This window comes from Thermocrinis albus DSM 14484 (assembly GCF_000025605.1).
Taxonomy (GTDB): domain Bacteria; phylum Aquificota; class Aquificia; order Aquificales; family Aquificaceae; genus Thermocrinis; species Thermocrinis albus.
Genome location: NC_013894.1, coordinates 505,505 through 616,011, shown reverse-complemented (window position 1 = coordinate 616,011; position 110,507 = coordinate 505,505). Strand labels below are relative to the sequence as shown.

122 protein-coding genes and 9 tRNA genes (2 of these 131 running past the window's edge) are annotated in these 110,507 nt (G+C 47.8%); 89 read left to right on the top strand and 42 right to left on the bottom strand.

Annotated features, from left to right (window positions below; translation table 11 throughout):
• The 4 genes in view from THAL_RS03245 to THAL_RS03230 are tightly spaced (at most 22 nt apart) and all read right to left on the bottom strand, a layout consistent with a single transcriptional unit that may run on beyond the window.
• Window positions 1-871, bottom strand: the 5' portion of a protein-coding gene (locus THAL_RS03245; RefSeq protein WP_012991684.1) for a bifunctional riboflavin kinase/FAD synthetase. It extends 74 nt beyond the left edge of the window; only the first 871 of its 945 coding nucleotides appear in the window; its start codon is at window positions 869-871; its stop codon lies off the left edge, out of view.
• Window positions 859-1,449, bottom strand: a complete 591-nt coding sequence (locus THAL_RS03240) for a LabA-like NYN domain-containing protein (protein WP_012991683.1) — start codon at window positions 1,447-1,449, stop codon at window positions 859-861. Before THAL_RS03240 ends, THAL_RS03245 begins: the two co-directional genes overlap by 13 nt.
• Before the next feature lie 5 nt (window positions 1,450-1,454).
• Window positions 1,455-2,663: a baeRF12 domain-containing protein gene (locus tag THAL_RS03235; RefSeq protein WP_012991682.1), complete on the bottom strand. Its 1,209-nt coding sequence runs from the start codon at window positions 2,661-2,663 to the stop codon at window positions 1,455-1,457.
• Window positions 2,664-2,685: 22 nt separating this feature from the next.
• Entirely contained in the window at window positions 2,686-3,873 is a 1,188-nt protein-coding gene (locus THAL_RS03230; RefSeq protein ID WP_052293038.1) for a coiled-coil domain-containing protein, read from the bottom strand.
• Window positions 3,874-3,904: 31 nt separating this feature from the next.
• Here THAL_RS03230 and THAL_RS03225 point away from each other — a divergent pair, with 31 nt between their 5' ends.
• The 4 genes from THAL_RS03225 to THAL_RS03210 are packed head-to-tail and all read left to right on the top strand — an operon-like array spanning window position 3,905 to window position 7,492.
• The gene (locus THAL_RS03225; RefSeq protein WP_012991680.1) at window positions 3,905-4,873 is read left to right on the top strand and encodes an ABC transporter permease; all 969 of its coding nucleotides are present in this window, start codon (window positions 3,905-3,907) and stop codon (window positions 4,871-4,873) included.
• A 6-nt stretch (window positions 4,874-4,879) separates the two neighbouring features.
• Window positions 4,880-5,629, top strand: coding sequence for a dihydroorotate dehydrogenase electron transfer subunit (locus THAL_RS03220; RefSeq protein WP_012991679.1), 750 nt, complete (start codon window positions 4,880-4,882; stop codon window positions 5,627-5,629).
• A complete protein-coding gene (locus THAL_RS03215; protein WP_012991678.1) occupies window positions 5,629-6,264 on the top strand; it encodes a riboflavin synthase in 636 nt (211 codons plus the stop codon). Before THAL_RS03220 ends, THAL_RS03215 begins: the two co-directional genes overlap by 1 nt.
• Before the next feature lie 7 nt (window positions 6,265-6,271).
• Window positions 6,272-7,492 carry an EAL and HDOD domain-containing protein gene (locus THAL_RS03210; protein WP_012991677.1) on the top strand — a complete coding sequence of 407 codons (1,221 nt, stop codon included), beginning with the start codon at window positions 6,272-6,274 and terminating at the stop codon, window positions 7,490-7,492.
• Window position 7,493: 1 nt separating this feature from the next.
• On the opposite strand, the gene THAL_RS03205 is transcribed toward THAL_RS03210, so the two are convergent.
• Window positions 7,494-8,417, bottom strand: coding sequence for a cytochrome c biogenesis protein (locus THAL_RS03205; RefSeq protein ID WP_012991676.1), 924 nt, complete (start codon window positions 8,415-8,417; stop codon window positions 7,494-7,496).
• 96 nt (window positions 8,418-8,513) lie between these two features.
• Between THAL_RS03205 and THAL_RS03200 the strand changes: the two genes are divergently transcribed.
• A complete protein-coding gene (locus THAL_RS03200) occupies window positions 8,514-8,780 on the top strand; it encodes a bacteriohemerythrin (RefSeq protein WP_083762863.1) in 267 nt (88 codons plus the stop codon).
• A 140-nt stretch (window positions 8,781-8,920) separates the two neighbouring features.
• Here the strand turns inward: THAL_RS03200 and THAL_RS03195 are convergent, their stop codons facing one another.
• A complete protein-coding gene (locus tag THAL_RS03195; protein WP_012991675.1) occupies window positions 8,921-10,138 on the bottom strand; it encodes a 2,3-bisphosphoglycerate-independent phosphoglycerate mutase in 1,218 nt (405 codons plus the stop codon).
• A 66-nt stretch (window positions 10,139-10,204) separates the two neighbouring features.
• Between THAL_RS03195 and THAL_RS03190 the strand changes: the two genes are divergently transcribed.
• The 31 genes from THAL_RS03190 (at window position 10,205) to THAL_RS03040 (ending at window position 35,794) form a co-directional block, all read left to right on the top strand.
• Window positions 10,205-10,277 (top strand) — tRNA-Thr (locus THAL_RS03190).
• Between the two features lie 11 nt (window positions 10,278-10,288).
• Window positions 10,289-10,373, top strand: a tRNA-Tyr gene (locus THAL_RS03185).
• A gap of 7 nt (window positions 10,374-10,380) precedes the next feature.
• Window positions 10,381-10,452 (top strand) — tRNA-Gly (locus tag THAL_RS03180).
• Between the two features lie 18 nt (window positions 10,453-10,470).
• Window positions 10,471-10,543, top strand: a tRNA-Thr gene (locus THAL_RS03175).
• 18 nt (window positions 10,544-10,561) lie between these two features.
• Entirely contained in the window at window positions 10,562-11,779 is a 1,218-nt protein-coding gene (tuf, locus tag THAL_RS03170) for an elongation factor Tu (protein ID WP_012991674.1), read from the top strand.
• Between the two features lie 10 nt (window positions 11,780-11,789).
• A complete protein-coding gene (gene rpmG, locus THAL_RS03165; RefSeq protein WP_012991673.1) occupies window positions 11,790-11,948 on the top strand; it encodes a 50S ribosomal protein L33 in 159 nt (52 codons plus the stop codon).
• A gap of 1 nt (window position 11,949) precedes the next feature.
• Window positions 11,950-12,022 (top strand) — tRNA-Trp (locus THAL_RS03160).
• Between the two features lie 15 nt (window positions 12,023-12,037).
• Window positions 12,038-12,232 carry a preprotein translocase subunit SecE gene (gene secE / locus THAL_RS03155; protein ID WP_012991672.1) on the top strand — a complete coding sequence of 65 codons (195 nt, stop codon included), beginning with the start codon at window positions 12,038-12,040 and terminating at the stop codon, window positions 12,230-12,232.
• Window positions 12,232-12,957, top strand: coding sequence for a transcription termination/antitermination protein NusG (gene nusG, locus THAL_RS03150; protein WP_041434075.1), 726 nt, complete (start codon window positions 12,232-12,234; stop codon window positions 12,955-12,957). Before secE ends, nusG begins: the two co-directional genes overlap by 1 nt.
• A gap of 11 nt (window positions 12,958-12,968) precedes the next feature.
• Window positions 12,969-13,406, top strand: coding sequence for a 50S ribosomal protein L11 (gene rplK, locus THAL_RS03145; RefSeq protein WP_012991670.1), 438 nt, complete (start codon window positions 12,969-12,971; stop codon window positions 13,404-13,406).
• Window positions 13,407-13,410: 4 nt separating this feature from the next.
• On the top strand, window positions 13,411-14,136 hold the full coding sequence (gene rplA, locus THAL_RS03140; RefSeq protein WP_012991669.1) for a 50S ribosomal protein L1: 726 nt from the start codon (window positions 13,411-13,413) through the stop codon (window positions 14,134-14,136).
• Between the two features lie 12 nt (window positions 14,137-14,148).
• Window positions 14,149-14,685, top strand: coding sequence for a 50S ribosomal protein L10 (gene rplJ / locus THAL_RS03135; RefSeq protein ID WP_012991668.1), 537 nt, complete (start codon window positions 14,149-14,151; stop codon window positions 14,683-14,685).
• A gap of 12 nt (window positions 14,686-14,697) precedes the next feature.
• Entirely contained in the window at window positions 14,698-15,090 is a 393-nt protein-coding gene (rplL, locus tag THAL_RS03130) for a 50S ribosomal protein L7/L12 (protein ID WP_012991667.1), read from the top strand.
• Window positions 15,091-15,226: 136 nt separating this feature from the next.
• Window positions 15,227-19,636, top strand: a complete 4,410-nt coding sequence (gene rpoB / locus THAL_RS03125) for a DNA-directed RNA polymerase subunit beta (protein ID WP_012991666.1) — start codon at window positions 15,227-15,229, stop codon at window positions 19,634-19,636.
• Complete coding sequence (rpoC, locus tag THAL_RS03120) at window positions 19,633-24,333, top strand: DNA-directed RNA polymerase subunit beta' (RefSeq protein ID WP_012991665.1); 4,701 nt, start codon at window positions 19,633-19,635, stop codon at window positions 24,331-24,333. Before rpoB ends, rpoC begins: the two co-directional genes overlap by 4 nt.
• Before the next feature lie 27 nt (window positions 24,334-24,360).
• A complete protein-coding gene (rpsL, locus tag THAL_RS03115; protein ID WP_012991664.1) occupies window positions 24,361-24,759 on the top strand; it encodes a 30S ribosomal protein S12 in 399 nt (132 codons plus the stop codon).
• The gene (gene rpsG, locus THAL_RS03110; protein WP_012991663.1) at window positions 24,759-25,241 is read left to right on the top strand and encodes a 30S ribosomal protein S7; all 483 of its coding nucleotides are present in this window, start codon (window positions 24,759-24,761) and stop codon (window positions 25,239-25,241) included. The genes rpsL and rpsG overlap by 1 nt, the downstream gene beginning before the upstream one ends.
• A 13-nt stretch (window positions 25,242-25,254) precedes the next feature.
• Window positions 25,255-27,342 (top strand): elongation factor G, encoded by a 2,088-nt coding sequence (fusA, locus tag THAL_RS03105; RefSeq protein ID WP_012991662.1) that lies wholly within the window; start codon window positions 25,255-25,257, stop codon window positions 27,340-27,342.
• Between the two features lie 17 nt (window positions 27,343-27,359).
• Complete coding sequence (gene tuf, locus THAL_RS03100) at window positions 27,360-28,577, top strand: elongation factor Tu (protein WP_012991661.1); 1,218 nt, start codon at window positions 27,360-27,362, stop codon at window positions 28,575-28,577.
• Between the two features lie 10 nt (window positions 28,578-28,587).
• A complete protein-coding gene (gene rpsJ / locus THAL_RS03095) occupies window positions 28,588-28,905 on the top strand; it encodes a 30S ribosomal protein S10 (protein WP_012991660.1) in 318 nt (105 codons plus the stop codon).
• A 1-nt stretch (window position 28,906) separates the two neighbouring features.
• Window positions 28,907-29,611 (top strand): 50S ribosomal protein L3, encoded by a 705-nt coding sequence (rplC, locus tag THAL_RS03090; protein ID WP_012991659.1) that lies wholly within the window; start codon window positions 28,907-28,909, stop codon window positions 29,609-29,611.
• A complete protein-coding gene (gene rplD, locus THAL_RS03085) occupies window positions 29,608-30,201 on the top strand; it encodes a 50S ribosomal protein L4 (protein WP_012991658.1) in 594 nt (197 codons plus the stop codon). Before rplC ends, rplD begins: the two co-directional genes overlap by 4 nt.
• The gene (rplW, locus tag THAL_RS03080) at window positions 30,198-30,494 is read left to right on the top strand and encodes a 50S ribosomal protein L23 (protein WP_012991657.1); all 297 of its coding nucleotides are present in this window, start codon (window positions 30,198-30,200) and stop codon (window positions 30,492-30,494) included. Before rplD ends, rplW begins: the two co-directional genes overlap by 4 nt.
• Window positions 30,495-30,504: 10 nt before the next feature.
• Window positions 30,505-31,374 (top strand): 50S ribosomal protein L2, encoded by an 870-nt coding sequence (gene rplB, locus THAL_RS03075; protein ID WP_012991656.1) that lies wholly within the window; start codon window positions 30,505-30,507, stop codon window positions 31,372-31,374.
• 2 nt (window positions 31,375-31,376) lie between these two features.
• Window positions 31,377-31,832, top strand: a complete 456-nt coding sequence (gene rpsS, locus THAL_RS08590; protein ID WP_012991655.1) for a 30S ribosomal protein S19 — start codon at window positions 31,377-31,379, stop codon at window positions 31,830-31,832.
• A 10-nt stretch (window positions 31,833-31,842) separates the two neighbouring features.
• Window positions 31,843-32,184: a 50S ribosomal protein L22 gene (gene rplV, locus THAL_RS03065; protein ID WP_012991654.1), complete on the top strand. Its 342-nt coding sequence runs from the start codon at window positions 31,843-31,845 to the stop codon at window positions 32,182-32,184.
• Window positions 32,184-32,888: a 30S ribosomal protein S3 gene (gene rpsC / locus THAL_RS03060; RefSeq protein ID WP_012991653.1), complete on the top strand. Its 705-nt coding sequence runs from the start codon at window positions 32,184-32,186 to the stop codon at window positions 32,886-32,888. Before rplV ends, rpsC begins: the two co-directional genes overlap by 1 nt.
• Before the next feature lie 17 nt (window positions 32,889-32,905).
• On the top strand, window positions 32,906-33,328 hold the full coding sequence (gene rplP / locus THAL_RS03055) for a 50S ribosomal protein L16 (protein WP_012991652.1): 423 nt from the start codon (window positions 32,906-32,908) through the stop codon (window positions 33,326-33,328).
• Window positions 33,325-33,525: a 50S ribosomal protein L29 gene (rpmC, locus tag THAL_RS03050; protein WP_012991651.1), complete on the top strand. Its 201-nt coding sequence runs from the start codon at window positions 33,325-33,327 to the stop codon at window positions 33,523-33,525. Before rplP ends, rpmC begins: the two co-directional genes overlap by 4 nt.
• A complete protein-coding gene (rpsQ, locus tag THAL_RS03045) occupies window positions 33,522-33,821 on the top strand; it encodes a 30S ribosomal protein S17 (RefSeq protein WP_012991650.1) in 300 nt (99 codons plus the stop codon). Before rpmC ends, rpsQ begins: the two co-directional genes overlap by 4 nt.
• 8 nt (window positions 33,822-33,829) lie before the next feature.
• Window positions 33,830-35,794 (top strand): LPS-assembly protein LptD, encoded by a 1,965-nt coding sequence (locus tag THAL_RS03040; protein WP_012991649.1) that lies wholly within the window; start codon window positions 33,830-33,832, stop codon window positions 35,792-35,794.
• Here the strand turns inward: THAL_RS03040 and rpe are convergent.
• Both rpe and THAL_RS03030 read right to left on the bottom strand, forming a co-directional pair.
• A complete protein-coding gene (gene rpe / locus THAL_RS03035) occupies window positions 35,772-36,440 on the bottom strand; it encodes a ribulose-phosphate 3-epimerase (RefSeq protein WP_012991648.1) in 669 nt (222 codons plus the stop codon). The genes THAL_RS03040 and rpe overlap by 23 nt on opposite strands.
• A complete protein-coding gene (locus THAL_RS03030; RefSeq protein ID WP_012991647.1) occupies window positions 36,437-37,741 on the bottom strand; it encodes a homoserine dehydrogenase in 1,305 nt (434 codons plus the stop codon). The genes rpe and THAL_RS03030 overlap by 4 nt, the downstream gene beginning before the upstream one ends.
• Before the next feature lie 85 nt (window positions 37,742-37,826).
• Between THAL_RS03030 and THAL_RS03025 the strand changes: the two genes are divergently transcribed.
• Entirely contained in the window at window positions 37,827-39,239 is a 1,413-nt protein-coding gene (locus THAL_RS03025; RefSeq protein ID WP_012991646.1) for a hypothetical protein, read from the top strand.
• Between the two features lie 20 nt (window positions 39,240-39,259).
• Window positions 39,260-39,336 (top strand) — tRNA-Arg (locus THAL_RS03020).
• A 10-nt stretch (window positions 39,337-39,346) separates the two neighbouring features.
• Here THAL_RS03020 and lon read toward each other — a convergent pair.
• Both lon and ftsY read right to left on the bottom strand, forming a co-directional pair.
• Window positions 39,347-41,707, bottom strand: coding sequence for an endopeptidase La (lon, locus tag THAL_RS03015; protein WP_012991645.1), 2,361 nt, complete (start codon window positions 41,705-41,707; stop codon window positions 39,347-39,349).
• A complete protein-coding gene (ftsY, locus tag THAL_RS03010) occupies window positions 41,704-43,074 on the bottom strand; it encodes a signal recognition particle-docking protein FtsY (protein WP_012991644.1) in 1,371 nt (456 codons plus the stop codon). The genes lon and ftsY overlap by 4 nt, the downstream gene beginning before the upstream one ends.
• 52 nt (window positions 43,075-43,126) lie before the next feature.
• Between ftsY and THAL_RS03005 the strand changes: the two genes are divergently transcribed.
• Together THAL_RS03005 and THAL_RS03000 are read left to right on the top strand one after the other, a co-directional pair.
• The gene (locus THAL_RS03005) at window positions 43,127-43,594 is read left to right on the top strand and encodes a hypothetical protein (protein WP_012991643.1); all 468 of its coding nucleotides are present in this window, start codon (window positions 43,127-43,129) and stop codon (window positions 43,592-43,594) included.
• Between the two features lie 23 nt (window positions 43,595-43,617).
• Window positions 43,618-45,561: a thioredoxin domain-containing protein gene (locus tag THAL_RS03000; protein ID WP_041434185.1), complete on the top strand. Its 1,944-nt coding sequence runs from the start codon at window positions 43,618-43,620 to the stop codon at window positions 45,559-45,561.
• Here the strand turns inward: THAL_RS03000 and THAL_RS02995 are convergent.
• A complete protein-coding gene (locus tag THAL_RS02995; RefSeq protein ID WP_012991641.1) occupies window positions 45,531-45,851 on the bottom strand; it encodes a rhodanese-like domain-containing protein in 321 nt (106 codons plus the stop codon). The two genes, THAL_RS03000 and THAL_RS02995, sit on opposite strands and share 31 nt — an antisense overlap.
• A gap of 37 nt (window positions 45,852-45,888) precedes the next feature.
• Between THAL_RS02995 and THAL_RS08290 the strand changes: the two genes are divergently transcribed.
• On the top strand, window positions 45,889-46,086 hold the full coding sequence (locus THAL_RS08290) for a Trm112 family protein (RefSeq protein ID WP_012991640.1): 198 nt from the start codon (window positions 45,889-45,891) through the stop codon (window positions 46,084-46,086).
• On the opposite strand, the gene THAL_RS02990 is transcribed toward THAL_RS08290, so the two are convergent.
• The 3 genes from THAL_RS02990 to THAL_RS02980 are packed head-to-tail and all read right to left on the bottom strand — an operon-like array spanning window position 46,031 to window position 48,056.
• On the bottom strand, window positions 46,031-46,699 hold the full coding sequence (locus THAL_RS02990) for an HAD family hydrolase (protein ID WP_012991639.1): 669 nt from the start codon (window positions 46,697-46,699) through the stop codon (window positions 46,031-46,033). The genes THAL_RS08290 and THAL_RS02990 overlap by 56 nt on opposite strands.
• Window positions 46,677-47,606: a LysR family transcriptional regulator gene (locus THAL_RS02985; protein ID WP_012991638.1), complete on the bottom strand. Its 930-nt coding sequence runs from the start codon at window positions 47,604-47,606 to the stop codon at window positions 46,677-46,679. Before THAL_RS02985 ends, THAL_RS02990 begins: the two co-directional genes overlap by 23 nt.
• A gap of 48 nt (window positions 47,607-47,654) precedes the next feature.
• On the bottom strand, window positions 47,655-48,056 hold the full coding sequence (locus THAL_RS02980; RefSeq protein WP_012991637.1) for an arsenate-mycothiol transferase ArsC: 402 nt from the start codon (window positions 48,054-48,056) through the stop codon (window positions 47,655-47,657).
• Window positions 48,057-48,074: 18 nt separating this feature from the next.
• Here THAL_RS02980 and THAL_RS02975 point away from each other — a divergent pair, with 18 nt between their 5' ends.
• Both THAL_RS02975 and THAL_RS02970 read left to right on the top strand, forming a co-directional pair.
• Window positions 48,075-48,422, top strand: coding sequence for a histidine triad nucleotide-binding protein (locus tag THAL_RS02975; RefSeq protein WP_012991636.1), 348 nt, complete (start codon window positions 48,075-48,077; stop codon window positions 48,420-48,422).
• Entirely contained in the window at window positions 48,419-49,372 is a 954-nt protein-coding gene (locus tag THAL_RS02970; RefSeq protein ID WP_012991635.1) for an SAM-dependent methyltransferase, read from the top strand. The genes THAL_RS02975 and THAL_RS02970 overlap by 4 nt, the downstream gene beginning before the upstream one ends.
• Here THAL_RS02970 and THAL_RS02965 read toward each other — a convergent pair.
• Genes THAL_RS02965 through rsmA form a run of 3 tightly spaced genes read right to left on the bottom strand, consistent with a single transcriptional unit; the run spans window position 49,359 to window position 52,699 of the window.
• Entirely contained in the window at window positions 49,359-50,861 is a 1,503-nt protein-coding gene (locus tag THAL_RS02965) for a hypothetical protein (RefSeq protein WP_012991634.1), read from the bottom strand. The genes THAL_RS02970 and THAL_RS02965 overlap by 14 nt on opposite strands.
• A complete protein-coding gene (leuB, locus tag THAL_RS02960) occupies window positions 50,858-51,943 on the bottom strand; it encodes a 3-isopropylmalate dehydrogenase (protein WP_012991633.1) in 1,086 nt (361 codons plus the stop codon). The genes THAL_RS02965 and leuB overlap by 4 nt, the downstream gene beginning before the upstream one ends.
• Before the next feature lie 12 nt (window positions 51,944-51,955).
• On the bottom strand, window positions 51,956-52,699 hold the full coding sequence (rsmA, locus tag THAL_RS02955; RefSeq protein WP_012991632.1) for a 16S rRNA (adenine(1518)-N(6)/adenine(1519)-N(6))-dimethyltransferase RsmA: 744 nt from the start codon (window positions 52,697-52,699) through the stop codon (window positions 51,956-51,958).
• 21 nt (window positions 52,700-52,720) lie between these two features.
• On the opposite strand from rsmA, the gene THAL_RS02950 reads away from it, so the two are divergent.
• Genes THAL_RS02950 through THAL_RS02930 form a run of 5 tightly spaced genes read left to right on the top strand, consistent with a single transcriptional unit; the run spans window position 52,721 to window position 55,450 of the window.
• Window positions 52,721-53,314 carry a sulfite oxidase-like oxidoreductase gene (locus THAL_RS02950; protein ID WP_012991631.1) on the top strand — a complete coding sequence of 198 codons (594 nt, stop codon included), beginning with the start codon at window positions 52,721-52,723 and terminating at the stop codon, window positions 53,312-53,314.
• A complete protein-coding gene (locus THAL_RS02945; protein ID WP_012991630.1) occupies window positions 53,290-54,033 on the top strand; it encodes a pseudouridine synthase in 744 nt (247 codons plus the stop codon). Before THAL_RS02950 ends, THAL_RS02945 begins: the two co-directional genes overlap by 25 nt.
• Window positions 54,034-54,037: 4 nt before the next feature.
• The gene (locus tag THAL_RS02940) at window positions 54,038-54,427 is read left to right on the top strand and encodes a thioredoxin family protein (RefSeq protein WP_012991629.1); all 390 of its coding nucleotides are present in this window, start codon (window positions 54,038-54,040) and stop codon (window positions 54,425-54,427) included.
• A 13-nt stretch (window positions 54,428-54,440) separates the two neighbouring features.
• Window positions 54,441-55,013 carry a hypothetical protein gene (locus tag THAL_RS02935; protein WP_012991628.1) on the top strand — a complete coding sequence of 191 codons (573 nt, stop codon included), beginning with the start codon at window positions 54,441-54,443 and terminating at the stop codon, window positions 55,011-55,013.
• Entirely contained in the window at window positions 55,010-55,450 is a 441-nt protein-coding gene (locus tag THAL_RS02930) for a hypothetical protein (RefSeq protein WP_012991627.1), read from the top strand. Before THAL_RS02935 ends, THAL_RS02930 begins: the two co-directional genes overlap by 4 nt.
• Here the strand turns inward: THAL_RS02930 and THAL_RS02925 are convergent.
• The 4 genes from THAL_RS02925 to THAL_RS02910 are packed head-to-tail and all read right to left on the bottom strand — an operon-like array spanning window position 55,420 to window position 59,853.
• Window positions 55,420-57,147, bottom strand: coding sequence for a sensor histidine kinase (locus THAL_RS02925; protein WP_012991626.1), 1,728 nt, complete (start codon window positions 57,145-57,147; stop codon window positions 55,420-55,422). The genes THAL_RS02930 and THAL_RS02925 overlap by 31 nt on opposite strands.
• Window positions 57,144-58,235: a glycosyltransferase gene (locus THAL_RS02920; protein ID WP_012991625.1), complete on the bottom strand. Its 1,092-nt coding sequence runs from the start codon at window positions 58,233-58,235 to the stop codon at window positions 57,144-57,146. The genes THAL_RS02925 and THAL_RS02920 overlap by 4 nt, the downstream gene beginning before the upstream one ends.
• A complete protein-coding gene (locus tag THAL_RS02915; RefSeq protein WP_012991624.1) occupies window positions 58,232-59,083 on the bottom strand; it encodes a SurA N-terminal domain-containing protein in 852 nt (283 codons plus the stop codon). The genes THAL_RS02920 and THAL_RS02915 overlap by 4 nt, the downstream gene beginning before the upstream one ends.
• Window positions 59,026-59,853, bottom strand: coding sequence for a peptidyl-prolyl cis-trans isomerase (locus tag THAL_RS02910; RefSeq protein ID WP_012991623.1), 828 nt, complete (start codon window positions 59,851-59,853; stop codon window positions 59,026-59,028). The genes THAL_RS02915 and THAL_RS02910 overlap by 58 nt, the downstream gene beginning before the upstream one ends.
• Window positions 59,854-59,873: 20 nt before the next feature.
• Between THAL_RS02910 and THAL_RS02905 the strand changes: the two genes are divergently transcribed.
• The 15 genes from THAL_RS02905 (at window position 59,874) to THAL_RS02835 (ending at window position 72,111) form a co-directional block, all read left to right on the top strand.
• Window positions 59,874-59,960, top strand: a tRNA-Leu gene (locus THAL_RS02905).
• A gap of 16 nt (window positions 59,961-59,976) precedes the next feature.
• Window positions 59,977-61,272, top strand: coding sequence for a trigger factor (gene tig / locus THAL_RS02900; protein WP_012991622.1), 1,296 nt, complete (start codon window positions 59,977-59,979; stop codon window positions 61,270-61,272).
• Complete coding sequence (gene clpP, locus THAL_RS02895; RefSeq protein ID WP_012991621.1) at window positions 61,256-61,855, top strand: ATP-dependent Clp endopeptidase proteolytic subunit ClpP; 600 nt, start codon at window positions 61,256-61,258, stop codon at window positions 61,853-61,855. Before tig ends, clpP begins: the two co-directional genes overlap by 17 nt.
• 20 nt (window positions 61,856-61,875) lie before the next feature.
• Window positions 61,876-63,114 carry an ATP-dependent Clp protease ATP-binding subunit ClpX gene (gene clpX, locus THAL_RS02890; protein ID WP_012991620.1) on the top strand — a complete coding sequence of 413 codons (1,239 nt, stop codon included), beginning with the start codon at window positions 61,876-61,878 and terminating at the stop codon, window positions 63,112-63,114.
• A 12-nt stretch (window positions 63,115-63,126) separates the two neighbouring features.
• Complete coding sequence (locus tag THAL_RS02885; protein WP_012991619.1) at window positions 63,127-63,612, top strand: OmpH/Skp family outer membrane protein; 486 nt, start codon at window positions 63,127-63,129, stop codon at window positions 63,610-63,612.
• Window positions 63,599-64,579, top strand: coding sequence for a UDP-3-O-(3-hydroxymyristoyl)glucosamine N-acyltransferase (lpxD, locus tag THAL_RS02880; RefSeq protein ID WP_012991618.1), 981 nt, complete (start codon window positions 63,599-63,601; stop codon window positions 64,577-64,579). The genes THAL_RS02885 and lpxD overlap by 14 nt, the downstream gene beginning before the upstream one ends.
• Complete coding sequence (locus tag THAL_RS02875; RefSeq protein ID WP_012991617.1) at window positions 64,576-65,418, top strand: menaquinone biosynthesis family protein; 843 nt, start codon at window positions 64,576-64,578, stop codon at window positions 65,416-65,418. The genes lpxD and THAL_RS02875 overlap by 4 nt, the downstream gene beginning before the upstream one ends.
• A gap of 10 nt (window positions 65,419-65,428) precedes the next feature.
• Window positions 65,429-66,715 carry a phosphopyruvate hydratase gene (eno, locus tag THAL_RS02870; RefSeq protein ID WP_012991616.1) on the top strand — a complete coding sequence of 429 codons (1,287 nt, stop codon included), beginning with the start codon at window positions 65,429-65,431 and terminating at the stop codon, window positions 66,713-66,715.
• Window positions 66,708-66,986: an FtsB family cell division protein gene (locus tag THAL_RS02865; RefSeq protein WP_012991615.1), complete on the top strand. Its 279-nt coding sequence runs from the start codon at window positions 66,708-66,710 to the stop codon at window positions 66,984-66,986. The genes eno and THAL_RS02865 overlap by 8 nt, the downstream gene beginning before the upstream one ends.
• A 13-nt stretch (window positions 66,987-66,999) precedes the next feature.
• Window positions 67,000-67,668, top strand: coding sequence for a tetratricopeptide repeat protein (locus THAL_RS02860; RefSeq protein WP_012991614.1), 669 nt, complete (start codon window positions 67,000-67,002; stop codon window positions 67,666-67,668).
• Window positions 67,665-68,357, top strand: a complete 693-nt coding sequence (gene uppS / locus THAL_RS02855) for a polyprenyl diphosphate synthase (RefSeq protein ID WP_012991613.1) — start codon at window positions 67,665-67,667, stop codon at window positions 68,355-68,357. The genes THAL_RS02860 and uppS overlap by 4 nt, the downstream gene beginning before the upstream one ends.
• Window positions 68,350-69,072, top strand: coding sequence for a phosphatidate cytidylyltransferase (locus THAL_RS02850; protein ID WP_012991612.1), 723 nt, complete (start codon window positions 68,350-68,352; stop codon window positions 69,070-69,072). Before uppS ends, THAL_RS02850 begins: the two co-directional genes overlap by 8 nt.
• Window positions 69,060-70,382: a TldD/PmbA family protein gene (locus tag THAL_RS02845; RefSeq protein WP_012991611.1), complete on the top strand. Its 1,323-nt coding sequence runs from the start codon at window positions 69,060-69,062 to the stop codon at window positions 70,380-70,382. The genes THAL_RS02850 and THAL_RS02845 overlap by 13 nt, the downstream gene beginning before the upstream one ends.
• Window positions 70,379-70,948: a hypothetical protein gene (locus tag THAL_RS02840; RefSeq protein ID WP_012991610.1), complete on the top strand. Its 570-nt coding sequence runs from the start codon at window positions 70,379-70,381 to the stop codon at window positions 70,946-70,948. Before THAL_RS02845 ends, THAL_RS02840 begins: the two co-directional genes overlap by 4 nt.
• Complete coding sequence (locus THAL_RS02835; protein WP_012991609.1) at window positions 70,945-72,111, top strand: hypothetical protein; 1,167 nt, start codon at window positions 70,945-70,947, stop codon at window positions 72,109-72,111. The genes THAL_RS02840 and THAL_RS02835 overlap by 4 nt, the downstream gene beginning before the upstream one ends.
• On the opposite strand, the gene THAL_RS02830 is transcribed toward THAL_RS02835, so the two are convergent.
• From THAL_RS02830 to trpD, 4 genes are all read right to left on the bottom strand, one after another.
• On the bottom strand, window positions 72,104-73,783 hold the full coding sequence (locus tag THAL_RS02830; protein WP_012991608.1) for an ABC transporter substrate-binding protein: 1,680 nt from the start codon (window positions 73,781-73,783) through the stop codon (window positions 72,104-72,106). The genes THAL_RS02835 and THAL_RS02830 overlap by 8 nt on opposite strands.
• A 62-nt stretch (window positions 73,784-73,845) precedes the next feature.
• On the bottom strand, window positions 73,846-74,244 hold the full coding sequence (locus THAL_RS02825; protein ID WP_012991607.1) for a glycine zipper 2TM domain-containing protein: 399 nt from the start codon (window positions 74,242-74,244) through the stop codon (window positions 73,846-73,848).
• Window positions 74,245-74,264: 20 nt separating this feature from the next.
• The gene (locus tag THAL_RS02820; protein ID WP_012991606.1) at window positions 74,265-75,005 is read right to left on the bottom strand and encodes a menaquinone biosynthesis protein; all 741 of its coding nucleotides are present in this window, start codon (window positions 75,003-75,005) and stop codon (window positions 74,265-74,267) included.
• Window positions 75,006-76,019, bottom strand: coding sequence for an anthranilate phosphoribosyltransferase (gene trpD, locus THAL_RS02815; protein ID WP_012991605.1), 1,014 nt, complete (start codon window positions 76,017-76,019; stop codon window positions 75,006-75,008). It abuts the gene before it with no gap.
• Window positions 76,020-76,035: 16 nt separating this feature from the next.
• On the opposite strand from trpD, the gene gatB reads away from it, so the two are divergent.
• The 13 genes from gatB (at window position 76,036) to THAL_RS02750 (ending at window position 89,306) form a co-directional block, all read left to right on the top strand.
• Window positions 76,036-77,448: an Asp-tRNA(Asn)/Glu-tRNA(Gln) amidotransferase subunit GatB gene (gatB, locus tag THAL_RS02810; protein WP_012991604.1), complete on the top strand. Its 1,413-nt coding sequence runs from the start codon at window positions 76,036-76,038 to the stop codon at window positions 77,446-77,448.
• Complete coding sequence (gene rpiB / locus THAL_RS02805) at window positions 77,445-77,891, top strand: ribose 5-phosphate isomerase B (RefSeq protein ID WP_012991603.1); 447 nt, start codon at window positions 77,445-77,447, stop codon at window positions 77,889-77,891. The genes gatB and rpiB overlap by 4 nt, the downstream gene beginning before the upstream one ends.
• Before the next feature lie 20 nt (window positions 77,892-77,911).
• Window positions 77,912-78,355, top strand: coding sequence for a F0F1 ATP synthase subunit B (locus tag THAL_RS02800; protein ID WP_012991602.1), 444 nt, complete (start codon window positions 77,912-77,914; stop codon window positions 78,353-78,355).
• Entirely contained in the window at window positions 78,355-78,849 is a 495-nt protein-coding gene (locus THAL_RS02795) for a F0F1 ATP synthase subunit B (RefSeq protein WP_012991601.1), read from the top strand. The genes THAL_RS02800 and THAL_RS02795 overlap by 1 nt, the downstream gene beginning before the upstream one ends.
• A complete protein-coding gene (locus tag THAL_RS02790; RefSeq protein WP_012991600.1) occupies window positions 78,846-79,370 on the top strand; it encodes a F0F1 ATP synthase subunit delta in 525 nt (174 codons plus the stop codon). Before THAL_RS02795 ends, THAL_RS02790 begins: the two co-directional genes overlap by 4 nt.
• Window positions 79,367-79,654: a hypothetical protein gene (locus THAL_RS02785; RefSeq protein ID WP_012991599.1), complete on the top strand. Its 288-nt coding sequence runs from the start codon at window positions 79,367-79,369 to the stop codon at window positions 79,652-79,654. Before THAL_RS02790 ends, THAL_RS02785 begins: the two co-directional genes overlap by 4 nt.
• 105 nt (window positions 79,655-79,759) lie before the next feature.
• A complete protein-coding gene (ndk, locus tag THAL_RS02780) occupies window positions 79,760-80,182 on the top strand; it encodes a nucleoside-diphosphate kinase (protein ID WP_012991598.1) in 423 nt (140 codons plus the stop codon).
• Window positions 80,183-80,193: 11 nt separating this feature from the next.
• Window positions 80,194-81,252 carry a threonine synthase gene (gene thrC / locus THAL_RS02775; protein WP_012991597.1) on the top strand — a complete coding sequence of 353 codons (1,059 nt, stop codon included), beginning with the start codon at window positions 80,194-80,196 and terminating at the stop codon, window positions 81,250-81,252.
• Between the two features lie 34 nt (window positions 81,253-81,286).
• A complete protein-coding gene (locus THAL_RS02770) occupies window positions 81,287-84,301 on the top strand; it encodes an efflux RND transporter permease subunit (protein ID WP_012991596.1) in 3,015 nt (1,004 codons plus the stop codon).
• Window positions 84,302-84,316: 15 nt separating this feature from the next.
• On the top strand, window positions 84,317-84,574 hold the full coding sequence (locus THAL_RS02765) for a hypothetical protein (protein WP_012991595.1): 258 nt from the start codon (window positions 84,317-84,319) through the stop codon (window positions 84,572-84,574).
• A complete protein-coding gene (locus tag THAL_RS02760) occupies window positions 84,564-85,310 on the top strand; it encodes an LOG family protein (RefSeq protein ID WP_012991594.1) in 747 nt (248 codons plus the stop codon). Before THAL_RS02765 ends, THAL_RS02760 begins: the two co-directional genes overlap by 11 nt.
• Complete coding sequence (locus tag THAL_RS02755) at window positions 85,307-86,464, top strand: metallophosphoesterase family protein (RefSeq protein WP_012991593.1); 1,158 nt, start codon at window positions 85,307-85,309, stop codon at window positions 86,462-86,464. The genes THAL_RS02760 and THAL_RS02755 overlap by 4 nt, the downstream gene beginning before the upstream one ends.
• Complete coding sequence (locus THAL_RS02750; protein ID WP_012991592.1) at window positions 86,445-89,306, top strand: AAA family ATPase; 2,862 nt, start codon at window positions 86,445-86,447, stop codon at window positions 89,304-89,306. Before THAL_RS02755 ends, THAL_RS02750 begins: the two co-directional genes overlap by 20 nt.
• Here the strand turns inward: THAL_RS02750 and THAL_RS02745 are convergent.
• The 9 genes from THAL_RS02745 to THAL_RS02705 are packed head-to-tail and all read right to left on the bottom strand — an operon-like array spanning window position 89,296 to window position 96,702.
• Complete coding sequence (locus THAL_RS02745) at window positions 89,296-89,796, bottom strand: shikimate kinase (protein WP_012991591.1); 501 nt, start codon at window positions 89,794-89,796, stop codon at window positions 89,296-89,298. The two genes, THAL_RS02750 and THAL_RS02745, sit on opposite strands and share 11 nt — an antisense overlap.
• Window positions 89,786-90,520 carry a cytochrome c biogenesis protein CcsA gene (gene ccsA, locus THAL_RS02740; protein ID WP_012991590.1) on the bottom strand — a complete coding sequence of 245 codons (735 nt, stop codon included), beginning with the start codon at window positions 90,518-90,520 and terminating at the stop codon, window positions 89,786-89,788. Before ccsA ends, THAL_RS02745 begins: the two co-directional genes overlap by 11 nt.
• Before the next feature lie 5 nt (window positions 90,521-90,525).
• Window positions 90,526-90,963: a TlpA family protein disulfide reductase gene (locus tag THAL_RS02735; RefSeq protein WP_012991589.1), complete on the bottom strand. Its 438-nt coding sequence runs from the start codon at window positions 90,961-90,963 to the stop codon at window positions 90,526-90,528.
• Window positions 90,960-92,192, bottom strand: a complete 1,233-nt coding sequence (thrC, locus tag THAL_RS02730) for a threonine synthase (protein ID WP_012991588.1) — start codon at window positions 92,190-92,192, stop codon at window positions 90,960-90,962. The genes THAL_RS02735 and thrC (THAL_RS02730) overlap by 4 nt, the downstream gene beginning before the upstream one ends.
• A gap of 31 nt (window positions 92,193-92,223) precedes the next feature.
• Window positions 92,224-92,772, bottom strand: a complete 549-nt coding sequence (locus tag THAL_RS02725; RefSeq protein ID WP_012991587.1) for a hypothetical protein — start codon at window positions 92,770-92,772, stop codon at window positions 92,224-92,226.
• Window positions 92,756-93,844, bottom strand: coding sequence for a tRNA (guanine(10)-N(2))-dimethyltransferase (locus tag THAL_RS02720; RefSeq protein WP_012991586.1), 1,089 nt, complete (start codon window positions 93,842-93,844; stop codon window positions 92,756-92,758). Before THAL_RS02720 ends, THAL_RS02725 begins: the two co-directional genes overlap by 17 nt.
• Window positions 93,838-94,848 (bottom strand): uroporphyrinogen decarboxylase, encoded by a 1,011-nt coding sequence (hemE, locus tag THAL_RS02715; protein WP_012991585.1) that lies wholly within the window; start codon window positions 94,846-94,848, stop codon window positions 93,838-93,840. The genes THAL_RS02720 and hemE overlap by 7 nt, the downstream gene beginning before the upstream one ends.
• Window positions 94,845-95,504, bottom strand: coding sequence for a type I 3-dehydroquinate dehydratase (aroD, locus tag THAL_RS02710; protein WP_012991584.1), 660 nt, complete (start codon window positions 95,502-95,504; stop codon window positions 94,845-94,847). The genes hemE and aroD overlap by 4 nt, the downstream gene beginning before the upstream one ends.
• A gap of 1 nt (window position 95,505) precedes the next feature.
• Window positions 95,506-96,702 (bottom strand): argininosuccinate synthase, encoded by a 1,197-nt coding sequence (locus THAL_RS02705; RefSeq protein WP_012991583.1) that lies wholly within the window; start codon window positions 96,700-96,702, stop codon window positions 95,506-95,508.
• A 24-nt stretch (window positions 96,703-96,726) separates the two neighbouring features.
• On the opposite strand from THAL_RS02705, the gene THAL_RS02700 reads away from it, so the two are divergent.
• From THAL_RS02700 to rpsT, 8 genes are all read left to right on the top strand, one after another.
• Window positions 96,727-96,810, top strand: a tRNA-Leu gene (locus tag THAL_RS02700).
• A 14-nt stretch (window positions 96,811-96,824) separates the two neighbouring features.
• Complete coding sequence (gene dcd, locus THAL_RS02695; protein WP_012991582.1) at window positions 96,825-97,355, top strand: dCTP deaminase; 531 nt, start codon at window positions 96,825-96,827, stop codon at window positions 97,353-97,355.
• A 15-nt stretch (window positions 97,356-97,370) separates the two neighbouring features.
• Window positions 97,371-98,009, top strand: coding sequence for an energy transducer TonB (locus tag THAL_RS02690; protein ID WP_012991581.1), 639 nt, complete (start codon window positions 97,371-97,373; stop codon window positions 98,007-98,009).
• Window position 98,010: 1 nt separating this feature from the next.
• The gene (locus THAL_RS02685; protein WP_012991580.1) at window positions 98,011-98,811 is read left to right on the top strand and encodes a 2-amino-3,7-dideoxy-D-threo-hept-6-ulosonate synthase; all 801 of its coding nucleotides are present in this window, start codon (window positions 98,011-98,013) and stop codon (window positions 98,809-98,811) included.
• A complete protein-coding gene (locus THAL_RS02680) occupies window positions 98,811-99,623 on the top strand; it encodes an enoyl-ACP reductase FabI (RefSeq protein ID WP_012991579.1) in 813 nt (270 codons plus the stop codon). Before THAL_RS02685 ends, THAL_RS02680 begins: the two co-directional genes overlap by 1 nt.
• Window positions 99,620-100,738 carry an efflux RND transporter periplasmic adaptor subunit gene (locus THAL_RS02675; protein WP_012991578.1) on the top strand — a complete coding sequence of 373 codons (1,119 nt, stop codon included), beginning with the start codon at window positions 99,620-99,622 and terminating at the stop codon, window positions 100,736-100,738. Before THAL_RS02680 ends, THAL_RS02675 begins: the two co-directional genes overlap by 4 nt.
• The gene (locus THAL_RS02670) at window positions 100,735-101,955 is read left to right on the top strand and encodes an ABC transporter permease (RefSeq protein ID WP_012991577.1); all 1,221 of its coding nucleotides are present in this window, start codon (window positions 100,735-100,737) and stop codon (window positions 101,953-101,955) included. Before THAL_RS02675 ends, THAL_RS02670 begins: the two co-directional genes overlap by 4 nt.
• Window positions 101,956-102,071: 116 nt before the next feature.
• Window positions 102,072-102,362, top strand: coding sequence for a 30S ribosomal protein S20 (gene rpsT, locus THAL_RS08285; RefSeq protein ID WP_012991576.1), 291 nt, complete (start codon window positions 102,072-102,074; stop codon window positions 102,360-102,362).
• Here rpsT and murJ read toward each other — a convergent pair.
• From murJ to THAL_RS02650, 4 genes are all read right to left on the bottom strand, one after another.
• Entirely contained in the window at window positions 102,300-103,784 is a 1,485-nt protein-coding gene (murJ, locus tag THAL_RS02665; RefSeq protein WP_012991575.1) for a murein biosynthesis integral membrane protein MurJ, read from the bottom strand. The genes rpsT and murJ overlap by 63 nt on opposite strands.
• An 11-nt stretch (window positions 103,785-103,795) precedes the next feature.
• A tRNA-Leu gene (locus THAL_RS02660) sits at window positions 103,796-103,879 on the bottom strand.
• On the bottom strand, window positions 103,880-104,743 hold the full coding sequence (locus THAL_RS02655; RefSeq protein WP_012991574.1) for an AEC family transporter: 864 nt from the start codon (window positions 104,741-104,743) through the stop codon (window positions 103,880-103,882).
• Window positions 104,736-105,677 carry a DNA double-strand break repair nuclease NurA gene (locus THAL_RS02650; RefSeq protein WP_012991573.1) on the bottom strand — a complete coding sequence of 314 codons (942 nt, stop codon included), beginning with the start codon at window positions 105,675-105,677 and terminating at the stop codon, window positions 104,736-104,738. Before THAL_RS02650 ends, THAL_RS02655 begins: the two co-directional genes overlap by 8 nt.
• Window positions 105,678-105,696: 19 nt before the next feature.
• On the opposite strand from THAL_RS02650, the gene THAL_RS02645 reads away from it, so the two are divergent.
• Window positions 105,697-106,116 (top strand): lytic transglycosylase domain-containing protein, encoded by a 420-nt coding sequence (locus THAL_RS02645; RefSeq protein WP_012991572.1) that lies wholly within the window; start codon window positions 105,697-105,699, stop codon window positions 106,114-106,116.
• Here the strand turns inward: THAL_RS02645 and THAL_RS02640 are convergent.
• Genes THAL_RS02640 through THAL_RS02625 form a run of 4 tightly spaced genes read right to left on the bottom strand, consistent with a single transcriptional unit; the run spans window position 106,070 to window position 108,114 of the window.
• Complete coding sequence (locus THAL_RS02640; protein ID WP_012991571.1) at window positions 106,070-106,618, bottom strand: prepilin-type N-terminal cleavage/methylation domain-containing protein; 549 nt, start codon at window positions 106,616-106,618, stop codon at window positions 106,070-106,072. The two genes, THAL_RS02645 and THAL_RS02640, sit on opposite strands and share 47 nt — an antisense overlap.
• On the bottom strand, window positions 106,590-106,868 hold the full coding sequence (locus THAL_RS02635; RefSeq protein WP_012991570.1) for a type IV pilus modification PilV family protein: 279 nt from the start codon (window positions 106,866-106,868) through the stop codon (window positions 106,590-106,592). Before THAL_RS02635 ends, THAL_RS02640 begins: the two co-directional genes overlap by 29 nt.
• A complete protein-coding gene (gene gspG / locus THAL_RS02630; protein WP_012991569.1) occupies window positions 106,855-107,256 on the bottom strand; it encodes a type II secretion system major pseudopilin GspG in 402 nt (133 codons plus the stop codon). The genes THAL_RS02635 and gspG overlap by 14 nt, the downstream gene beginning before the upstream one ends.
• A gap of 15 nt (window positions 107,257-107,271) precedes the next feature.
• Window positions 107,272-108,114, bottom strand: coding sequence for a type II secretion system minor pseudopilin (locus tag THAL_RS02625; protein ID WP_012991568.1), 843 nt, complete (start codon window positions 108,112-108,114; stop codon window positions 107,272-107,274).
• Window positions 108,115-108,142: 28 nt separating this feature from the next.
• Here THAL_RS02625 and THAL_RS02620 point away from each other — a divergent pair, with 28 nt between their 5' ends.
• The 4 genes in view from THAL_RS02620 to THAL_RS02605 are tightly spaced (each overlapping or abutting the next) and all read left to right on the top strand, a layout consistent with a single transcriptional unit that may run on beyond the window.
• Window positions 108,143-108,487, top strand: a complete 345-nt coding sequence (locus THAL_RS02620) for a hypothetical protein (protein WP_012991567.1) — start codon at window positions 108,143-108,145, stop codon at window positions 108,485-108,487.
• Complete coding sequence (gene metF, locus THAL_RS02615; RefSeq protein ID WP_012991566.1) at window positions 108,453-109,331, top strand: methylenetetrahydrofolate reductase [NAD(P)H]; 879 nt, start codon at window positions 108,453-108,455, stop codon at window positions 109,329-109,331. The genes THAL_RS02620 and metF overlap by 35 nt, the downstream gene beginning before the upstream one ends.
• Window positions 109,328-110,431 carry a KamA family radical SAM protein gene (locus THAL_RS02610; RefSeq protein WP_012991565.1) on the top strand — a complete coding sequence of 368 codons (1,104 nt, stop codon included), beginning with the start codon at window positions 109,328-109,330 and terminating at the stop codon, window positions 110,429-110,431. The genes metF and THAL_RS02610 overlap by 4 nt, the downstream gene beginning before the upstream one ends.
• A protein-coding gene (locus THAL_RS02605) for a YihY/virulence factor BrkB family protein (RefSeq protein WP_012991564.1) crosses the window boundary here: on the top strand, window positions 110,412-110,507 show its 5' end (the start). 675 nt of this gene lie beyond the right edge of the window; 96 of the gene's 771 nt are visible here — the first part of the coding sequence; the start codon lies at window positions 110,412-110,414; the stop codon falls past the right edge of the window. Before THAL_RS02610 ends, THAL_RS02605 begins: the two co-directional genes overlap by 20 nt.

Sequence of the window (110,507 nt, the reverse complement as noted above, 5' to 3'; positions counted from 1 at the left end):
ACTTTCTCTCCTCTCGCAAAAAGGCTCTGAACTCCACCTTCAACCACTTACCTCTCACATTCACTGACGAACCTATTATATGCACCTCCAGTGTTTTCCTTTTACCGTCAAAGGTAGGTCTATAGCCGTAGTTGGCAACGCCGGGTAGATGATCGTTTACCATTACCGCATATACTCCTTCCTTTAGGCACAGATTTTCGGTATGATCCAGATTGGCTGTTGGCACACCTATGGAGGAACCTCTACCTTCTCCTCTCACCACGCGTCGCACTATGTAGTAATATCTTCCCAAGAATTCCTTTGCCTCTTCCAGGCGTCCTTCGTGCAAAAGTCTCCTTATAAGGGTACTGCTCACCACATGACCTTTTACCTGAAAGGGTTCTATCCCCTCCACCTCAAAACCAAGATCTTTTCCCAGTTCTCTTGCCAGTTCTATCTCCCCTTCCCTTCTAAAACCGTAGCGCCAGTCGTAACCTACCAGAAGGTGTTTGCATCTGAGACGGTGGTGAACCACATCTCTTATAAAATCCTCCGCCTTTGTGGAAGAGAACCTTCTGTCAAACTTTATGAAAACCACTGTGTCCACACCTGTAGCCAAGATGAGCTCTGCCCGTTCTTCTACCGTGGTGAGTTCACAGGGTGCCTGTGAAGGTGCTAAGACACGTGCAGGATGAGGATAAAAACTCAGCACACAGCTCATCAAGTTCTTCCTTTCGGCTACCTTCACCAACCTCTTCAGAAGATGAACGTGTCCCAGATGTACTCCATCAAAAACACCTACAGTGAGGGCTGTGTCGTAGTCTAATCTGTCCACACAAGGATAACCCTTTGGACAGCCATCATCTAAACGTAGAAAAACTACTTTTTCCATAGCCTCTTTATCTTCTCCCAAAAACTTATCTCCTGTGTAGGTAAAACCTTTTCCTCCATGATGAACCTATCCACGTAATCGTCGAGAAGTATGAACCTGTCACATATCTTTCTCAAAAGGTAGGAACTGGTTTTTCTGAAGGAGGCGTTTTCTACCCTCTTACCTATTCTCTGCACCTCCTCCACCGTGTAAGAAAAATCACTGTCGCCACTTACAAGTATCGCTGTGTCGTAGACGTTCATGTAGGCCATGCTCAGCATATCGGTAGCTAACATTATGTCCACTTCCTTCTCCAAGTACTCTCCTGTTGGTAGTTTTCTTAGGGGTGCGGTCTTCACCTTGATACCCATGAGGGAAAGTTCTTCCAAAAAACGCCTTTGTCTTAGGAGACTCTCCCACTCGGGAGTGTTTCTTTTAACATCCCTCTCTTGGGGTACAGCTCCGTAAAAGTAGGCTCTTACCAGTTTTCTGTCCTCTCTTAGAAACTCCACCAACTTACTGTAGTCTATCTTTATGTTGAGGTAACGTATGGCATGGAAAAGGTTAGACCCATCTATGAAGATGACCACCCTTTCCATAAAAGCTATATGCTGAACCTAAGAAAGGCAGCCAGCCCATCTATCTTTTTCTGAAGATGGGGGTCTACTATTATCTCCACCGTTGCCCTCTCTTCCAACGCCAGTTCTATCACCTCGTCCACTATGTCGGGTAGAGAATAAGGTTTTTCGTCCTCCATGGGACATTCAGGGTTGAGCACAGGTATGTGGGACTTAGGACAAAAGTAACCTGCCTTCTGAAAGTCTTCCGGGACCAGGAGGGTCTTTACATTACCCATGTAAAGCTGTTGCAGTACCAAGGACGTTCCGTTCACCGCTAATCCTTTTCCTACTAAATCCTCCAGTTTTTTCACCAAATGCGCTTCTTCTTCCCTGTCTTTCTGCCACAGAAGATCCAGAACCTTTTCCCTAACCTCATGGGGTGAAGCGGTGCTTACGTTCACGTTGATGTAACCTACCAGCCTTTCAAGAAGATACGTGTGAAGATGGTTCTCTATCTCCCTTATGTCGTCCCTTTCACTTCCGATAACCAACTTATCAAACTTGCTCTCCTTCCAAGCCTCCATAAGGGCGTCGTTGGCCAGCTTGAAGAGCCTGTGTTTTTCCTCCCTTATCCTCATGTGGAATCTGTACTCACCGTAGGCATGAGCCGAGGCATAAGCCGGTGTACCCCGTGAAGGTATGGAGTACCTCATGGCTCCTTCAGCACCTTTCAGCAGAGCACCACCGCTGTGAAATCTGTGGGATCTTGTAGCCAAAGGCTCTAGAAAATCCAACATCTCCACAGTCTCCACCATATCCATAAGGAAGAACCTTACATGCTTTCTGTCTATAAGGAGTACGCCTACTCTTCCCAATTCCTCATCAATAGCCGCTATCTCCCTTATGAGGGGCACGTAAGAAACCATCAGTCTGTTTCTGTACACGTAGGGGAGGTGCACCACCTCCCACAGATCCCTCTTGGAGGAGGAAAAGATGGCTACACCTCGTGAACCTTTCATGTTTTCCAGCTCTGAAAGAAAATTCTCTATCTTTCTCAGATCTTCCTCCACCTGCTGGCTACCAAACCTCTCCTCTATGGATTGTCTGTGGGCCTTGACGATATCTTTAAAGGTCTTCAGGTACCTTCTGTCTACCCTGTCCTCGGGCATAAGTCTCAGGTAGAGACTCACCACAGGAGATCCGTCAGGTTGGAAGGACGTAAGATTATCGAGGATTCTCTTCAGGTCTCTCATATTCCTCCTCCGCGAAGATGGTTTAACTACTATATTTTACCAAAACCTCCCTTAGATACCTTTCCTTGTCCTTGTTATCTTCCGAGTTCAAGATGCCCACCACCAGCCACCTGCGGTTCTTCCCGTAGGTGAAGTATATTCTCCCTCCCTTAGGTTTCAGTTTGAAGATGTCCTTTACCCCCCTCATGGGTTTCAACTGGTCGGTGGGTTGCGTAAGATTCAAGATATGTAACTCCTTGAAAAACTCCCTTCTCTTGGTGCGTGGCAGATCCATAAGTTCGTCCAAAGCTCGGGACTCCCACTCTATGTTTTCGTAAATATCACTCAGATACTCCAAGATGACTTCCCTTCTGGAAGAAGTAGAAGATCTCTCTTTTTCCAGATGCAGCTCCAAAAGCTGCTTTTCTTTGGAAAGCTCTTCCAGCTTCTCCTTCAGTTGGGCTACTTCTTCCCTCAAGTTTCTGTTTTCTCGGTCCAACTCTTCCAATAGGGCTTGCATCTGTTGTACCTCTTTCAGGAGTTTTCTCCTTTCGTTCCTAAGTCGTGAAAGTTCCTCCTGTTTGTTGAGGGAAGGTCTACTGTTCTGAACCTCCTCTAAAAGCTCCAAAAGCCCCCTGTTAGCTTCCACAAGACGCTCCATTCTCTCTCTGTAAGAGACAAGCTCCCTCTTTGCTGTCTCCAAGTTTCTCAGAACTTCCCTGTACTGGTTTCTCAAACTCTCAATTTCCTTTTGGGATAGTTCTAGTCCTTCCAGTTTTTTCTCTATCTCTTCCTTCTCCCTTAGAAGGATTTCCAGTTTGGTTTGTGCATCCAAGCTTTCGCGCTTTAGTTTCTTTATGTTTTCTTCGTTGCGCCTTAAAAGATCTTCCAACTCCCTTATACGCCTCTGATACGGAGGTTCCAAAAGCTGTGTGAAAAGTAAAGCTAACAGAAAAGGAGGTAAGTTCTGCGTAACTGTCCCGTAATCTCTTTCCATCAGGGCTCTTCCTATCACCTGAAAAAGGAAGATGTAACCTATCCAACCTATCACTTCCCTCCTGGCCCCAAACAACCAGGAGAGATAAAGTACGGATATGAAGGAAAGAAGGGTTACTATCTGTGAAAGATCCTCTGGGAAAAGGCTTATGGGTGAGTACATAGAGAGGTATTTAAGGGAGAATAAGCTGGATGCCATAAGAAATGCCAGTACAAAGGGCTCCCTTATAGCCATAGTTCTATAAGTTATACTTTTTCCTTAGGACATGAGGTTGGTTTTTCCCATCACTTTACTGAGCATCTTTGTGGTGTGCGCTGTGTTGGCAGATTTCCTCGCCCCTTATCCCTACCACCTTCAGAACAGAAAGGCTCCCTATCACCCACCTACACGTATACACCTTATCAAAGATGGTAAGCTCTCACGTCCCTACGTGCATCCTTACGTGTTGGAGGATCCTGTTTTTAAAGTCTACAGGGAAGATTCTTCTACCGTCTGTTATCTCAGCTTCTTCAAAAGGACCGAGTACGGGTTTAAGTTGATAGCAGTGGACAAGCCATGTCACATCTACCTTCTCGGAACTGATGGCTTAGGAAGAGATGTTTTTTCAAGACTCCTTTATGGATCCCGTGTATCCCTACTGGTTGGTCTTGTGGGGGTGAGTGTTACCTTCGTGATAGGAGTGGTGGTGGGTGGTTTATCGGGGTACGTAGGGGGAAGAACCGACAGCGTCATCATGAGGTTGGTGGAGGTGCTTATGTCTATTCCCACCTTTTACCTTATGCTCTCTCTTAGATCTCTCTTTCCCCTTAACATGGATCCCACACAGGTCTTTCTGGCGGTGGTGTTTATCCTGTCTGTCGTGGGTTGGGCTGGGCTCGCTAGGGTGGTGAGAGGAATGGTGCTTTCCATAAGGGAGAAGGAGTTTGTTTACGCTGCGAAGACTTACGGAGCGAGTACGTGGCGCATTCTCTTTAAACATATCATCCCCAACACTTACTACTACCTTGTGGTATCAGCCACTTTATCTTTCCCCGCCTATGTGTTGGGAGAGTCGGCCCTAAGCCTCTTGGGTTTGGGTGTACAAGAGCCTCAACCCAGTTGGGGTAACATGCTGGCAGAAGCTCGTAACATAAACCTCATCCCTTACTATCCTTGGATACTTTCTCCGGGTGTGGCCCTCTTTCTTTTGGTGCTAGCCTTTAACCTTTTGGGAGATGAGCTTTCCAAGAGGTGAGTTAACATGAAAGACCTTCAGCTTAAAGTCCTCAGAAACGAGCCTTTATCCCACAACACATGGTTGATGGAGCTGGAAGGTGGCCCTGTGGTAGACCTTCTGAAACCCGGGCATTTTGTGATGATGAGAAGCTGGAAAAGTTTGGATCCTCTTGGTAGAAGAGCTTTTGCTGTTGCCGACGCTACGGAAAGTAGTTTTACCATAATGTACCAGGTAGTGGGGAGAGCCACCGCTCTCCTTAGCCAGGTGAGAGAAGGAGAGGAGGTGAGCGTGCTGGCACCCTTAGGTAAAGGTCTTTTCTCTACAGAAGGGGACAAGCATCTTTTGGTGGGTGGAGGTATAGGTATGGCCGGCCTCACCTTCTTGGGTAAAAAGCTCATCAGAATGGGTAAGGAGGTCCTCGTGGCTTACGGTGCCAGAACTAAAAGGGAACTTGCTCTTCTTCATTGGCTGAAGAGGGAAGGGTTTGAAGTTCTCCTCTATACAGAGGATGGTTCGGAAGGCAAGAAGGGTTCCGTTGTTGACGTTCTTGATTATGTTGATAGTACATGGACTGTACATGCCTGTGGTCCTGTTGGTATGCTTAGGGCCATCAAAAACAGATCTGCCGGAAGAAGGGTTTTTCTCTCTCTGGAGGCGCGCATGGCTTGCGGTTGGGGGGTTTGTCTTGGCTGTGTGGTGGGTAAGGAGAAGGGTGGGTATGCGCGAGTCTGTTACGAAGGTCCTGTCTTTGAAGCCAGTGAGGTGGTTCTGTGATGTTTACGGGAATTGTGGAACAGGTAGGTTATGTGGAGTTTATCTCTTTCAAACCCGAGGGGCGTAGAATAGGTGTATCCTGCCACTTTCAGGACGTTAAGGTGGGTGACAGTGTGGCTGTCAACGGTGTGTGTCTCACCGTTGTCTCAGTGAAGGAGAATCTTTTGGAGTTCGATGTATCTTACGAAACGTTACGCAGGAGTAACTTGGGAAGTCTCACCAGGGGAATGTCCGTCAATCTGGAGAGGGCTCTTCAGGTGGGAGGGAGGTTGGGCGGACATATACTTTACGGTCACGTAGACTTCTGCGGAAAGTTGCGCCATCTCAGGAAGGTGGGTGATTTCTGGCATATGGAGGTAGAGATACCAACCGAGTGGTCCTTGTACTTTGTGGAAAAGGGTTCTGTGGGTATAGATGGCATAAGTTTGACGGTAAACGAAGTGAGGGAAGATACCATCACTATCACTGTGGTACCCCACACTTACAACAACACTAATCTCAAAAGTAAGAAGGTGGGAGATCTCCTCAACGTGGAGGTGGATGTAATAGGCAAGTACATCATCAACTATATAAGGAAACATAGGGGTGGACGATTAGAAAAACTTATAGAAGGGTTTCTGGGAGAGTTACTATAATTAAATCATGCATGTAGTTTGCAAACAAGCTATATACGATAGAGATGGTAAGGTAGCCTTCTATGAGATCTTTGTGCAAGACAGATTAACCGGACAGTATCCTGAGAACTTGGACCCTCTTAAGGCCACCGGTATGGCTGTAGATGTGCTTGTCCAGATGGGACCACAGAGAGTAGGAAACGGACACCTTGTTTTCGTAAACGTACCCGCCATATTTCTCTCAGCGGAGATGTTCGATCTTCTACCGCCGGAGTACGTAGGTATTGAGCTGGTGGAGAACAAAAGGTTGAGCAACGAGCTCCTTGCCTCTATCAACACTCTCCTTAAGAGGGGGTTCAAGTTCTGTATAGATGATTTCGGTTTTGAGAAAATAGACTATCTTCCCCTTCTTAACAAGTGTCAGTTTGTGAAGATAGATTTTCGAAACAACCCTTACGATGATGAGGAACTTAAGGAAGTTGTTAGCATACTTAAGAGTTTGAAGAAAGGAATAATAGCAAAAAACATACAAACTAAGGAAGACTATGAAAGGGCGTATTCTATAGGCTTTCAGTATTTTCAAGGCTTTTATCTCTCTAAACCTGTAGTTATAAGAGATACACGCACCATAGCTTTCCTCAAAAGTACGCTATTTAAGCTGTACAATGCTATAAGAGAGAAGGATATGAAGAAGGTGGTGGAGGTGTTGGAAAAGGACGTGGGCGCAACTTACAAACTTCTTAAGTTTGTAAACTCTGCCTTCTTTCCAAAGGCGAGGAACATAAGTAAACTGGATGAGGCTGTGGTGTATCTCGGTTTCGACAATGTGGTGAAATTCGCCATCGTACTGGCACTTTCCGAGATGTTCGCCCCCGAGGAGGATAAGGATCTTTGGGAGAGGGCGGTGTGTAGAGCATTACTCACTGAGAAGCTGGCTGAGATCTATGCACCTCATGTGAAAGACAAGGCTTACATGGCTGGCCTCTTCTCCTTATCCAAAGAGATATTTGGAGAGGAACCGGAAGACGTTGCCCGTGAACTGGCACTGGACAAAGACATACAGGAAGCTTACGAAAGAAAGCTCAACGAGATAGGTTTTCTCCTATCGGTGGTGGAACTTCTGGAAGATGCGGGAAACGAAGACACCATACAGAAGGTAGCGAAGGTACTTAGGACCACTCCCGAGAGTGTACGTAAAGCTATGGAAAAGGCTAAGGAGGAAGCCAGAGCCATCTTTGAAGGTTTTTGATTCAATCAGTAGCATAGCTGTGGAGACCTGGGAAGAACAGATTTATGGCGAAGAAACATACGAGGACCGTCACAAAACCTGCCACTACCATCCATGCGGTTCTCTTGCCCCTCCAACCCAGCATGTGGCGTGCGTGCAGATAAGCCCCGAAAAACAACCACACTATCAGAGACCAAACCTCCTTAGGATCCCAGCTCCAATAGCCACCCCACGCTTCGCTGGCCCACATGGCACCCAGTATTATGGACAGTGTCCAGACAGGAAACACAAGGACTATGGCCCTGTAGGTTATCTCATCCAAAGTATCCTCAGAAGGCAGACCGCCTATGCGATCCCTCAGAAGATAAAGAACCGCTGCACCGAAGGCCACCGTAAAACCCGCGTATCCTATAAAAGCGGTGACCACATGAAGATAAAGCCAGTAGCTTCTCAGTGCCGGCATCAGAGGCGTGAGCTGGTGGGAGGCGTAGAATATGGCAAAACCAGACAGGCCGGCCATGATGGGAACCACAAAGACCCCCAACACTCTCAGGTTATAACTTTTCTCCAGAAGGAGGTATAAAACACCCACCACAAAACTCCAGAAAGTGAGAGCCTCGAAGAGGTTGCTCCACGGAGGGTGAAAAGCACCCATTTGATAAGACTCCCATCCCCTACTCATCATACCTGTTAGGTTAAACACAAGGCCTGCGTAAAGGACAAAGCTCGAAAGATTCTCCAGCTTTCTTTTACGAAAAATAAAGCTCAGTACGTAAAGAACGGCGGCAATGGCATAGGTGCCGAAGGCAAAACGGTACCACAGTACATTACTTATTCCTTTCAAGATGACGTTTTCCATAAGGAACAAAAGCAAAGCTGCTGTAAGCCCACCTAGGGCAAAGAACGTACCCGAAACCTTTCTCTCCTCAAAGCCTACCTCTCTCATAGCCTTTTAATAATAATGCCATCGTCCACCATTTTCCAGAGGAGGCATTTTTAAGAAGAATTTTATATTTATATCAAAAAATAAGGAGGTTTGAACATGAAGCTCCAGTTTGTGAACGAGTTACTTACGGGGGTTGAGGAGATGGATCGGCAGCATATGGTTCTTGTGGAGCTCCTTAATGAGGTAACTTCTTTGCTGGAGAGGGGTGAGAGGGAAAAGGCTATTAAAGTTTTTAGGGATAAGTTGGTGGAGTATGTGGAGACTCATCTGAAGGATGAGGAAGAGTTCATGGAAAAAATCGGTTATCCTGACTTAGATAATCACAGAAAAGGTTCACGATACCTTCAGAAAAGTCATCTATGATCTTCTGCCCCACGTGGAGACAGGAGACGTCAAAGCTTTCAGAGAGGCTCTTGCTTTAAGCTGGGGATGGCTCTACAATCACATAGCGAGAACCGATAAAAAATACGGGCTATATGCCAAACAGAAGGGGATTGTATGAATCATGCTCCGTACTTGGCCAATCTCAAGCTGTGAGCTAGCATAAGGTTTATAAGCTTTACCGCCGGAAATATTCCCAGTTCACCTCTAAGACATTCTCTCTCGGTGAAAGACTCTGCCGTGTTTCCTAAAACGTAAGGAGAGTGAAGCAACACAGGTACAGGATGCCAGGAGTGGCCTCTCAGAAGGGAGGGTGTAGAATGATCTCCTGTTATTACCAAAACGTCCGGCTTAAGCTCCAGTATCTGAGGAAGGTGAGCGTCAAACTCCTCTATCACTTTGACTTTTCCCCAATGGTTACCATCTTCTCCGTAGGAGTCCGTCTTCTTAATGTGAAGGAAGAAAAAGTCATACCTGTCCCATACACTCCTCAAGGTTTCTATCTGATCCTGAAGGGTAGATCCTGCCACAGGTAAGGTATCCATTCCCACCAAACTGGCAAGTCCCCTGTACATAGGATACACAGCTACCGCGCATGCCCTTAGCTTAAATCTCTGGTAAAAGTCCTCCATCTTAGGTTTCTGAGCAAAACCCCTCAGTAGCATGTAGTTGGCCACCGGTTCATCTGCAAGAATTTCTTCCACCTTTTTAAGAAAGAGTCTCACCACACGAGCCACTTCCTCAGAAGAGGCATTGAGACCCCTCGGCTCAAGAGGTTCTTTCCCTTCCTTCTGGGGGTCGGTGTCGTTGATGAGATGACTGTCAGGAGGTAGAGGGTGGGGAAAGCGGAACACTATCGCTGTTCTGTGCTCCATGCCAGCCTCTATAAAGACCTTTACTCCGTCTATCTCCCCTATGTTCTCCGCCAGTTTTCTTGTTATACGCCTGTTTTCTTCGGTAGGTATTCTACCAGCTCTCCTGTCCTTAACCAGTATTCTTCCATCCTTCCTCTCAACAGTAGCGTAGTTCCCTCTAACCGCTATATCAGTGTCTTTCACCTCCATCCCAAGACCCAAAGCTTCCAGAATACCCCTACCTATCTGGTACTTTATAGGATCGTAGCCAAATATACCCAGATGGCCGGGGCCACTTCCGGGTGTTATACCGTAATCGACAGGTATATGCATACCTAATGCGGAACGTTTGGCCAGTTGGTCCAAGTTGGGCTTTTTTGCCAGCTCCAGCTCTGTCTTACCCTCTACTACAGGCAGACCACCGAGGCCATCCAAAACTATCAGTAGTAGTTTCGTAGAGTTACTGATGGTAAGACTCTCCACCATGGCTCTATCCATTATACTTGAAAAGCTGAAGTTTTTGGTTTATGATATTATATTGCTCTGCCATAAGCTGGCGTAGCTCAGTGGGCAGAGCGCGGGATTTGTAATCCCGCGGTCGTGGGTTCAAGTCCCACCGCCAGCTTGGCAGAGGTAGGAGGGGTGGCCGAGCGGCCAAAGGCAGGGGACTGTAAATCCCCCGGGCTTCCGCCCTGCGCAGGTTCGAATCCTGCCCCCTCCATACAGAAGCGGGCGTAGCTCAGTGGTAGAGCAGCTGCCTTCCAAGCAGCAGGTCGCGGGTTCGAGTCCCGTCGCCCGCTCTTAAACTTTGAAAAAGAGCCCAGGTAGCTCAGCGGGCAGAGCACACCCTTGGTAAGGGTGAGGTCGCCGGTTCAAGTCCGGTCCTGGGCTTAAATAAGGAGGTAAAGCATGGCTAAGGAGAAGTTTGTAAGGGAGAAGGAGCACGTTAACGTAGGGACTATAGGGCACGTAGACCACGGGAAGTCCACCTTAACATCAGCCATAACGTGCGTGTTGGGTGCCGGACTTATGCCTGGCGGTAAAGCCAAGTGCACCAAGTACGAGGAGATAGACAAGGCACCCGAAGAAAGGGAAAGAGGAATCACCATAAACATAACCCACGTGGAGTATGAGACAGCCAAGAGGCACTATGCTCACGTAGACTGTCCTGGGCATGCGGACTACATCAAGAACATGATAACGGGAGCAGCGCAGATGGACGGAGCCATACTGGTGGTTTCAGCGGCAGATGGACCCATGCCCCAGACGAGGGAGCACGTACTTTTAGCGAGACAGGTGAACGTACCGTACATAGTGGTGTTTATGAACAAATGTGACATGGTAGACGATGCGGAGCTGTTGGATCTAGTGGAACTAGAAGTGAGGGAACTACTCAGCAAGTATGAGTATCCTGGTGATGAAGTGCCCGTTATAAGGGGATCAGCGTTGGGTGCATTACAGGAGCTGGAAGGGGGCAAGCCTGACAAGTGGTGTCAGAGCATACTACAGCTGTTGGAAGCGATGGACGAATACATCCCCACACCAGTCAGAGAAGCAGACAAGCCGTTCTTGATGCCTATAGAGGACGTGTTTAGCATATCTGGACGTGGTACAGTGGTGACGGGAAGAGTGGAGAGGGGGACACTGAAGCCTGGAGAGGAAGTGGAGGTAGTAGGTTTAAGGGAGGAGCCGTTGAAGACGGTAGCGACGTCTATAGAGATGTTTAGGAAGGTGTTGGACGAGGCGTTACCTGGAGACAACATAGGAGTGTTGTTGAGGGGAGTAGGGAAGGACGATGTGGAACGTGGTCAGGTGTTGGCGAAGCCTGGCAGTGTGAAGGCACACAGGAAGTTTAGGGCACAGGTATATGTGTTGAGCAAGGAGGAAGGAGGAAGGCACAGTCCGTTTTTTGCTGGTTACAGGCCACAGTTTTACTTTAGGACAGCGGACGTGACTGGTGTGGTGGTGAAGTTGCCTGAGGGGCAGGAGATGGTGATGCCTGGGGATAATGTAGAGTTGGAAGTGGAGTTGATAAAGCCTGTGGCCATGGAGGAAGGGTTGAGGTTTGCCATAAGGGAAGGTGGAAGGACTGTGGGAGCTGGTGTCGTTACCAAGATCTTAGAGTGAGGGTTGAAAGATGGCGGCGGTGAGAGAAGTAGTTGTACTGGCTTGTACTGAGTGTAAGAGAAGGAACTACTCAACCACCAAAAACAAGCAGAAGAAGCCTCAGAGGCTTGAGCTAAGAAAGTACTGCAAGTGGTGTAAGAAGCATACATTACATAGAGAGGTGAAGTAAAGGGGCAGTAGCTCAATTGGCAGAGCGCGGGACTCCAAATCCCGCGGTTGGGGGTTCGAGTCCTCCCTGCCCCGTATGTGGAGAGGTGTATGGAGAAGGTCAGAGCTTTCCTAAAGGGAGTAAAGCAGGAGCTAGGTAAGGTTTCCTGGCCTACCAAGGATCTTGTGGTGAGGGCCACAGTTGGTGTTATAATATTTTCTTTACTTACAGGACTGTACCTATGGGTGGTGGATTTGGCTTTTACGAGGCTCATAAGTTTTCTTCTGGCGCTGAGGGGTGGATGATGGGTGAGTACAGGTGGTATGCTCTACAAGTAGAGGCTGGAAAAGAGGCCACCGCCAGGGAGAATTTGCTTAAAGTGCTGGAGATAGAGGGTCTTCAGGATAAAGTGCAGGAGGTGGTGGTCCCGGCAGAGGAGAAGGTGGTCATAAAAACTATGGGTAAGGAGAAGTACAGGCTCTCTCTAAGGGGTAACAACAGGGACATAAGTGTTCTGGGTAAAAAGGGCGTTACCACCTTTAGGATAGAGAACGGAGAGGTTAGGGTGATAGAGAGTGTGGAGGGAGATCTGTGCGTGGAGGCTCCCCCTATCTCCAAACCGGGTCAGAAGATAACGTGTAAGGAGAACAAGACGGAGGCTAAGATAATTCTAGAGTCCAAAATGTTTCCTGGTTACCTTCTCATAAAGGCGGACATGGATGACTCTCTCTTGAGGGCCATTGAGAAAACACCTCACATATACAGACCTGTTTTAACAGGTGGAAGGGTGGCACCTTTAGACGAGAGAGAGGTAGAGAGGATCATAGCTTTCGTGAAAAAAGGTGTAAGACCCAGCAAAGTCCTCTTTGAGAAGGGAGATCAGGTGAGAGTGATAGAAGGTCCCTTCATGAACTTTACTGGAACTGTGGACGAGGTTCATCCTGAAAGGGAGAAGGTGGTGGTTCTCATAAGCATATTCGGAAGACTCACACCGGTAGAGTTGGACTTTTCTCAAATAGAAAAACTTTGAGGAGGTTTTTTATGGCTAAAAAGGTTATGGCAAAGGTGGAGCTTATGCTCCCTGCTCAGCAAGCTACACCTGCACCTCCTGTGGGACCTGCTCTTGGACAGCACGGTGTTAACATAATGGAGTTTGTCAAACAGTTCAACGCTGCCAGTAAGGAGTTTGAACCTGGCACAATAGTGCCTGTGGTGATCACCATATATCAGGACAGAAGTTTTACCTTTATTATGAAAACACCTCCTGCCTCCTATCTTCTCAAGAAAGCGGCAGGTGTGGAGAGCGGATCAGGAGATCCCAAGCGTCAGAAGGTGGGTAAGATAACGGTAGACCAACTGAGGGAGATAGCTAAGATAAAGCTTAAGGATATGAACACGAAGGACCTGGAGGCCGCTATGAGAACCATAGCGGGTACAGCCCGCAGTATGGGTATAGAGATAGAAGGCTGGAAGGAGTAATGCCATGAAGAGAGGAAAGCGTTACAGAAAATGTTTGGAGTTGTACGACAGAGAAAAAACTTATACAGTGGAAGAGGCTGTTGCTCTTCTTAAGAAAATGCATCAGGAATGTGGGCCTAAGTTTGATCAAACTGTGGAACTGGCAATGCGTCTGGGCGTAGACCCCAGATACGCTGACCAGATGGTGAGAGGCTCCGTTATACTGCCTCACGGTTTGGGAAGGGAGATAAAGGTGTTGGTGCTGGCGGAAGGTGAGGCTCAGAAGGTGGCCAAAGAGGCAGGTGCCGATTACGTAGGTGGTGAGGAGCTCATCAACAAGATCCTGAAAGAAGAGTGGACGGACTTTGATGTGGTTATAGCCACACCTGAGATAATGCCCAAAGTAGCCAGACTAGGTAAGATCCTCGGTCCAAGAGGGTTGATGCCCAATCCTAAGACGGGTACCGTTACCAACAATATCCAACAAGCGGTAGAAGAGGCCAAAAAAGGACGTGTGGAGTTTAAGGTGGATAAAACAGGTAACATTCACATGCCTGTAGGTAAGATATCCTTTGACGAAAGTAAGCTCATAGAGAACATCTACACAGCTATAGACGCGGTGGTGAAAGCAAGACCGAGCGGAGCGAAGGGGCAGTATGTGAGGAGTATCACCTTGTCAGGTACAATGACGCCAGGTGTAAAGGTGGATATAGCGCAGGTTCTCAAGAAACTCCAAGAGATGGCTGCGTAGAGGAGGTGAGTGATGAGAAAGAGTATAATGGAGAAAGCTAAACTGGTGGAAACCTACAAAGAGAAGATATCCAAGTCTAACCTGGTGATATTTTTTAACTTCACCGGATTGGACGCTTATCCCATGTCTCAACTGAGGGCTGAGATAAAGGATATGGGTGGCGAGATCCTGGTTGGTAAAAACACGCTCTTTTACAGAGCCTTTATGGATACTGTCATGGCAGACCACCGGGATGTTCTTGTTGGCCCTACAGCCCTTGTGTTCGCTTACCGTGATCCTGTGGTAGTAGCCAAGAGGATATACGAGGTGTCCAAGGAACTGGACTCTACAGATCCCCTCAGCCACATAAAGGGTGGCTATATGCAGGGAAGATTCCTTACTCCTCAGGAAGTTAAGGTTCTGGCAGAGCTACCACCCAAGGAAGTACTCATATCTCAGCTCATGGGTGCACTGCAGGCACCATTACTGCAGCTTATACTGGCCCTTAAGAGCGCACCACAGAAGTTGGTACTTGTTTTGAAAGCTATAGAGGAGAAAAAATCTCAGTAAGGAGGTATAAACATGGCGACCCTTACCATTGACGAAATTGTGGAAGCCATAGGCAACATGACACTGCTGGAAGTAGCCGAACTGGTCAAAAAGTTAGAAGAGAAGTTCGGTGTGTCTGCCAGCGCTATGGTGGCGGCTGCTCCAGCAGTAGCTGCCGGTGCTCCTGCAGCAGGTGCTCCTGCAGCTGAGGAAAAGACGGAGTTTGATGTCATCCTCAAGAGTGCGGGAGCCAACAAGATAAATGTCATAAAGGTGGTGAGAGAGATCACCGGTCTTGGTCTAAAAGAGGCTAAGGACCTCGTAGAGGGAGCTCCTAAACCTGTGAAAGAGGGGGTTTCTAAGGAAGAGGCGGAGAAGATAGCTCAGAAACTGAGGGAAGCTGGAGCAGAAGTGGAGATAAAGTGATCACACCATCTTCCGTAAGGGGTGAAGGAGAGCCCCGCCCACAGGCGGGGTTTTCTGTTTTTATACATGTTGACAGACGGTTACCTTTCCTTTATAATAAAGAGTTTCCAATATACTCCACGTGAGGGGTTAAGTTATGAGGATGAGTCTGGCACCTTTGAGGAAGTTCTTTGGCAGACGTAACGAACTTGTAGAACCGCCTTACCTCCTCTTTTTGCCTAAGGAATCCTTTGAGAGCTTCCTGCAGTTTAGGAAGGCTCCCCACGAGAGGGAGCTTAAGGGTCTTGAGTATCTCTTTAGAACCTCTTTCCCCTTTAAGGATCCGGACGAAAAGATCACCATAGAGTATCTTGGGTACGAGGTGGGAGAGTGGGAGTGTAACAAGTGTGGTTACAGCGCCAGCAAAGATCACAGTTTTCTTGGTGGTTACGGTGTGGCCTGCCCCAAGTGTGGTACACCTCTGGTTCATAAGGAAAAGTTCAGTGTGGAGGAGTGTAAGGTTAAGGGTTTCACTTACGCGGTTCCTCTCAGGGTCATGGTACGCCTAAGGACTAAGACCAAGAAAGGGGAACGTGTAGGTGAGCCCCGTAAGGTGTACTTTGGTGAGATCCCCATGATGACAGAGTGGGGATCCTTCATCATAAACGGAAGTGAAAGGGTGGTGGTGAACCAGCTCATCAGATCTCCCGGTGTGTTCTTTGAGGAGAAAGAGGAAAGACCTAAGGAGAGCACCGTTGTAAGGGTTATCTACAGAGCCAGTATAATCCCCGATAAGGGCTCACGGATAGAGTTTGAACTTTCCACCACCTCTGATGTTTTAGTTACGAGAGTAGATAAAAAGAAAGTGGGAAGTACCTTCGTTTTGAGGGCATTCGGGTTAGAGAACTCATATCAGATCCTGAAGGCCTTCTATCCCGAAACGAAAGGTTTTATAGTGAGGGATGGCCTCTTGTTCCATCAAGAGACAGGAGAGGAGTTTAGCATAGAGGATCTGGAAGGACACCATCTGTTTGCCATAATGAGATACAGGGGTGTTCTGGAGGGTAAAGGGACGGAGGAGGAGTTTATAGAAGAGCGTTATCTGGAGGAGCTTTCTCAGCTGGAGCGCCTCCTCAAAGATGACAGGATAAAGCTGGATCTGGTGGTGGCTGTACCTAGGGAGAGTGCCCTGAAGAGTCCTTACGGTAAGGTAATCTTAGAAACCCTCATAGCGGAATGCTCTCCCAGAGATCAAGGCAGAAGTCCTATGAGGATTCCCTCCAAGTTCTCCCTGCGGGACATAGCCCTCGTGGACATCTACAAGAAACTGAGGGCAGTGGAACCCATGGTGATGGAACTGGAACATCTGGTGAGCAGAGCTCGTACGCACTTCAGTGTGTATTTCGGAGATCTAACCAGGTACGACCTTTCCCGTGTAGGTAGAGTCAAGATAAACGCTAAGGTGTATAAAGTTCCCAAAGTGCTTAAGGCGGATGATATAGGAAGACTAGGGGAGTTGCCGCCCCTCGCTCTGGCGGAGAGCGTAGGTCCCTACAAAGAGGGTCAGCTGGTCACGGAGGAGATCCTTAAAGAGGTCTTCAAGGAGAAGGCGGAGGTAAAAGTAAAGGACTACACAGAGGATAAAGCACGCTTTTTAACAGCACAGGACCTTGTGAACACCGTCAAGTATCTTATAAACCTTAGGTACGGAAGGGAAAAGAAGGACGACATAGCCTACCTTGGCAACAGAAGGGTAAGATCTGTAGGTGAACTGCTAGAAGGGCAAGCTCGTGTGGGAATAGCCCGTATGGAAAAATACTTCAGGGACAGATGCACCGTGGTAAACCCCGATGATCCTAACCTGAAACCCCAGGACCTACTTCAACCTAGGTATCTTACTTCTACCATCTACGAGTTCCTGAAGGGAGGTGCTCTCTCTCAGTATCTGGACAACACCAATCCCCTCTCTGCTACCACTCACAAGAGAAGGCTCTCTGCTCTAGGTCCGGGAGGTCTGACCAGGGAAAGTGCTAAGTTTGAGATAAGGGACGTTCATCCTTCTCACTACGGGCGTATATGTCCTATAGAGACACCGGAAGGTCAGAACATAGGTCTTGTAACATCCCTTACCGTGTACGCTCAGGTCAACGAGTACGGTTTTATCATCACTCCTTACAGAAAAGTGGTGGAAGGTAAGGTTACCGATCAGGTAGAGTATCTGGCTGCCTACGAAGAAGAAAACTATGTGATAGCCCAGTACACGCCTTACAGCAAGGACGGTAGTATACTGGCCGATAGAGTGTACGCACGTTATAAGAACGACATACAGGTGGTAAGACCGCAGCAGGTGGATTACATGGACGTTTCCCCAAGACAGGTGGTTTCCGTATCCTCTTCTCTGATACCTTTCTTGGAGCACGACGACGCCAACAGGGCCCTCATGGGATCCAACATGCAGAGACAAGCGGTACCTCTCATATTCCCCCGTGCTCCCTTGGTGGGTACGGGTATGGAGAGAAAGGTGGCCTATGACAGTGGAGCTCTCGTGTTGGCCAAAAGAGGTGGTGTAGTGGAGGAGGTAGATGCCAGAAGGATAGTGATAAGGGTCAATCCCGATGAAATAGATATGAACGATCCTACCGATATAGGCATAGACATATACCTCTTGGAGAAGTTTGCCAGAACTAACCAGAACACCTGTATAAACCAAAGGCCTTTGGTAACCAAAGGTCAGAAAGTGAAGAAGGGTGACGTTATAGCAGATGGACAATCTACCTACAAGGGAGAGTTGGCTTTAGGTAGGGACGTGCTGGTGGCCTTTATGCCGTGGAGAGGATACAACTTTGAAGACGCCATCGTCATATCAGAGCGTCTCGTGAGAGACGATGTTTACACCTCCATACACATAGAAGAACTTGAGGTGGAAGCTAGGGAGACAAAGCTGGGTTACGAAGAAATCACCAGGTCCATACCCGGGGTACCGGAAAAGGCTCTTGCCCATCTGGACGAGTTTGGGATAGTGAAGATAGGAACTTACGTGAAGCCTGGTGATATCCTTGTGGGTAAGGTATCACCTAAGGGTGAGTCTCAACTCACTCCTGAGGAGAAGCTCCTTCAGGCCATATTCGGAGAAAAGTCAAGGGATGTGAAGGATACTTCCTTACGTTGTCCTCCCGGTGTGGAAGGTATAGTGGTGGATGTGCGAGTGTTTGCCAGAAAGGTGGGAGAAAGGAGAAATTATCTGGCGGAGGCTGTGGAGCGGGCCGAAAGAGAGGAGTTGGAGAAGGAGCTGGAGAAAAAGAAGAGGTTGATAATAGAAGGTAGGGACAGGGTCATACAAGGTTTGGTAGTGGGTAGGAAGCTGGATAAGGATGTAACTGTGAAGAAGAAGACATATCCTGCCGGAACAGTGGTGGATGAGAGGATCTTCTCCCAGATCATCAACTACGTGTTGACCAAGCCTGATAACTTCTTTGACGACGAGGATCTGTGTAACAAAATAAGGGAGATAAGGGACAGGGCAAAGGCTCAGACAGAGGCCATAACGAGGATCTACGAAGAGAAGATAAAGAGCATAGGTAGTAGAACGGATCTACCTCAAGGTGTGATAGCTCTCGTAAAGGTGTACATAGCTCAGAAGAGGAAGATAAAGGTTGGTGACAAAATGGCGGGAAGGCACGGTAACAAGGGTGTTATATCGGTGGTGCTTCCTGTAGAGGACATGCCCTTCCTCCCAGACGGCACACCTGTAGATATAGTGCTGAACCCTCTCGGTGTTCCTTCCCGTATGAACGTAGGACAGATACTGGAAACCCACTTAGGTTGGGCTGCCAGGGAGTTGGGTAAGAAGGTAGGAGAACTCTTCAGAAGAACGAGGGACAGGGTTGCGGTGCTGGAGTTCCTGAAAAAGATCTATGCGGTGGGTGATACGGAAGATGGTCAGAACGTCAGAGCTCTGGAAGATTTCATAAACTCTCTGTCGGATGAAGAACTGGAAGCTGTAGTGTCCCAATACGAAGAGCAGGGTATACCTATGGCCACACCTGTTTTTGAAGGTGCCTCGGAGGAGCATATAAAGGAACTGCTCAGGATGGCAGGGCTTCCTGAGGATGGTAAGACGGTTCTCTACGACGGCAGAACGGGTGAGCCCTTTGACATGCGTGTCACCGTAGGCTACATGCATATGTTGAAACTCATACATATGGTGGATGACAAGATCCACGCACGTAGTACAGGACCTTACTCCCTCGTCACACAACAACCACTCGGTGGTAGGGCTCAGTTTGGTGGACAAAGGCTTGGAGAGATGGAAGTTTGGGCACTGGAAGCTCACGGAGCAGCCTACACCCTTCAGGAAATGCTCACCGTCAAGTCCGACGACATAGAGGGAAGAAGCAACGTTTACGAAGCCATAGTGAAAGGGCGTTATACCTACACGCCCGGTATACCTGAATCCTTCAGGGTCTTGGTCAGGGAGCTGAAGGCCCTCGGGCTTGATGTAAAGTGTGAGAACGGAGGGTCTGCTCCCTGTGACAAGGTTCAAAAGCAGGAGGAGGATGAAACATGAAAAGGAAGGGGCTTTTACCCTTTGAGAGAATCAAACTGATGTTAGCTTCTCCAGAAGAGATAAGAAGCTGGAGTTACGGAGAAGTAAAAAAACCTGAGACTATCAACTACAGAACCCACAAACCTGAGAAAGAGGGGCTCTTCTGTGCCAAGATCTTTGGTCCCATCAAGGATTACGAGTGTCTGTGTGGAAAGTACAGGGGTAAAAGGTACGAAGGAACAATATGCGAGAAGTGCGGTGTAGAAGTAACAAGGAGCTATGTAAGGAGGGAAAGGTTCGGACATATAGAACTGGCTGCACCGGTGGTGCATATATGGTTTCTCAAAAGTTCCCCCTCCAAGATAGGTACTCTGCTGGGCCTCAGTGTTAGGGATGTGGAGAGAGTCATATACTTCGAGAACTATTTGGTCATAGAGTATCCCACTACGGAGGAAGAGGAGAGAGACTTCAGAGAAGCTGAGGACACCATACCCCTCAAGGACGATATGGGCAACACTAAGTTTGTGAAGCTTCACGTGGTGGACGAAGATACCTACATGGAGGTATATGCCCCCAACTTGGAACACAAGTTTGAAGGTGGGATGGGGGCAGAGATGATAAAGAAAGTTCTGGCCTCTTTGGATCTGGAGGCCTACGCTCAGAAACTTAGGGAGGAGGTAAAACCCTACAGCTTCAGTTACGAAGATATGGGTAAACAACTGGAGGGTAGATACAAAAAGATCTACCACCGTATGGTGAAGGTACTGGCCGATGATCTACGCCTTTACGGTGTACCTCTGGAATATCCGGAGGAACTTACCTTAGAGCAGGCTCTCTTGGGCATTTTGAACGAGGAACTTTATCTGAACGTAAAGACGGGCAAGGTAGTAGAGGAGGACTGCGGAGAAGACTGTATGACGGGTAAAGAGGCTATTCAGGTCTATTATGAGAACCTCAGGCAAACCAAGAAAGACCTCCCTATCTTTGAGAGGATCAAAGAAGATATAAGACAGGCTGTTCTGAAAGAGGTTTCAGAAGCTCGCATAAAGAAACAACTGAGAGTTCTAAAACTGGTGGAGAGCTTCATAAAGAGCGGAAACAGACCTGAGTGGATGGTTCTGGAAGTATTGCCGGTTCTTCCCCCTGAGCTGAGACCCCTCGTGCCTCTGGAAGGTGGAAGGTTTGCCACTTCTGATCTCAACGATCTTTATAGGCGTATCATAAACAGAAACAACAGACTAAAGAGGCTTATAGAGCTCGACGCACCCGACATCATCATAAGGAACGAGAAGCGTATGTTACAGGAGGTGGTAAACGCCCTCATAGACAACGGTAAAGGTGGCCGAGTAGTCACCCAAAACGGAAGACCTCTCAAGTCTCTAGCTGATTACCTGAAAGGAAAACAGGGACGCTTCAGACAGAACCTGCTGGGTAAAAGAGTGGACTACTCGGGAAGATCTGTTATAGTGGTGGGACCTGAACTCCAGATGCACCAGTGTGGTCTGCCTCGTATAATGGCTCTTGAACTCTTCAAACCTTTCGTAATAAGGAGGTTGGAGGAAAAGGGTTACGCCACTTCCATAAAGCACGCTAAGAAGTTGATAGAACAGAAAACACCTGAAGTCTGGGAATGTCTAGAGGAGGTGGTAAAACAGCACCCTGTGCTCCTCAACAGAGCGCCAACCCTTCACAGACCTTCTATACAAGCCTTCGAACCTGTCCTCATAGATGGGAAGGCTATACAGCTTCACCCTCTCGTATGTCCACCTTTCAACGCTGACTTTGACGGTGACCAGATGGCGGTTCACGTACCTCTGGGCATAATGGCCCAGTTGGAAGCCTACATTCTCATGCTCTCTACCCAAAACATCCTCTCCCCTGCTCACGGTAAACCTATCACTATGCCCTCCCAGGACATAATACTGGGTCTTTATTACATAACGCAGGAAGTACCGGGAGTACAGGGAGAAGGGAAACTTTTCCTCAGTAAAGAGGATGTGCTTCTGGCCCTTGAAAACCAAAAGGTGGATATACATGCCAAGATAAAGCTTAGGTTAGAAAACGGTAAAGTGATAGAAACCACACCGGGAAGGGTGCTTTTCAACACCATACTCCCGGAAGGGTATCCTTTCGTCAACGACCCTCTGGACAAGAAGAAGGTTTCAAAACTGGTGAGCGATGTGTACAAACGTTATGGTGTAGAAAGAACAGCCAAGTTCCTGGATGACCTTAAGGACCTAGGGTTCAGAATGGCCACCAAAGCCGCTGTTTCCATAGGCATAGATGATCTTCAGGTACCGGCCGTGAAGAAGGAGATAATCCAAGAGGCCTTCCGTCAAACAGATGAGATAGCGGATCTGTACAAGAAAGGTGTACTCACAGCGAAGGAAAGATACAACCGGATAATAGACCTGTGGTCCGAGATAACCGACAGAGTCTCCCGCGCCATGTTTGAAGAAATAGAAAAGAGCACGAGAAAAGAAGGGGATAAGACCTATCCGGGTATCTTTAACCCCATCTACATGATGGCCAACTCGGGTGCTCGTGGTAACAGAGATCAGATACGCCAGCTGGCGGCCATGAGAGGTCTCATGGCAAAACACACCGGTGAGTTCATAGAAACACCTATAGTGGCCAACTTTAGAGAGGGTCTTACGGTCCTAGAGTATTTCATCTCCACCTACGGCGCCAGGAAGGGTCTCGCGGACACAGCTCTCAAGACCGCTTTTGCAGGTTATCTCACCAGGAGGTTGGTGGACGTAGCCCAAGACATAATGATCACCGAAAGGGACTGCAACACCACCAAGGGAATAGAGATGACGGCCATAGTGGAGGGAGGTGAAGAGAAGGTACCCCTAAAAGACAGGATAGTGGGAAGGACCTTAGCGGAGGATGTTATAGATCCCTACACAGGTGAGGTGATAGCGACACGCAACACTGTAGTGGATGAAGAACTGGCCGACAGGATAGTGCACGCAGGTATAGAGAAAGTTAAGGTGCGTTCTCCTCTCACCTGCGAAGCTAAGTTTGGCATATGCTCCATGTGCTACGGATGGGATCTTTCCCAAAGGAAGCTGGTGGATATAGGTGAGGCGGTGGGTATAATAGCTGCTCAATCCATAGGTGAGCCAGGTACACAGCTCACCATGAGGACCTTCCACATCGGTGGTGCTGCCATAGCGGAGCGTGCGAAAGGTGAACTGGTTAACGAAAGCGAAGGGTACGTCAAGTACTACAACATCAAGCTCATAAAGAACAGAGAAGGTAAGTGGGTCAACATATCGAAAGATGGTGCCATAGGCATAGTGGATGCCGAAGGTAGGATGTTGGAAAGACACGCTGTTCCTTACGCTGCTCATATACTGGTGGAGGAAGGCAAGAAAGTGCCTGCCGGTACCACTTTGGCAGAGTGGGATCCCTTCAACACCTACATAATAGCAGAGGAAGGCGGTAAGGTAGAGTTCAAAGACATAGCCCTGGACATCACCGTCAAGGAGGAGAGGGATCCATTCACCGGTAAAACCTCCACTGTAGTTTCCTTTACGAGACCCAAAGATGCTATGCTTCACACTCCTCGTATCGTAGTTACAACACCTGACGGCAGGGAAGTTGTTTACGACCTTCCCGTCAACTCCATCATCAGCATACCTGCTGAGAAGCTACAAACCGAATGGTATGTCTGTCCCACATGTACCGAGTCTGAGGGTGCTGAGATACAACACAGATACTATGTGGTGAAGGACTACTACGTGGAACCCGGTGATGTATTGGCAAGAATACCCAAGGAGATAGCCAAAGTACGGGACATAGTGGGAGGTCTGCCACGAGTAGAGGAGCTCTTTGAGGCAAGAAGACCCAAGAACCCAGCTGTTCTGTCCGAGATAGACGGTATAGTGAGGATTTACGAAGATGCCGACGAGGTGATACTCTTCAACCCTAAGACTGGAGAAACTAGAAAGTACAGCATAAAGAAGGATGAGTACATACTGGTTACACACGGCCAGTTCATACAGAAGGGAGCACGTATAACCGATAGCTTGGTGGCGGACATAGATGGCCAGGTGAGGATAAAGGGAAGAGGTTATAAGGTGGTGGTGTACAACAAAGAAACAGGTCTGCAGAGAGAGTACTTTGTACCCAAAGGCAAACATCTACTGGTCAAGAACGGTGACGTGGTACAGGCGGGAGATCCTCTCACCGATGGTACACCGGTTCCAGAAGAGATCCTGCGCATAAAGGGCGTGGAGGAACTTCAGAAGTTCCTACTCAAAGAGGTACAGATGGTTTATAGACTACAGGGTGTTGATATAAACGACAAACACTTCGAGGTGATAATAAGACAGATGTTGCGCAAGAGGAGGGTGGTTGATCCTGGAGACAGCAGGTTCCTGGTAAACGAAGAGGTGGACATAGAGGAGCTGGACGAAGAAATCAAGAGGATTCAGGAAGAAGGAGGTAAGATACCTAAGGTAGAACCCATACTGGTAGGTATATCCAAAGCGGCCCTCAGTTCCAGAAGTTGGATCTCTGCAGCCTCTTTCCAAGAGACCACCAAGGTCCTTACCGATGCTGCTTGCGAGGGTAAGGTAGACGATCTTAGAGGTATAAAGGAGAACGTGATAATAGGTAACATCATCCCCGCCGGTACAGGTGTTATGGAGTACAGCCACGTGGACGTTCAAGAACAGAAAGTGAGGACTGGTAAAGATGTTGTATAATAATAGCTTGCCTTTTGGAGGATAGCCATGCCTACCTTTAATCAGTTGGTAAAACAGGGTAGAGAGAAGAAGAAGAAGAAGAGTAAGGCACCTGCTTTGCAAGGTAACCCTCAGAAAAGGGGGGTTTGTGTCAGGGTGTATACGGTAACCCCCAAAAAGCCTAACTCTGCTCTCAGGAAAGTGGCGAGAGTGAGGCTTTCCAACGGTATAGAGGTAACCGCTTACATACCCGGTGAGGGACACAACCTGCAGGAGCACTCCATAGTGTTGGTACGTGGTGGAAGGGTGAAGGACCTTCCCGGTGTGAGGTACAAGATCATAAGGGGTGCTCTCGACGCCGCCGGTGTGGCCAACAGGCGGCAGTCCAGATCTAAGTACGGTACCAAGAGACCTAAGCAACAAGCTCAAAAGGGAGGTAGTAAGTAATGCCTAGAAAGGGACCTGTACCACCTAGAGAGATACCCCCTGATCCTAAATACGGTGATGTTCTCGTTCATAAACTCATCAATAAGGTGATGAAGGACGGCAAGAAGAGTGTGGCTGAGTGGATAGTCTACACGGCTCTTGAAGAAGCAGCCAAGGTGGCCAAACTTCACCCGGTGGAACTATTACATAAGGTAATTGAAAATCTCAAACCTGAGTACGAGGTGAGACCCAGGAGGGTGGGTGGTGCCACCTACCAGGTTCCCATAGAGGTCCCTCCCCGTAGGCAGATAAGTTTGGCCATAAAGTGGCTTGTGGAAGCTGCTAGAGAGCGCCCCAGACACAGAGGTAGCTACACCATGGTGGAGCGTTTGAAAGCAGAACTCCTCGATGCTCTGGAGGGTAAGGGTGGCGCCATAAAGAAGAAGGAAGACACTCACCGCATGGCGGAAGCCAACAAGGTTTTTGCCCATTTCAGATGGTAGGAGGTAAGTAAAGATGCCAAGGCTTGTACCTATAGAAAGATTGAGGAACATAGGTATAGTGGCTCATATAGATGCAGGTAAAACTACCACCACGGAGAGGATCCTCTATTACACCGGTAAGACCTACAAAATAGGGGAAGTTCACGAGGGAACGGCCACCATGGACTGGATGCCTCAAGAGAGGGAAAGGGGTATCACCATAACGGCTGCTACCACAGCTTGTTACTGGAAAGATCACCAGATAAACATAATAGACACACCCGGACACGTGGACTTCTCAGTAGAAGTAGTTAGATCTATGAAGGTTTTGGACGGGATCATCTTCATCTTCTCCGCAGTGGAAGGTGTTCAACCCCAGTCGGAAGCCAACTGGCGTTGGGCTGACCGTTTCGGTGTTCCCCGTATCGCCTTCATCAACAAACTGGACAGGTTAGGAGCTGATTTCTACAGAGTCTTCAAGGAGATAGAGCAAAAGCTCAGTATAAAACCTGTGGCCATTCAGATACCAGTGGGAGCCGAAGACCAGTTTAAAGGTGTTATAGATCTTATGGAGATGAGAGCTATCATATGGCTGGAGGAAACATTAGGCGCCAAGTACGAGATAGTGGACATACCGGCTGAGTACATGGACAAAGCCACCGAGTGGAGAAACAGGATGGTGGAGGCTATAGTGGAACATGATGATGAGCTCATGATGAAGTATCTGGAAGGTGAAGAGATACCTGTGTCCGATCTTAAAAGAGTTCTGAGGAAAGCTACCATAGAGAGAAAGTTGGTGCCGGTGTTGTGCGGTTCTGCCTTCAAGAACAAAGGCATACAACCCCTCCTGGATGCCGTCATAGATTATCTCCCCTCACCTCTGGATGTGCCTCCCGTGAAGGGTATAAACCCCAAGACTGGGCAAGAAGAAATAAGAAAGCCTCTGGACGATGAACCTTTCTGTGCTTACGTGTTTAAGGTGATGAGTGACCCTTATGCCGGACAGCTCACTTACTTCAGAGTATTCTCCGGTAAGGTAACTGCCGGTTCTTACGTATACAACGCCACAAAGGATAAAAAAGAGAGGGTTGGAAGACTTCTTTTGATGCATGCCAACTCAAGGGAAGATGTTCAAGAAGCTGCAGCCGGTGAGATAGTAGCTGCGGTAGGTCTGGATGCCACCACAGGAGATACCCTTACCGACGAACGCTATCCTATATTACTTGAAAAACTGGAGTTTCCGGAACCTGTTATCTCCATGGCTATAGAACCCAAAACCAAGAAAGACCAAGAGAAGCTCTCTCAAGTCCTCAACAAGTTCATGAAGGAAGATCCCACCTTTAGGGCCACTGTAGATCCCGAAACAGGGCAGACTCTCATACACGGTATGGGCGAGCTGCACTTGGAGATAATAGTGGACAGAATGAAGAGAGAGTACGGTATAGAGGTGAACGTAGGTAAGCCTCAAGTAGCTTACAAAGAGACGATACGTAAGAAAGCTGTAGGTGAAGGTAAGTTTATAAGACAGACAGGTGGAAGAGGTCAGTACGGTCACGCTGTTATAGAGATTGAACCTTTAGAAAGAGGCCAGGGTTTTGTTTTTGAGAACGCCATAGTGGGAGGTGTTATACCTAAGGAGTTCATTCCGGCTGTGGAGGAAGGTATAAAGGAAGCTATGCAGAACGGCATACTGGCAGGATACCCTGTGGTGGATGTAAAAGTGAGACTCTTTGATGGTTCTTACCACGAGGTGGACTCTTCGGAGATGGCCTTCAAGATAGCAGGATCCCTGGCCTTTAAGGATGCTGCTAAAAAAGCGGATCCCGTACTTCTGGAGCCAATAATGGAGGTGGAAGTGGAAACACCCGAGGATTACGTAGGAGATGTGATAGGTGACCTCAACTCCCGTAGGGGTAAGATAGTAGGCATGGAGAACAAAGGGGTCATTACTGTCATAAAGGCTTACGTACCTCTGGCGGAGATGTTTGGTTATGCCACCACTCTAAGAAGCTTGACACAAGGAAGAGGAACCTTTATAATGAAGTTTTCCCATTACGAAGAAGTTCCGCAAAGTATTGCGGAACAGATAATAGGCGAACGCATGGCAGGAGCCAAGCAATAACCCTAAGGAGGTAAAGCATGGCTAAGGAGAAGTTTGTAAGGGAGAAGGAGCACGTTAACGTAGGGACTATAGGGCACGTAGACCACGGGAAGTCCACCTTAACATCAGCCATAACGTGTGTGTTGGGTGCCGGACTTATGCCTGGCGGTAAAGCCAAGTGTACCAAGTACGAGGAGATAGACAAGGCACCTGAGGAGAGGGAAAGAGGAATCACCATAAACATAACCCACGTGGAGTATGAGACAGCCAAGAGGCACTATGCTCACGTAGACTGTCCTGGGCATGCGGACTACATCAAGAACATGATAACGGGAGCAGCGCAGATGGACGGGGCCATACTGGTGGTTTCAGCGGCAGATGGACCCATGCCCCAGACGAGGGAGCACGTACTTTTAGCGAGACAGGTGAACGTACCGTACATAGTGGTGTTTATGAACAAATGTGACATGGTAGACGATGCGGAGCTGTTGGACTTAGTGGAACTAGAAGTGAGGGAACTACTCAGCAAGTATGAGTATCCTGGAGATGAAGTACCCGTTATAAGGGGATCAGCGTTGGGTGCATTACAGGAGCTGGAAGGGGGCAAGCCTGACAAGTGGTGTCAGAGCATACTACAGCTGTTGGAAGCCATGGACGAATACATACCGACACCAGTGAGAGAAGCGGACAAACCGTTCTTGATGCCAATAGAGGACGTGTTTAGCATATCTGGACGTGGTACAGTGGTGACAGGGAGAGTGGAGAGGGGGACACTGAGACCTGGAGAGGAAGTGGAGGTAGTAGGTTTAAGGGAGGAGCCGTTGAAGACGGTAGCGACGTCTATAGAGATGTTCAGGAAGGTGTTGGACGAGGCGTTACCAGGAGACAACATAGGGGTGTTGTTGAGGGGAGTAGGTAAGGACGATGTGGAACGTGGTCAGGTGTTGGCGAAGCCTGGCAGTGTGAAGGCCCACAGGAAGTTTAGGGCACAGGTATATGTGTTGAGCAAGGAGGAAGGTGGAAGGCACAGTCCGTTTTTTGCTGGTTACAGGCCACAGTTTTACTTTAGGACAGCGGACGTGACTGGTGTGGTGGTGAAGTTGCCTGAGGGGCAGGAGATGGTGATGCCTGGGGATAATGTAGAGTTGGAAGTGGAGTTGATAAAGCCTGTGGCCATGGAGGAAGGACTTAGGTTTGCCATAAGGGAAGGTGGAAGGACTGTGGGAGCTGGTGTCGTTACCAAGATCTTAGAGTGAGGGTTGAAAGATGGAGCAGGAGATAATACGTATAAAGCTAAGATCCTACGACCACAGGCTCTTGGATCAGTCTGTAAAACAGATAATAGATGTAGTGAAAAGAACGGGGGGTGCGGTCAGAGGTCCCATCCCCCTTCCCACAAGAAGGAGAAGATGGGTGGTACTTCGTTCTCCCCACAAGTTTGACCAATCCAGAGAACACTTTGAGATAAGAGAGCATAAGAGGATCATAGACATAGTGAGAGTTACCCCTCAAACGGTGGAATCCCTCATGAACCTAACCTTACCTGCAGGAGTAGACGTAGAGCTCAAGATGGAGGAGGGTTGATATGCCTATAGGACTCATTGGTACTAAAGTGGGTATGACGAGGGTATTTCTCAAAGATGGAACCGCTGTGCCTGTTACCGTTATAAAGATAGAGCCCAACTACGTGGTGGCCGTAAGGAGGCAGGAGAAAGACGGTTACAACGCAGTTCAGGTAGGTGCCTTTCCTGCTAAGGAGAAAAACCTGACGAAACCTGAACTGGGACATCTTAAGAAGGCGGGTTTACCACCTCTTAGGAGGCTGAAGGAGTTTCGCGTAGATGATCCGGATCAATATCAGGTAGGACAGGAGCTGAGGGTGGAACAGATCTTCCAACCAGGGGAACTGGTGGATGTGGTAGGTATAAGCAAGGGAAGAGGCTTTGCCGGAGCTATGAAAAGATGGGACTTTGGAGGTTTTCCTAAATCTCACGGACACAGGTATCACAGGGCTGTAGGTTCCATAGGCCAGAGGACAGATCCGGGTAGAGTTTGGAAAGGTAAGAGAATGGCCGGTCACTGGGGAGCTGAAACGATAAGGGTACAAGCCCTCTTGGTGGTGGATGTGGTGCCGGAAGAGAACCTTTTGCTCGTTAAAGGCTCCGTTCCAGGTCATAACAGGGGTATAGTCTTTGTGGAGAAGAGCACTATAGCTTACAGAAAGTCCCAGAGACTAAAACTTCAGAGAATAAAGCATATAGCCGAAACTCTCCTGAGGGGTGAAGCATGAGTGATCTACAGCTGAGAGAGGATATTTTCGGTGTGGAAGTGAAAAAACACGTTCTGTGGGAGGCTGTCAAGTGGCAGCTGGCGGCAAGGCGGCAGGGTACCCACAGTACCAAGACGCGTGCCGAAGTGAACTACAGTGGTAGGAAGATTCTACCTCAGAAGGGAACGGGAAACGCAAGACACGGTGAGCGCGGAGCTCCCATCTTTGTAGGTGGAGGTGTGGCTCACGGTCCAAAACCAAGAGACTATTATTACACCCTTCCCAAAAAGGTTAGGAAACTGGCTTTGAGAATGGCTTTGTCCTCGAAAGCTAAGGAAGGCAAGGTACTCTTAGTGGATAAGGTGGAAATAGGTGAAGTACCCAAAACCAAGAAGGCGGTGGAGTTTTTGAAAACTCATAATGTAGCTGACCAGAAAGTACTGTTGATAGTACCGCAAAAAGATGAAGTGGTTATAAAGTCCTTTAGGAACATACCCACCGCTAAAGTGCTTCCCGTGGATGGCCTCAACGTTTACGATATACTGTGGGCAGATTGGCTTATAATAGATAAGATGGCTCTTGGAAAGATCTACGAGAGGCTTGCACCATGAGGAGACCTGAGGAGATTATCATAAGACCCATCATAACGGAGAAAAGTAACAGACTGATGGAAGACTACAAAAAGTACACCTTTGAGGTGGCTTTGGATGCCACCAAACACGAAATTAAGTACGCGATAGAAAAGCTCTTTGGTGTTAAGGTTCTCAAGGTTAACACCATGATAGTGAAACCGAGGAAGAAGAGGGTGTACGGTAAGTTTAGGAAATATGGTTACACGAGAGCCTATAAGAAGGCCATAGTGACCATAGATCCCTCTCAGGAGATAGACCTTCTTAGTGTGTGAGGTGTGAGCTATGGGCGTGAGGAAGTTGAAACCTGTAACCAACGGTCAGAGACACGCGGTTCTATACGACTTTAGTGAAATCACCAAAAGGGAACCCGAAAAGTCCCTAACCTTCTTCTATAAGAGGGCTAAGGGAAGGTCCCACGGTAAGATAACGGTAAGATCCAGAGGTGGAGGACACAAGAAACGCTACAGACTTATAGACTTTAAGAGGGATAAGAGTTTGGTTCCTGCAAAAGTAGCTGCTATAGAATACGATCCTTTTAGATCTGCACGTATAGCCCTATTGCACTACGCAGACGGAGAGAAGCGCTACATTATCTGGCCTGACGGTCTGAAAGTGGGTGATACCGTAATGTCCATATCTTATGAGGATGCTGAAGCGGGTAAGGAACTGCCTGAGATAAAGGTGGGTAATGCCTTACCTCTCAAGTACATACCCGTAGGTACCATAGTACACAACGTGGAGCTACATCCCGGTAAAGGAGGTCAGCTAGCCAGAGCTGCCGGAACCTACGCTCAAGTACTAGGTAAGGTAGATGACTATGTTCAGCTCAGGTTACCCTCAGGAGAGATAAGGTTGGTCCACCAGAGGTGTATGGCTACGGTAGGAGCTGTAGGTTTGGCAGAGCACGAATTGGTGAAGTTGGGCAAAGCGGGAAGAGCTAGGTGGCTAGGTTGGAGGCCTCACACGAGAGGAACAGCCATGAACCCTGTGGATCACCCTCACGGTGGTGGTGAAGGTAAAACCAAAGGTAAGCATCCTGAATCACCTTGGGGATGGAAGACTAAGGGGTATAAGACCAGAAGGGGCAAGAAGTATTCCGATAAGTTCATACTGGTGACCAGAAAAGGCAGACCTCTCAAGAAAGGAGGGTAAAGATGGGTTTTAAAGGAGCGTGGAACAAACGTAACAAACTTATAGAGGATCCTGAAAAACTCCTCAAGTTGTACAAAAAGATCCACAGGATGCACAAGAGGGTACGGAAGGTTCAGCACACTCAAGAACTGTTCAATAAGGCTGTAGAAAAATATCGACTTCTCTTGGAAGAGTTTAAGAAGCTGGTAGATAAAAAGGCGTGGGTTGATCCAAAGCTGTGGATGAGGATCAGAAAGATGAACGAAACCGGTGAGAGGAAGGTGGTGAAAACCTACAGTAGGGATACTACCATAATACCGGAGTTTGTGGGGCATACTATAGCGGTCCATAACGGAAAGACCTTCGTCCCTGTCTACATAACGTCCGATATGGTAGGGCATAAGCTGGGTGAGTTTGCCCCCACACGTACCTTCAGGGGGCATCCTGATAAATCTGCAAAAGCCGCTAAGAAGAAGTGAGGTGTCAAAGATGGAGGCAAGAGCGATACTAAGGTACGCACGTATATCTCCCCTGAAGGCCAGACAGGTTTTGAGACTCATTCAGGGTAAGAGAGCCGCTGATGCCCTCTACCAGTTGGAGTTTATGCCTAAAAAGGCCGCCAAGATAGTGGCAAATGTTTTGCGTAGCGCTATAGCCAACGCGGACCAAAAGAAGATGGATTTGGAAAAACTGTACATAAAGAAGGCGGTGGCTGATCAGGGACCTATGTACAAAAAGTGGATGCCGAGAGCTCACGGAAGAGCCACCATGATACGCAAGAGGACGAGCCATATCACCATAATTCTTGAAGAGAGAGAGGAGGAGAAGTAATGGGTCAGAAAACTCACCCTATAGGTTTCAGATTGGGCATAATAAAGGACTGGACCTCTAAGTGGTATGCTGAAGGTAAGGACTACACCCAGCTACTTCACGAGGATCTGAAGATAAAGAGGTACATAAAGGAAAGGTATGCTTCTGCAGGTATATCCCGTGTAGTAGTGGAGAGAATGGCTGAGAAAGTGAAGGTGAGAATACTGGCTGCAAGACCAGGTATCATAATAGGTCGGAAAGGTGCAGAAGTAGAGCAACTCAAGAAGGATCTTGAAAAGATGGCACCTGGGAAGATCATCACCATCACGGTGGATGAGGTAAGGACACCTGAACTGGATGCTCAACTGGTGGCCGAGGAGATAGCCCTTCAGATAGAGAGGAGGGTGTCTCACAGAAGAGCTATGAAGAGAGCCATAGACAACGCCATAAAGGCGGGTGCAAAAGGTGTGAAGGTACAGGTGAAGGGAAGGATAGGTGGTGCTGAGCTGGCAAGAGCTGAGTGGTTTCTCGTGGGAAGGATGCCTCTGCAGACGCTGAGAGCCGATATAGACTACGGTTTTGCCGTGGCACAGACCAAGTACGGTGTTCTCGGTGTTAAGGTATGGATATACAAGGGTGATATCCTCAAAGGCGGTAAAGAAGAGATCGTTAAGAAGATAGAAGAAGATCTTAAGAGGGCTGAGAAGGAAGCCCTCGCCAGCTGAACCTAAGGAGGTGAGCTATGTCTTTTTTGGCACCTAAGAAAACCAAGTTTAGGAAACAACAGAGAGGAACCTTAAAGGGTAAGGCTTTCCGAGGAAACAAAGTTTCTTTCGGTGACTACGGTATACAGGCTCTTGAGGCTTGCTGGCTCACCCAAAGGCAGATAGAGGCTGGTAGGGTGGCCTTGGTAAGAGCTCTCAGGAAAGGTGCAAAGGTATGGATAACCGTCTTCCCTGACAAGCCCTACACCAGGAAGCCCAACGAAGTGCGTATGGGTGGAGGTAAAGGAGATCCTGAGGGTTTTGTGGCTGTGGTAAGGCCAGGAAGGATCCTCTTTGAGTTCTCCGGTGTGAACGACGAAGTAGCGGAGGAAGCTTTTAGATTGGTGGCGGCCAAGTTACCCATAAAGGTAAGACTCGTCAAGAAAGGAGGGCAACTATGAAGGCCTCTGAGCTAAGGTCCTTGTCCTTAGCGGATCTCCTCAAAAAGGAAGAAGAGCTCAGGCGCCAGATACTACGCCTGAGGATAAAGAAGAAGGTAGAAGGTCTTAAGGACATAAATGAGATAAGAAAAGTGCGTAAGGATCTCGCCAGGGTTCTCACCGTTATAAGGGAAAAACAGTTGAGGGGTGAAACATGAGTCAGGAAAAGAAATGGCACGAAAAAAGAAAGGAGATGGTAGGTGTTGTGGTAAGTGACAAGATGGACAAAACAGTAGTGGTGAAGGTGGACCGTAAGGTCCAACACCCCATTTACAAGAAGCACATTATAAAAAGTAAGAAGTATCACGCTCATGACCCCAACAACGAGTGCAAAGTGGGTGACATAGTGGTTATAAGAGAGACAAGGCCCATATCTAAGACCAAAAGATGGGTGGTGGTCAAGATCCTTCAGAGAGCAAAAACCCCTGAAACGGTAGAGCAAGAGAACGTATAATACTGTGAGTGCTGTGGCTCTTCCTGCTTCTTGTTTTTATTCAGATAGGCTGGGGTGTGGAGATTTTATCCGACACCCTGGAGAGATTACCAGATGGTACCCTAGAAGCTAGGGGAAACGTAGAAGCTTACTACAGGCAGTATTACATAAGAGCCGATTACCTGCGGTATAATCCGGAGACCAAAGAGGTATTTGCCGAGGGGAATGTGTACGTAAGATCCACAGATGGGAGGTTGGAGGCTAAAGGCAGATCTGCCTTTCTGAACCTTAAGGAAGATACAGGTTACTTCCAAGATACCAACGGACGTTTTGAGAGGTTTTATATCAGTGCGAAAGAGGTAACAAAGGAAAAGGATGTGTATCGTGCTAAGGATGGCAGTGTTACCACTTGTCCTCCTCAGAAGAAGGAGATGTCTCTTTGTTTTTCAAAAGCTAGGATAGATGACAGGTATGTTTTCTCCACCAACAACACCCTGAGGCTCTTTAGGATACCCGTTGCCTATCTTCCGTTGGCTTTCTTTCCTGTAGGAGATAGGCGTTCCGGCCTTCTACCTCCTGTCGTAGGATCCAACACTTACAACACCTTTATTTACCAACAACCTATTTACTGGGCTATCTCACGGGATAAAGATGCCACACTCACGTTGGACCTGAGGGACAAACAGGCCAAAGGATTATCTCTGGAGTACAGGCAGGCAGTGGAAGCCTCCCGAAAACTGGAACTGTCTTTGTCCTTTTATAAGGAGCCCACACCACCACAAAAGTGGTGGGAAGGGAGGCCCTTATCCACCTTCAGAGAGAACAGATACAGACTTCGTTTTTCCTTTCTTTGGGATGATATCAAAGGAGGTATAGACACTGTATCTGACCCCTACTTCCTTCAGGACGTATACCTTCATACGAAGGAGAGAACTGTACCTTACCTATCCTCCTACGTCAACTATATGAAGGATACCGATAGGTGGTTTTTCTCCTTTGACGTAAGGCATTTTTACGATACAACCTCTCCCAACAATTCTAAGACTCTTCAAAGGTTGCCGGAAGTAAGTTTTTACCTAAAGGACTCTCCCCTTGTAGGAAAGCTTTCCTACAACGCTCTTTTTATGTACACCAACTTTTACAGAAAAGAAGGTCCCAAAACGGGAAGGTTTGTGTTCTTCCCTCAGCTTTCTCTATCTACGTCTGTTCTTTCTGTACCCACCTACTGGAGCTTAACATGGGAGAACATTTTCTACACCAAAGGAGAGGATGTTAGCACCCTAAGATTTCATGGTAGAGTTCCCTTTGTGCGGGACTTTGTGGTAGGATCTTGGCGCTCCTACAACCTATTGGAAGTATCTTATCTGTACAGACCACGATCTTACAACAATCCTCGTATGGACCCCATAGACGAGGTAAACAAGGAGAATCAGGCAGGCTTTCTTTGGAGGAGTAGTAACTCTTTTGGAGGGAGAGAGTTTTTGAGTCTTCAACTGCAGACCGCTTACAACTTCTTGGGTGAGTACACGTATTTGGGTCAAAAGGTCAAGAGGAACCTACTTCCTGTCAGAGGGGTGGTCTCTTTGAAACCCCTCCCTTCTCTTACCTTTTACACAGACACCCTCTACGATGTGGAGGGAGGAAACATACTCACTTCCTCTTCAAACCTTCAATGGGTAAAAGGATCCTCCTCTCTGAGTGTGGGATACTTGACCACCCGTGATGTGTTGGGTAAAAGACTGGGGGAACAGATAAACTACACTTTCACCACCACCTTCCGAGATACTACTGTAAGGTTATACACTTTGCACGACATGAGGCTCAATAAGGACTTGCTGAGACAGTTAAACGTGGATTATAGAGGAGCTTGTTGGGGGATAGGATTCATGGTGAGGGACTTTTACGATGGTAACAGGGCCAAGTACATAAAGGAGTTCTTTCTTGTCTTTAACATCTTTGACCTCCAGAGGTTCACACTGCCTCTGAAACGTTGAGGAGGGACTTGAGTTTTCTTGTCTGAGCTTCTACGTCAGGATGAGAGAATATACCCGAACCTACCACCAGAATATCAGCACCGGCCTCGGCCACAAGCCTTATATTATCTTCTTTTATTCCTCCATCCACCTCTATGAGTACTGAGGGGTTTATTCTCCCAATCATCTCCTTGAGCTGGCGTATCCTCTCTAAGGATCGCGGTATGAAGGTCTGTCCGCCAAAACCGGGGTTCACCGACATAAGAAGAACAAAATCTACATAGTAGAGCACCTCTTCCAAAAGATGGAGAGGTGTTCCGGGGTTTATAACAACACCGGCTTTGGCCCCCAAAGATTTTATAAGTTCCACAGTTCTGTGTATGTGGTGGTTACCTTCTATATGAACGCTCACCATGCTGGCACCTGCCATCACAAAGTCCCTTATGTATCTGTCAGGTTCTACTATCATGAGGTGAGCATCTAAAGGTAGAGGACAGTGCTTCTTTATGCTCTCTAGCACCACCGGACCAAAGGATATGTTGGGTACGAAGAGTCCATCCATCACATCAAAGTGAAGGATGTCTGCACCACCTCTTACACAGGCTTCTATCTGCTCTCCGAGGCGGTAAAAGTCTGCTGAAAGAATGGAGGGTGCTAATAGTTTCATAGCTTCTCTTCCTCTACTCTTATAAGGACGGGATGTCCCTCCACCATAGGGAGGTTCTTTATCTCCTCTATAGCTTTGCGCATCTGTTTCTCGTAAGCCTTGTGAGTCAATAAAACTAGGGGGATAACACTCTGTCCTTCTCTTCCTGCCATCCGGCACACCTTTTCCTTCTGCAGTACTGACGCTATACTTATGCCGTTATCGCCTAGTACCTGTGCCACTTTTGCCAACACACCGGGTCTGTCCGGAACATCCAGTCTCAGGTAATACCTGCTGTAAAAGTTGGAGCTTATGTGAAGCTCCTCTTCCTCCCAATAGAAGGGATGTAGGGCTCTTATTCCCCCCGCTATGTTACGGGCTATGTCTATAATATCAGCCACCACAGCGGAGGCGGTAGGGTGTGAACCTGCACCTCTTCCGTAGAACATGGTTTTACCTACAAAGTCCCCCTCCACCATCACCGCGTTGAATACATCCGACACTTTGGCCAACTGTTCTTCGGAAGGTATGAAGGTGGGATGTACACGTAGTTCTACCTCCGAATCCACCCTCTTGCATATGGCCAGAAGCTTGAGGGTGTATCCCAGCTCTTTACCCAGTTCCACGTCCAGAAGGTCCACCTGCCTTATACCCTCCACGTGTACGCTTCCAAAAGGAAAGAACTTACCGAAAGCTACCGTTGCCAGAATGGTTATCTTGTGGGCTGAGTCCCATCCGTCTATGTCCAAGGAAGGGTCCGCCTCGGCGTATCCCATCCTTTTGGCCTCTGCCAGAGCCTCATCGAAGGTCATGTCCTCTTCCAACATACGGGTGAGGATGTAGTTGGTAGTACCGTTGAGTATACCGTATATGTTCAGTATCCTGTTGGCAGATAGACCTTCTCTAAGAGCCTTCACTATGGGGATACCTCCTCCCACTGAAGCCTCAAAACCTATCCACAGACCCTTTTCCTGAGCTTTGAGGAATATCTCTTTTCCGTCTTCAGCCAGAAGGTGTTTGTTGGCTGTCACCACATGCTTACCTTTTTCTAAGGCTTCCAGTATAACCTGTTTGGCAAAACCCTTTCCTCCTACCAGTTCCACCACTATGTCAGACTCCTCTATCACCTCCGTGTAGTGGGTAGTCCTCAGATGATGGGGTACCTCAAAGCTTCTTGGACGTTCCCAGTCAACATCCGCTACCTTGGTGAGAACGATATCTAGTCCCGTCTTCTTCCTTATAAGATGGCCATTTTTGAGAAGGAGTTCAGCGGTCCCCGTACCTACCGTACCACAGCCTACTATACCAACCCTTACTCTCACGCTTTAATTATAGCATCATAAGTGTGTATTTCTCATAGTACCGGAAGAGGAAAGACATAACTTAACCTGTAAGGAGGGTAGAACCATGTGGGAGGAACTTTTACTGAAAGAGAAGCTCACACCTAAGGAGAAGCTGGCCTTTTTCAGGGGTCTGTTGAAGCACGAGATGGAGGTGTTGAACCAGTACTGTGCTCAAGGAGAACTTCCCAGAAAGTTCCGTGTGGAGCTGTGCCACTTGCACAACATAAAGAAGGTAAACATCGCTCGCCTGCTGGAGGTTATAGAACAGTACGATCCCGATTTTATAAAGGTGCTGGCTGTAACGGATCCGAGGGTAAGGACCTTTCTGGGATACTACTTTGAGTTTCTTAAGACAAACCCTTACGGATATGAGGCTTTAGAACCACAGAACCTTTTCGGGAACTGGGACTTCATCAAGTACAAACTACGTATACTCTTTCCAGAATTGAGCATAGAGGAGATAGATCGCTTCAAGTTCAAAAGGAGGGAGTTTATAGAGTATGTGAAAAGTAAACTGGGAGAGTCGGAAGAGGTGATAGAATCCAAGCTCAACAAGGCTACTTGGTACGAGACTGTCCCTTACCTAGAGCTGGAAGAGGAGATGAATCCTCAGTGGCATCCTGAACCTATTATGACGGACGAAGATTGGGCCTTCATCAAAAGGCATATACGAGGTAGAAAGAACATTTTCATAAGGGGAGAGGATGGGAAGGAAAAGCTGGTGTACGTAGAGGTGGATCTCTCTGACGAAGAACTAGACCAATACAGAAAAGACAGGGAGGGTCTTAAGAGACTGCTTATGGAGAGGTACCGTATAGACGAGTCGGGTGCAGAGCAGATACTGAGGAAGGCGGGCTGGGAATCGGAAACCTACCACATAATACCCCCCATCCATACAGATGTGGTGGTAGATTACGGAGAACTACCTAAGGAGAAGGAAAAGGTTGCACAGAAGGAGGATCAGGTGAGCTATCATACTCTAGCCAACGTGGTAAGAAAGCTGGGGGGTATGGAGCTGGAAATTCTCAACTACTATGACCTTATCTACGAGAAGGTGGAAGATCCTGTGAGATATATTCTGGACCAGATTATAAGAACTCAGAGACGTATACTGGGTAAGCTGTTCGGTATTTATTACACGGTGGATCCTCTTATGGCAGAAGCCATACTCACCATAAATCCCGAAAGGTTAAGTTTTCTGCAGGGGCTTGCAGCAAAAATAACAGTAAGGGATAAGGAATACAGCCTTTATAGTAACAGTACCGCTTGGAAGATAGTGAAACGGAGGATAACATCTCGTTTTCCGGAAGTAACAGAAGAAGAGATAGAGGGCTTTAAGGGACAAAGAGGTAGGTTTGTGGAGTACCTATCCCAAAAGACGGGTAAGAGTAAGGAGACCATCGATAGAGCTTTATCGGATTGTGGGTGGACTCCCACAGAGGAGATACCTGCCTTCTTACGGCAGATAGGACCCTGAGGGTTATAATAATAAATAGACGGCCCGTAGCTCAACTGGACAGAGCGTGGGACTACGGATCCCAAGGTTGCGGGTTCGAATCCCGCCGGGCTGGCCACTCTCTATCTCTAAAGGATAGCTATCTTAAAAACCTCCTCTAAGTGACTCACGAAGTGGAAGGTCATCTGGTCCTTCACATAGGAAGGTAGGTCCTCCAGAACTTCCTCCCTGTTCTTTTCCGGCAGAATCACTTCGTATATACCTGCCCTTTTGGCGGCCAGTATCTTTTCCTTCAGACCACCCACAGGTAAAACCCTTCCCCTCAGAGTAACCTCTCCCGTCATGGCCACGTTCATTCTAACCGGTCTGTCGGTGAATAAAGAGAGAAGGGCGGTGGCTATTGTTATACCTGCCGAAGGTCCATCTTTAGGAACAGCTCCTTCCGGTACGTGAACGTGCACATCCACCTGGGAGAATATGTCTGGGTCTATACCGTACTCCTCTGCTCTTGACTTTATGTAAGACAGAGCTGCCTGAGCGGATTCTTTCATTATGTCTCCCAAAGATCCCGTAAGGAGGAGTTGACCTTTTCCTTTGAAGCGTGTTGCCTCTATAAGCATTATCTCCCCACCCACCTCTGTCCACGCAAGTCCTACTGCGATACCTACCATTGGGTTTTCTTCCTTCTCAGTATACCTGCGGGGAACACCTAAGAAGTTCTTAACATCCTGTAGGGTGACCTCAAAAGGTGGATTCTCACCTTTTAGGCGTCTGAGTGCCAGTTTGCGTAGTACTGTACTTATCTGGCGCTGAAGGTTTCTCACACCCGATTCACGTGTGTACCCTCTTATGATCTCCATGAGGGCATCGTCTTTGAAGACCACCTCATCCTTTCCAAAACCATGCATGGGTAGTAGACGAGGGATGAGGTGGTTCTTTGCTATGAACACCTTCTCCTCCTCCGAGTAACCTGAAAGGTTTATCACCTCCATTCTATCCAGCAGTGGCCTAGGTATAGTGTCTGCCCTGTTGGCGGTACATATGAAGAAAACTTCAGAGAGATCAAAGGGTAAACCTATGTAGAGGTCCACGAACTGTTTGTTCTGTTCAGGGTCCAGTACCTCCAGCAAGGCTGCTGCAGGGTCACCTTGGAAGGATACAGAGATCTTGTCCACTTCGTCCAACACAATGAGGGGGTTTTTGGTGCCTGCCTGTTTGAGGGCCTGCATTATTCTGCCAGGCATGGCACCCACATAAGTTCTCCTGTGCCCCCTTATCTCTGCTTCATCTCTTATTCCACCGAGAGATATACGGACGAACTTTCTACCGAGAGCTTCCGCTATAGATCTTCCTAAGGAGGTTTTTCCCACACCGGGTGGCCCTACGAAACAGAGGATCTGTACCGCTGAAGATTTCCCTTTTGTGAGTTTTCTCACCGCCAGATACTCTACAATCCTCTCCTTTATCTTCTCCAGATTGTAGTGGTCCCTATTTAGAACTTCCATCACCTTGTCTAGATTGTACCGGTCTCTTGTCTTCTTGTTCCAAGGAAGATCCAGTACCCAGTCCAACCACGTACGTAGAACACCTGCTTCTGCAGAATCGGGATGAAGTCGCTCCAGGCGTTTTATCTGCTTTTCTATCTCCTCCCTCACCGACTTTTCTAACTTGAGCTTCTGTAACTTACGGGTGTATTCCTCCACCTCTGCTTTTCTTTCGTCCAGTTCTCCCAGTTCCTCCTGTATAGCTTTGAGCTGTTGACGTAGAAAGTATTCCCTCTGTTCTTTTTCCATCCTCTCTCTTGCAGCTGTCCTTATCCTACTCTGAACTTCCAGAAGTTCTACTTCCACCGACAGATGTTGATGCACCAGCCTGAGCCTCTCCCTCGGATCAAAAGTTTCAAGAACCTTCTGGGCATCCTGGAGCTTCATATCTGTTATAGAGGCCACCAGGTCCGAAAGCTTACCGGGATCTTCTATATCCTTCACCAGCATCAGAAAGTCGGGTATTATCTGCTTACCTAAGGAGACAGCTCTGTCCAAAAGCTCCTTTACCGAAGCCATGTAGGCTCTGTCCTCTTTGGTGAGCTCTTCTTGGGGTATCTCCAGTTCCTCCACCACTTCCACAACCCCTCTGTAATGGTCCTTCTCCCACCTTATCTCCTTTAGCACACCCCTCTTTATGCCCTGTATGAGGATCTTGAGCCTTCCTTCCTCAAGGGGTGTTGACCTTACCACATGGGCTACAGTGCCTACTTTGTAGAGATGCTCTTCCTGTGGCTCCTCTATATCCTTGTCCTTCTGTGCCACCAGAAAGATGAGTCTGTCTCCTTTCAGAGCTTCTTCCACCGCCCTCACCGAGAAAGCTCTACCCACAAAGAGGGGTATCACCATGGTGGGGAAGACTACCACCTCCCTCAAGGGCATGAGGGGTAGCTCCACAGTTCCGGTAGGTATCTGGGATACTCCAAAGGGATAAGTCTCCATCATGACAGCAGTTCCTCCACAAAGACCTTAGGGTCAAAGGGTTGAAGATCGTCTATACCTTCTCCTAATCCCACCAGCTTTACCGGTATCTTTAAATCTTGGCATATGGCTACAACGGCCCCTCCTTTAGAACTACTGTCCAGTTTTGTCAAAACTATCCCCGTTATATCCAAAGCTTCTTTAAAAACCTTGGCCTGAGATATAGAGTTTTGTCCCACTGTAGCGTCCAGTACCAGCAGTGTCTCCGAGGGTTCCTCTGGGAAAAATCTCTGGATCGTCTGCTTTATCTTCCTAAGTTCTCTGATGAGGGGTTCTTTGGTGTGGAGCCTTCCTGCGGTATCCACCAGAACCACGTCGTAACCTTGTTCCTGAGCTACCTTCATGGCATCAAAGACCACAGCAGCGGGGTCAGCACCTTCCCTGTGCTTTACTATGTGGGCACCGCTTCTCTCCGCCCAAACCTCCAACTGCTCTATGGCCGCACTTCTGAAGGTGTCCGCGGCACACAGAAGTACCTTTTTACCTCTCTGACGCAGTAAGAAGGCCAACTTTCCTATGGTGGTGGTCTTACCGGAACCGTTCACACCCAGGAAGAGATAGACTCTACCTTCTTTTAAATCACCTCTGCAGTCCTTTATGAGGGTGTAAACCTTCTCTTTTAGTAAAGGCTCCAACTCCTCCCATGTTTTTATGTTGAGTCTTATGGCATCCTTTCTCAGATCCTCCACCAGTTTTGCCACTGTTTTAACGCCTATGTCTGCCTTCACTAACCTCTCTTCCAGTTCTTCTAAAAGCTGGTCATCTACCTTCCTTCCCGCGAAGAGAACCTTTAGCTCCAGCACCTCCTTTGTTTTCCTGAGGCTTCTCCTTATCTTATCCAGGAGGCTCTCCTTAGGTTTCTCCTCAAGGCCGAGGGCGGTTTTTACCTCCTGTATGTCTTTCTGTAAGTCCTCCCTCTTGGCGATGGGTGTTATCTTGTAAGCTCTCTCCAAGAATTCCAGAGACCTTTCATACATCCCCATATCTTTCAGAAGGAGTCCTGCTTTCCACAAACTCTCCCAGTCACCTATCCGCGCATACTCCTCCACAGCTTTCTCCTTCTCGCCCACCTTCTCGTATAGGAAGGCTCTCTCCTTTGCCGTGGCCAAGTTCCTGTCGTAGTGTTCCACAAGCTGATAGGCGTAATAGTACTTCCCTTCTTCCATATAGAGTCTGAACAGTATGGGTCTCAGCTCCGGATTCTCTTTGAAGTTTTCCAGGATCCTTATAGCCTTGTCCTTCTTGCCCTGTTCTATAAGCTTCAGTATGGAAGACTTATCACCCTGTTCTGCCAGCTTCTCTTCCTGAGATTTCTTCCAGAACCTCAACATGCGTTAAAAAATTATAGTAGCATAAATTTTAGTATTAATAGGGAGGTGGGCCATGAGAAGGTACTATTTACTATTACTTCTCCTGATGATAACCTTTCTGAGGGCTCAGGAAGAGAAGGTACTTACAACACCTCTGACGGCACGGCTACATGACATGAACGTCAGTATAGGTGTGGTAAGTATTGACGAGCTCAAAACAAGCTTTCCGAGAGCGTACAACCTTTTAGTGCAGTACCACGGTGAACCCAAGAGAAACGAGACACACCACTTGGCGGTAGCTATTTGGAAACAGGAAGGTCAGAAGATAGTGTACCTGTCCAACTACAGGGTAGACGCAGAGGTAAGGTCACCCCTTCTAAGAGCTCAGAGGAAGCATCTCAGCAAGTACCCCCATCAGTACGGTGATAACTACGGTGGTTGGTTTGAGATGTCGGATCGTGGTCTTTACTCCATCAACGTGTACATAACTGACGACAAGGGGAGGACAAGAAGGGTGAGCTTTGATTACCTCCTTCAGTAATGTGCCTATCTTTATACTTCACTATGGCTAACAGATTGATAAAGGAGAGGAGCCCCTACCTTAAGAAATCTGCCCATCAACCGGTGGACTGGTATCCGTGGTGTGAAGAAGCCTTTAGAAAAGCTAAGGAAGAGGACAAGCCCATACTTCTCTCAGTAGGTGCTGTGTGGTGTCACTGGTGTCACGTGATGGCCAAGGAATGTTTTGAGAATCCCGAAATAGCCCAGATCATCAACGAGAACTTTGTTGCCATAAAGGTGGATAGAGACGAGAGACCTGACATAGACAGAAGGTATCAGGAAGTAGTGGTGTCCCTTACGGGGAGCGGTGGTTGGCCCCTCACCGTTTTTCTTACACCCGACGGTAAGGCCTTCTTCGGGGGTACCTACTTTCCACCCGAGGACAGATGGGGAAGACCAGGATTCAAAAGCCTCCTTCTGAGAATAGCACAGCTGTGGAAAGAGGACAGAGATAGAGTTATAAGATCTGCAGAACACATCTTTGAACTTCTGAGGAACTATTCCAGCAGTTCCCACAAAGACAATGTAGGAGAAGAGCTTCTTAACAGAGGTATAGCCAACCTTTTGGCTTCGGTAGATTACCAGTACGGTGGCATAGGAACTGCACCTAAGTTCCATCACGCGAGGGCCTTCGAACTCTTACTGTATCATCACTTCTTTACAGGACAGACCCTACCTGTGGAGGCTGTGGAGATAACCCTTGACAGTATGGCAAGAGGGGGAATATACGATCATCTGGGAGGTGGTTTCTTCAGATATTCCACAGACGATAGATGGATAGTACCCCACTTTGAGAAAATGCTATCCGACAATGCTGAACTTCTTCTAGTTTACTCGTTGGCTTTTCAGGTTACCAAAAAAGATCTTTACAGGTACGTGGTGGAGGGAATACTGAACTATTACCAACGCTTTGGGTTTGACGAGGGGGGTGGCTTTTACGCGTCGCAGGATGCAGACATAGGTGATCTGGATGAGGGTGGATACTACACCTTCTCACTGGAGGAGTTAAGAGGGATACTTACGGAAGAAGAGCTTAAGGTGACCAGCCTTTACTTTGACATACATCCAAAAGGTGAGATGCACCATGATCCTTCCAAGAATGTTCTCTTCATAGCCATGAGTGAGGAGGAAGTGGCTACAGCTACGGGTATCCCTCTGGAGAGGGTGAGACAACTGCTGGAAAGCGCCCGTCGCAAAATGTTGTCTTACAGAGAGTCCACCAGACAGCAACCTTTTATCGATAAGACCATATACACCAACTGGAACGGTCTGATGTTGGAAGCTTTATCTACCTGTTACAAAGTTTTCAGAATCCCGTGGGTTTTATCTAGTGCGGAAAAAACTGCCGACAGACTCATGAAGGAGATGTGGAAGGATGGCCAGCTTATGCATACATATGGTGTGAAAGGAATGGCTGAAGATTACATCTTTCTGGCGCGAGGTCTTCTAAGTCTATTTGAGGTCACTCAGAAGAGGGAGTATCTGGAAGCGTCGGTAATGTTGGCCCATGAGGCCATTAAGAAGTTTTGGGATCCACAGGGTTGGGGATTCTTTGACACTGAAGAGAAGGACGAAGGACTCCTGCGCATAAGACTCAAGACCCTTCAGGACACTCCTACTCAATCGGTTAATGGAGCAGCACCCTACCTTTATCTGGTATTGGGGAGCGTAACACCCTATACCGAGTTTCTGGAGTATGCAGAGAAGAACCTGCAGGCTTTTGCCCGCATGGTGAGGGAGATCCCCCTCATTTCACCCTCCTATCTGATCAGTCTGTACGCTTACCTAAAAGGTATCTACAAGGTGGAGACGGAGACTTTCTTTGAAGATATGCTGAGCTCTTTCAGACCCTTCAAAGTGGTGTTGAGATCTCCGGTGAAGGGTGTAGTGGTGTGTGAGGGAAGCTCCTGTAGGGTTTACGAAGGAATACCTGACTCCCTTTCGTAAGGCCACACCAAAATACCACCTGCCAAGTTGTAAGCCTCGTATCCCATGTGTCTGAGAAAGTAGGTGGCGAAGGCACTTCTTTCCCCACTTCTACAGTAAACTATGTACTTCTTATCCTTAGGCAGGTTGGCATAGGCGTATCTAAGCTCGTCGAGAGGTATGAGAAGAGAGTTGGGTATCCTCACCTGTACGTGTTCGGGTGGCGTCCTCACATCTAGGAGGACAACGTTAGGGTCCTCTTCCAACATCCTTTTAGCTTCTTCTGGCGTAACTTCCGGCACCTGGAACATACTATTAATTATATAGCAATTTTTTATAATAACAGAGATGGCTCTGCCGGAAGAACTGTTAAACATATTGGCGTGTCCAAGATGCAAGGGAGACCTCATATACATCAGGGACAAGAGCATACTTGTGTGTGAAAGGTGTGGTGTTTACTATCCCGTGGAGGATGACATACCGGTTCTCCTCATAGAAGAAGCAAAGCCTCTCTCAGAGCTTCCTCCAGCTCAGCAGGAGTTTTGACCACACGCTGGTTGGCAGGAACTACTCTGTCCCCAAAGTGGATGTACAGAACGGGTTTTTCATACAACCTCCTGTAGTCCCTCACCATGGTGTAATCTGCCAAACTGTCACCCACGTAGACAGCTCCATCTACATCCATGAGCTCCAGACAGTAATGGAGGGCGTAAGGGTGTGGCTTTTTAAGATCCGGATGGAGTTCATCATCGTCAATCACCACATCAAAGAGATCCTCCATACCGAAACGTTCCATAAAGTAACGCAGATCCTCCCTTGGTCTGCCAGTCAGAATGGCCAGAGGAAAACCCTCTGCCTTAAAACGTTCCAGAGTATCCCTGGGCAAGATAGGTCTCTCCCTGTCCCTCAACAGCCTGTATATTTCGTTGAACTTATCTATTATCCTTTCAAGATCTACGTCCATGCCAAAGTGCAGGAGAACTTCCTTGGTGGCCAGCCAATCGTTGTTGATCCCCTTCTCAAACTTTATTTTACGTACTACCTCCAGATCTACCTCTTTTCCCAGAAAATACTCCGCTGTCATCTTTATGGCGTGGTGATAAGACTCTGATACATCCACCAGCACACCGTCTACGTCAAAGATCAATCCTTTCCTCATCTTTCACCAACTCCTGTTTTTCCTTGGAAAGGAGAAATCTCATAAAACGGTTAGCTAAAAAGGATAGTTTTCCACCTTGAGGGTATATTATGTAGTACCAGCGCTCTGCCTTGAACCCCTTTATGGGCACCTCCACTATGCTACCCTCTTCCAGATCTTTCTCCAGAAGACCCCTCGATAAGAAACTACAGCCGTAACCACTCTTCACCATACTCAGTATTGATCTGCCACAGTTCACCTCTATCTTTATGTTAAGGCGTTCAAAAACTATCCCCAACCTCTCCAGAGCTTGTTTTACCACCCGGCGCGTTCCTGAACTGGACTCACGGAATATGATGTCAGCTTCGTAGAGCATCTCAGGTTCTATGCTTCCCATACGGGCGAAGGGATGTTGTGGGTGAGTGAAGAAAACCACTTCGTCCACAAACCACCTTATGGAGTTAAACTTCTCGGAGGGTTCCCTCTCTATTATTCCTAAGTTCAGCACACCGGAGGACAGTCCCTCCTCTATCTGCTGAGAGTTTTCCACAAAAACTCTTATGGTTATACTGGGCATCTGGGAGTGAAACTCTGCTATAAGTTCGGGAACTTTATACTCGCTTAGGGTGGTGCTTATTCCGATGAAAAGGGATTCTTTAAACTCCTTCTTTATGTTGGCCATTTCCTCCATGAGGTTTTCGTAATCGCTCAGTAGCGCTTTTGCCAGTTCGTATATCCTTTTTCCTTCTTCTGTCAACACTATCCTTCCACCCTGTCTCTGGAAGAGCTTGGCACCTACCATTTTTTCCAACGCCTTTATCTGCTGGGTCACTGCCGGCTGGGTTATGTAGAGTATCTCGGATGCCTTGGAGAAACTACCCAAATCCGCTACAGCTACAAAGGTCTTTAGCTTGGTGATATCTATCATAGCCTCTTATATAAATATAACACCCTCTTATGGGGATTTAAGTTTATCTTATTTTATCTTCAACAACTCCTTCACGGCGGTTTCTAACTTATCTCTCAGTTTTCTCAGTTCTGTAACATCTTCCGGGCTGGCCTCCTCTATCACCCAATGTTCCCTCCTCTTGTGGGCAGGGCTGTAAGGACACCTATCCCTGGCTTCCGGTGATAGGGTGATGAGTATATCCAGATCATCGTAGGGAAGTTGAGAGATAGGTATGGGGACAAGGTTCTCCGTCGGATACTCCTTCTCTTTGAGTACTTGCAGAACCTTGGGAGGAACTTCTTCCGCAGGTTCTGTTCCGGCCAGGTATATGTCCATAGAAAGAAGAGCAAGACGTGCCATTTTACTGGTTATAGCTTTAGCCATAGCACCTCTGACAACACCTTTTGTGGAAACGAAGGCCAACTTCATGCAGAATATAATAATGTTATGCAGGTGAAAGATTGTATCTTCTGTAAAATTTTGAGGAGAGAGCTGCCCTCTACGGGAGTATACGAGGACGAGCTTGTATACGCCTTCAGGGACATAAACCCCGTGGCCCCCACCCATATTCTCATAATTCCCAAGAAGCACATACTGGGTGTACAAGAGCTCCAGCAGGAGGACGAGTGTTTGGTGGGACATATGTTTTACGTGGCTAAGAAGATAGCAGAACAAGAGGGGCTGTCGGGAGGGTACCGGTTGGTGTTCAACGTAGGTAAGGATGCGGGACAAACCGTTTTCCATCTACACCTGCATCTCATAGGGGGGAGATCTATGAACTGGCCCCCAGGATGAAAAGTTTCTATCAGTTTATGAAGGAGAAGGTGGAGCTCTACTACAGAGAACGCGCAGGTATCGGGAGGGATTTTTTCACAGCGCCTGAACTGGATAGAATCTTTGGTTTTGCTCTGGCGGAGAAAATAATACCTCTTCTGGAAAGTATCTCCACTCCTAACGTGGTGGAGCTGGGCGCGGGAAGGGGTCTGATGGCCAAGGACATTCTTCAGTTTGTGGCGGAGAGGAAACCGACCCTTTACGAGAGATTATCCTACAGGATATACGAGACAAGTCCTCTCCTGAGGGAGTTTCAGGGTAAGGTTCTCCAAGAGTACAGGGATAAGGTGATGTGGTTAGACAGGCTTGAGATACCCGAAGAGGCTGTTGTGATATCCAACGAGTTCTTTGACTGCCTTCCCGTACATGTGGTGAAGGAAGGAAAAGAACTCTACCTGAAGGATAAGGAGAAAGTGTGGCTTCCCTGTGATGAGAGAGTAAAGCAGTTTCTGAGACGTATGGGTTATGAGAACATCAAAACGGTGGTGGAGGTGTGTCTTGAATGCATTGATCTCCTTAAGAGGATAGCGGACTCTATGAAGAGGGGTTACATCCTCACGATAGATTACGGCTACACTTCCCAAGACCTACACAGGTACCCGGAAGGCACTGTGGTGGGTTACAAAGAGGGAAGGGTGTATTACGACATCTTCAGTGAAGATCTTATGGATCTGTCCGCCATGGTGAACTTCTCCGCTCTTGTGGAGTGGGGAGAGGAGTACGGGTTGAGGACAGTCTTTTTAAAGAAACAGCGCCACTTTCTTTTAGAGTCACAGAGCTTTGTAGATGAGCTTACCGGATTGAGTATGTCAGAGAAGCCGGAAGATATAGAGAGACTCTCACGCCTTAAGACTATGCTTATCAGTATGGGTGATCGCTTCTGGGTTCTACTACAGGCTAAAGGAGTCTAAACTCCAGTTCGTACACATCTCCTCTGTTCTGGACAGGTATGGTTCCCGTACGTCCGGTGAGCACAAAAACTCTTCCGTCCCTTGTGGTAACCACCGCCTGTATGGCCTCCTCCCAGTTTCCGCCCCTTAGACTCTTCATCACTATCAGGTCCTTACCCTTTTCTCCCAGGAGGAAGAGCTCACCTCGCGAGAACTTAACCACATCTAAGAACTTGAACACCTCACTCCTCACGTTGCGAGGCACAAGGGCTACATTGAAGTCTAACACCTTAGCAACAACACCCCTAGGATAGAAGAGGAAGTTGAGTTTAGACTCACCTATGTTGAGCTCCACATAGCTGTAAGAACCCCCCGCTATGTCCTCTGTAGAGAAAACCTCGTTGTCACCGTCAAAGACCCTTACCCTACCGGAGCTGTCGGTGAACAAAAGGTAATGTCCGTAATAAAAGGCGCCATCTATCCTAAAACCTCTAGGAGCAGGAAAGTTCCCCGCTTCCTTCAGAACGCCACCTTCCAAGGATAGTTTCACCACCTTACCCCACATCTCATCAGAGCTAAAGCTCTGTCCTACAAAAGTCTCCGTCGGTCTGTTTTTGTCTAAGACAGCCATCAGGTAAGGGATGTCCTTCACCACAGGTATGAGACTGTCTCCCACCGCCTTAAGGATGAGGGAACTGGCTTTCCCTCCCGATATCATGTTCACTATTACATAAGCTGTCTTTTCCTTTCCGAGAGGAGCCACATAAATACTCACCGCTGTACCTGCAGGAAGAGAGAAGGAAGATCTCCTAATAAGGTCGTTCTTTGCCATTTCGTAAACCTCTAGACGCCCCTGATACAAAACCACCAAGTTGTCTTTGCCGTTACCGTATAGATCTCCAGTATCGGCAGAGATAGGTATACCCGGTAGCTGTTTCACGTACTTACTTCTAACAAGGATGTTTATATCTTGAATAGTGGCCCGAGGTTGGAGGATCTGGGTACCTTGGGACTGGAAGAAGGCTATAGGTCTACCCTCCAGTTCGACACCGAAACCATTTGGAAACTCTTTGATGACGTAGCGACAGTCTTTCCCTCTTTTTACATTTTCCAGTACACCGCTCACCTTAAAGAAACCTTCCTCCGATCCTTCGTAACACACGGCTTGTGCGTCTACCTTTACCCTGTCTCCCACCTTTATGTCTCTACCCTTTTCCACTTTGGCCACCGAGTAGTTTTCCTTGACGGACACCACCCTCACTACGGCTACAACCGTCTCCTCCCTTCCCAAAACCTGACCTGTTACCGGGTGCTTTATCTCTCCTCCTTCCCTCAAAACCTTAAGCTCCTCCCCTTCTCTCACCGACTGTTTACCCATGTCCAAAAGAACCTCGTTGTTTCTCACACCTACCACATAACCACTTCTCTGAAAGAAAGCCCTAAGATCGTCCTTCCAGTCAGCAAAGGCGGTGAGACTCAACACTAAAAAAGTGGCCACCAAAAGTATCATGACCAAAGCTCCTCCAAAGTTTGTATCACAGCCTGCGTCATTCCCTCTGTACCTACCTTGATGGTGCCTTCCGTGTATATATCGGGTGTACGGTACCCCTTCTCTAAGGTGACTTCTACAGCTCTCTCCAACAGGTCAGCTTCCCTGATGAGTCCAAAAGAGTATCTTAGCATGAGAGCCACCGATAAAATGGTGGCGATAGGATTTGCCACTCCTTTACCGGCTATGTCCGGTGCGGAGCCGTGAACAGGCTCGTAAAGGGCGTACCTATCTCCCAAACTGGCGGAAGGCAACATACCGAGACTACCCGTTATAACGGCCGCTTCATCGGAGAGTATATCGCCAAATATGTTACCCGTTACTATCACGTCAAAGGAACTGGGTCTGCGCACTATCTGCATAGCACAGTTATCTACGTAGAGGTGCTCCAGTTCTACTTCCGGGAAGTTCTTGCTCTCTTCTTCCACTATCTGTCTCCAAAGAGCGCTCACCTCCAGAACGTTGGATTTGTCTACACTGGTAAGCTTTTTACGCCTTAGGTTGGCTATCTGAAAGGCTTTTCTCACAACCCTCCTTATCTCATCTTCTGTGTAGCGCATGGTGTTTATACCTACTCTCTTACCATCTTGAGTGAATATACCTCTCGGCTCTCCGTAATACACATCTCCCGTAAGCTCCCTCACCACTACCATGTCTGTGCCTCTCACCACCTCCCTTTTGAGGGGAGAGGCCTCTATGAGAGGTTCATAAACCTTGGCAGGCCTCAGGTTGGCGTAGAGGTCCAGAGCCTTCCTTATACCCAAAAGACCCCTCTCAGGACGTTCCTCGGTGGGAAGATGGTCCCACTTAGGGCCACCTACAGCACCCAGTAGAACCGCATCGGCTTCAAGACAGAGCTTTATGGTTTCCTCAGGAAGGGGTGTTCCCTTCTCATCTATGGCGGAGCCACCGATGAGGCCTTTCTCTGTTTCAAAATGGTGTCCCGCCAGTTCTCCTATACGGTAAAGCACCTTTAGGGCTGCTGAAACCACCTCAGGACCTATACCATCTCCCTCCAGTACCGCTATCTTAAACAACGCCATGTTTACATTATCTTACAGCGCCTTTTTACTGTCAAGCCAAACAGCAAACAACCTGAGGACAGTGTTAAGATCAAGCTGTTCTACGCGCAGCATAGGGTCAACGCCCACCTTCTCTAAGATAGAGCTTTCCAGCTTGTTCTTAAGAGCCTTTCTACGGTGAGAGAAGAGGATGTCGAGGAACTTCTTGTACTCAAAAAGATCAAGCTGGGGAAGTGTATCCTTGCGTACCAATTTTACGAGGGCTGAGTTCACCTTAGGCGGTGGCCTAAAGAACTGGGGAGGAACACTCATGATGTAAAACACGTCATAGAAGGTACGTACGAAGAAGGAAAGCCAAGAGGCACCTTCCTGAAGCTTCTCTCCCACCTCTTTCTGTACCATGTAGAGAGCCAAAGGGATACACCTATGGTGAAGTACGGTGTTTTCCACGATTAGACTGGCTACGTTGTAAGGAAGGTTACCCACCACTTTAAGATTCTCACCTAGAGAACAGAGAGGAAAACGTGAGGCATCGGCATGGTGAAGCTGTAGTCTCTTGTCCTCTACACGTTGCAGAATTTTAAGCATATCAGGGTCTAGCTCTATGGCGTGAAGCTCTGCCAGAGGTGTCTGAAGCAGTAAGAGGGTGAGGTTTCCTGTCCCGGGACCTATCTCCACCACTTTATCTCCCTCCTCCACCCCAAGCTCCTCCACTATCTTTTTCAATACACCTGTAGAGACCAGTAAATGCTGACCATACTGCTTTTTTAGGCGCATTCCCTTAAATTTAATAGAACCATGAAGAGGAGGATCGTAAGTCCTTGTAGGGAAAGAGAGGACCGACTACCACCCGGTCAAAGGTGGATTTCTTCTCTTATTCCCTACGACATAGTGGATGAAGTTCCAGACTGGGATATGTCCTCCTACCGTTTGAAAGTCTGGGGTCTTGTGGAGGAACCAATAGAACTAAGCTATGAAGATATCCTCCGGCTACCATCTGTAGAGCTTTTGGCTGATTTTCACTGTGTCACAAGGTGGAGTGTGAAAGATCTTCTGTGGGAAGGTGTTCCGACAGCCCTCATCCTTAGCATGGCAAAGCTTAAACCTGAGGGTAGATACGCCCTTATACACTGTCTTGAGGGATACACCACCAACGTACCGGTAGAATATCTGCTTATGGAGGACAGCATCTTAGCTTACAAATTGGGAGGTAAGCCACTCCCTAAGAGACATGGTTTTCCGCTGCGCCTGGTTATCCCGTCTCTCTATGCCTGGAAGAGCGCCAAGTATGTGTGGGGTATAGAGATACTCCAAGAAGACACACCCGGTTTTTGGGAACAGAGAGGGTACCACATGAGGGGAGATCCATGGAAGGAGGAACGTTACTGGTGAGATTAAACAAGTATCTCTCCATGTGCGGGGTAACATCCCGTAGGAAAGCGGACCAGCTCATCAAAGAGGGTAGAGTCAAGGTGAACGGCCTCGTAGTTAGGGAGTTGGGATACAAGATAGACCCTCATAGGGATACCGTGGAGGTGGATGGAAAAGTGCTGAAGCCTCCCCGGAAGCGTTACATAGCCCTCTACAAACCGTGCTGCTATTTAACCGCCATAGGGAGAGGTGTGGGTGACAAAAAGCCTCTCGATGAACTTCTCAAGGGTATACCGGAAAGGGTGTTCCCTGCGGGGAGGTTGGATTACAACGCTGAGGGTCTATTGATCCTCACCAACGACGGTGAGCTGGCCAACAGGATACTCCATCCCCGTTACAAATTACCAAAAGTATATAAGGTCCTCGTAAGGGGAAAGGTTGAACAGGCCACCTTAAAGAGGATGTTGGAAGGTGCCCAGCTATTAGACGGTTTTGCCAAACCACAGGACGTTAAGTTCTTAAGATACGAAGGCGAGAACACTTGGTTACAGATAACCTTCACCATAGGTAGGAAGCACATAGTAAAGCGTTACTGTGCCCACTTTGGTCATAAGGTACTTAGACTTATAAGGATTGCCATAGGTCCCATAAGGTTGGGGAAACTGTCCCCGGGTAAGTGGAGAGATCTGACATTACAGGAAGTAACGGAGCTTAAAAAAGCGGTTGGTATGTTAAATTAGAGTCATGGTATGGGAAGGCATCTTAAAGGGTGTGTTTTTCATTCTGCTGATAGTTACCTTTTTGGCGTTGGCTTTCAAAGTGTACGTAGTGTGGAGGGGTAAGAAGATGGTGGGAGAGCGAGTGAAAGAGCTGGAGGAGGGTATCGTGTATTTCTTTTCAGAAAGATGTGGTGCCTGCAAAAGGATGGAGAAGGAGATAGAGGAGCTGGAGAAAAACTGGAAGGTGGTTCGGGTAGATGTTTTTTCACCGGAAGGCCACGAAAGAGCCAAGGCGCTGGGTGTAATGGCGACACCTACCACCCTGCTGGTAAAGAGGGGAAGGATAATAAAGGTGTTGGTAGGTGTTCAAAAGGCGGAGAAGATAAAGGATATGATGAAAACCAACAACTGTTGAGAGGTGATAAGCCATGGTGGTGTGCTTAACTCATTTAGAGCTTTGTCCCCACTGTAAAAGGATAGCCCTTAAGGTGTGTGAGTACGACGATCCTTACCCACGTGTGGAGGCCCATTGTCAGTGTTGTGGCTACAGAGCCTACGACGTACCTATGAACCTCAGGAAGGAGGATTTCAGGAACATACTGGATCTTCTCGGCAGAAAACTGATAGGGGAAGTGTGCTTAGACAACAGGTGTGGTTCTTCCAACGTACTCAAGCTGATACAAGAGGGAAGCTACTCTGAGTACCGGTGTCTTGACTGCGGTGCAGAGTGGAACACAGATGATATAAAAAGAGCTATCCTGAGGGTGAAGAGCATAAGGGACTCTCTCAAAAACGGCAACCGGCTTCTTGATCTTCTGAAAGCGGGAGAAGGAGAATGTCCATTATGTGGTTGGGACATAGGACACCAGCACAAAGGATACGCTGTGGTCATCCAGTGTTTCGTGTGTGGATACCACAACGACGTACAGGAAGAGATACCTCATGTGGATCTTACCTCTTTACAATGCCCTGAGTACGAACGCTCGGAGGAGACGGGTTGAAGTATCCCTATGCAGAGTTTATTAGATACATAGAGTGGAGGGATCGCTACCTTAAGGAGTGTGAGGAGTTACCACCCTTTCAAGATAGGTTTCTCAGGGCTCTGGAATGTATGTACGTGGGAGGTGTAAAACAGAGGACGGAGGACCCTGAGGTGAAACATTGGGCCGATTGGGCCGCTCTTAAAACTTACCGTCACTTTAACGGCTTTCCTCATCTTTCCGATAAGGAGCTCATGTTTGTTTTCTACGTGTTGGGGAAACTCCTTATACCACTTCTCCTTCACGAGAAGGGTGTAAAATCGGAAAGCTTCAAAGCTCTTTCATTACAGGACCAAGAAAAGGCTGTGGAGGATGTTCTTGACACTATATGGGAACAGAACATAATACGCCTCCTCCAGATACTACCTCAGATGGATCTGAACTCTACTACCAAGTGAAATCCTTTCTCCTCGGGAACAAGACGGACATCCCACCCGTGGAGGTGGGCTATCTGTCTCACTATGTACAGACCTAGTCCCATACCCTCACCGCTTCCCGATCTGTAAGGTAGAAATACCTCCTCTTCTTTTCCTTTAGGAACACCTCTGCCGTTGTCGGTGTACTCAAGCCTGTCCTTATGAAGGTGTATCTTCACGTGGGTGGCACCCCATTCCAGACTGTTGTTGAGAAGATTAAGGAAAAGGTCCTTCAGCATAGATCTATCTGCCTTTACCACTTTGTCTCCCTTCACTTCTACGGTAACATCCCTGTAGAGACGCGCCAGCTCTTCCAATAACTTCCTGAGATCCACCGTCTCTATCTGAGGCTCCCTCTCGTAATGGAGGTCTCTCAAGTGTCTCACAACTCCCTTTATTCTCTCTACCTCTTCCAGCATTATCTTAAGTAGCCCCTCCATATCTTCTTTGCACACTTCACCTTTCTGCGCCATTCGTAAAAGCATTTCCAAGTTCAGGCTTATGGGAGTAAGAGGATTCTTTATCTCGTGGGCTATTCTCTTGACGGTGTCTTGCCACGTCTTGAAACGTTCTGCCAAAACAACCGGCCTTGTGTCTTCGTAGATATGTACCTCTCCTATGTCCAGCTTTACTATCTTATGTAGAATTCCTGGGCTTTCAAGACCTTCCTCTTTTAACCTTCTGAAAGCGTCATTCTCTACTACCCTTCCCTCTCTGTCCACAAAAACTACACCCACCGGTAACTTCTCTATGAGGATAGAAAGAACCTCCTTTTCCCGCTGCAGGTTCTCGTAAAAGGTTTTCAGTTGGTTCTGCATTCTGGAAAAAGCTGTGTATAACTCTTCCAACTCGTCCCCTGTTTTTACAGGAGGAAGATGCACGCTAAAGTTCCCTTCCGCTAGCTCTCTAGATTTCTCTGCTAGTATCTCTAAGGGGGCACTTATGTGCCTGGCCAACAGCTGACCCAACCACACGGTAGACAAGAGGGTTATGAAGGTGATGAGGACAATAAAGTAAACGTACACACCGCTGATTATGTCTCGGGACTTTACCATGTTTCTGAGTTGCTGGGAGATAACCGCTATACCCTCGGCGGTGCTCAAGAGGGTTCTGTCCCTCTTCAGAACCACACGGTACCCACCTACACAGAGGAAGATCTCTTCCTCACGTACCTCCTCCTTACAACCTGGGTCTATCTGTATACCCATTACCTCCCTGAGACCACCTACGTACCTTCGCGGATCTTCACCTTTCTCCACCAAATACTTAAAGAAACTTCTGTAAAGTTCTATCTTATAGCTCTCTCTTTTTAGGATTTCCTGCTGTAGGTCCTGTGCCCTCTGGCTTACGTCCTTAAGCTGAGAGCTCACCAAGGTCTTCGTGGACTGAACGAGAAGGACTATACTAGCCACGTTAAGAAAAAGAATGGGAAGGAAAAGGTAGAGAAAAAGTAGGTTAGAAAGCTTGCGTCTTAAACCTCTGGAAGTATGAAGGTAGGTTTTTATAAACTTTCTAAAGAAGATAGCGAACGTTACAAAGAGAACCAAAAGATCCAAGTTTATAACCAAAAGGAGTATGGGGTAGCCAACGGTCCAAACCTTTCGTAAATTGTCCAAAAGGGCTACGTTTATGCCTATAAATACCAGGATGAAGATGATGAAGGTCAAAAAGAGTTTCATATTAGTTTCTGGAGTAATTCTATGTATTTTTGAGCGGTGTTCTCCACAGAAAACTCAAGGGCTGTTTCCCGTGCTCTGGTACCTATGGACCTTCTTTCTTCTTCTTTCATGTAAAGAAGGTGTCGCATTTTCTTCAGCAATGCATTCCAGTCTCCCACAGGGAATATAAAGCCGTTCACACCTTCCCGTATAACTTCTAAAGCACCACCTGTGGAGGAAGATATAACCGGTAGAGCACATGCCATAGCCTGGAGGAGGGCGTTGGGGAGACCTTCCAGATGGGAGGAGAGGACAAAGGCATCCGCCATGTTGAGAAGTTCTTCTACGTCCTCCCTAAAACCTAACCCTATCACCTTCTTCTCTACGCCGTAAAGGGATGCCACTCTCTTGGCTTCTTCCTCTGTTTTGTAACCCACCAACACGAGGTAACACTTATCACAGGACAGCTGAGAAAAGGTTCTGATAAGTCCATCCTGTCCCTTTACCGGTGGGTTCCAGTTGGCCACATTTATAAACACAAAGGCATCGGGGGGAATTCCCAGCGATTTCCTCTTGGTTTTCTTCACACCATCCAGGGGTCTGAAGCGGTCTGTTTCTATGGCACTGTAGATAACGTGTAGCTTCTCTTCTGGGAATCCCGCCTTGAGCATCTCCTCCTTCACTATGTTGGACACACACACCACAGCATCCGCTGCGGAGTACTTGAACCTTAAAGAAAAAATGTTGGGTTTTCTGGAAGATCTCTTTACCACCACCATTTTAGGTTTCTTTCTTAAGAGGGCTAAAGATACCCTCACAAAGTCCAAAGCATGGGGTGAGTTGGCTATAACTGCATGGTATCCTCCCTCTTTTATCAAACTTCTCAGTCTTACGTAGTTGAAGGGGTTAACTCTGTTAAAGGGTGTGTGGTTTTCAAAGGGAACCCATTTGACGCCACAGGCATTTAGTTTTTCCTGCATAAGAGTGTACTGGTAAGAGAGGGCCACAGTTATGTCCACACCTCTCCTGTGAAGTTCCTTAGCCAGTAAGTACACTTGCGACTTGGTACCACTCCAACCCACACCGTCCACCACTGACAGTATCCTCATTGTACGTAACGTATCACTGCCGTTGATCTGAGTTTTTTCAAAAGTTCTTCTCTTTTCTCTTCCAGTTTCCTCCGCAGTATCTGTTCTCTTAGTTCCTCCTCGTTGACGGAGGAGGTTTCCTCTTTGACTCCCAAAATCTTCGCCAAATAGATATGGTCTTTGTCCTCTGCCACTACAGTACTCCCTACGGGAGCGGCCCAAACCTCCCTATCTAAGGGTTCTACCAGATCTCCCTTAGAGACCAGTAGCCTTTCGGGTTGAAGTCCAAGATCTCTGGCCACTTTATCCAGATCAAGGCCTTTCTCCGTAAGTTCCAAAAGCTTCTTACCTTTGGCTTTGTCCACTGTCAGCACGCTTATCTCCCTCTTTACCTTAATCATTCCCCTTTTGAGTTTCTCCAACTCTACGTCAATATCCTGAACCTTTGTCTCCCTGAGAAGAAGTGCCGTTATTCCCTGTGTTGCCAGTATCTCACGACGCAGGAAGTTCTTAAGATCTTCCAGAGAGAGACCGTCCTTAGAGAGTTCCTTGGCAAGACCCTCCATGGTGAGGTTGTTGGCCTGTAGTATCTGATTTACGGCAGCGTCCACCATCTGATCTGGGACGCCCATACCCTTACTCTGAGCATACTGATAGAGGAGCATGTCTTCCACCAACTTATCCAGCACCTTTTTTCTGTCGTTGGAACCGAAAAAGAGTTTGCCGAGGAGAACCTCACTCTCCAGAATAGGTTCCCCGTTTACCGAAGCCACCACCCTATCCAAAAGAGTGAGGCCAAAGGACCAGAAGCTCAGAGCCGTGAGAAGAAGAACTCCACACGATAACTTTGCAATACCTCTTCCAACCATTTCCTGAAAACCTCCTGTCTTCTTTCCTTAAGGAGTTTTTCCCTTACTAAAGGTTTTGCCTCCTCCAAAGGAAGTATACCACCACCTCTCCTGCGCACTACCCTCAGGATCAAGTATCCTGCTTCTGTTTGAATAGGTTTTGTGACCTTTCCCTCCTCGTAAGGGTAGAGTTGACTCTTTACTATCTCCGGCAGGGTCTGTATTGAGTACCACATGGGAGGGCCTACCTTCACGCCCCTCAGATCGCTCACAGATAGGTATCCCTTAGACAGCCTGTAATAAAGTTCGTTGGCTGTGTCGAGATCCTCTGCCACGTACCTACTGAGAAGAACCTGTGCAGGAAGTTTGAAATCCCTCAAGTTAAGATAGTAGTAAGCGGTTATCTGATCGTCGGTGATTCTTATGTGGCGTGCTATCCTGTCCGTTATCTTCTGAGTGAGGACCTCCACCTTCAAGAGTTCAATAACCACAGGACTAAGATTTTTGGAACCTACATTTTTCTCTATGTATTCGTCCAGTTCTTTGGATGTTACCGATAGCCCCATCTTTTTTGCCTCTCTCTCCACTATCTTTCCCCTTACCAGCTCTATGAGAAACTCCTCCATGTCCTTGCGGGATGCCTGTGCTATAGGAAGGTGAATTATTTCTCTCCAGTAGGCGTTGAAGGCTCTCAGAAAGTCTTCCCTCTGAATGGGCTCTCCGTTTATTCTGGCCACAGGTTGAGCCTGTGCCAGAAGGATGAAGACAAGAAAAAAGTAAAGGATTCGCATGGTATAATTTTAAACTCAGAGCGGGTGTGGCGGAACTGGCAGACGCGCGGGACTTAGGATCCCGTGGGGTTATCCCCGTGAGGGTTCGACTCCCTCCACCCGCACCAAAAGTAGGAGGTGAGAATGCAGATAAAGGTCAGTGTGGAAGAACGGGAAGGACTCTTTAAAGCGCTCAGCGTAGAGGTAGAGGGAGATGTAGTGAAAAGGGCTTTGGAAGAGGTATACCAACATCTTCGGGAAAACGCTCAGATAGAAGGTTTCCGAAAGGGGCAAGCACCTCTGTGGCTCATAAGGGCCAGGTACAGAGATTACATAGAGGAGGAAGTAGGCAAGAAGGTAGCAGACGCTACCCTTTCTGCTGCCATAGAGGAAAGCAAGCTGAAACCTGTGGCAGATATATACCTGGAAGAGGTGAAGTTAGAAGAACTTACCGGAAGACTTACCTACAGAGTCTCCTTTGAGGTGCCTCCTCAGTTTGAACTGGCACAGATAGAAGGTATGGAGATAGAGATACCAAAGGTAGAGTACTCAGAGAAGATGCTCCAAGAACAGATAGAGAGATTGAGGGAAGAGCACGCTGTGTGGGAACCTGTGGAGAGAGAGGCACGGGAAGGTGATCTGGTGGTGATAGAGTATGAGATAACCGATAAGGAAACAGGTGAGAAGGTGAAGGGAGAGACATCGGGCGTACTGGGACAAAAGATCTTCCGGGAGGAAGTAGAAAAATCACTACTGGGTAAGAAAGAAGGTGATGAGGTACGTGTGGAAGATGTAGATGTTTACGATCCCTCAGGTAAGATGGTGGGTAAGGCAGACATGACTATAAGGATAAAAGGCGTAAAGGAAAAGGTACTGCCTGAACCTAACGACGATTTCGCTAGAGAACTGAAACTGGGAGACACATGGCAGGAGGCCCTCAAGAAGTTGGAAGAAGAAATAAAGGCGCGGCTGGAGGACCTCCGTAGAGAGATGGTGATGAAGGCGGTAGCTTCAAAACTTCTCCAGATGCACCAGTTTGATCTTCCTCAGACGGAGGTCATGAGGGAGGTCTCCTACCTCCTGAGACAGAGGCTCGGTCAGCTGGAGGCTATGGGCATAGATACCCGTTATGTGGATGTGAGGAAGATGGCGGAAGAACTTCTTCCTCAGGCATCTGCCAACGTAAAACTTAGGTACATACTGGACAGATACGCTCAGGAGAAGCAGATAGAAGTGACAGAGGAGGAACTGAAAAAGGAGATAGATGAGCAGGCCAAGAGATCCGGTGTAAGTCCCGATGAGATGAGGAAGTTCTTACAAGAGAGAGGTCTTGAGGAAGTTTTGCGCAGGGATGTCATCAGAAACAAGGCTCTGGAGGATATAATGTCAAAAGTGGTGATAAAGGAAGTGGAGGAAAAGGAAGATGAAGGAAATTCTTAACCAACTTGTACCGATAGTTATAGAACAGACACCGAGAGGCGAGCGTGCTTACGACATTTACTCTCGCCTGCTACAGGATAGGATAGTTTTGTTAGGTTATCCCATAGATGACCATGTAGCCAACCTAATAGTGGCCCAGCTTCTTTTCTTGGAAGCTCAGGACCCTGAAAAGGATATATACATGTACATCAACTCTCCCGGAGGGTCCGTTACCGCCGGTATGGCCATATACGATACCATGCAGTATATAAAACCTGATGTGGTGACCATATGTATAGGTCAGGCTGCCTCCATGGCAGCGGTCCTTCTGGCAGCAGGGGCCAAAGGCAAAAGGTATTCCCTGCCTCACTCTCGCATCATGATACACCAACCTATGGGAGGCATATCGGGACAAGCGACGGACATCATCATCCACGCAGAGGAGATAAAGAGGATAAAACATATGCTAAACGAGATAATAGCGAAACACACGGGACAACCTCTGTCTAAAGTGGAACAGGATGTGGAGCGAGATTACTTTATGTCTGCTTACGAGGCTATGGAGTACGGTATAGTGGACAAAGTTATTGAAAAACGCGAGTAAGAGGTTTATATTTGACTAAGATGAACAGGAGATTATTCTCTGCAAGGTGTTCCTTCTGTGGTAAACCTCAGGAAAAGGCCGCCATTCTCATAGCCGGAGCCGACAATACCTACATATGTGACGAGTGTGCTGAGAAGTGTTACGCTATAGTAAGAGAACACAAAAGAAGTAACACAGAGTTCAAGCTGGAAGATCTGCCAACACCGGAGAAGATAAAAGAGATCCTGGACCAGTATGTGATTGGTCAAGAGAAGGCCAAGAAGATTCTTTCGGTGGCCGTTTACAACCACTACAAGAGGATAAGGGCCAAGGAGATGGGACTTGACCTTAACGATGTGGAGGTGGAGAAAAGCAACATACTCCTCATAGGGCCTACGGGATCCGGCAAGACTCTCCTGGCAAGAACGCTGGCCAAGATATTGGATGTGCCTTTCGCTATAGCGGATGCCACAAGCCTGACAGAGGCAGGGTACGTGGGTGAGGACGTGGAGAACGTTCTTACAAGGCTCCTTCAGAACTGTGGATATGACGTAAAGGCGGCACAGAAAGGTATCGTTTACATAGATGAGATAGATAAGATCGCCAGAAAGTCAGGTATAAATCCCTCTATAACGAGGGATGTTTCGGGAGAGGGTGTTCAACAGGCTCTTCTGAAAATACTGGAGGGGACAGTGGCCAACGTACCTCCCCAGGGAGGAAGGAAACATCCCCACCAGGAGTTCATACAGGTGGACACCACCGACATCCTCTTCATATGTGGGGGAGCCTTTGTAGGCTTGGAGGACATAATAAAAAGGCGTTTGGGTAAGTCTACGGTAGGTTTTGAGGCTTCCATAAAGAAAGCCCATTACGAAGGCAACGTGCTACACTTGGTGGAACCCGACGACCTGATACACTTCGGTATGATCCCTGAGTTTATAGGAAGACTGCCGGTGATAGCGGTTCTGGACGAGCTTACAGAGGAAGACCTTGTGAGGATTTTGGTGGAGCCCAAAAACGCTTTGGTAAAGCAGTATCAAAAACTACTCGCCATGGAAGGAGTGGAACTTGTCTTCACCGAAGAGGCTCTAAGAGAGATAGCGGCGGAGGCCATAAGGAGGAAGACCGGTGCGAGGGGTCTCAGAGCTATCATGGAGGAGATTATGACGGACGTCATGTTTGAGGTGCCTTCTTTGAAGGGTGTTAAGAAGGTGGTGGTAGATGGAAGAACCGTTAGAGAGAGGGTAAAACCCACCTATATAATGGAAGAGGCTGTATAAAAGGAGGTGAGCATGAAGAAGATATTAGCAGGTCTGGTGGTTCTAAGTGGTGCCGTTTACGCACAGCAAAAGTTTGCGTGCGTGGATGCCAACAGGATACTTCAGGAGTCCAAGACAGTAAAACAGGCAGAGCAGGAGCTAAGGGCCAAAGTGCAAGATTACCAACGACAACTCGATGAGATAGAGAAGAAACTGGAGGAGCTTAAAAAGCAGATAGAGAGCCGGGCTATAAGTCAGCAGGCGAGGGAACAGAAGATAAAGGAGTACCAACAGACGCAGGCCAAGGGTATAGAAATTCAGCAGAAAGCTCAGAAGGAGATAACGGAGCTGAAGGAAAAGTTAGAGGGGGACATTCTTAGTAAAGTGAGGCTTATTGCTGAGGATATGGCCAAAAAGAACGGTTATGCAGGGGTTTTTGACTGTGGAGCTTTTGTGTACAGATCTCCTGATATGGATGTAACCGAAGAGGTCATACGGAAACTGGATGTTGGCAAGTGATGTAGCAAGAGTGACTGGTGGGAAACTGGTAGGAAACCCGTTGAAGGAGCTTTTGGGGGTTTCTTCTGTAGATAAGCCCAGGGAGAGAACTGTTATCTTCTGTCATAGCAGTAAAGAGGCCGAAAAGGTAAAGGGCTTGAAGGAAGTACTCTTAGTGTTATCGGAAGAACCCCCGTATGCTACAGATTATGTGTTGGTGGAAGACACAAAACTGGCACTAGCGCGCTTTTTGCAACACTTTTACCCAGAGAAACACCCGGTGGGGGTCTCTCCTCAGGCGGTGGTGGAAGAAGGTGTTTCTTTAGGGGAAGATGTTTACGTAGGTCCTTTCGTGTACATAGGCAGAGGTAGTGTTTTGGAGAGGGGTGTAAAGGTATACCCCTTCTCCTACATAGGAGAGGGGTGTTACATAGGAGAGGAGAGCGTCATCTTCAGCGGTGTCCATATATATCCCAAAACGGTGATAGGTAAGAGGGTGAGGATCCATTCGGGTGCTGTCATAGGAGCCGACGGTTTCGGTTACCATATAGGAAAAGAGGGTATAACCAAGCTCCATCACATCGGGAGTGTGGTTATAGAGGACGATGTGGAGATAGGAGCTAACACCACAGTAGACAGAGCTCTTCTGGACGAGACTCGTATAGGCAGATCCACAAAAATAGACAACCTTGTGATGATAGGGCATAACTGTAGCATAGGGGAAGAGAACGTGATAGTGGCTCAGGTGGGTATATCAGGGAGCGTGGTAACAGGTAAGAGGGTGATACTGGCCGGACAGGTAGGTGTTGCTGATCACGTGCGTATAGGAAACAACGTAACGGTTACGGCTCAGTCGGGTGTGAGTTCTTCCTTAGAGGATGGCAAGGTGTACGGTGCTGCGCTGCCCGCTATAGAGTGGAGTAAGTGGAAGCGTTTGTACGCTTACATTACAAAACTACCTGAACTTTTCAGGGAGAGGAAGAGATGAAGATAAGGATAGCTCACAGTCCTGATTCAGACGACGCCTTTATGTTCTATCCCCTCACCAGTGGCCTCATAGACACGGAAGGCCTCGTTATAGAACATGTTCTTGCCGACATTCAAACCCTCAATGAAGAAGCCCTTAAAGGCAGCTATGAGGTATCAGCCATATCCTTCCACGCGTATCCTTATGTGGCAGACAAATACGTTGTTTTACCCAGCGGTGGCAGTGTGGGAGACGGATACGGACCAATAGTGGTTGCCAAGGAAGATATGAACAGTATAAAAGGTAAGAGAGTGGCGGTTCCTGGCCTTCTCACCACCGCCTATCTGGTACTTAAGCTCTATGAGCCTGACATACAGCCTGTGGTTCTCCCCTTCGATAAGGTCATAGATGCCGTGGAGAGGGGTGAGGTGGACGCGGGGTTAGTAATCCACGAGGGACAACTGTCTTACGTGGACAGAGGCCTGAGGCTGTTGGTGGATCTGGGCGCGTGGTGGAAGGAAAAAACTGGGCTAGTGTTACCTTTGGGGTGCAATGTGGTGAGAAAGGATCTGGGAAAGGAGGTTATAAAAAAACTGGAGAAACTGATGAGGAAAAGCGTGGAGTTCGCTCTCCACAACGAGGATCTTGCTCTGGAGTACGCCCTTAACTACGCAAGGGACCTTTCTCACAGCAAGGAAAGGACGAGAAAGTTCGTAAGCATGTATGTTAATCAGTACACTGTAGACTACACTGAGAGGGGAAGGGAAGCGGTGAGACTCCTACTGAAATTAGGTTACGAGAGAGGCATTATAACCGTTAAACCACCGGAGGTCATATTCTCCGACGAACTGGTGCTATAATTGTGTTTTCATGAGCGCCATAAAGAAGATAAAGGCAAGGGAAGTTTTGGACTCTCGTGGAAACCCTACGGTAGAAGTGGAGGTCACCTTAGAGTCAGGTGCGGTAGGAAGAGCTACCGTACCTAGCGGAGCCTCCACAGGAGAGCGAGAGGCTTTGGAACTTAGAGACCATGACCCGAACCGTTACCTGGGTAAAGGTGTTCTGAAGGCGGTGGATAACGTCAACGGCCTCATAGCCAAGGAGTTGGTAGGTTTGGAAGCTGATAATCAGTGGGAGATAGATAGGGTGCTGATAGAGTTGGACGGAACACCCAACAAAAGTAGGTTGGGAGCAAACGCTATTTTAGGTGTGAGTATGGCGGTGGCCAAAGCGATGGCCCAGGAAAAGGGTATGCCCCTCTACAGATATTTGGGTGGCTCTATGGCCAATAAGTTACCTGTTCCTCTCATGAACGTTATAAATGGGGGAGTTCATGCGGATAATCCCCTTGACATCCAAGAGTTCATGATACTACCGGTAAGAGGAACCACCTTCTCAGAGGCGCTGAGGGTGGGCGTTGAGGTTTTCCATACGCTGAAACACATTCTGAAGGAGAGGGGACTCTCCACCTGTGTGGGAGATGAAGGGGGTTTTGCTCCCCAGATCAAAAGCACAGAGGAAGCGCTGGACCTCCTTCTTTTGGCCATAGAAAAAGCGGGCTACGTACCCGGACAGGATGTCCTGTTGGCTTTGGACTGTGCCTCTTCCGAGTTTTACTACGAAGACGAACTTTATCATCTGGAAGGTAGAGTAATGTCACGAGAAGAACTATGTGAGTTTTACTCAAAGTTGGTGGAGAGGTATCCCATAGTGTCTTTGGAGGATCCTATGGCGGAGGACGATTGGGAAGGTTGGAAGCTTGTAACTCAGGCTCTAGGAAACAAAGTTCAGTTGGTAGGTGATGACCTTTTTACCACCAACGTAAATATCCTCAGGGAAGGTTTTAAGAAGGGCGTGGCTAACGCCATCCTCATCAAGCTGAACCAAATAGGAACTGTGTCGGAAACTCTACAAACAGTTGCCTATGCCAAAGACCACCATTACTCCACCATAGTGTCCCACAGATCAGGTGAAACAGAGGACACCTTCATAGCCCACTTGGCGGTGGCCACAGGTAGTGGTCAGATAAAAACAGGTTCAGCTTCACGCACCGACAGGACAGCCAAGTATAACGAGCTTCTCAGGATAGAGGAGAGCTTGGGTTGTGGCGCTGTCTTCACGGGCAGAGGGGAGTTTTGGAGATTTCTCCGTGAGTAAGGGGGTGTGTTACCTCTTCCTCTCGGCGCTCATTGTCCTTACCCTATACGGTCTGTTTTTTGGACCTTACAACCTACAACAACTTTCCAGGTTGGAGAAAGCTCGCACCGCACTGGAAGAAAAGAGAAAAAAACTGGCCGAGGAGAACTCCCAGCTGGAGAACCAGCTCAGTTCTATGCGTAGGAACCCGGACTTTTACATAGAACGCTTCTTGAGGGAAACCTTAGGGATGCAAAGGAAGGATGAGACCATAGTTATTTTGGAGAGGTAGTATAATGGGTAGCATGAGGGTGTGGGCCTTTCTCATTCTCTTAGTGGTAAGTTCGTGTGGTACCGTCACGCAACAGGAGCTGGATGCCAGGTTGGCCGGTATATCTTCCAGACTCACACAGTTGGAAGAGCGACAGAAGAAGCTGGAAGAACAGCAGGTGAGGACGGAGGAAAGGATAGACCTTATATCTCAAAACATAACGTCCCTAAGGCTGGAGCTGGAAAGACTCAGGGCTAACAGAACAGTTATGGAAACACCCAAGGTGGATCAACCACCACCCGCTTCTCAGGGGCAAACGCAGGGGTACGAGAAAGACTACGAGGAGGCTATGCGTTTGTACCACCTGCGCCAGCTACACCAAGCCAAGGAGAAGTTCATAGATTTCATAAAGAAGAACCCTAAAACACCCCTAACCGACAACGCCTACCTTTGGCTCGGTGTAGTTTACAGAGATCTCGGTGATTGGCAAAAAGCTCAAGCTGTGTGGTTGACGTTGGTAGAAAGGTGTAAGAGGGGGGAGATGGTGGACTGTAACAAGCTACCTGCCGTGTACCTTCAGTTAGCCAAACTGTATGAACAGAGGAACGATCAGCAGAAGGCTAAAGAATACTACGAGGCCATACTGAAAGAGTTTCCTCTTTCTGAGGAAGCTAACATAGCGAAGGCTAAATTAGGCAGATGAACATAAAAAAACTTCCTGAGCACGTAGCCATAATAATGGACGGGAACGGAAGATGGGCAAAGGAGAGGAATCTTCCCAGAATCGCCGGACACTATGAGGGAGTCAAAAGGGCAGAGGAGATAGTGGACTTTTGTGCAGATCTAGGAATAAGGTACTTGTCCCTTTTTACCTTCTCTACGGAAAACTGGAAAAGGCCGGCTGAGGAGGTGGCTGCCCTCTTTGATCTTTTCGAAAGGTATCTAAAGGAAAAGAGACAGGAACTGAAGGAAAAAAGTGTAAGGGTCATATTCATAGGCAGGAGAGACAGAATACCCATGAGTTTGGTGGAAGAAATGCACAGAACGGAGAAGGAAACTGCGTGTGGGCATAGAATAACCGTCATCTTGGCGGTAGATTACGGAGGAAGAGATGATATAGTGAGAGCTGTAAACCACCTACTACATCAGAGAGTGCAGGAGGTGGATGAGTCCACTTTTCGCCAAGCTTTGGATCTGAGAGATCTGCCTGATCCTGATCTTCTCATAAGGACCGGCGGTGAGAAGAGAATATCCAACTTTATGCTGTGGAACTTAGCTTATACAGAACTTTACTTCACGGAGGTTTACTGGCCAGACTTTGGAAGAGAAGAGTTTGTAAAGGCCTTAGAGGATTACGCCAACAGGGAGAGGAGGTTCGGTGCCGTTGTTTAGGAGCAGAGAGGGAATAGGACTCTCTGTGGGTTTGGTGAGTATCTTACTTTCCCTTCTACCATGGTATCTCTTCCTTCTGCCTTTGACCTTCCTCAGTTGGAGAATATCCTATGAGGTAGCCAGAGCTACAGGTACAAGAACAGCATCTTTACTTCCACCCTCTGTAACGTTACTTTCCTGTATGTCCCAGGAGGTGGGTCTAGTGTCAGCCTTTCTGCTGGCTTTGGTATCGGGTTACAGGAACTGGTCTTTGGAGGAGTTCTACAAAGCGCTGTTTCTCAACATGTACGCAGGTTATCTCCTCTCTTACTTGTACAAAGTGAAGTTGGTGGGAACTGTAGAACTTTTGAGACTTTTACTCTTCGTCTTCGTTTTGGATGTAGCCTCCTACTACATAGGGAAAAAGTTAGGAAAAAGGCCTTTCTTTCCACGCCTCTCACCTAAAAAAACCTGGGAGGGGTTTTTAGGTGGTGCCGTATTATCCTGTTTGTTCTCTCTCATCTTTTTAAAGGTACCTCTGTATGTGTCTGCTGTGCTGGTGTTGGCCGGAGTCAGCGGTGATCTTTTTAAAAGTTTTATAAAAAGACAGGTGGGTATAAAAGATTTTTCCCAACTGCTGGGAGAGCACGGGGGCTTTACTGACAGATTTGACTCCCTTGTTTTCGCAGCTCCCCTTTGGTACTACTGGCTTAAAATTTTAGCATGGAGAATCTGAAAAGTATAGTGGAGGAAGTGCTCGGCGGTCAGTACGATTACGAGATATTCTACCAATCTATAGGACAAACCCTCATAGAAACATCTAACCTCCAGCTGGAGAACCTCTCCCGTTCGGAGGAGAAGGGAGTTGGGATTAGGGTTTTTCGGAAGGGAAAGATGGGGTTTGCCTACACCACCGACATGTCCTCTTCAGCTGTTAAAGAGTGTGCACTTAGAGCAAAGGAAGCATGTGAGATAACAGAAGAAGAGCATGGGGAACCTTACTGCAGTACTCTTCAGATAGAGTGGGAGGAGATAGACACAGAGAGCCTTCATATGCCCTTAGAGGAAAAGGTAGAGCTGGTTCTTTCCCTCGAGAGAAAAGCCCTTGCGTTGGATAGCAGGGTAAAGGGTGTTAGGAAAGTGAGCTTTAGAGAAGATCTTGTGGAAACTCACTGCATAAACTCCTGTGGAGTAGAGTACCGTTACACCACCACCCGCTACATGTGTCTCATGTCTGCCTTTGCAGAAGATGGAAAGGACAGCGCCATATCCTACGAATATAGAGCCGGAAAGAATATCGCTTTCTTAAAGCTAGACAGTATGGTGCAGGATGTGGTTTTTAAAGCTGTCTCCCAGCTGGGTGCTGTCTCTATGGAGAGTAAGGAAATGCCGGTGGTTTTCTTCAGTGAGGCCTTTGCCATGCTCCTTGAAACTTTCTCTCCCATGTTTACGGGAGAAGCTCTCGTGAAGGGAAAAACTCCCTTGGCGGGCAAAGAGGGTGAAAGGATAGCATCTTCGGTGGTTAACCTGGTGGATGACGGCACTATGAAGGGTTCTGTAGGTGGAGCACCTACGGATGCCGAAGGTGTAACCAGTAAGGTTAACGTGTTGTTGGACAAAGGTGTTTTCAGAGGGTTTCTCCACAGCCACTACACCGCCAGGAAGATGGGGGTGGAACCTACGGGAAACTCGGTAAGAGATGGCTTTAGAAGTGTGCCCACAAGCGGCATACGCCACCTATACCTGGAGGCAGGCCCTTACGGATATGAGGAACTTCTCGGAGCTTATGATGAGGTACTTCTGGTTCTGGATCTCATGGGACTTCATACCGCAGACCCTGTGTCGGGAGACTTTTCCCTAGGTGCTTCGGGTATAATTTATAAGGGTGGAAGGCCTCTCAAAAGTGTGAGGGGGATAGTGATAGCAGGTAATATCCTTGATGTGTTCAGAAAAATAGAAGGTGTAAGTAGCGACCTTAAGTTCTATGGTCGAGTAGGGTCTCCTTGGGTGTTGGTTGGATCTTTAACAATCGGGGGTAACTCATGAAAAAGTTCCTGCCTCCTCTGCTTTTTTTGATAGGCGTCCTTTTACTGTTCGTAGGGTTGTACGCTTCCTTTGAGGTGTATATTTCCCAAAAACTTCAACAAACTACTCGTGAGTTAAGTGAGGCTATTCTTCACCTTCAGAGGGGTGAAAACCCTACGAAGGGTTACCAAACCCTCCTGATACTGAAGACACCTGCCGGAAAGTCTCTGGTGCCATCTGTTGGACTTCTGAACCCGCTGGATGCATCCCTTTATGTAACTTCCGTCAGTAAAGGATCTGACGGAACAGAGGTTTACGTTTATCTGAGACGTACCACCTTGGGAGAGTACCTTCAGACCCTTTTGGAAGAGTGGGCATCCGCAGGCATAGCTTTTTCAGGTGCTGTCCTTATGATCCTGGCCTACTTTATGTCCAGAGGTGGTTCTACCACCAATGAAGAACTTGTTGCCAAACTGAAGGCCCTGAGAACAACCCTATCCGTGAACTCTGTGATCCCTGAAGAAACGGCAACGGAGACTAAGAGTTTGCTAGATGATATACTTAAAAAGATGGAGGGTAAAAGATGAAAGTACTTATGATCTCTTTTGACAAAAGCTTAGTGGGGAGACTTAAAGACCTGCTCAAAGAGTACGATGTGGCAGAATTTAAGAACGGGGAGGAGGCTGTAAACTCCAACATTCAGTACGCAGATGTGATCATCTACGATGCTATAGCTGGATCTATATCAGAGGAAGATATCAACAGTATGTATAAACAGAAGTTCAAAGACTCTCTTTACGTCATCCTGGTGGATCAGCTTTTTCCAATAGATGCTAAAAACTTACTCCCTCACAGGAAAGTTTTAGTGGACAGAGATAAAGCTGAAGAAAGGATAATGGATGTGTTAAGGGGGGGAGAGATCCCAGAGGAGATGACAGGAGGAGTGACACAGATGGAGAAGCCTTCCTCCAAGATAATGATCTTTTCTCTAGATCCTGACTTCATAAAGAAGTTAAAGGATGCCTTAGGGGAAGGTTTCCTGTACCTGGAAGCTAAGTCTGTGAGGGAGGTTATACCTCAGGCAGAACAAGCGGATATACTGGTGATAGATGCTCTATCGGGTGTTTTGGCACAGAAAGTTTTAACAGAGCTTTCCCGAAAGGAGGAAGTGAGAGGAAAACCTTTCGTTATACTGGTGGATGAGCTCTTCGGTGTGGATGTTTCTGATGTGGAGCTCGGTGAGAAGTACATTTTCGGCAGAGAGTCAGAACTAAGCAAAGCTGTCCAAAAGATACAGGAACTTGGTCAAAGGAGAGCTGTAGCAATCCTGGAGGAAGAACCAGTGGAGAAGTCGGTGGAGAGCATCTCCAACCTGGAGAAAGAACCGGTGGAAAAGCCAGTGGAGAGCATCTTGGAAGAACTCCTAAGTGGGTACTCCGGCACCACCTACGAACCTACAGAAACGCCGCAGGCCTCTCATGTGGAAGAGAAAATGTCTGGTAGTTTAAGAGAGGCTCTCCTTCAGTCCCTTCCTTCCTTGCTGAAGGAGAATATTCACCAAGCCCTTGACCAAGAGATGATAAGGGATCAGATAAAGGAGACACTGAGATCTGTACTGTCGGAGGAGGTGATAAAGGAGGCTGTAAAAGATGTGGTGAAGGATGTTTTATCCTCGGTGGATATAGCTTCCTTAATAAGGGAAGAAGCCTACAGGGCTCTCAAGGAGAGACTCAGAGAGATCATCACTTGAAAAACATACTTTCCTCTCTGTAAAATCCCCATACGGTGGGAAAGACGTTGTTGAGCCTGTCGGAAACACTGAGTATACTTTGGGGAGCCACTAGAAATATCATAGGTTGTTCTTCAGCTATTATGCGAAAGGCCTCTTGGTAAAGACTTATACGAACCTTTTGATCTAGTGTGGAGGCCGCCCTGTCCAATAAGGCATCTACACGAGCTTCCCATTGGGTGGCTGTTTTTTTCTGCATAGGGTTCCATATGTGAAGTGTTCCAGAGGAGTGCCACACGTTTCTTCCAAAGTGGGGATCCAACGAACCTGTAAGACCTATGATAACGGCCTCCCAATCGTAGGGAGGTGTGGAGAGTTTTCTCACCAATGTGTTAAAGTCCAGTGTCCTGAATATGACTTTTATGCCTATCTTCTCTAGATCTTCCTTTATCATGTTACCTAACTTTTCTCTCTCTTTGTTGTCGGCGTTAGTGAGGAGCACTATCTCCACGGTGTGTCCCTCGGCATCTCTCAGCCATCCATCCTTCCCGTAACGAAAACCTGCTTTTAAGAGAAGTTCCTTGGCCTTCTGGGGAGAGTAACTGTACTGAGGAAAGAGCCCTTCCTTGTAGTAAGGACGGTTGGCTGGTGTTATAGGTCCGTAAAGGGGAACTGCAAGACCGTTGTAGACGAGAGTACACATACTCTCCCTATCTATGGCGTAAGAAACAGCGAGACGAAACAGCTTGTTCTGAAACCATCTTAGCTTGTACTGAGGTAAAGAGGAACGAGGATTTTGATTGAAGACTAAGAAGGTTATGGCTGGCGTTGGACCTAAGTTGTAGAGGGAGCTTCCTCCCAGCTTAGACAGAACTAGAAGGTCTTGGGGCCGCGGACTCAACATATCTACCCCTCCTGTGGTGTACATGAGAAGGGCTGTATCAGGATCTTGCAGAATGTAACCTACCTTTCTCTTTATGTAGGGGAGATGTTTACCCATATCATCCCTCTCATAGTAGTAAGGGTTGGCCTCGTACTCCACTCTCTGACCCTTTACGTATCTTACCAACCTGTAAGGGCCTGATCCCACTATTTGGGAGGGGGGTGTAGAGACGTTCCACGCACTCATAAAGTTTCCTTCTTTTACGTACCTTTCCAACTTATGACGTGGCAAGATAGGTGATGCCATTATACCGAGGAAAGGGGCAAAAGGCTCAGGTAAACGGAACTCTACTCTTTTTTCGTCCAGCTTTCTGACAAAATTGCGCACCTGCTGAGGAGTTTTTAACACACCTTTCAACATATCGGCGGTGGAGTTGGGTATCTGGGGGTTAAGATACACGTCTCTGTAAGTGAAGACTACATCATCGGCAGATATGGGATGCCCATCACTCCATCTTAGATTTTCCCTCAGTTCAAAGATGTACCTTCTGCCGTTGTCCAGAACGTGCCACCTCTTGGCCAGATCGGGAACGTACGTCATCGTCTTAAGATCCAACTTGGTAAGTCCGGAAAAAAGATCACCTATAACGGCGGTGGAAGTGGTTTCCTGTGCTACCACAGGATTAAGGGTTTTGGGATCTCCCCGCAGTATAAAACGTAGCTCTCCCCCCTCCTTTCCCGGTAAAGGTTGAAACTCCTCGGGATTCACCGTAACCCATCTTACGGCTCCCCCCCGAGGGGAGGAAGCCATATGAAAAGGTAAGAAGGCTACTAAAACGAGAGACAGGGCAAAGAGGATCTGGTAGAAGAACCTCAGGGACACACTTCTCTCTCTTCCACCTTTACCAACTTACCGTTCTGGTAGTAGTTGGTCTTCACGATCTTACACTGACCCCTGCTGGCCACGGGTTCCGCATACACCCTTTGTGTGCCATCCTCAGACCTGTACTCTACCGGTCTGTTTTGGTAGGCTGCTTCCCTTGCCGCCCTGGAGGCTATCTCCGTTATGGTACCACCTATTACAGCACCTAAAGCGCCACCTATGACAGCACCGCGCCAACGGTTCTCCTTATCAAGGAGAGCTCCCGCCACCGCGCCACCTATGGCACCTATCGTACCTCCTTCGTAGGTCCTTTGGGAGGTCACCTGCCCGCAGGAGTAAAGACCGGCGAAGAAAATCACACCTGTCATAAATAGAGCCACTTTCTTCATGTTTCACCTCCTTTTCGGTTTTACAATAACAGTATACCTCTTCCAGCTAAAAATTCCATGAAAATTTGTAAGCTAGCCATTTCCTCCTGTCCAAGCTCGTACCCAATACACTCGGTAAAGTAACTCTTCACCTCATCTTCTTCAAAACCATCTATTCTAATCTTCCCATCCCTCAAGCGAGAGTAAAACTCCTGCAGGGAAGTTTGACACAGGTGGTGTATAACCTCCCACAGCCAAGGGGGAGCATCTTTCCTCACCAAGAAGAGGGCAAACACAAAAGGTAGAGAGTGTTTTTTAAACCACTCCTCTCCCAGATCGTAAAAGTATGGGTATAAGCCTCTCTTCTTTTCCATTAGTGCCTCGTCTCCTATGAGAAGAAGGGCATCTGCCTCTGATGGATCCTCCACGTAGACCACATCCCTATTCCAGAGAACTTCTATTACGTACATGGAGAGATACCGGGAAGTGAGAGAGAGGGGTGTTAGAAACACGGTCCTTATGTTATCCTTAGATCTCTTAGAGAATATACCCACAGAACACACCTTTTCCCGGCTCGATATGGAGATACCCGGCACCACACGGTAGAGGTCCTTTCTCATTAGATACTCCACAGAGGATACTATGCCTGCTTGTATTACGTTTTTTCTGAGAAGATCCACAAGGTGAGAGGGATGACCGTCCACCAACTGGATCCTTTCGTCTTGAAATCTGTAAAAGAGAGGTAAGGTGTTAAGATAGGAGACTCTACCTACTTTGACCATTCACACTTTCCTGGTGAGTTCTATAAACTTCATCAGTTTTTCATAGGCTCTTCCACTGTGAATACTCTCCTTGGCTATCTGGAAAGCCTGTTTTTTGTCATCGGTGACGCCTGCCACCATAAGACCAAAGGTGGCGTTGAGGAGAACCATGTAATAGGCAGGAGAAACCTCCCCACGCAGTACAGATAGAGCGGTTCGCGCACTTTCCTCCACAGATGTCACCTTTATGTACTCGGGGGGATAGCGTTTTATACCCATTTCCTCCGGAACAAACTCGTAAAGATATACCCCGTCCTGTCTTACCTCTGCTACCAGTGTAGGCGCACATACGGAGACTTCATCGGTTCCATCCTTTCCGTGTACCACCACAGCCCTCACAGCTCCCAACTCTCTTAAAGTGTGAGCCACCTTTTCCACAAAGCTGTCTGAGAAAACACCCACCAGTTGTCTCTTGGCTCCTGCGGGGTTGGAGAGAGGTCCCACCAGGTTAAATATAGAGCGTATGCCCACCTCTCTACGGGGACCAAGGACTCTCTTCATGGCAGGGTGAAAGAGAGGCGCAAACATGAAACCTATTCCCAACTCTTCTATGAGGATAGACACCTGATGGGGAGATAGATCTATCTTAGCACCCAAATACTCCAAAAGATCAGCGCTGCCGCATCGGGAAGAGACAGATCTGTTACCGTGTTTGGCTACCTTCACACCGGCACCTGCTAGAACAAAGGCGGTCACAGTGGACACGTTGAAGGTACCGGACATGTCGCCACCTGTACCGGCCGTATCCACAAGATGATGAGGGTCCCTAACTTCCACCTTGGTGGCTCTCTCTCTAAAGAAACGCACGGCGCCTACTATCTCTTCCACTGTCTCTCCCTTCATTCTTGTGCCCATTATAAAGGCACCTATCTGAGCGTCGGTGGCTCTCCCTTCTACTATGTCTTCCATGCAGGAGTACATCTCCTGAGCGGTGAGGTTCTCCCTTTCGGAAAGCTTGTGTAGAATGTCCTTCATAGGCTATTATTTTATTATGGAGCTGGAGCCTGTCATAGGTCTTGAGATTCACGTTCAACTGGAAACACGCAGTAAGCTTTTCTGCTCCTGTCCTGTGGAGTTCGGCGCGGAACCCAACACTAACGTTTGTCCCGTCTGTTTGGGACTGCCCGGAACTCTACCTGTTCTTAATAAGAGGGCTGTAGAGCTGGCCCTTCGGGCAGCTATAGCCCTTAACTGCGAGATAAACCTTGTATCAGTCTTTGCCCGTAAGAACTACTTTTACCCCGACTTACCTAAAGGATACCAGATATCCCAGTACGAGCATCCGCTGGCCGTTAACGGTTTTGTAGAGGTTCAGGGTAAAAGGGTGAGAATAAGGAGACTTCACTTAGAGGAGGATGCTGGTAAAAACATCCACGAAGGTGGTAAAACCTACTTGGACTTCAACAGGGCAGGCACACCCCTTATAGAGATAGTGACGGAACCCGACATAGACTCTCCTCAGATGGCCCGTGAATTTTTAGAGACCTTGAGAAACATAATGAGATACGCAGGAGTGTCCCGTGCAGATATGGAAAAGGGACAGCTGAGGTGTGACATAAACGTTTCTCTACGGCCTAAGGGTTCCAGAGAGTTAGGTACCAAAGTGGAGATTAAGAACGTAAACTCCTTCAGATTCGTCCAAAAAGCCATAGAGAGCGAGATAGAAAGACAGAAGAGGATCATCACCACCGGAGGCAGTGTGATTCAGGAGACGAGGACTTTTGATCCCTCCACGGGACTCACTTACCCTATGAGGACAAAAGAGGAAGCCCACGACTACAGGTACTTTCCTGATCCCGACCTACTACCTCTGGTTCTGACGGAAGATTTCGTGCAGGAGATAAGGTCATCCATGCCCGAACTTCCCCACGAGAGGAAGATGAGACTGATGGAAGTGTACGCCTTGGGAGAGTACGAAGCCAAGATCCTAACGGATCTGAAGGAAGTGGGTGACTTTTTCGAAGAAGCGGCACGTCATTTTTCAGAAGATCCTAAACTCTTGTGTAACTGGCTTTTGAACGACTTACTGGGTAATTTGAGAGAAAGACAGATGAGTATAGAGGATTCTCCTGTAACTCCCCTACATCTGGCACGCTTGGTAGAGCTCATCCACAAAGGTACCCTTTCTTCGAGACTGGCGAAGGATGTCCTGAAGGAGATGGTGGAAACAGGTAAAGATCCTCAGGAGATAGTGAGGGAGAAAGGACTCACTCAGATATCTGACGAACAGGCCATAAGGGAGATAGTCCTTCAGGTCCTTGCCAGTTTCCCATCGGAGGCAGACAGGCTGCGTAAAGGTGAGGAGAAACTACTGAGCTTCTTTGTAGGTCAGGTAATGAAGGCCACCAAAGGTAAAGCAAATCCTCAAGTGGTACAGAAAATCCTCAGAGAGGTGTGCCAATGAGGGTGGCTATAGGGTCGGACCACGCAGGTTTTCCCTTGAAGGAGAAGATAAAGGAGTTCCTCATCTCTAAAGGCCATACAGTGTTGGATTTTGGCACCCAGTCACAGGAGTCCACCGATTATCCCATCTTTGCCCGTGAAGTGTCTTTAGCGGTGCAGAGAGGAGAAGCGGAGAGAGGCATACTGGTGTGCGGAACAGGTATAGGTATGTGTATAGTGGCCAACAAGTTCAAAGGTGTACGTGCAGCCCTCTGTCTCAACGAGTACATGGCCAGAATGAGCAGGCTTCACAACGACGCCAATGTGCTGTGTCTCGGGGACAGAGTGATAGGTGAGGAACTTGCCCTCTCTATAGTGGATGTGTGGCTCTCTACACCTTTCGAAGGTGGAAGACACGAGAGGCGCGTGCATCTTATAAAAAACATTGAAGAGGAGCTGTGTTAAAATATGGTGGGAGGCAGAAGATGCAGGACATACAGCAGTCCCTATATCCCAACTACACCCTTTTGGTGCAGGCGGCACTGTTTTTGGTTTTCACTTTTCTCATTCACAGGCTTTTGGTAAAACCTTACACGGAGGTGATAGAGGAGAGGGAAAAGCGTATCTCCGACAATCTGGAAAAGGCGAGAGAGCTTCAGGAAGAAGCCACCAGATATTTGCAAGAAGCCCAGCAGATCCTGGAAAAGGGAAGACAGGAATCCAACGCTATACTGGAAGAGGCAAGAAAGGAAGCTCAGAGGATAGCACGCCAGATGTTGGAGGAAGAGGAGAAGAAAGCTCAGGAAGATATAGAGCGCGCTGTGGCTGAGATGAGAAAGCTGTTGGAAGAGGAGAAGCTAAAACTGGACAAAGAACTGCAGAAAGTGGCAGAAGAATTAGTAAGACGTGTACTTAAGGAGGTGGCCTGATGGAAGGTGGACACCACACCCAGGAACTCCTCTGGAAGGCTTTCAACATAGCCCTCTTTCTGGGAGTCCTTTACTGGTTCGGTGGAAAGCACATAAAGGAAGCTTTCCGTAACTTTTTTGTAAGCCTCACAGAAGGCTTGGATAGATCAGAGGAAGAACTGAGGAAGGCTCAGGAGGAGCTGTCCAAAGCAAAACAGGAGTATGAAGATGCTAAGAGGAGATACCAAGAGCAGATAAAACTGGCTCAAGAGACCGCTGTTTACATAAAAGAACAGGAGATGAAAAAGGCTGAGGATATGATCCGCAGGATAAGGGAGAAAGCCAGCGAAAGCATAGAGCTGGAACTCAAAAGAGCCAAAGAAGAGCTGGTGTCATACGGAGCCAATAGAGTGAAGGAACTGGCCACAGCTCTTCTGTTGAAGGAGTTTGAAAAGGAGGAGGTGCACAGGAATTACATAGAAAAGAAGATCAAAATACTGGAGGCTAAGGAATGAACAAAGATCTTGCCAGGAAACTGGCCAAAGCGGTGGTGAGACACCTTCCCTCCGACAGGAACACTCTTATATCCGCCATCCAGTTCTTCCAGCTTTTGGAGACTCTTTACAAGAAGGACAGACTTTTTAGAGACACTATGCTAAATCCCAACGTTCCCACCGAAAGGAAGCTTAACTACCTAAAGGCCTTAAGATCCCGCTTTGGACTGCCGGAAAGAATAGACCAAGTTCTGGGTGATATGGTCATCACCAACATGATCCCTTCAGTGGGTGAGCTTAGAAGGATTCTGGAACACGAGGTAGAAAAGATCCTCAAACTCTCCCGTGCTACCCTCTTTGTGGCAAAGCCTGTGGATCAGCAGACGGTAGAGAGGATAAAGGAAGTTATGAAGAGAACTATGGGTAAAGATCTAGAGCTTCGGGTGGTGGAGGATCCTTCTCTGATAGGAGGTTTTGTGGTACAGGGCTACGGTTTTGTGGTGGACGCCTCTGTCAAAAAGATTTTAGAAACGTGGAAATGATGGAGTATCCGGTAGAGAAGTTTAAGAAACTAGCAGAAGAACTACGTTCAATGGCTCTAAGTCCGGAGATAGATCTGGTAGTGTGTTTTCCAGGTGTTGAGGACGAGGAATGTGAAGAAGATGAAGGGAAACCTTACGTCATAATAAGACACGTAGAGGGTCCTGAAAAGAAGTTGGTTTTTTCAGAAAATTACTGGAAAGCGGATGTGGAGACCCTCAAAGGTGCTGTTCTGTTTCAGATAAAGGCTCTTATGGAGGAACTGCAGTCCTTTGAAGGTGAGTAGGGTGTTCCAATGCCGCCTGCCGGGTGTGGGACACCCTTTACAGGCGGGATATAAATAGCCCGGCACCCGAGCCAATACATAAGCTCGGGTAATAAGGTGTGAAACATGGAAAGAACGCTGGTCATCATCAAACCCGATGCTGTGGAGAAAGGCGCTGTAGGTAAGATACTGGACCGATTCATAACGGAAGGCTTCAGGATAAGAGCCCTTAAGATGTTTAGGTTTACGGTGGAACAGGCCAGAGAGTTCTACGCGGTACACAAAGGGAGGCCTTTCTACAACGAGCTGGTGGAGTTCATGACCTCAGGACCAGTTGTGGCCATTCTGCTGGAAGGAGAAAACGCGGTAAAACGTGTGAGGGAGATTATAGGACCTACCGACAGTGAGGAGGCAAGGCGCGTGGCACCTATGTCCATAAGAGCCCTGTTTGGTACCGATAAGGGCAAAAACGCTGTCCATGCTTCTGATTCGTTAGAGTCTGCAGCTTACGAAATCCCCTTTGTGTTCTCAAACCTTGAGCTGTGTTAAATTGATAACCGATGAACTGTTGGCAGGGCATAATACACAGGTACAGGGAGTTTCTGCCGGTATCTGACAAAACCCCCGTAGTCACCCTCTACGAAGGTAACACCCCCCTCATAAAGGCTGATAACTTAGCGCGCTTGGTGGGTTTTAGAGGAGAGCTCTATCTTAAGTACGAAGGACTCAACCCCACAGGTTCCTTTAAAGACAGAGGTATGACGGTGGCCATATCCAAGGCTTTGGAGGAGGGTAAGAGGGCTGTCATATGTGCCTCTACCGGTAACACTTCGGCATCCGCTGCCGCTTACGCCGCGAGGGCAGGATTAAAAGCTTACGTACTACTACCGAGAGGTGCCGTTGCTCTTGGAAAGCTTTCTCAAGCCGTTATGTACGGTGCCAAAGTGCTGGCTGTTAAGGGTACTTTTGACGATGCCTTGTACATTGTACGAAAGATAGGGCAGATGTTGCCGGTAGAGGTGGTAAACTCTGTCAATCCTTACCGTATAGAGGGACAAAAGACAGCGGCTTTTGAGATATGCGACGCTCTGGGAGAGGCCCCCGATTACCATTTCTTGCCTGTAGGAAACGCAGGCAACATAACCGCCTACTGGAAAGGTTATAAAGAGTACTATCAGATGGGGAAGATAAGAAAGTTACCACGTATGATGGGATGGCAGGCAGAAGGTGCCGCTCCCATCGTAAAGGGATATCCCATCAAAAATCCACAGACTATAGCATCCGCCATAAGGATAGGGAATCCTTACAGTTGGCAGAGTGCTCTTGAGGCAGCTCAGGAGTCAGGTGGAAAAATAGATGCTGTAACAGATGAAGAGATCTTGTACGCTTACAAACTGGTGGCATCCACCGAAGGTGTATTCTGCGAGCCTGCTTCCGCAGCTTCTGTGGCAGGCTTTATAAAACTGGTGAGAGAGGGATTCTTCTCAGGAGGCGAGGTAGTGGTGTGTACCCTAACGGGTAACGGCCTCAAGGATCCTGACACAGCTCTTAAGGTGTGTGAGCAACCCACCAACGTGCCACCCGATGCGGAGGTGGTAGCCAAGTTCATAGAGATCTGACATACCGACCGGTCGGTCTGTTATAATAGGGGACATGTACAGGTTCTTCATACACAGGCCAGTCACTACTTGGATGTTCATGCTCTCCTTCATACTACTTGGGCTTTACTCCCTTAGAGGTATTCCTCTGGACAGACTCCCCGACGTAGATTTTCCTGTGGTATCTGTGGTCACTACCTATCCGGGAGCTGATCCCTACGTGGTGGACGTAAATGTGACCCGTGTTATAGAAGACCAACTGGCTACCATAAACGGGATAGAAGCCATCACCTCTCAGAGTTTTGCAGGTACTTCTCGCATAACTGTTACCTTCTCTCTGGAGAAAGATATAGACGTGGCTGCTCAAGAGGTGAGGGACGCTGTTCAGAGGGCCATGAAACAGCTCCCACCCGGTGTTGATCCTCCGGTGGTGAGAAAGGTGGACACCTCCTTGGCACCCGTTTTGGCAGTTTTACTTCACTCTCCTACAGCGGACTATCAGACTCTGGCCTACTGGGCCGACAAAGTTATAAAGAGAGAGTTTGAGAGGATATCGGGTGTTGGTCAGGTGGATTTGGGAGGGTTTAGAGATAACGTCATGTGGGTCAGAATAGACCCAGAAAAGCTTTACGGAAGACAGTTGGCGGTTACGGATGTTTTGGAAGCCATTCAAAAAAACTATCTGGATGCACCTGCTGGTGCTATCTACGGCACTAAAAGGGACTACATACTGCGCCTCTATGGAAAAGCTAGGGATTCCAAAGAATTAGAGGAGATCTTCATAACGCCCAACGTACGTTTGGGAGATGTAGGGTACGCTTACTTCGGTGAAGATGAGAAGAGGGGTATGGCTCGTTTTATGGGAGAGCAAGCCATAGCTATCGTCATATACAAGCAATCCAAGACCAACACTGTGGCAACAGTAGATGCCGTCAAAGCCAAGATGGAAGAACTGAGTCGCCAGCTGCCCCCTGGCCTTCGCATGGATATCACCTTTGACTCCAGTGTTTTCGTTAAAGACAGTGTGAAGGCAGCTATAGAGGAGATAGTAATAGGAAGCTTACTTACCGCGCTGGTAGTTTACGTGTTTTTAGGTAGACTTAGGCTGACACTAGTACCCGTATTTGCCATACCTGTGACCCTTTTAGGAACAGTCTTTCTCCTCAGAGAACTTGGACTTTCCTTAAACACCTTTACTTTGCTGGCCCTTGCGGTAGCTGTGGGGATAGTGATAGACGACGCTATAGTGGTGCTGGAAAGTATATACAGGAGGAGGGAGGAAGGCTTAGAACCACTGCAGGCGGGAGAGATAGGAACACGTATCGTCATCTTTGCCCTTTTGGCGTCTACCGCCTCCTTGGTAATAGTGTTCCTACCTGTCATTTTCCTTAAGGGTGTTGTAGGTAAGCTTTTTGGCAACTTTGCTCTAACGTTGGTGCTTGCCATAGCTCTATCTTACATAGTGGCTGTCAGTTTTACACCTATGGCTGTCTCTCGCTTGGTGAAAGAGAAAGGAGAGGAAAACCTCTTTGTGAAGTTGTACGCTTCCTTTGAGGAGCGTTTTGACAGCTGGCTAAGATGGTCCTTAGATCACAAGATAACGGTCCTTTTACTGTCCGCTGTAGCGGTGGGTGTAGGCTTTGTGTTTCTCCGAATGACACCAAAGGAGTTCTTTCCTCTTGTAGATGAGGGTAGGTTCCTGGTGCGCTTTGAGACACCTGTAGGTTCCTCCTTTGATTACACCGAAAGTAAGGCTCGCCAGATAGAGGATATTCTAAAGAAGAATCCTTACGTGGATAGGTTCGGTATGGCTCTAGGTCAAGGGGTGGCTGGTAGGCCGGACGTCAACGGTGGACTTGCCTTCGTCTATCTCAAGGACAGAAGTGAGAGACCTCACCAAAAGGTAATTATGGAACAACTGAGAAAGCAGTTCTCCTCCCTGAAGGATGTGAGGGTAAGTGTGGAGAGTGCCGGGATAATAGGCCCCGCAGGAGGAAGACAGGTGGATATTCAATACGTAATAAAGGGACCTGACCTGCAGGAGCTACAGAGGTTGGCAGACAGTATGGTGGCCTATTTTAAAAACAGGAAAGGTTACAGAGACGTGGATACAGATCTCAGACTCAACGAGCCTCAGGTGAGGATATATCCTGACAGGGAAAAACTGAGGGATCTGGGAGTTCCTCTAGAACAAGTCTCTGCCACCTTAAACGCCCTGTTGGGAAAACTAAAACTGGGAACCTATGAGCTGGGTGCCGAGAGCTACGATCTTTACGTTAAAGCAACTCCCGAGTTTATAACCAACGTGGACAACCTCAAAAAGGTATTCGTCAGGTCTATGAATGGATCCCTAGTACCTCTTACAGAGGTAGTGGGTATAGAAGAGGCAACAGGATATCACGTAGTGAACAGATATAACAGACAGTACTCCTTCAGTTTCTTCGCTAATTTGGAAGGTAAACCTTTAGGAAGTGCGGTGCAGGAGGTAGAAGATTGGCTTCGGCAGAATCTTCCTCCTGGTTATACTTTTGAGCCTGCGGGACAAGCCAAGGAATTTGCCAGAGCTTTTCGGGGAATGGGTTTAGCGCTTTTCGTGGCTCTCTTAGGCGTTTACATGGTGCTGGCATCTCTTTTTGAGAGTTATAGATACCCCCTCATAGTGCTTCTCATGGTACCTTTGGCGGTGATGGGCTCTTTTGGACTTCTTCTTGTAAGCGGAACATCCCTCAGTGTTCCTTCTTACTTTGGCATAATACTCCTTGTGGGTATTATAGTGAGAGACGCGGTGTTGTTTATAGAGCGGATAATACAGCTACAGACAGAAGGGCTTCCTGTTAGGGAAGCTATTCTTCAGGCAAGGCGAGAGAGACTAAGACCCATCCTTATGACTACCCTCACGGTAGTGGCCTCTTTAACGCCTGTGGCTTTGGGACTAACGGCGGGGTCCGAGTTGAGAAAACCCCTCGCCCTTGCGGTGATAGGAGGAATATTTTCGGGACTTCCCCTCAGTTTGTTCCTTCTACCCGTCCTGTACGAGATTACCAGCAGAAAGGTAAGGTATAATAGGTGAGGAGGAGGTACTGTCATGAGGAGAATGTTGGCCTACCTGTTGGTGGCTACACTGGGGCTCTTCTCAGCATCCGTAGACAGTTATGCCAAAGCTCACCGCCACAAGGTGGTGAAACACCACCACCATAAGGTGAAGGTGAGTTATAAGTATAAGTATAAGAAGAAACACAAAAAGTTTGTAAAGAGGGTCCGTTACTCCCATAACATTAACAAGCCTCAGGAAGGCGAACTGTTAAAACTGGAGGGTATGGTAAAGGACATAAATGAACAGTAAGAAGTTACGTCTTATAGAAGAGCTTAAGATAAAACAGGGGGACACGTGGCGTGTCCTCAAGATAATGAGCGAGTTTGTGGAGGGGTTTGATCAACTATCCAACGTAGGCCCTGCCGTTACCTTCTTCGGAAGCTCCAGGATGAAGGAAGATAACGTCTATTACAAACATGCCTACAGAACAGCTTTTATGTTGGGAAAGCTGGGCTTTCATATCATCACAGGAGGGGGACCAGGTATAATGGAAGCGGCCAACAGAGGAGCCTACGACGCTGGAACTGTGTCGGTAGGACTCAACATAGAGATACCTACTGAGCAGAAACCCAACAGATACCAGACTATCTCCTTGACCTTCGATTACTTCTTTGTCAGAAAAGTGATGCTTCTAAGGTACTCTATGGCTTATGTGATATTTCCCGGAGGTTTTGGTACCTTTGACGAACTTTTTGAGGCTCTTACCCTCATTCAAACAGGCAAAAGTCATCCCTTTCCCATAATTCTGTATGGTCCCGAATTCTGGACACCCCTTCTTAAGTACATGGAGGAAGTTATGGTTAAGTTTGGCACCATAGATGAGGAGGATCTCCAGCTGGTAAAACTGGCTCACGATCCGGACCAGGTGATATCCATAGTGCTCTCCACCGCAAAGGAGAACCTCAAGGTGCTGAAGGAGAAGGATCCCTTTGATCCGCTTGTTGAAAAGCTGGAAAAAGTACTGAAGTTGGCTAAGAAGTCATGAGGTTACTTCATATATCAGATCTGCACGCAGGCAAAACCATCAACCGTATCAGTAGAAACGAGGATCTTGAGTATGCCCTTGAGCAGGTTAAAAGTATCCTAAAAGAAGAAAGAGTGGATATCCTCCTTATAGGCGGGGATATCTTCGACAAGTTCCCCATAGATGCAGATTCCAAGCATCTCATAATGGAGTTTCTTACGGATGTAGCTACCCACAGAGTGCATGTGGTTATGATAGCTGGGAATCATGACCCTTACGATAACATAAAGAGTTTCAAACCCCTTAGAAAACTGGCCAACATACATGCCTACGACAGGCCGGAGAAAGATGTAGAAAAGATAATCTTCCGGATAGAAGATCTGGCAATAGCCTGCGTACCCTACATCCACGAAAAAGTCATCACCAAGGCGGAGGAAACAGCAGGTAGAGATTACGCCCATAAGGTGAGCAACTACCTGCAGGCAGTGGCCCATGCGGTAAAAGATGCTCGTTACAGAATACTCCTTGCCCACCTCATGGTGGAAGGAGCTTCTTATACAGGAACGGAGAAGGAGTCATCTGTGAGCCCCTTTTACTCCATAAGGCCTGATCAGATACCCCCCGGTTTCCATTACGTGGCCTTAGGACACGTACATCGTCACCAACAGATAAAAGCAGCACCTTCTCTCACCTATTACTCAGGTAGCCTCTACCAGCTGGACTTTTCCGAAAAGGGAAACGACAAGTTTGCAAATTTAGTGGTACTGGAACAGGATGGAGTAAAGGTAGATCCCATAAAACTGGATATAAAACGTCCACTCTACGAAGTCACTGTACCCAAAGGCGAAAGTCCGGAGAGGGTTTTAGAACCTTTTAAAGACAAGCCTGGTCTCTTCAAGGTCATCTTAGAAAAAGATAGCAAGGAGGACTTCAGCATAGGTGTAAAGAAAGACCTTGTGCAGAGGATACTGGGTGAAAGGCTGGTGTGGGTCCAAATAAAAGATACCAGTGTCAGATGGGAGAAGGAGGTGCCGGAGCTCAGCACAGACCTTAACATTCTTTCTATGTACGATCAGTTTCATAAGCGTCTCCATGGTAAAGAAGCACCCATTTCTGTGAAGAAAACTTTAGCCTCCCTACTGGAGAGACTTCAGCATGAGACCCATCAGGCTTAAGCTAAAAAATTTCCGTATATTCCGAGGAGAACACGAGGTAGATTTTTCATGTTTGAACTTCTTCGTGATACAAGGAAGAACAGGATCCGGCAAATCCAGCATCGTAGATGCCATATGTTATGCCCTTTACGGTAGAGTGCCCAGAGAAGGAAGCAAGCCGGCCCACAGAAACGTCATATCTCGGGGAGAGTCACGTATGAGGGTGTTTTTAGAGTTTTCCGTAAAGGGTAAGCGTTACGCTGTGGAGAGGGTCTACAGCCAGGATAAGTCAGATGTTAGGTTTTACGAAGGTTCTAGGCCTCTCCCCCTTAAGGCGAAGGATGTGGAGAGCTACGTAGAGAATCTTTTAGGTCTCAGCTACGATGTGTTTACAAAAGTTTTGGTGCTTCCTCAAGGACAGTTTGACAGATTTTTGAAACCTTCAAAACCGGTAGAAAGAAGGGAAATACTCCACAAACTCATAGGTATAGAGGAGACAATAGAAGGACTAACAAGGCTCATAAAGGATGAGAAAGATAAAAGAAAGAAAGCAACAGAAGATCTGAAGGTTTACATAGAAAATTGCAGAAAAGAACTGGGATCCTTACCTGACCTTGAACAAAGAGAAAGAGAACTGAAGAAAGAGATAGAAGAGCTAAAAACCCGTAAGGAACTTTTAGAAAGTGAGTTAAGACAAGCAGAGGAAAGGGAAAGTTTACAGAAGGATCTACTGGATGTGGAAGAGCAGCTAACATCTCTCATAGAAAAAGAGGAAGAGATAAGAAGTCTGGAGGAGAAACTGAAGAGAGCTGAGGATCTGCGAGAGTACAAAGGTTACCTGGAACATTATGACAGGATTGAGGAGGATATAAAGAATAAGAAGAGGGAGTCCAACAAAAAGCAGAATGAGTTGGAAAAGTATAAACACGAGTATGATATAACCCTCCAGCTTTACCAAGAAGCAAAGAGAAAGTACGAACAGCTACCTGATATAGAAAGGGAGATAGAGGATCTTGTAGTGAAGATACAAAAAGCTGAACAAATGGATAAGTTAAAGGAGGATATGATTCGTACCAATAAGGAACTATTGGAGAGGGAAAAAGAGAAGGAAGAAAAACTTCGAAGGAAAAGTGAGCTGGAAGAAAGATTGGAAAAGGGTAAGAGGTTGTTAAAAGAGTGGGAAGAGGAGCTTAGATCTTTAGAGGGTACAGAAGGAGAGTATAAAAGGCTGGAGACACTCCAGCAAGATGTGAAGGAGTACGAGAAAAAAGAGAGAGAACTCAGTCAGATAGATGAGGTTCTCAGAAGTCTTGAGGAAGAGAAGAAAAACTTAGAAGGGGAGCTAAGTTCACTAAGAAGGAAAGAAGAGGAGTACCTTGTTCATAAGATTAGGAGTAACCTCAAAAAGGGCGACATCTGTCCAGTCTGTGGCCACGTAGTTGAGGAGGTTCACGCCGACCAGATAGACACCGATTACCGGGAGCTACGCGAGAAGATAGAGCATATTGCGGATAAGATCAGCAAACTTACAGAACAGATAGCTTCTCTTAAACAGAAAAAGGAAGAGTATAAAGGGAGACTGCAGACCATAAAGGAAAAGATAGGTACAACTACAGAAGGTTTTTGGGAGTTGTGGAGTAAAGTTCAGGAAAACTATAAAAAACTGCAGGAGCTCAGAGAAAAGTACATTAAGGGACAGACACGCTACGAAGAGCTCAGAAAAGAGTACGAGACTCTAACCCAAGAGATGGCGCGCCTTGACGAGAGGGTTAATCATCTTAAAACCAGAAAAGCTGAGCTAGAGAAGGAACTATCTGAACTTAGCGAGTTTGTAGGTGACGTCCCTTCCACCACCTACCTAAGAAATCAGAAAGAAGAACTGGAGATGAAGAAGAAGAAGGTAATAGATCGCTACGAAAAACTGAGGGAGGAGTTACAGGGAAAGGAAAACCTCCTTCAGATGACAAAAGTTGAGCTGGATACTTTGAGGAAAAGGCTAGAGGAGTTGGAAAGGGAGAAGTTGGATGTTGTAGGGAAGCTAAAACCTGTTTTAGAGAAATACTATCATCTTGACGAAGTTAAGAAGTTTATCATGTCTGAGGAAGAGATGAAAGAGGTGAGGGAAAAGATAGAGGAGTACAGAAACAGAAGAAGCCTTTTGGAAAAGAGAAAGGAAGAGCTGTATGAGAAACTGAGCTCTTTACCGCAGGTGAGGAGTAGCGTAGAGATAATCAAAGAGAAAGATGAGGTAGAAAAGGATTTGGAAGAAAAACAGCGTGAGTTGGGAGCTTTGGAAGAGAGGATAAACAGAGTCAAGAGTTTCAGTGTGGAGCTTAGGAGGAAGGAGGAGGAACTGAGATGTTTGATAGAAGAACTCGCAATTTATGAAAAGCTGGCGGAAGACTTTAGAAGCGACAGATTTCCTGACTTTATAGGTACCTACGTGATGGAGATAGTGGTTAATAGGGCTAATGAGTATCTGGAGAGGTTTTCGGGAGGAAGTTACTACTTTGTCTTGGAGGGTGGGGATCTTATGGTGAGAGACATGTCTTCGGGTCACACAAGGCCTGTAGAAACCCTAAGTGGTGGAGAAACCTTTTTGGCCAGTCTTGCTTTAGCCTTCGGCGTCAGTGACATAATATCCCAGAAGGCTCCCCTCGAAAGCCTCTTTATAGACGAAGGTTTTGGATCTCTGGACAGGGAAACGAGGGAAACCTTGGAAGGACCTTTTGAGAACATAAAGAGTAACAGTGGAAGACTGGTAGGCATCATAACACACCTGGAGGATATGGCGGAGAAGTTTGATCAGAGGATAGAGGTCATCAGAAGAGGTGACCGATCAGAAGTGAGAATCATCTGTTGAGAAAGCCAACAATCTCTTTCACGATGGAAGGAACATCTTTGGTGGCATCCAGGTGCAGATGTGCCTCTCTGTAAACCTCCTTTCTCTTTTGGTAGATGAGTTGTATTTCTTCTAAACTCTTTTTCAGAAGAGGTCTGTTTTCATCTCCTTTGCATCTCTCTAAAAACTCCTGAAAGGGTATATCTAGCCACACTACAAGACCTTTGTTCTTCATAAGCTCCATGGCCACAGGATTGGCACCTAAACCACCTCCTGTACTTATCACCAGTCTGTTCCTTTGGGAAAGCTGGGTGAGAACTTGTAACTCTAAGTTTCTGAAGTAGGCTTCACCTTTCTCCTGAAAAATACCTGCAACGGTGTTGTTCTCCTGTCTTTGTATCTCTTCGTCCACATCCACAAACTCCCATCCAAGGGTATGGGCCAGTTCTCTCCCTACGGTAGATTTCCCGCTACACATAAAACCCACCAGAAAAACGCGATTATACAGCATGTCTCACCAAGAAAAGGTTCATCATCATCAGTAATGTACCTATCAACAGGCCTATGGAGAACCTTTTGGGTGAGATTTTCTTCAGAAGGTTCATGTGAGACAAAAGGGCGTAGTAGAACCACAGGGCCAGGCTCGCCACCAGTTTGGGATCGTCTATCCAGTGTCTCCCAAAGTAACTTCTGGTCCATAGGCTTCCCAGTACCATAGTGAAGGTTAGCATCACAAAGGTGATGTTCACCGATATCTTCTCAGAGGATCTGAGGAGATCAAGAGGCATGAAAAGGGAAGGGCTTTTCTTTCTCTTGAGTTCCCACTCCAACAGCAAGCGAGTTGCTGCAAGGGTACCCCCTATAACGGCGGACACGTAGCTGATTACCGCCGTCATAACGTGTAGGGAGTAAAGGAGACTTCTGTAGGGAGACTGTTCGGCAGGGTAAGTGAGGAGGGTGGACATGAAACCCACCACACCCATCAGGTAGGGGAACCGTGCTATGTCTCTGAACTTTATCGACATAAGTAAAAACACGGCTACAGTTACGTTGCCTGCCACCGAGAGGACACCGTACAGGTTAGCATAGGGAAAACTCTTCAGCGTGTAAAAAAGCCGGATAAAGTAAAGAAGATACAAAGTGACACTCAATGTCAAAAGGAAGATGCCTAGTCTCCTCTGTATGAGGCCTGCCAAGAAGGACAGAAAGTACACCCCTAAGCACAGATCCAGCATGCAGGTTATTTTATAAAACTGTCGTAGGGTAATCCCGCGTAGATCTTTACCAGTCTTCCTCTCTCGTCAAAGAAAAAGGTGGAAGGGAGAAAGGTTATGGTGTAGTACTCGGAGATCTTCACCTCAGGATCCACCAGGGTGATAAAGCTGGGTTTTAAGCCCAGAGAAAGGTAGCTTTGGGATACAGCGGCAGGGTCCATGGCTATGGCATAAGAGATAACGGTGAGATCTTTTCTCCGCTGTGCCAGCTCATGGAGAAGGGAAAGCTGGGTGGCGTGTCCGGCACATGTTCTACTCCATACGTAGAGGATAACTGGTCTTCCCCTGAAGGAGTCGAGATTTACCTGCCTGCCCTTTAGGTCCAGAACCTTGACGGGCGGCAGGGAGTCCTTAGGTGAGCAGGCCCAGAGAAACAAGAGGAAGAGAACCCAGAGCCTTTTCAAGGAACCCTCACCAGTATCTTGTCCCTGAAATCTGCCAAAGTGGGTTTTATCCTAACCACATCCTTCAGATGCCCTTCCAGAACTTCCATTGTTTTGTACCCGTTGCCTGTTATGTAAACCACCACCACTTCGTCGGGTCTAAAAACACCTCTTTGAGCCAGTTTCTTGAGAACAGCTACGGTGGTACCACCTGCCGTTTCTGTAAATATTCCTTCTGTTTCAGCAAGGAGCTTGATACCCTCTATGATCTCTTCGTCGGTAGCTGTTTCCCACTCTCCACCGCTCTCTCTGGTAACGGCGAGAGCATATATACCATCAGCTGGGTTGCCTATAGCTATGGACTTGGCTATAGTGTTGGGTTTTACAGGTTTTATGTAGTCTCTCCCCTCCTTCCACGCTTGAGCTATGGGGGAACATCCCTCCGCTTGAGCGCCGTAGACACGGGGAAGTTTTCCGTCTATTAGACCCACCATGCGCAGCTCTTTAAATCCTTTCCATATCTTGGTGACTAAGGAACCAGAGGCAGCGGGAGCCACTACCGCATCGGGTGCACGCCAACCTAACTGTTCAGCCACCTCAAAGGCTAGGGTTTTAGAACCTTCCGCATAGTAGGGTCTTATGTTGATGTTAACAAAAGCCCAGTTAAGTTCGTTGGCTATCTCAGAGCATAGTCTGTTGACATCGTCGTAGTTACCTTCCACCGCCACCACCGTGGGGCTGTAGACAAGGCTACCGTATATCTTCTGGGTTTCCAGATTGGCAGGTATGAAAACGTAACAGTTAAGTCCGGCTTGTGCACTGTGGGCAGCCACCGAGTTGGCCAGATTACCTGTGGAAGCGCAAGCGGCAGTGTCAAATCCGAACTCCACCGCTTTGGAGAGAGCTACCGAAACTACTCGGTCTTTGAAGGAGAGGGTGGGGTGGTTCACCGAGTCGTCTTTTATGTAAAGCTCCTTAAGACCCAACACTTTACCCAGATTCTCCGCTTTCCTAAGGGGAGTGAAACCGGCTGTAAGTCCTACCTTAGGCTCCTCTACGGGAAGTAGATCTACGTATCTCCACAGACTCTTGGGACCTCTCTCTATCTTCTCCCTACTTACAGTATTCCTTATAAGATCGTAATCGTACTCCACCTCCAGCGGGCCGAAGCAGAACTCACACACGTGGATGGGCTCTGCAGGGTACTCTCTTCCACACTCTCTGCACCTGAGCCCCTTCACCTTTGCCATCTAACCACCTCCGTACCTTTCTTACAGAAATTTAAAAATTATATTCCTCCACGTAAAGGGAGAAGGTTTTAAGACCGAAGCGTCTCTTGAGCTCTCCCTTCACCATAAGGCGGAAAACTTCCTCGTCATTCTTAAAAGCCTTGTATTTCTTAAGAATATCCTTTTTCTCCTCCTGAGGGAGAATGTTCCAAAGGTGTTTGTAGACTTCTTTCTCCAGCTGGCGTAGGATAAGCTCCGCCTCCTCTTCCTTCCGGGGCTCTTCCACCTTCAGATCCTTCAGGTAAGTTCTTGCCAACTCCACTAACTCCCTGAACTTTTCCCTCCAGTCCTTCACAGGGACGCTACTTTTTGAGATCCGTTTCTTTAACTTCTCTATCTCTTTCATAGCGAAGTATATGGGTGTTTTGGGCCTTCTTTCCGGAGGTACATAGGAGAAGAAACGCTCCAGGCCTTCCTTTACCGCTTCGAAGGGATACCCCAAGTCCTCCAGGGTTTTGAGAAACCATATCTCCCTAGGAGACAGGAAAAAGACGCCTTTGATAGTCAGAATCCTTTCTCTCAGTTTAGCGTAGTAGCTCATGGATCCTTTTGAGAACCTCCACGTGAGGGAGAAGGGTTCTGAAACCTTCGTGACTTATGTGGGTACGCACTCCCTCCAACTTCCTTAGAAACTTCACCATGGGAGGCAGGTTGGATACCTTCAGGGCTCTTCCTATGGAACTCATGGTGTAGAAGCCTATGGACTGATGATTTGCCTCCTCCCTTATCCTCTTAAGTAGTCGGTTTGTCTCCTCCGATATAAGAATAGCACCTCTGTTTTTCCACATGTCCTCCACCAGATCCCTGTTCCACAGGGGACCTAACCAGAGGGGACCGGACCACAGAATTTTACTTCCACATACGGGGCATACCTTCCTTATGTTTTCCAAAAAGCTGCTTTCCCTGTAGAGACAGTTCTCACAGTAAAGAATATAACCGAGCTGCTGTACCACTTGATCCGTTCTCTTAGCTCCTATGTCTTTCTTAAAGAACACTCTCATGTGATGGCGGTAAGAGTAAGAGAAGATGGGGATAAAGGCATAATCGTGCTTTGCTCCTTCCTCCACCACCTTTTTTATAAGAATCCTTAAGCCTACTTCGTGATAAAACTCTGCCTTCAGAAGCGGCCTGCTGGCATATCTTCTCAAACAGGTGTGGGGATAAGTACCTGACAAGACAGAAGTATCGGTGGCGGTTACTGCCAAAACACCTCCACGTTTCACGGGAAATAGGGAAGATTCCAGAAAAGGTATAGGAGATCCGTAAGGATCTATATCCACATAATGACAGTTTCTTATCTCCCTCAAAAGAAGGGATGCGTCCTTACAGTGAATCTCCACGCGGGACATGTCTATCTGGTTAAGTTGGGCGTTCTGACGAAAGCTCTCTATGGCGGAAGGGTCAGCATCGTTGTATAAAACCTTAGCCACGTTGGGAAGTTCCAGTAGAGCTCTTATACTCCTCACACCACTGGCACCCATAGCATCACACACAACTATGTCATCTCCCAAAAGGAGCATGACCAAAAGGCTTAGATCTCGGTTAACTACCATGTAAGGGTTGTAGAACACACCCTCCCTGAGCTGAAGGAGAGCCTTCCCTTCCCTTACCATGAGAAGCTCTTTACAGTGTTCACCAAGAGCTTTACCTTGTTAAGATCCATGTCAGGAGAAAGACCATGTCCCAGGTTGAAGATGTAACGGGTACTTCTGGGAACTTTTTGCAAAAGTCCACGCGTTTTTTCTATTATTACATCTTCCTCACAGTACAGAAGGGAAGGATCCATGTTACCCTGGAAGGTGAGATGAGGCGCTCGTTTCATCCACCCAATCATATCCACCGTCCAGTCTACCGACACAGCATCCAACTTCTCTCCTTCCAGAGCCTCCAAGAAGGAAGAAGAACCCCTGAAGAAGTATATGATGGGTACTTGGGTTTTTTCCTTTACCTGCATCACGAGACGTAAGAGCCATCTTTTGTAGTTTTCGAAGTCCTCAAAGGGAAGGTAAGAGATCCAGGTATCAAAGATCTGGAGAACATCGGCACCTGCCTTAGCCTGTCCCACCAAGTAGTGGGTCAGCGTTTCCACCAGAAGGTTCATAAGATGTTCCCATTCATCCTTTCTGTTCCACATAAAGGTCTTGGTTTTTTTCAAAGTACTACTGGAGCCACCTTCTATTATGTAAGAGGCCAGTGTGAAAGGTCCACCGCAGAAGCCTATGACGGGAACTTCTTTCTGTAACCTCTTAACTTCTTCTATTATTTCTCCTACAAAGGAAACCTCCCGAAAGGAAGGGACCCTTAAGTTTTTTACCTCTCCATCCCACTCCAGAGAAGGTCCCTCTCCGTCTTTGAAGGATACCTTTACTCCCATAGGTTCTAGGGGGATGAGAATGTCGGAAAAGATAATGATGGCATCCACTCCCAGTAGATGTAGAGGCAGTAGAGAAACCTCGGTGGCCAGTTTTACGTCTTTACAGAAGGTGAGAAAATCCGGAGCTTTGTTACGTAGCTCCCTGTACTGGGGCATGTACCTTCCTGCTTGTCTCATCAACCATACGGGGAAACGCTTTATGGGTTCTCCCTTTATGCTCTGAAGGAGTAAAGGGTTCTTCATGACCGTCTTCCGTAGAATATCTCTCTGAGGCGCACCATCTCCTCGAGAGGTAACTGTCCCTCGGCAGTGGCCTTACCGAGAAAGGCGTAGGTTATGACACTACCAAAGACGAAAGCCGCCAGTCGGGAGATCTTACCGTAGGATCCCATAGCTATTAGGATCTTTTCACCTTCCTCTTGACTGCCGGCACAAAGTAGTCTGGCCACATCGGTGTAAGATTCTGCCTTTACCGCTATCTTGACAATGTGAGCTCCCCATCTTCTTGCTTCCCTTATGGTTTCCTTCAAAATCCAACCTGCAGGAGTTCTCTCAAAGTTGTGATAGGAGATAATGAGTTTCTTACCTGCTGACAGTACCGTGTTCCTTACCTGAGGAAGGATGTCCAAAGATGTCAACTCTATGTCTGTGTAATCGCTGAAAGGTGAGAGTTTCTCAAAAAGCTCCAGCCTGTTGGGTAGATCTCTTCCTCCTTCACGGGCACTCCTTACCGTCAGTATGGTCCCCAGTCCAAGACGGTGAGCCTCTTCCAAAACAGTGAGGGCTCTGTCCACGGTGGGTGACTCCATCAGGTCCACCCTGAGCTCTATCAGATCGGCACCTTTCTCCTTACACTCTTTCAGAGGTTCTAAAGATGTAACCGGCACCGCTATGAGCATGTTATCTCCTCACTCTTCCTAAGACGCGCAGAGGAAGACCGAATACTTTGGTAAACTGAGCTCCCGCTCTGTGATCAAAAGCATCCTTTTCAGAGTAAGTGGCCAAGTCCTCTACGTATAGGGAGTTGGGAGACCACCTTCCCACTACGGTCACGCTTCCCTTAAAGAGTTTAAGTCTTACCTTTCCGTTCACCCATTGGGCCAAGTTTTCGGTGAAGGCATCAAGAGCTTCACGGAGCGGTGTAAACCACAGTCCTTCGTATACCAGCTTGGCGTACTGATGGGGGACATGTTGCAAAAAGTAGTGGTAAGTGAAACGATCCAGCACAAGGGAGAGAAGATCCCTGTAAGCTTCGTACAGAACCGTGGCACCGGGAGCTTCGTACACCTCCCTACTCTTTATACCCACCAGCCTGTTCTCCACCATGTCTATCCTACCCACACCGTGCCTTCCGGCTATCGTGTTGAGGTCCGCTATCAGTTCCCATAACTGGGAGTATCGCTTCCCGTTAATAGCAACGGGCACTCCTTTCTCCCACTCCAGTTCTATATACTGAGGTTCTTCGGGAGCCTTCCTAGGATCCACCGTTAGTTCAAAGGCATCTTCCGGCGGTTCCTGCCAAGGATCTTCCAGAGGACCACACTCTATGGACACACCCCAAAGGTTCTTGTCTATGGAGTAAGGTTTCTCTTTGGTCACCTTAACAGGTATGCTATGCCGTAACGCGTACTCCACCTCCTCTTCTCTTGACTTAAACTCCCACTCTCTGACGGGAGCGAGGACCTCTATGTGGGGAGCCAGGGCCCAAACAGACAGTTCGAACCTTACCTGATCGTTACCTTTCCCTGTAGAACCGTGAGCCACGTAATGAGCGGAGAGCTTTTGGGCATACTCTACCAGTTTGCTAGCTATGAGAGGCCTGGATAAGCTGGCGGTCAGAGGATACTTACCTTCGTAAAGGGCCAGAGCTCTCAAAGTGGGCAGGCAGTAGTTCCTTGCGAACTCTTCCTTTAGGTCTTCCACTATGGCCTCCACAGCACCCGAGTCTTTAGCTTTTTGGGGTATCTCGGAGAGCTCCTCACCTTGGCCTACGTCAGCGGTGTAGGTAATAACCTCGTAACCTCTCTCGGTGAGCCAGCGCACTATGACTGACGTGTCCAAACCACCTGAGTAAGCAAGTATCACCCTTTTTGGCATGAGGTATAATTTTACCATCAACGCGGGGGTGTGGCGGAACTGGCAGACGCAGGGGACTTAAAATCCCCGGCCCGAAAGGGCGTGAGGGTTCGAGTCCCTCCACCCCCATTGGAGAAGGTAAGGTGATTCTCAGCGATGCTACCATAAAGGAGCTCATAGAAAGGGGAGAGCTTAAGGTAGATCCTTACGAAGAAAAGAACATACAGGCATCTTCCATAGACCTCCGTCTGGGAGACCAGCTGGTGTTTTACAGGGCAAAGGTGATAGATCCCAAGGAGCCTGTGACGGAGATAGAGATAATACATATCCCGCCGGAGGGAGTTCTGATAGAGCCTAAGACTTTCCTGCTGGCTACCACTATGGAGTATATAAAACTGCCAGACTATCTGACCGCCTTTGTGGAAGGAAGATCCTCCTTAGGGAGACTGGGTCTCTTCATAGAGAACGCAGGATGGGTGGATGCAGGTTTTGAAGGGCAGATAACCTTAGAACTTTATAACGCCAGTAACTGCGCCATAAAACTCTATCCGGGTATGAGAATATGTCAAATAGTACTAGCTCGCTTAGACAGACCTGCTGAGAAACCTTACAGAGGCAAGTACATAGGTCAGAAAGGAGTTGTACCATCCCGCATCCATATGGATTTTGTGTAGTATAATTTAGGTTCCATGAAAGACGCCCATCTGTTAGAAGGAGGGCTTTACATAAGTGTATCCTTCTTTCTAAACCTTATTATGTTAACACTCTTAGCCCTGTACCTTTTACCGGTAGTACCTGAGCAGGTATCTACACCCATAAACCTCTTTTTGAAGGAGGTCCCTACAGAAACACCACCTGTGGCCCACAAGATCATAAAAGGATCCTCTAAGGCAGCTACCGGCAACCCTTCTAAAGTACAGCCCAAGAAAGAGGTTTCTGTACTTGCCGAGATAGAAGCTAAGCTGAGGAATCAAAATCCATCTCCTGTATCCAACGTTTCAGAAAAGACTCAGGTAGTATCCACCAGTGTAGGTAACATAACCGCCAGTCTGTCCGGGGGTGTGCCCCATCTTACCGGTGGTAACAGAGGAGTGGTTTACCTACCTCCCTTCCCCAAACTTTCTTCGGAGGAACTCCCTTCCACCATGCAGGTGAAGATATGGATAGACTCTTCAGGAAGGGTGGTGAAGGTGCAGATCCTTAGGAGAAGTGGTGTGCCCCACATAGACAGGCGGATAGTGGAGTTTGTTTACGGTATCAAGTTTGAAAAGATTGATGCCGATGTGGTTCAGACAGGCCTTTTAACTTTTCACTTCAGGGGGGATTAGTATGAGTATAGGTAAACAGGTGAGGCTGGAACGCATAATGAACAGAGAGACAGGCAAAACCATTATAGTGCCCATGGACCATGGGGTGAGCTCAGGTCCCATAGAGGGGATCGTGGATATACGGAGCGCTGTGGCGGACGTAGCTGAGGGTGGTGCAGACGCAGTGGTGCTCCACAAGGGTATGGTTAGGGCAGGGCACAGGGGTAGAGGAAGGGACATAGGTCTCATAGTGCATCTTTCCGCTTCCACCGACTGGGCACCCACCAAAAACGACAAGGTGTTGGTGTGTACTGTGGAGGAGGCTATAAAACTGGGAGCTGACGGCGTTTCAGTTCACGTCAACATAGGCGCAGATCTGGAGAGAGAGATGCTGAGAGATCTGGGATATGTGGCTAAAGTGTGTGAGGAGTGGGGTATGCCCCTTCTTGCCATGGTGTACGGAAGAGGAAAGGATATGAACCAGTATGACCCTCAGGTAGTGGCTCACTGTGCTAGACTGGGGGCTGAGCTGGGTGCCGATATAGTAAAAGTTCCCTACACAGGTGATCCAGAAACCTTCTGTAAGGCGGTGGAGGGATGCCCAGTTCCGGTGGTGATAGCAGGCGGACCCAAGATGAAGACGGAGGAGGAGGTCCTCAGGATGGTCTACGGTGCCCTACAGGCGGGAGCTAAGGGTCTCTCCATAGGTAGAAACGTGTTTCAGGCAAAGGACAGAGTCAGGATGGTGAGAGCTCTGTATCATCTGGTACACAAAGGTGGTACGGTGGACGAGGCTCTCAGCATACTAAAGGGGGAAAAGTGATGGGTCTTCTGGAAGGAAAGAGAGCTCTCATAACGGGTGTTGCCAACGAGAGGAGCATTGCTTACGGCATCGCAAAAGCCTTCAGGCGAGAGGGTGCAGAGTTGGCCTTTACCTACGCCATTGAGAAGTTAAGACCCAAGGTGGAAGAGATAGCTCACCAACTGGGTAGTAGATTGGTGATGAAGTGTGATGTCACCTCCGACGAGGATATAAAAAACGTGATCCAAACCCTTGAGAAAGAGTGGGGCTTCCTTGACATACTGGTTCACTCTATAGCCTACGCTCCTAAAGAAGAGTTCAAGGGAGGTGTGATAGATACGTCGCGGGAAGGCTTTAAGATAGCCATGGATGTTTCCGTATACTCTCTCATAGCCCTCACGCGGGAGGCTCTACCCCTCATGGAAGGTAGGGAAGGTAGCATAATAACCCTGTCTTACTACGGAGCGGAGAAGGTGGTACCTCACTACAACGTGATGGGAATAGCCAAAGCCGCTCTTGAAAGCACTGTTAGGTATCTGGCCTACGATATAGCCAAGAAGGGACACAGGATCAACGCCATATCTGCTGGACCTGTGAAAACTTTGGCTGCCTACAGCATAACAGGTTTCCATCTTTTGATGGAACACACCACCAAAGTAAACCCCTTCGGTAGACCTATCACCATAGAGGATGTAGGCGATACAGCGGTTTTCCTCTGTAGTCATTGGGCCAGAGGTATCACCGGTGAGGTAATACATGTGGACAATGGGTACCACATCATGGGTGTCTTTGGTAGAGAGGAGGACATAAAGAAGGAAGTTTTTGAAAGTTGAGGAAAAGGATCCTCATCACACTCTCCATCTTCCTTCTTTCCCTTTTGGCAGTCTTCTTTATGGTCAAATTTCAGAAGAGAGAAAAACTGGTAAAGGTAGAAAGGCGAGAAGTACAGAAGGTGGTCTATGCATCAGGTTACGTAGAACCCGAGGACTATCTGGTGATAAAGTCAGAAGTTTCCGGAAGGGTGGAAAAACTCCTGGTAAGAGAAGGGGACAGGGTGAAAAAAGGACAGTTGATGGCGGTTTTGAGTCATGAGGATCTTGTTGCCGCAGAGGAAGAACTGTTACAGAGACTGAAACTTGTAGAGGAGCGCCTTAAGGAAGACTCTCCGTATCTTACAGCCCTGAAAAGTAGAGTGGATGATGCCCGTATCCAAGTGGACCAAACAGAGAGAGAGCTGCGAAGGAGGGAAGAACTGGCCGCCAAAGGCCTCATACCCTCAGAACAGCTGGAGAAGTATCGCACCGCCTACGAAAGAGCTGTTCACCTCCTCAGAGAGGCGGAGGCCAGCTATAGGGACACTGTGGAAAGCCTCCGGAGAGAGAGAAACATACTGAGGTATCAACTTCAGCGGGTCAGGGAAGATATAGATAAGCGCTTTGTGAGGAGTCCTGTAGACGGGCTAGTGCTGAAAAGGTTTGTCTCAGAAGGTAGCTATGTGAACCATCTGTCCCAAGACAACAAGCTGTTTGCGGTGAGTGGATCTCAAAAGAACCAGGTGTTACTGGAACTAGACGAAGATTATGCAGGACTGGTAAAGGAGGGACAGAAGGTCCTGCTCACCTTGGACGCTTTCCCCGGTAAGGTCTGGCAGGGTGTTGTGTACAAAGTGGAATCTCTTGTGGATAGATCTAGAAGGGTTATGACGGTAAAGGTAAAGGCTGAACTTCCGGAAAATGTCCCGGTACACGCCTCTGTATCTGCCCAGATACTAGTAGAAAGAAAGTACGCCCTCCTTATACCAGCCTATGCCTACAAAGATGGCAAGGTCATCAAGTACGAAAAGGTGAGGAAAGTGGAGCTTCCTGTAAAGGTAGGCAACAACTACGACGGTTATCTGGAGGTGTTGGAAGGCCTCAAAGAGGGTGACCTTCTGGTGGTTCCACCATGAGGCATGTTTTTTTCCTCGCTTATAAACTCATGGTGGAGAGAAAGAGGCAGAGCATTGTGTCCCTTATGGGTGTGGTTGTAGGTTTTGCTGCCTTTGTGGTGATGAGTTCTATCATGTTTGGTTTCCAAGGATACTTTATCCAGCAGGTGGTGGACATAGATGCTCACGTGCGTATAAAAGCGAGGGAGGAGAAAAGAAGATATGAGGGAGACATACCTACACTGGTGCTGGGGGAGGAGGTCCAGAAAAAAGATAGGCTTATAGGATGGAAGGAGCTCATAGAGCGGATACGCAAGGACCCTGAAGTGGAAGGCGTCGCACCTCATCTGGTGAGTAAGGGCATACTACGATACGGTGTGAGGGAAAAGCCCGTCACCCTCATAGGTATAGATCCCCAGCTGGAGGAGAAGGCCTCTGTGCTGAAGAGGTTTCTAAGGGGTAAAGGCCTTGAGGAGATGAAGAAAAGGAAAGATGTCCTCATAGTGGGTGCTTTGGTGGCAAGGGATCTGGGTGTGGCGGAAGGGAAAAAGGTTATCCTTAGCGTACCAGAAGGTAGTGTAAGTATGGTGGTGGTGGATATAATGGACTCAGGCATCACCAACATCGACGACTCAAGAGTCTACATTTCGCTGTCTGCTCTGCAGGCTCTCCTCCAAAGACCCGGCGAAGTCAACGAGCTGGTGGTTAAACTAAGAGATCCTTCCCATGCGGAAAAGGTAGCACGTCGCTGGAAGTCCATGACTTCCTACGAGGTAGAAAGCTGGCAGAAAGCATACAGAAACTTTCTCACCATCTTTCGCATCCAAAACATCATAACCTACATGATAGTGGTGGCCATACTTACTGTATCAGCCTTCGGCATATTTAACATCATCATGATGACGGTCTTAGAGAAAAGAAAGGAGATAGCCATCCTTATGGCCATGGGTTACTCCCGGAGAGAGATAACTCTTGTGTTCTTACTGCAAGGTGTCCTGCTGGGTGTGGGGGGTGTGATGATAGGTTCTCTGCTGGCCTTTGGTCTTCAGGAGTATCTGAGTAGTGTGAAGCTGGATGTAGAAGGCCTTATACGCACTAAAGGTTTCGTACTGGACAGAAGTTCCACCTTTTACCTTTTTGGAGCTGGTTTCTCTCTTTTGTTCTGTGTAGTGGCCAGTTTTTACCCTTCCTACAGAGCCGGTAAGTTGAACCCGGTGGATATATTCAGAAGTGGTTGATGGTGTATAATGTATATGGTGTCCAAATACCGCCTGCTGGGGCATGGACACCCTGAGGAGGGCGGTATACAAATACCCCAGCCCCGAACGGTGAGTTCGGGTACGGACATGGAAGGATGCCCAACACGAGACAAGCAGCTAAGCGTATGAGGAGAGATGCCAAGAGGCGCGAAAGAAACAGATACCACCTGTCCCGTATGAGGACCTATATAAGAAAGTTCCGTAAGATGGTGCAGGAAGGCAAACTGGAAGAGGCGAAAGCCTTTCTCCCCGAGGTTATATCCATCATATACCATACAGCTTCCAAAGGTGTGATTCACAAAAACGAGGCTGCCAGAAGAGCTTCAAGGGTTACTCAACTTCTCAACAAAGCGCTTGCGCAGGCTTCTCAGAATCTCGGGAAATAGTAGCAAGACTAGCACCATGTAAAGAAAAGCGCAGAAGGGTATCACAAAAACAAGGGCAGGGTGGGGAAGATTCTTTGCCAGTGTGTGGGCTACGTATCCCATGACGGCACTTGCCACCCCGCACCTTATAACCACACCTGCCAGAGTTTTCCAGTGAATCATGGTGTGGTCCTTAGCGAGGAGATACCCTATAGCAAAGAGGGAGGAGGTAGCATTTCCCAGTGCCAGACCCACCACACCCAACTTAAGGTGAAAGGCGTACAGATAACCGAAGATTCCTTCCGACATAACCGCCAACAGAGAAGCCATTACGGGAGTTTTAGTGTCTCCCCTTGCGAAGAACACGCTACTTATCGCCTTCTGTACTGAGAAGAAGACGAGCCCCAAACTGTAAGCCATAAGAACGTGGGAGGCCACGATAACATCCTGGGAAGAGAACCTACCCCTTCCGTACAGAAGAGAAACGATAGGTTCCGCCAGTAGTAGGAGTCCCACAGCTGATGGTAAGGAGAGTCCCAGTATTACGCTGACCGCTAAAGTGGTGTTGTTCTTTATGTGTCCACCCCTTGAGAGAACGGAGAGAAGGGAGTTGGCCACACCCACCGACACCACACCTAAGGGAAGTTGAAAGATCCTGTTGGCATAGTAAAGGTAGGAGATAGAACCTTGATGAAGGAAGGAGGCTAGAAAAGTATCTACAAACATAGAAAGCTGGGCAACACCGAACCCTGCGGTAGCAGGCAGTAACCTCTTTACCAGTAAGATCACGTCTTTATCCAGGTGAAAAGAAACTCCCAAAGGAACCTTTTGAGATAGGAGAGAAGGAAGGTGGAAGAGGACTTGCGCCAACCCTGCTACCAGGGTGCTTACGATGAGGGTGTAGTATCCCCAGAGGTGGGTAGCAAAGGCCAGTATAAAGGAAGATACTATGTTGAAAACGGCTTGAGCGAAGGCGGGAACGAAGAAAACACCCCGCGTGTTGAGGACCGCCATAAAGAAGGAGGATAAACTGACAGCCAAAAAGTACAAGAAAAGCCAACGTGCCATAAAGACAGCGAGGTCAAAGTAAGGCCTGTGTCTTAACCCAGGAGACAGAACGCTGAGGATCACCTCTGAGAAAACCACTCCCAGCAGAGTTATGACAAAGCTGATCAAGGTAAAGTAAGTGAAAGTGGAGCTTAGAAAATCTCTTTCTCTTCCTTCCTTTATCTCCCGGGCATAAACTGGGATGAAGGCGGCGTTGAAACCTCCTTCTCCCAACAGTCTTCTGAAGGTGTTGGGTAGCCTAAAAGCTACGAAGAAAGCATCCGTTACGTAAGACGCACCAAAGTGGTAGGCGATGACGGCATCCCTCACGTAACCGAAGACCCTACTGAGGAGTGTACCTACCGAAAAGGAAAAGCTGTATCTCAGAAGTCCCATGTTGTTCTGTATGCCGGAGGCGGGAGTCGAACCCGCACGCCCTTTCGGGCAGGGGATTTTGAATCCCCCGCGTCTGCCAGTTCCGCCACTCCGGCTTACTTTTCTATTATCCTGCCTATTAACGGAACTGTCAAGAAGCTTATTAACATACCGGCTCCTATACTGGTGAAGGCCAAAGATACATCAAGTCCGTAACGCACAGACAGAACACCCGCCATCAGCATGGGAGGCATGGAGGACTGGAGCAGGACAGTTTTGTAGGCTGGATCGGGAAGTGTTGTGTGCTGTAAAATCCACGCCGTCAGGAGAGGAGACACACCCATCTTTATAAGAAGCGCTCCCAACACCTTCCCCCACCCTCTTTTTAGGTGAGACAAGTTTAGCAGGAGGCCCATACTGAAGAGAATCACCGCGGGTAGAGAAGAAGACACCAACTCCATGGCATGGTAAAGATAGGGAGGTATCTCTATGGGTCTCGTGATGAAGCCTATGAGCAATGCCAGAAAGGGAGGGAAAGTGATCACTCTCCTAATGTCTGGCCTTCCGGTAGCTACCGTGATACCTACACTGGAGACAAGTAAAAAGGATCCTAAGTTATCGTATATGACAGCGTAGGGAAGTGCCTCTTTACCTAGAAGAGTTACCGTGTAAGGATATCCTAAAAAAGCGGTGTTACCAAAGGAAGATACAAGAAGAAAACTCCTTAGGGTAGGACCTTTTATGGAAAAGAGCTTACCCACAAGCCAGGCCAAGAGGATGCAAAAAATGATGGAACTCCATGCAAGCAGCACGATACTTATCACCTCTCGGTTTATCCCCAGACGATGGGCGGCCATAAAACTGGTTATAGGCAAGGCAAAGTAAAGGACATAGTTGATAAGAACACGAGCATCCTCCTCTTTGAAAACCCACCTTCTGAGGATATAACCAGCCAGGAGAGGTAAAAAGATGTCAGGCATAACTTTTTGCTAATACTTCCTCCAGTCTCCTTCTTATCAGTGCTGGGTTGCCCAGATACCTATGTAGAAACTGCTCTAAACCCCTTATTGGTTGAAGGTTCTGAGGTGCCCTGCTGTCCTGAAAACTCTCACTTCTCAAAGAAGGTAGAAGGTAGGCCATCCAGTCCGCCCATTCTCTCACACGTTCCACACCGTGTTCTGCCAAAGCTTCTAGTCTCGCTATACCAGCCAGCCCTGACATCTGTGCCAGTTTCACGTACCATGCGTACTTCTCTACCTTATCAGCTTTTTCCTCCATCCTCTCTTGATAGTGTACCTTCACAAGGGGTGTCCTGTAACCTACGGGCATCTGTCTCAGCATCTCAAGAGAGTCCTTAGGCAAAAAGAGCTTCTTAAGAGCCTTTATGTAACCTACACAAGGTATACCGCGCACCTTCCTACTTATGGTACCGTCACACACCACCAGATCTACCTTTTCTTTTTGATAAACCTCCCGTACCACCTGTGTTTCTAAATCTTCCTTCATGAGTCTTATGGCCTGCTGCAAAAGGTCCTCGGAAGTTGTTACCAGCTCAAAACCCGCCCTCTCCATGAGCCTTCTGAGTTTCTCTGCAGAGGGAGGTATCCCTTTTACGATGGCGTACCTTTTGACCGTCCCGTGGCAAAAACTTCCCGGTGAACCTTTTCTGAAAAGAACGGCACCAGCCGCTACGCTCACCAATACTCCCTCGTAAACCTCTCCTGTTTCCTCTTCCAGAAGAGCAAAGCCGTACTCTTCCCTAAGGACGCCGTCCACAAAAGCCAGCTTCAGTTGTTGTGGGCTTTTACCCTCGTAGAGCCTGCCCTCTTCCGCAAACTCACTGAGCTGAACTGATTCTTCCAGCTCCATAATATGCTGAGTAAGAAAGTCTCTCCTGCTAAGAACTACCCTCATGGAAAGTATAATACCACTGATGGTGGTAGTTCTGGTCCTCCTTGCCATCTTTGAACTCTCCTTTGGTTTCTATCACTGCTTTTTTGAAGCAGGGAAACGTTACGGAGTTGATCCTTACCTTCTGGTAGCCATAGCTAAAGTGGAAAGTAACTTTGTCCCTACAGCCATACACCATAACGGGAACGGCAGTACAGACTACGGTATCATGCAGATAAACTCTTACTGGCTTAAACGATACAAAATACCTATCCAGTGGATAATGGAACCCTGTTACAACATCCATATGGGTGCCATGGTTTTAAAAAGGTGTATCATAAGCTACGGATACACTCCGAAGGCCATAGACTGTTACAACAAAGGGTCTCCCAGAGGAGACTATAGCCACTATGTTATCAAGGTCTACCAGAGCTATGCAAGGGTGAAGGCGCTGGTGGAATAAGCCTACTTACCACTATCCTTCTGTCGGGAAGATCCAAGACTATAGCGTCCGGTATACCTGTGTAAGTATCTTCCAGTTTACCTTTTACCATAGCGAAGAATCTAAGTGAAGGGAACTTTGCCAAGGGTACCAGTTTGTCTTCTTCATAAAAACGGAGGTCCCCGTAAGGGTAAGGAAACTCGTAGTAGTAAAGGGTACCATCTTTGTACAGAAAGGCCGCTTTTACCACACCCTTGTGATAGTCGCCTCCCCACGTGATCATGAAGATGCTGTCGGAAGAGAGCTGTAACTGGGTTGCTCCAAAGAGCTTTCTTTGAAGACTCCAATGGAGGGTAGCCAGCTGACGAAGTTCCTCAGATCTTTCCTTAAGACCTGTGTAAGACCTCACACCGCCAAAGAAGATACCGAAGGACATACCCACCACCAGAGCCAGGAGGGTGAGGGTGACGAGAACCTCCAGTAAGGTAAAGCCATCAGCGCGTGTAGAGATATATCTCCGCATCACCTAGCCTTACCGTTACTTCCTTAATACCGGGATACTCTTCTATGGAGCGTTCCTTTACCTGCAGTTCATCCCACCTACCCTCAGCAAGCTTATCTGTAAGAGTGAGCATATCCCGGTAACGTTTCTCCGTTGTGTAGAGGAACCTACGCTGTTGGCCCATCAGGGAGAAGAGAGTAGTAAAACCTACGGCCAGAACCATCAAAGCTACCAACACTTCCACCAGAATAAATCCTTTACTGCCACGCATCAATGTCATCCTGCGTGTCTTCTTTACCGTCAGGTCCTACCGATCTGAGTTCGTAAGGATGATTTACTCCCGGCGATATGTATACGAAGTCCCTCCCCCAAGCATCCTTGGGAACTTTCTCCATGTACTGTCTCCAACGGGGAGGTATGGGAGGTACGGTAGGTTTCTCCACGAGAGCCCTAAGTCCCTGCTCGGTGGTAGGGTAAAAACCGTTGTCCAGGCGGTACTGCTCTAAAGCATCTCTTATAGCCTTCATCTGAACTTTGGTAGCCTCTATCTTGGCCTCGTCCAGGCGGCCCGTTATGCGAGGCACTATTATGGCAGCCAAAATACCCAAAACCACAATAACCACCAATACCTCTATGAGGGTAAAGCCTCTTTTATCCATAGCTATTATCATAAGCTAGTAAACGGTAGAGTAAAGTAGAGTGTCCCTCTGCCTGTTGTAGATGAACTCGCAGACAGCGCTGCCCTCTTGGGTTCTTACATCTACCACTATGTGAAAAACGTTACTTTTGACATCCACAAGATCCCTCACAGAGTATAGGATGTCTAAAGTGAAACCCTCCACCAAGAGAAGATCTTCAACCCTCCTGAAAGGCTCTTTATCTCTCCTCTCTATGATCCTCCTGGCAAGATCCTCATCTATCCTGTCATCTAAGGCCATGAGCACGTACAGAGGTGCGGTGTTTACGTTAATCTTACCGGAAGAGTAAACGGTGGCTACACTGAGAATACCCGGATAGAAGCGGGCACCTACCGTTTTTCCCACAAGATCTTCTTTGTTGAAACCCATGTAGTAAAGTTCCTCCAGAGAGTCCATGGGAGAAGCCTTGATGGGGTAAGCCGAGTCAAAGGTGATGTTCTTTCTACCTGTCCATGCCAAAAGTCGGTCCCAGTAAGATGGATCTATGTTGAGGATCACAGACAGTCTTTTGAGCACCCTTTCAGGTACCGTGTTCAGGTTTATGTATCTCTCCTCGTCGTAGACACTTATGGTTATATCTCCTTTCTCTGTGGCAAGGGTTAAGGGTCTCGCCCACGTGTCCGACAAAGTGTCTACCGAAGGATCATCCTCGGTAAGAATACCTCTCAGGATGGGATAGATTTGCCCGCACAGATAGACGGCCTGTTCTTTGGCATACACGGAATTTACCAAACGCCTTGTAGAGTTTACATCCTGATAGAGATCGGCTGTGTAGTAAGAGAGGGTAAGGAACATAGCTAAGGCCAGTAGAAGGATCATAATTTATAATAAAACCAAGAGGAGAAGGATGTACAAAGCTGTTCTTATTTTTTCCAAAATAGCGAAGAGCTTCACTGATCTGACGTGGGGTAAAAGCAGGGATGATCTTGTAAGTAAGTGTATGAAGGCGATAAGAGCCTTTTTGGAAGGGTCATCTCCATCCGAGGTCTCTCAGAAGAGGGAGATATCTGAGGGTATAGAGTTTCTGCTGGAGGACCTTTATAAGCTCAGCCGAGAGGATCCAGAAGGAGCCCACAAACTTCTCCAACTTCTCAGTATCTTTGTAAAGTCACCCGTTCCCTGTAAAATAAAACTTATCAGCTTTGCGGAGGCTCTCCTTGAAGATAAGAGACCTGCTCAGAAAGGGGTTTAGCATATCCTTTGAGTTCTTCCCTCCCAAAACAGAGGAGGGAGAGGAAGAACTCTTTGAAACTATAAGGAACCTCCAAAGCATAAACCCCACCTTCGTATCGGTCACTTACGGTGCAGGTGGAAGCACCCGTGAAAAAACACGCCGAGTGGTAGAAAGGATACACCGAGAGACGAGTCTGACAGTAATGGCCCATCTTACTTGCATAGCTCACACGGAGGAGGAGCTTACGGAGATACTGAGGGGGTACAGAGAAATAGGTATAGAGAACATTCTGGCCCTGAGGGGTGATAGGCCAAAAGATAACAGCGCTACCGAGAAAAGAGGGTGCCAGTACGCTTACCAACTTGTGCGCCTCATAAGGACCAAGTTTGGAGATCACTTCTCTGTGGGAGTGGCCTCCTATCCGGAAGGACACCCCGAGTCTCCCAACCTGGAGTGGGAGGTACGCTACTTTAAGATGAAAGTGGAAGAAGGTGCTGACTTTTCTATAACCCAGATGTTCTTTGACAACTCCTACTACTACCGATTTGTGGAGCTGTGCAGAAAAGAAGGTATAGACATACCCATAATACCCGGTATAATGCCCATCACCAACTTCCGACAGATCCAGAGGTTTGCCAGCATGTGTGGTGCCAGCATACCCCACCATGTGGTGCAGAGGTTAGAACCTTATGCCCACCTTCCTCAGGAAACTATGAAGGTAGGTGTGGAGCTAGCCATAAAACAGTGTGAGGATCTTATAGAGAACGGTGTGCCTGGACTTCACTTTTATACCCTCAACAAGTCTAAAGCCACCCTTCTCATATACGACGCCATAAAGGACCGCGTACCTACCAAGATATGAGGAGGTTTTTTCAGGACGTTCCGGAAGACCTTTGGAGAGATTACCACTGGCAGATACAGAACAGGATAAAAACTATCCATGAGCTCACTCGTTACATAAAACTCCTTCCCGAAGAGGAGGAGGGGATAAGGAGGACGCAGGGACTTTATCCTATGGCCATAACACCCTACTATCTTTCCCTCATAGATCCCCACGATCCCCAAGACCCCATAAGGCTCCAGGCTATACCCCGTGCCATAGAGACAGACCCTTACGTGCAGTCTTACGGTGAAGAAGACGCCCTCAGGGAAGAAGGACAGATTCCCCACATGACTCACAGGTATCCTGACCGCGTGCTGGTGAGGGTGACCACTTTCTGCGCTGTGTACTGCAGACACTGTATGAGGAAAAGGATCTTCTCGCAGGGAGAAAGGTCCATCACTAAGGAAGAGATAGACACCATAATACAGTATATAGAAGCACACCCTAGTGTAAGGGACGTATTGCTTTCGGGAGGTGATCCTCTTTCTCTCAGTTATGAGAAGCTGGAGTATATCCTTAGCAGACTGAGAAGAATCCCCCACGTGGAGATAATAAGGATAGGTACACGCCTTCCCGTACTGGCACCTCAGAGGTTCTTTGACGAAAAACTTCTAAAACTCCTTGAAAGATACTCACCTATATGGATCAACACCCATTTTAACCATCCTAAGGAAATAACCCCTTACGCTGCTGAAGCAGTGGAAAATCTTCTGAGACACGGTATTCCTGTTAACAACCAGACCGTTCTCCTCAAGGGTGTTAACGACGACCCTCAGGTCATGCTGGAACTTATGAGATCGCTCCTGAGAATAAAGGTGAAGCCCCAGTATCTCTTTCACTGTGATCCCATAAAGGGAGCCATTCACTTTAGAACCAGTTTAGAGAAAGGTCTGGAGATAATGGACTTTCTGCGCGGAAAGATATCGGGGATGGGAATCCCCACCTACGCGGTGGATCTTCCGGGAGGGAAGGGAAAGGTACCTCTGCTTCCTTCTTACCTTGTCAGGAAAGAAGGTAACCGATACACTTTCAGAAGCTTTACAGGTGAGTTGGTGGAGTATGAAATTGAGGAACTCTGATCTTACCGAATCTATATGGCTACTCCTGAAGGGAGAGTTCGGTTATCACGCTTCCGCTCTTACCTACAGGTTCTTT

Excerpts from the sequence above, each read along its gene's own strand:
- THAL_RS03240 (WP_012991683.1), bottom strand. The coding sequence starts at position 1,449 with ATGGAAAGGGTGGTCATCTTCATAGATGGGTCTAACCTTTTCCATGCC.
- THAL_RS03235 (WP_012991682.1), bottom strand. The coding sequence starts at position 2,663 with ATGAGAGACCTGAAGAGAATCCTCGATAATCTTACGTCCTTCCAACCT.
- THAL_RS03230 (WP_052293038.1), bottom strand. The coding sequence starts at position 3,873 with ATGGCTATAAGGGAGCCCTTTGTACTGGCATTTCTTATGGCATCCAGC.
- THAL_RS03225 (WP_012991680.1), top strand. The coding sequence starts at position 3,905 with ATGAGGTTGGTTTTTCCCATCACTTTACTGAGCATCTTTGTGGTGTGC.
- THAL_RS03220 (WP_012991679.1), top strand. The coding sequence starts at position 4,880 with ATGAAAGACCTTCAGCTTAAAGTCCTCAGAAACGAGCCTTTATCCCAC.
- THAL_RS03215 (WP_012991678.1), top strand. The coding sequence starts at position 5,629 with ATGTTTACGGGAATTGTGGAACAGGTAGGTTATGTGGAGTTTATCTCT.
- THAL_RS03210 (WP_012991677.1), top strand. The coding sequence starts at position 6,272 with ATGCATGTAGTTTGCAAACAAGCTATATACGATAGAGATGGTAAGGTA.
- THAL_RS03205 (WP_012991676.1), bottom strand. The coding sequence starts at position 8,417 with ATGAGAGAGGTAGGCTTTGAGGAGAGAAAGGTTTCGGGTACGTTCTTT.
- THAL_RS03200 (WP_083762863.1), top strand. The coding sequence starts at position 8,514 with ATGAAGCTCCAGTTTGTGAACGAGTTACTTACGGGGGTTGAGGAGATG.
- THAL_RS03195 (WP_012991675.1), bottom strand. The coding sequence starts at position 10,138 with ATGGTGGAGAGTCTTACCATCAGTAACTCTACGAAACTACTACTGATA.
- tuf (WP_012991674.1), top strand. The coding sequence starts at position 10,562 with ATGGCTAAGGAGAAGTTTGTAAGGGAGAAGGAGCACGTTAACGTAGGG.
- rpmG (WP_012991673.1), top strand. The coding sequence starts at position 11,790 with ATGGCGGCGGTGAGAGAAGTAGTTGTACTGGCTTGTACTGAGTGTAAG.
- secE (WP_012991672.1), top strand. The coding sequence starts at position 12,038 with ATGGAGAAGGTCAGAGCTTTCCTAAAGGGAGTAAAGCAGGAGCTAGGT.
- nusG (WP_041434075.1), top strand. The coding sequence starts at position 12,232 with ATGGGTGAGTACAGGTGGTATGCTCTACAAGTAGAGGCTGGAAAAGAG.
- rplK (WP_012991670.1), top strand. The coding sequence starts at position 12,969 with ATGGCTAAAAAGGTTATGGCAAAGGTGGAGCTTATGCTCCCTGCTCAG.
- rplA (WP_012991669.1), top strand. The coding sequence starts at position 13,411 with ATGAAGAGAGGAAAGCGTTACAGAAAATGTTTGGAGTTGTACGACAGA.
- rplJ (WP_012991668.1), top strand. The coding sequence starts at position 14,149 with ATGAGAAAGAGTATAATGGAGAAAGCTAAACTGGTGGAAACCTACAAA.
- rplL (WP_012991667.1), top strand. The coding sequence starts at position 14,698 with ATGGCGACCCTTACCATTGACGAAATTGTGGAAGCCATAGGCAACATG.
- rpoB (WP_012991666.1), top strand. The coding sequence starts at position 15,227 with ATGAGGATGAGTCTGGCACCTTTGAGGAAGTTCTTTGGCAGACGTAAC.
- rpoC (WP_012991665.1), top strand. The coding sequence starts at position 19,633 with ATGAAAAGGAAGGGGCTTTTACCCTTTGAGAGAATCAAACTGATGTTA.
- rpsL (WP_012991664.1), top strand. The coding sequence starts at position 24,361 with ATGCCTACCTTTAATCAGTTGGTAAAACAGGGTAGAGAGAAGAAGAAG.
- rpsG (WP_012991663.1), top strand. The coding sequence starts at position 24,759 with ATGCCTAGAAAGGGACCTGTACCACCTAGAGAGATACCCCCTGATCCT.
- fusA (WP_012991662.1), top strand. The coding sequence starts at position 25,255 with ATGCCAAGGCTTGTACCTATAGAAAGATTGAGGAACATAGGTATAGTG.
- tuf (WP_012991661.1), top strand. The coding sequence starts at position 27,360 with ATGGCTAAGGAGAAGTTTGTAAGGGAGAAGGAGCACGTTAACGTAGGG.
- rpsJ (WP_012991660.1), top strand. The coding sequence starts at position 28,588 with ATGGAGCAGGAGATAATACGTATAAAGCTAAGATCCTACGACCACAGG.
- rplC (WP_012991659.1), top strand. The coding sequence starts at position 28,907 with ATGCCTATAGGACTCATTGGTACTAAAGTGGGTATGACGAGGGTATTT.
- rplD (WP_012991658.1), top strand. The coding sequence starts at position 29,608 with ATGAGTGATCTACAGCTGAGAGAGGATATTTTCGGTGTGGAAGTGAAA.
- rplW (WP_012991657.1), top strand. The coding sequence starts at position 30,198 with ATGAGGAGACCTGAGGAGATTATCATAAGACCCATCATAACGGAGAAA.
- rplB (WP_012991656.1), top strand. The coding sequence starts at position 30,505 with ATGGGCGTGAGGAAGTTGAAACCTGTAACCAACGGTCAGAGACACGCG.
- rpsS (WP_012991655.1), top strand. The coding sequence starts at position 31,377 with ATGGGTTTTAAAGGAGCGTGGAACAAACGTAACAAACTTATAGAGGAT.
- rplV (WP_012991654.1), top strand. The coding sequence starts at position 31,843 with ATGGAGGCAAGAGCGATACTAAGGTACGCACGTATATCTCCCCTGAAG.
- rpsC (WP_012991653.1), top strand. The coding sequence starts at position 32,184 with ATGGGTCAGAAAACTCACCCTATAGGTTTCAGATTGGGCATAATAAAG.
- rplP (WP_012991652.1), top strand. The coding sequence starts at position 32,906 with ATGTCTTTTTTGGCACCTAAGAAAACCAAGTTTAGGAAACAACAGAGA.
- rpmC (WP_012991651.1), top strand. The coding sequence starts at position 33,325 with ATGAAGGCCTCTGAGCTAAGGTCCTTGTCCTTAGCGGATCTCCTCAAA.
- rpsQ (WP_012991650.1), top strand. The coding sequence starts at position 33,522 with ATGAGTCAGGAAAAGAAATGGCACGAAAAAAGAAAGGAGATGGTAGGT.
- rpe (WP_012991648.1), bottom strand. The coding sequence starts at position 36,440 with ATGAAACTATTAGCACCCTCCATTCTTTCAGCAGACTTTTACCGCCTC.
- THAL_RS03025 (WP_012991646.1), top strand. The coding sequence starts at position 37,827 with ATGTGGGAGGAACTTTTACTGAAAGAGAAGCTCACACCTAAGGAGAAG.
- lon (WP_012991645.1), bottom strand. The coding sequence starts at position 41,707 with ATGATGGAGACTTATCCCTTTGGAGTATCCCAGATACCTACCGGAACT.
- ftsY (WP_012991644.1), bottom strand. The coding sequence starts at position 43,074 with ATGTTGAGGTTCTGGAAGAAATCTCAGGAAGAGAAGCTGGCAGAACAG.
- THAL_RS03005 (WP_012991643.1), top strand. The coding sequence starts at position 43,127 with ATGAGAAGGTACTATTTACTATTACTTCTCCTGATGATAACCTTTCTG.
- THAL_RS03000 (WP_041434185.1), top strand. The coding sequence starts at position 43,618 with ATGGCTAACAGATTGATAAAGGAGAGGAGCCCCTACCTTAAGAAATCT.
- THAL_RS02995 (WP_012991641.1), bottom strand. The coding sequence starts at position 45,851 with ATGTTCCAGGTGCCGGAAGTTACGCCAGAAGAAGCTAAAAGGATGTTG.
- THAL_RS08290 (WP_012991640.1), top strand. The coding sequence starts at position 45,889 with ATGGCTCTGCCGGAAGAACTGTTAAACATATTGGCGTGTCCAAGATGC.
- THAL_RS02990 (WP_012991639.1), bottom strand. The coding sequence starts at position 46,699 with ATGAGGAAAGGATTGATCTTTGACGTAGACGGTGTGCTGGTGGATGTA.
- THAL_RS02985 (WP_012991638.1), bottom strand. The coding sequence starts at position 47,606 with ATGATAGATATCACCAAGCTAAAGACCTTTGTAGCTGTAGCGGATTTG.
- THAL_RS02980 (WP_012991637.1), bottom strand. The coding sequence starts at position 48,056 with ATGAAGTTGGCCTTCGTTTCCACAAAAGGTGTTGTCAGAGGTGCTATG.
- THAL_RS02975 (WP_012991636.1), top strand. The coding sequence starts at position 48,075 with ATGCAGGTGAAAGATTGTATCTTCTGTAAAATTTTGAGGAGAGAGCTG.
- THAL_RS02970 (WP_012991635.1), top strand. The coding sequence starts at position 48,419 with ATGAAAAGTTTCTATCAGTTTATGAAGGAGAAGGTGGAGCTCTACTAC.
- THAL_RS02965 (WP_012991634.1), bottom strand. The coding sequence starts at position 50,861 with ATGATACTTTTGGTGGCCACTTTTTTAGTGTTGAGTCTCACCGCCTTT.
- leuB (WP_012991633.1), bottom strand. The coding sequence starts at position 51,943 with ATGGCGTTGTTTAAGATAGCGGTACTGGAGGGAGATGGTATAGGTCCT.
- rsmA (WP_012991632.1), bottom strand. The coding sequence starts at position 52,699 with ATGCGCCTAAAAAAGCAGTATGGTCAGCATTTACTGGTCTCTACAGGT.
- THAL_RS02950 (WP_012991631.1), top strand. The coding sequence starts at position 52,721 with ATGAAGAGGAGGATCGTAAGTCCTTGTAGGGAAAGAGAGGACCGACTA.
- THAL_RS02945 (WP_012991630.1), top strand. The coding sequence starts at position 53,290 with ATGGAAGGAGGAACGTTACTGGTGAGATTAAACAAGTATCTCTCCATG.
- THAL_RS02940 (WP_012991629.1), top strand. The coding sequence starts at position 54,038 with ATGGTATGGGAAGGCATCTTAAAGGGTGTGTTTTTCATTCTGCTGATA.
- THAL_RS02935 (WP_012991628.1), top strand. The coding sequence starts at position 54,441 with ATGGTGGTGTGCTTAACTCATTTAGAGCTTTGTCCCCACTGTAAAAGG.
- THAL_RS02925 (WP_012991626.1), bottom strand. The coding sequence starts at position 57,147 with ATGAAACTCTTTTTGACCTTCATCATCTTCATCCTGGTATTTATAGGC.
- THAL_RS02920 (WP_012991625.1), bottom strand. The coding sequence starts at position 58,235 with ATGAGGATACTGTCAGTGGTGGACGGTGTGGGTTGGAGTGGTACCAAG.
- THAL_RS02915 (WP_012991624.1), bottom strand. The coding sequence starts at position 59,083 with ATGGTTGGAAGAGGTATTGCAAAGTTATCGTGTGGAGTTCTTCTTCTC.
- THAL_RS02910 (WP_012991623.1), bottom strand. The coding sequence starts at position 59,853 with ATGCGAATCCTTTACTTTTTTCTTGTCTTCATCCTTCTGGCACAGGCT.
- tig (WP_012991622.1), top strand. The coding sequence starts at position 59,977 with ATGCAGATAAAGGTCAGTGTGGAAGAACGGGAAGGACTCTTTAAAGCG.
- clpP (WP_012991621.1), top strand. The coding sequence starts at position 61,256 with ATGAAGGAAATTCTTAACCAACTTGTACCGATAGTTATAGAACAGACA.
- clpX (WP_012991620.1), top strand. The coding sequence starts at position 61,876 with ATGAACAGGAGATTATTCTCTGCAAGGTGTTCCTTCTGTGGTAAACCT.
- THAL_RS02885 (WP_012991619.1), top strand. The coding sequence starts at position 63,127 with ATGAAGAAGATATTAGCAGGTCTGGTGGTTCTAAGTGGTGCCGTTTAC.
- lpxD (WP_012991618.1), top strand. The coding sequence starts at position 63,599 with ATGTTGGCAAGTGATGTAGCAAGAGTGACTGGTGGGAAACTGGTAGGA.
- THAL_RS02875 (WP_012991617.1), top strand. The coding sequence starts at position 64,576 with ATGAAGATAAGGATAGCTCACAGTCCTGATTCAGACGACGCCTTTATG.
- eno (WP_012991616.1), top strand. The coding sequence starts at position 65,429 with ATGAGCGCCATAAAGAAGATAAAGGCAAGGGAAGTTTTGGACTCTCGT.
- THAL_RS02860 (WP_012991614.1), top strand. The coding sequence starts at position 67,000 with ATGAGGGTGTGGGCCTTTCTCATTCTCTTAGTGGTAAGTTCGTGTGGT.
- uppS (WP_012991613.1), top strand. The coding sequence starts at position 67,665 with ATGAACATAAAAAAACTTCCTGAGCACGTAGCCATAATAATGGACGGG.
- THAL_RS02845 (WP_012991611.1), top strand. The coding sequence starts at position 69,060 with ATGGAGAATCTGAAAAGTATAGTGGAGGAAGTGCTCGGCGGTCAGTAC.
- THAL_RS02840 (WP_012991610.1), top strand. The coding sequence starts at position 70,379 with ATGAAAAAGTTCCTGCCTCCTCTGCTTTTTTTGATAGGCGTCCTTTTA.
- THAL_RS02835 (WP_012991609.1), top strand. The coding sequence starts at position 70,945 with ATGAAAGTACTTATGATCTCTTTTGACAAAAGCTTAGTGGGGAGACTT.
- THAL_RS02830 (WP_012991608.1), bottom strand. The coding sequence starts at position 73,783 with ATGGCTTCCTCCCCTCGGGGGGGAGCCGTAAGATGGGTTACGGTGAAT.
- THAL_RS02825 (WP_012991607.1), bottom strand. The coding sequence starts at position 74,244 with ATGAAGAAAGTGGCTCTATTTATGACAGGTGTGATTTTCTTCGCCGGT.
- THAL_RS02820 (WP_012991606.1), bottom strand. The coding sequence starts at position 75,005 with ATGGTCAAAGTAGGTAGAGTCTCCTATCTTAACACCTTACCTCTCTTT.
- trpD (WP_012991605.1), bottom strand. The coding sequence starts at position 76,019 with ATGAAGGACATTCTACACAAGCTTTCCGAAAGGGAGAACCTCACCGCT.
- gatB (WP_012991604.1), top strand. The coding sequence starts at position 76,036 with ATGGAGCTGGAGCCTGTCATAGGTCTTGAGATTCACGTTCAACTGGAA.
- rpiB (WP_012991603.1), top strand. The coding sequence starts at position 77,445 with ATGAGGGTGGCTATAGGGTCGGACCACGCAGGTTTTCCCTTGAAGGAG.
- THAL_RS02800 (WP_012991602.1), top strand. The coding sequence starts at position 77,912 with ATGCAGGACATACAGCAGTCCCTATATCCCAACTACACCCTTTTGGTG.
- THAL_RS02795 (WP_012991601.1), top strand. The coding sequence starts at position 78,355 with ATGGAAGGTGGACACCACACCCAGGAACTCCTCTGGAAGGCTTTCAAC.
- THAL_RS02790 (WP_012991600.1), top strand. The coding sequence starts at position 78,846 with ATGAACAAAGATCTTGCCAGGAAACTGGCCAAAGCGGTGGTGAGACAC.
- THAL_RS02785 (WP_012991599.1), top strand. The coding sequence starts at position 79,367 with ATGATGGAGTATCCGGTAGAGAAGTTTAAGAAACTAGCAGAAGAACTA.
- ndk (WP_012991598.1), top strand. The coding sequence starts at position 79,760 with ATGGAAAGAACGCTGGTCATCATCAAACCCGATGCTGTGGAGAAAGGC.
- thrC (WP_012991597.1), top strand. The coding sequence starts at position 80,194 with ATGAACTGTTGGCAGGGCATAATACACAGGTACAGGGAGTTTCTGCCG.
- THAL_RS02770 (WP_012991596.1), top strand. The coding sequence starts at position 81,287 with ATGTACAGGTTCTTCATACACAGGCCAGTCACTACTTGGATGTTCATG.
- THAL_RS02765 (WP_012991595.1), top strand. The coding sequence starts at position 84,317 with ATGAGGAGAATGTTGGCCTACCTGTTGGTGGCTACACTGGGGCTCTTC.
- THAL_RS02760 (WP_012991594.1), top strand. The coding sequence starts at position 84,564 with ATGAACAGTAAGAAGTTACGTCTTATAGAAGAGCTTAAGATAAAACAG.
- THAL_RS02755 (WP_012991593.1), top strand. The coding sequence starts at position 85,307 with ATGAGGTTACTTCATATATCAGATCTGCACGCAGGCAAAACCATCAAC.
- THAL_RS02750 (WP_012991592.1), top strand. The coding sequence starts at position 86,445 with ATGAGACCCATCAGGCTTAAGCTAAAAAATTTCCGTATATTCCGAGGA.
- THAL_RS02745 (WP_012991591.1), bottom strand. The coding sequence starts at position 89,796 with ATGCTGTATAATCGCGTTTTTCTGGTGGGTTTTATGTGTAGCGGGAAA.
- ccsA (WP_012991590.1), bottom strand. The coding sequence starts at position 90,520 with ATGCTGGATCTGTGCTTAGGGGTGTACTTTCTGTCCTTCTTGGCAGGC.
- thrC (WP_012991588.1), bottom strand. The coding sequence starts at position 92,192 with ATGGCAAAGGTGAAGGGGCTCAGGTGCAGAGAGTGTGGAAGAGAGTAC.
- THAL_RS02725 (WP_012991587.1), bottom strand. The coding sequence starts at position 92,772 with ATGAGCTACTACGCTAAACTGAGAGAAAGGATTCTGACTATCAAAGGC.
- THAL_RS02720 (WP_012991586.1), bottom strand. The coding sequence starts at position 93,844 with ATGGTAAGGGAAGGGAAGGCTCTCCTTCAGCTCAGGGAGGGTGTGTTC.
- hemE (WP_012991585.1), bottom strand. The coding sequence starts at position 94,848 with ATGAAGAACCCTTTACTCCTTCAGAGCATAAAGGGAGAACCCATAAAG.
- aroD (WP_012991584.1), bottom strand. The coding sequence starts at position 95,504 with ATGCTCATAGCGGTGCCGGTTACATCTTTAGAACCTCTGAAAGAGTGT.
- THAL_RS02705 (WP_012991583.1), bottom strand. The coding sequence starts at position 96,702 with ATGCCAAAAAGGGTGATACTTGCTTACTCAGGTGGTTTGGACACGTCA.
- THAL_RS02690 (WP_012991581.1), top strand. The coding sequence starts at position 97,371 with ATGAAAGACGCCCATCTGTTAGAAGGAGGGCTTTACATAAGTGTATCC.
- THAL_RS02685 (WP_012991580.1), top strand. The coding sequence starts at position 98,011 with ATGAGTATAGGTAAACAGGTGAGGCTGGAACGCATAATGAACAGAGAG.
- THAL_RS02680 (WP_012991579.1), top strand. The coding sequence starts at position 98,811 with ATGGGTCTTCTGGAAGGAAAGAGAGCTCTCATAACGGGTGTTGCCAAC.
- THAL_RS02670 (WP_012991577.1), top strand. The coding sequence starts at position 100,735 with ATGAGGCATGTTTTTTTCCTCGCTTATAAACTCATGGTGGAGAGAAAG.
- rpsT (WP_012991576.1), top strand. The coding sequence starts at position 102,072 with ATGCCCAACACGAGACAAGCAGCTAAGCGTATGAGGAGAGATGCCAAG.
- murJ (WP_012991575.1), bottom strand. The coding sequence starts at position 103,784 with ATGGGACTTCTGAGATACAGCTTTTCCTTTTCGGTAGGTACACTCCTC.
- THAL_RS02655 (WP_012991574.1), bottom strand. The coding sequence starts at position 104,743 with ATGCCTGACATCTTTTTACCTCTCCTGGCTGGTTATATCCTCAGAAGG.
- THAL_RS02650 (WP_012991573.1), bottom strand. The coding sequence starts at position 105,677 with ATGAGGGTAGTTCTTAGCAGGAGAGACTTTCTTACTCAGCATATTATG.
- THAL_RS02645 (WP_012991572.1), top strand. The coding sequence starts at position 105,697 with ATGGTGGTAGTTCTGGTCCTCCTTGCCATCTTTGAACTCTCCTTTGGT.
- THAL_RS02640 (WP_012991571.1), bottom strand. The coding sequence starts at position 106,618 with ATGCGGAGATATATCTCTACACGCGCTGATGGCTTTACCTTACTGGAG.
- THAL_RS02635 (WP_012991570.1), bottom strand. The coding sequence starts at position 106,868 with ATGCGTGGCAGTAAAGGATTTATTCTGGTGGAAGTGTTGGTAGCTTTG.
- gspG (WP_012991569.1), bottom strand. The coding sequence starts at position 107,256 with ATGGATAAAAGAGGCTTTACCCTCATAGAGGTATTGGTGGTTATTGTG.
- THAL_RS02625 (WP_012991568.1), bottom strand. The coding sequence starts at position 108,114 with ATGATCCTTCTACTGGCCTTAGCTATGTTCCTTACCCTCTCTTACTAC.
- THAL_RS02620 (WP_012991567.1), top strand. The coding sequence starts at position 108,143 with ATGTACAAAGCTGTTCTTATTTTTTCCAAAATAGCGAAGAGCTTCACT.
- THAL_RS02610 (WP_012991565.1), top strand. The coding sequence starts at position 109,328 with ATGAGGAGGTTTTTTCAGGACGTTCCGGAAGACCTTTGGAGAGATTAC.